This window comes from Lysobacter sp. yr284 (assembly GCF_900107375.1).
GTDB lineage: Bacteria > Pseudomonadota > Gammaproteobacteria > Xanthomonadales > Xanthomonadaceae > Lysobacter.
This window is the reverse complement of sequence record NZ_FNPT01000021.1, coordinates 7,501-88,855: the sequence shown is the minus strand read 5'-3', so window position 1 is coordinate 88,855 and position 81,355 is coordinate 7,501. Positions and strand designations below refer to the sequence as shown.

At 67.9% G+C, this 81,355-nt stretch carries 61 protein-coding genes and 3 pseudogenes; 38 read left to right on the top strand and 26 right to left on the bottom strand.

Going from position 1 to position 81,355, the window contains the following annotated elements; translation table 11 throughout:
- Positions 1-609: 609 nt before the first annotated feature.
- Positions 610-1,320, bottom strand: coding sequence for a GntR family transcriptional regulator (locus BLV01_RS21420; protein WP_091804934.1), 711 nt, complete (start codon positions 1,318-1,320; stop codon positions 610-612).
- Positions 1,321-1,936: 616 nt separating this feature from the next.
- Between BLV01_RS21420 and BLV01_RS21415 the strand changes: the two genes are divergently transcribed.
- The gene (locus BLV01_RS21415; RefSeq protein WP_091804931.1) at positions 1,937-4,594 is read left to right on the top strand and encodes a collagenase; all 2,658 of its coding nucleotides are present in this window, start codon (positions 1,937-1,939) and stop codon (positions 4,592-4,594) included.
- Positions 4,595-4,786: 192 nt separating this feature from the next.
- Here the strand turns inward: BLV01_RS21415 and BLV01_RS21410 are convergent, their stop codons facing one another.
- Positions 4,787-5,755: a LysR family transcriptional regulator gene (locus BLV01_RS21410; protein ID WP_091804927.1), complete on the bottom strand. Its 969-nt coding sequence runs from the start codon at positions 5,753-5,755 to the stop codon at positions 4,787-4,789.
- Between the two features lie 145 nt (positions 5,756-5,900).
- Here BLV01_RS21410 and aceB point away from each other — a divergent pair, with 145 nt between their 5' ends.
- Positions 5,901-7,523 carry a malate synthase A gene (gene aceB, locus BLV01_RS21405; RefSeq protein WP_091804923.1) on the top strand — a complete coding sequence of 541 codons (1,623 nt, stop codon included), beginning with the start codon at positions 5,901-5,903 and terminating at the stop codon, positions 7,521-7,523.
- A gap of 149 nt (positions 7,524-7,672) precedes the next feature.
- A complete protein-coding gene (gene aceA / locus BLV01_RS21400) occupies positions 7,673-8,974 on the top strand; it encodes an isocitrate lyase (protein ID WP_091804920.1) in 1,302 nt (433 codons plus the stop codon).
- A 103-nt stretch (positions 8,975-9,077) separates the two neighbouring features.
- Here the strand turns inward: aceA and BLV01_RS21395 are convergent, their stop codons facing one another.
- Positions 9,078-9,311: a hypothetical protein gene (locus BLV01_RS21395; protein WP_091804917.1), complete on the bottom strand. Its 234-nt coding sequence runs from the start codon at positions 9,309-9,311 to the stop codon at positions 9,078-9,080.
- A gap of 221 nt (positions 9,312-9,532) precedes the next feature.
- Positions 9,533-11,608 (bottom strand): S9 family peptidase, encoded by a 2,076-nt coding sequence (locus tag BLV01_RS21390; RefSeq protein WP_091804914.1) that lies wholly within the window; start codon positions 11,606-11,608, stop codon positions 9,533-9,535.
- 456 nt (positions 11,609-12,064) lie between these two features.
- Between BLV01_RS21390 and BLV01_RS21385 the strand changes: the two genes are divergently transcribed.
- Together BLV01_RS21385 and BLV01_RS21380 are read left to right on the top strand one after the other, a co-directional pair.
- A complete protein-coding gene (locus BLV01_RS21385; RefSeq protein ID WP_231784001.1) occupies positions 12,065-13,060 on the top strand; it encodes a GGDEF domain-containing protein in 996 nt (331 codons plus the stop codon).
- A 22-nt stretch (positions 13,061-13,082) separates the two neighbouring features.
- The gene (locus BLV01_RS21380; protein WP_091804908.1) at positions 13,083-15,728 is read left to right on the top strand and encodes a putative peptide modification system cyclase; all 2,646 of its coding nucleotides are present in this window, start codon (positions 13,083-13,085) and stop codon (positions 15,726-15,728) included.
- Here the strand turns inward: BLV01_RS21380 and BLV01_RS21375 are convergent.
- On the bottom strand, positions 15,644-16,021 hold the full coding sequence (locus BLV01_RS21375; RefSeq protein WP_091804905.1) for an NHLP-related RiPP peptide: 378 nt from the start codon (positions 16,019-16,021) through the stop codon (positions 15,644-15,646). The genes BLV01_RS21380 and BLV01_RS21375 overlap by 85 nt on opposite strands.
- Positions 16,022-16,410: 389 nt before the next feature.
- Here BLV01_RS21375 and BLV01_RS21370 point away from each other — a divergent pair, with 389 nt between their 5' ends.
- Both BLV01_RS21370 and BLV01_RS21365 read left to right on the top strand, forming a co-directional pair.
- Positions 16,411-17,601: a putative peptide maturation dehydrogenase gene (locus tag BLV01_RS21370; protein ID WP_091804902.1), complete on the top strand. Its 1,191-nt coding sequence runs from the start codon at positions 16,411-16,413 to the stop codon at positions 17,599-17,601.
- Between the two features lie 265 nt (positions 17,602-17,866).
- The gene (locus BLV01_RS21365) at positions 17,867-18,937 is read left to right on the top strand and encodes an NAD(P)H-dependent flavin oxidoreductase (RefSeq protein ID WP_091804899.1); all 1,071 of its coding nucleotides are present in this window, start codon (positions 17,867-17,869) and stop codon (positions 18,935-18,937) included.
- 237 nt (positions 18,938-19,174) lie between these two features.
- On the opposite strand, the gene BLV01_RS21360 is transcribed toward BLV01_RS21365, so the two are convergent.
- The 4 genes and pseudogenes from BLV01_RS21360 to BLV01_RS21350 form a co-directional block, all read right to left on the bottom strand.
- Positions 19,175-20,191, bottom strand: coding sequence for an alpha/beta fold hydrolase (locus BLV01_RS21360; RefSeq protein ID WP_091804896.1), 1,017 nt, complete (start codon positions 20,189-20,191; stop codon positions 19,175-19,177).
- A 226-nt stretch (positions 20,192-20,417) separates the two neighbouring features.
- Positions 20,418-20,570, bottom strand: coding sequence for a hypothetical protein (locus BLV01_RS26455; protein WP_175486189.1), 153 nt, complete (start codon positions 20,568-20,570; stop codon positions 20,418-20,420).
- Between the two features lie 322 nt (positions 20,571-20,892).
- On the bottom strand, positions 20,893-21,723 hold the full coding sequence (locus BLV01_RS21355; RefSeq protein WP_091804892.1) for a helix-turn-helix transcriptional regulator: 831 nt from the start codon (positions 21,721-21,723) through the stop codon (positions 20,893-20,895).
- 287 nt (positions 21,724-22,010) lie between these two features.
- Positions 22,011-23,312 (bottom strand): annotated as a pseudogene (locus BLV01_RS21350) (YifB family Mg chelatase-like AAA ATPase); the annotation flags it as partial.
- A gap of 248 nt (positions 23,313-23,560) precedes the next feature.
- Here BLV01_RS21350 and BLV01_RS21345 point away from each other — a divergent pair.
- The 14 genes from BLV01_RS21345 (at position 23,561) to BLV01_RS21280 (ending at position 43,238) form a co-directional block, all read left to right on the top strand.
- Positions 23,561-24,109 (top strand): TnsA endonuclease N-terminal domain-containing protein, encoded by a 549-nt coding sequence (locus BLV01_RS21345; protein WP_175486187.1) that lies wholly within the window; start codon positions 23,561-23,563, stop codon positions 24,107-24,109.
- The gene (locus BLV01_RS21340; RefSeq protein ID WP_091804884.1) at positions 24,091-26,070 is read left to right on the top strand and encodes a Mu transposase C-terminal domain-containing protein; all 1,980 of its coding nucleotides are present in this window, start codon (positions 24,091-24,093) and stop codon (positions 26,068-26,070) included. Before BLV01_RS21345 ends, BLV01_RS21340 begins: the two co-directional genes overlap by 19 nt.
- Positions 26,063-26,920: a TniB family NTP-binding protein gene (locus tag BLV01_RS21335; RefSeq protein ID WP_091804880.1), complete on the top strand. Its 858-nt coding sequence runs from the start codon at positions 26,063-26,065 to the stop codon at positions 26,918-26,920. The genes BLV01_RS21340 and BLV01_RS21335 overlap by 8 nt, the downstream gene beginning before the upstream one ends.
- Before the next feature lie 1,518 nt (positions 26,921-28,438).
- Positions 28,439-28,780 carry a hypothetical protein gene (locus BLV01_RS25820; protein ID WP_139179008.1) on the top strand — a complete coding sequence of 114 codons (342 nt, stop codon included), beginning with the start codon at positions 28,439-28,441 and terminating at the stop codon, positions 28,778-28,780.
- Between the two features lie 201 nt (positions 28,781-28,981).
- Positions 28,982-29,509: a hypothetical protein gene (locus tag BLV01_RS26450; RefSeq protein WP_175486181.1), complete on the top strand. Its 528-nt coding sequence runs from the start codon at positions 28,982-28,984 to the stop codon at positions 29,507-29,509.
- A gap of 1,235 nt (positions 29,510-30,744) precedes the next feature.
- On the top strand, positions 30,745-32,196 hold the full coding sequence (locus tag BLV01_RS21320) for a trypsin-like serine protease (protein ID WP_091804873.1): 1,452 nt from the start codon (positions 30,745-30,747) through the stop codon (positions 32,194-32,196).
- Between the two features lie 2 nt (positions 32,197-32,198).
- On the top strand, positions 32,199-33,830 hold the full coding sequence (locus BLV01_RS21315; protein ID WP_139179005.1) for a hypothetical protein: 1,632 nt from the start codon (positions 32,199-32,201) through the stop codon (positions 33,828-33,830).
- Positions 33,831-34,615: 785 nt separating this feature from the next.
- A complete protein-coding gene (locus BLV01_RS21310) occupies positions 34,616-34,966 on the top strand; it encodes a DUF3892 domain-containing protein (protein ID WP_343124262.1) in 351 nt (116 codons plus the stop codon).
- Between the two features lie 539 nt (positions 34,967-35,505).
- Positions 35,506-36,972: an AAA family ATPase gene (locus BLV01_RS21305; RefSeq protein WP_175486179.1), complete on the top strand. Its 1,467-nt coding sequence runs from the start codon at positions 35,506-35,508 to the stop codon at positions 36,970-36,972.
- A 25-nt stretch (positions 36,973-36,997) separates the two neighbouring features.
- A complete protein-coding gene (locus tag BLV01_RS21300) occupies positions 36,998-37,828 on the top strand; it encodes an HNH endonuclease (protein WP_139179002.1) in 831 nt (276 codons plus the stop codon).
- A gap of 68 nt (positions 37,829-37,896) precedes the next feature.
- Positions 37,897-38,361, top strand: a complete 465-nt coding sequence (locus tag BLV01_RS21295; protein ID WP_091804861.1) for an AlbA family DNA-binding domain-containing protein — start codon at positions 37,897-37,899, stop codon at positions 38,359-38,361.
- A 357-nt stretch (positions 38,362-38,718) separates the two neighbouring features.
- Entirely contained in the window at positions 38,719-39,003 is a 285-nt protein-coding gene (locus BLV01_RS21290; protein ID WP_091804858.1) for a hypothetical protein, read from the top strand.
- 487 nt (positions 39,004-39,490) lie between these two features.
- A complete protein-coding gene (locus BLV01_RS21285) occupies positions 39,491-40,351 on the top strand; it encodes an OST-HTH/LOTUS domain-containing protein (protein WP_254782721.1) in 861 nt (286 codons plus the stop codon).
- 94 nt (positions 40,352-40,445) lie between these two features.
- Positions 40,446-43,238, top strand: coding sequence for a hypothetical protein (locus BLV01_RS21280; protein WP_091804855.1), 2,793 nt, complete (start codon positions 40,446-40,448; stop codon positions 43,236-43,238).
- Between the two features lie 305 nt (positions 43,239-43,543).
- Here the strand turns inward: BLV01_RS21280 and BLV01_RS21275 are convergent, their stop codons facing one another.
- Complete coding sequence (locus tag BLV01_RS21275) at positions 43,544-44,950, bottom strand: hypothetical protein (protein WP_139178993.1); 1,407 nt, start codon at positions 44,948-44,950, stop codon at positions 43,544-43,546.
- An 861-nt stretch (positions 44,951-45,811) separates the two neighbouring features.
- On the opposite strand from BLV01_RS21275, the gene BLV01_RS21270 reads away from it, so the two are divergent.
- Genes BLV01_RS21270 through BLV01_RS21260 form a run of 3 tightly spaced genes read left to right on the top strand, consistent with a single transcriptional unit; the run spans position 45,812 to position 47,735 of the window.
- A complete protein-coding gene (locus tag BLV01_RS21270; protein ID WP_091804850.1) occupies positions 45,812-46,108 on the top strand; it encodes a type II toxin-antitoxin system RelE/ParE family toxin in 297 nt (98 codons plus the stop codon).
- Positions 46,109-46,124: 16 nt separating this feature from the next.
- A complete protein-coding gene (locus BLV01_RS21265) occupies positions 46,125-47,240 on the top strand; it encodes a HigA family addiction module antitoxin (RefSeq protein WP_091804847.1) in 1,116 nt (371 codons plus the stop codon).
- Between the two features lie 15 nt (positions 47,241-47,255).
- A complete protein-coding gene (locus tag BLV01_RS21260; protein ID WP_091804845.1) occupies positions 47,256-47,735 on the top strand; it encodes a hypothetical protein in 480 nt (159 codons plus the stop codon).
- A gap of 380 nt (positions 47,736-48,115) precedes the next feature.
- Here BLV01_RS21260 and BLV01_RS25810 read toward each other — a convergent pair whose 3' ends face one another.
- The 4 genes and pseudogenes from BLV01_RS25810 to BLV01_RS25805 all read right to left on the bottom strand — a co-directional run bounded on the left by BLV01_RS25810 (position 48,116) and on the right by BLV01_RS25805 (position 50,865).
- Complete coding sequence (locus tag BLV01_RS25810) at positions 48,116-49,852, bottom strand: hypothetical protein (protein WP_139178990.1); 1,737 nt, start codon at positions 49,850-49,852, stop codon at positions 48,116-48,118.
- A gap of 159 nt (positions 49,853-50,011) precedes the next feature.
- Positions 50,012-50,242: pseudogene (locus tag BLV01_RS21255) on the bottom strand (magnesium chelatase domain-containing protein); the annotation flags it as partial.
- A gap of 10 nt (positions 50,243-50,252) precedes the next feature.
- Positions 50,253-50,519: a ubiquinone biosynthesis accessory factor UbiK gene (locus tag BLV01_RS21250; protein ID WP_091804842.1), complete on the bottom strand. Its 267-nt coding sequence runs from the start codon at positions 50,517-50,519 to the stop codon at positions 50,253-50,255.
- A 112-nt stretch (positions 50,520-50,631) separates the two neighbouring features.
- A complete protein-coding gene (locus BLV01_RS25805; RefSeq protein WP_139178987.1) occupies positions 50,632-50,865 on the bottom strand; it encodes a hypothetical protein in 234 nt (77 codons plus the stop codon).
- On the opposite strand from BLV01_RS25805, the gene BLV01_RS21245 reads away from it, so the two are divergent.
- From BLV01_RS21245 to BLV01_RS21235, 3 genes are all read left to right on the top strand, one after another.
- Positions 50,852-51,190, top strand: coding sequence for a P-II family nitrogen regulator (locus tag BLV01_RS21245; RefSeq protein WP_057945893.1), 339 nt, complete (start codon positions 50,852-50,854; stop codon positions 51,188-51,190). The two genes, BLV01_RS25805 and BLV01_RS21245, sit on opposite strands and share 14 nt — an antisense overlap.
- 170 nt (positions 51,191-51,360) lie before the next feature.
- Complete coding sequence (locus tag BLV01_RS21240) at positions 51,361-52,800, top strand: HAMP domain-containing sensor histidine kinase (RefSeq protein ID WP_217633560.1); 1,440 nt, start codon at positions 51,361-51,363, stop codon at positions 52,798-52,800.
- 28 nt (positions 52,801-52,828) lie between these two features.
- Complete coding sequence (locus BLV01_RS21235) at positions 52,829-53,482, top strand: response regulator (protein ID WP_091804944.1); 654 nt, start codon at positions 52,829-52,831, stop codon at positions 53,480-53,482.
- 150 nt (positions 53,483-53,632) lie between these two features.
- Here the strand turns inward: BLV01_RS21235 and BLV01_RS21230 are convergent, their stop codons facing one another.
- The gene (locus BLV01_RS21230) at positions 53,633-55,084 is read right to left on the bottom strand and encodes a S41 family peptidase (RefSeq protein WP_091804838.1); all 1,452 of its coding nucleotides are present in this window, start codon (positions 55,082-55,084) and stop codon (positions 53,633-53,635) included.
- A gap of 315 nt (positions 55,085-55,399) precedes the next feature.
- Positions 55,400-56,311 carry a LysR family transcriptional regulator gene (locus tag BLV01_RS21225; protein WP_091804834.1) on the bottom strand — a complete coding sequence of 304 codons (912 nt, stop codon included), beginning with the start codon at positions 56,309-56,311 and terminating at the stop codon, positions 55,400-55,402.
- Positions 56,312-56,492: 181 nt separating this feature from the next.
- On the opposite strand from BLV01_RS21225, the gene BLV01_RS21220 reads away from it, so the two are divergent.
- Together BLV01_RS21220 and BLV01_RS21215 are read left to right on the top strand one after the other, a co-directional pair.
- The gene (locus tag BLV01_RS21220; RefSeq protein WP_256375629.1) at positions 56,493-57,476 is read left to right on the top strand and encodes a YeiH family protein; all 984 of its coding nucleotides are present in this window, start codon (positions 56,493-56,495) and stop codon (positions 57,474-57,476) included.
- Positions 57,477-57,880: 404 nt separating this feature from the next.
- Positions 57,881-59,164, top strand: a complete 1,284-nt coding sequence (locus BLV01_RS21215; protein WP_139178984.1) for a M12 family metallo-peptidase — start codon at positions 57,881-57,883, stop codon at positions 59,162-59,164.
- A gap of 205 nt (positions 59,165-59,369) precedes the next feature.
- On the opposite strand, the gene speE is transcribed toward BLV01_RS21215, so the two are convergent.
- Entirely contained in the window at positions 59,370-60,221 is an 852-nt protein-coding gene (speE, locus tag BLV01_RS21210) for a polyamine aminopropyltransferase (RefSeq protein WP_091804824.1), read from the bottom strand.
- Positions 60,222-60,523: 302 nt separating this feature from the next.
- On the opposite strand from speE, the gene speA reads away from it, so the two are divergent.
- The 3 genes from speA to BLV01_RS21195 all read left to right on the top strand — a co-directional run bounded on the left by speA (position 60,524) and on the right by BLV01_RS21195 (position 63,816).
- The gene (gene speA, locus BLV01_RS21205; protein ID WP_091804821.1) at positions 60,524-62,413 is read left to right on the top strand and encodes an arginine decarboxylase; all 1,890 of its coding nucleotides are present in this window, start codon (positions 60,524-60,526) and stop codon (positions 62,411-62,413) included.
- Positions 62,414-62,422: 9 nt separating this feature from the next.
- Positions 62,423-62,677: a YciI family protein gene (locus BLV01_RS21200; RefSeq protein WP_091804819.1), complete on the top strand. Its 255-nt coding sequence runs from the start codon at positions 62,423-62,425 to the stop codon at positions 62,675-62,677.
- A gap of 260 nt (positions 62,678-62,937) precedes the next feature.
- Positions 62,938-63,816 carry an NAD(P)-dependent oxidoreductase gene (locus tag BLV01_RS21195; protein WP_091804816.1) on the top strand — a complete coding sequence of 293 codons (879 nt, stop codon included), beginning with the start codon at positions 62,938-62,940 and terminating at the stop codon, positions 63,814-63,816.
- 609 nt (positions 63,817-64,425) lie between these two features.
- Here BLV01_RS21195 and BLV01_RS21190 read toward each other — a convergent pair.
- The 4 genes from BLV01_RS21190 to radC all read right to left on the bottom strand — a co-directional run bounded on the left by BLV01_RS21190 (position 64,426) and on the right by radC (position 68,618).
- Positions 64,426-64,815 (bottom strand): hypothetical protein, encoded by a 390-nt coding sequence (locus tag BLV01_RS21190; RefSeq protein WP_091804813.1) that lies wholly within the window; start codon positions 64,813-64,815, stop codon positions 64,426-64,428.
- A gap of 353 nt (positions 64,816-65,168) precedes the next feature.
- The gene (locus BLV01_RS21185) at positions 65,169-66,083 is read right to left on the bottom strand and encodes an SPOR domain-containing protein (protein ID WP_091804810.1); all 915 of its coding nucleotides are present in this window, start codon (positions 66,081-66,083) and stop codon (positions 65,169-65,171) included.
- A complete protein-coding gene (gene argS, locus BLV01_RS21180) occupies positions 66,084-67,772 on the bottom strand; it encodes an arginine--tRNA ligase (RefSeq protein WP_091804807.1) in 1,689 nt (562 codons plus the stop codon). It lies immediately after the preceding gene.
- 171 nt (positions 67,773-67,943) lie between these two features.
- Positions 67,944-68,618: a RadC family protein gene (gene radC / locus BLV01_RS21175; RefSeq protein ID WP_091804940.1), complete on the bottom strand. Its 675-nt coding sequence runs from the start codon at positions 68,616-68,618 to the stop codon at positions 67,944-67,946.
- Positions 68,619-68,790: 172 nt separating this feature from the next.
- Between radC and coaBC the strand changes: the two are divergent.
- The 3 genes and pseudogenes from coaBC to BLV01_RS21160 all read left to right on the top strand — a co-directional run bounded on the left by coaBC (position 68,791) and on the right by BLV01_RS21160 (position 73,105).
- Positions 68,791-70,010, top strand: a pseudogene (coaBC, locus tag BLV01_RS21170) (bifunctional phosphopantothenoylcysteine decarboxylase/phosphopantothenate--cysteine ligase CoaBC).
- A gap of 51 nt (positions 70,011-70,061) precedes the next feature.
- On the top strand, positions 70,062-70,520 hold the full coding sequence (gene dut / locus BLV01_RS21165) for a dUTP diphosphatase (protein WP_091804804.1): 459 nt from the start codon (positions 70,062-70,064) through the stop codon (positions 70,518-70,520).
- Between the two features lie 266 nt (positions 70,521-70,786).
- Complete coding sequence (locus BLV01_RS21160; protein WP_254782720.1) at positions 70,787-73,105, top strand: phosphomannomutase/phosphoglucomutase; 2,319 nt, start codon at positions 70,787-70,789, stop codon at positions 73,103-73,105.
- A 145-nt stretch (positions 73,106-73,250) separates the two neighbouring features.
- Here the strand turns inward: BLV01_RS21160 and BLV01_RS21155 are convergent, their stop codons facing one another.
- From BLV01_RS21155 to BLV01_RS21145, 3 genes are all read right to left on the bottom strand, one after another.
- Positions 73,251-73,901 carry a hypothetical protein gene (locus tag BLV01_RS21155; RefSeq protein WP_091804801.1) on the bottom strand — a complete coding sequence of 217 codons (651 nt, stop codon included), beginning with the start codon at positions 73,899-73,901 and terminating at the stop codon, positions 73,251-73,253.
- Positions 73,902-74,039: 138 nt separating this feature from the next.
- On the bottom strand, positions 74,040-74,696 hold the full coding sequence (gene pyrE, locus BLV01_RS21150; protein WP_091804798.1) for an orotate phosphoribosyltransferase: 657 nt from the start codon (positions 74,694-74,696) through the stop codon (positions 74,040-74,042).
- Complete coding sequence (locus BLV01_RS21145) at positions 74,693-75,259, bottom strand: GNAT family N-acetyltransferase (protein ID WP_175486177.1); 567 nt, start codon at positions 75,257-75,259, stop codon at positions 74,693-74,695. The genes pyrE and BLV01_RS21145 overlap by 4 nt, the downstream gene beginning before the upstream one ends.
- Before the next feature lie 66 nt (positions 75,260-75,325).
- On the opposite strand from BLV01_RS21145, the gene BLV01_RS21140 reads away from it, so the two are divergent.
- From BLV01_RS21140 to BLV01_RS21130, 3 genes are all read left to right on the top strand, one after another.
- On the top strand, positions 75,326-76,099 hold the full coding sequence (locus BLV01_RS21140; RefSeq protein WP_091804793.1) for an exodeoxyribonuclease III: 774 nt from the start codon (positions 75,326-75,328) through the stop codon (positions 76,097-76,099).
- Positions 76,089-77,498 (top strand): AmpG family muropeptide MFS transporter, encoded by a 1,410-nt coding sequence (locus BLV01_RS21135; protein WP_091804790.1) that lies wholly within the window; start codon positions 76,089-76,091, stop codon positions 77,496-77,498. The genes BLV01_RS21140 and BLV01_RS21135 overlap by 11 nt, the downstream gene beginning before the upstream one ends.
- A 98-nt stretch (positions 77,499-77,596) precedes the next feature.
- On the top strand, positions 77,597-77,932 hold the full coding sequence (locus BLV01_RS21130) for a hypothetical protein (protein WP_254782719.1): 336 nt from the start codon (positions 77,597-77,599) through the stop codon (positions 77,930-77,932).
- 369 nt (positions 77,933-78,301) lie between these two features.
- On the opposite strand, the gene BLV01_RS21125 is transcribed toward BLV01_RS21130, so the two are convergent.
- Both BLV01_RS21125 and BLV01_RS21120 read right to left on the bottom strand, forming a co-directional pair.
- Positions 78,302-79,477, bottom strand: a complete 1,176-nt coding sequence (locus BLV01_RS21125; RefSeq protein ID WP_091804787.1) for an anhydro-N-acetylmuramic acid kinase — start codon at positions 79,475-79,477, stop codon at positions 78,302-78,304.
- A gap of 375 nt (positions 79,478-79,852) precedes the next feature.
- Positions 79,853-81,352, bottom strand: a complete 1,500-nt coding sequence (locus tag BLV01_RS21120; RefSeq protein ID WP_091804784.1) for a M23 family metallopeptidase — start codon at positions 81,350-81,352, stop codon at positions 79,853-79,855.
- Positions 81,353-81,355 lie beyond the last annotated feature (3 nt).

Genomic DNA, 81,355 nt, shown 5'->3' with positions numbered 1-81,355 from the left:
AACTACGACGAAACCTTCGCAATCGCCGCGATGGCGCGGTCGCGGCTTGCGCCGCTCCTACAGGGGGCGTGCCGCGGTGGGTTCTTCCTTTGCGTGTTCGTACGCGTGACGACAAGCGAAAATCCAAAGCTTCCGTCCGCAAGCGGCCGGGTCACTTTCTTTGTCCTAAGCAACAAAGAAAGTAACCAAAGAAAGTGCATTAAATTTTTCGAATCAAGAGCCACTAGGTCCTGCACCTTGCGCGGGGCCGCGCCATAAGGGGCATCCTGCCCCATGGCGCGCGCGCGCATCCATGCGCGCGCCCTCCGGGGCTGCGGAACGTGTGCTTTGCGTGGGGTTGCGTCCAAGCCAAGAGCGAAGCGCGGCAACCGCAAGGACAACGGCAACGGCAAGATCTTGTGGATTCCGGTTGTTGCCGCAATGACGGCAGGTGGGGACGTTCTCTCCCAGCCCGTCATTCCGGCCAACGCCGGAATCCATTTCGACTTTGTCGCGCCAGCGCGTTCGCCGGCCCGTCGCGTTCTGCGGTCCGCTTAGGTCAGTTCGCTTTCGCTCGCGCCCGTTCGCTCAAGCCAACTCGCTCAAGCCGATTCGCTCACGCCCGTCCGCTCACGCCGGTTCGCGCCGGCGCCGCGGGGCGCGGCGGAAATCGGGGAGCATCGGGCCGGTCTGCGGCATCTGCTCCAGTTGCGCGCGCAGGTCGTGCAGGGTGCTGAGGATGTGGGTCGACAGCAGTTGGTCGACCCGGGCGGCGTCGCGCTGCAGCCAGGACTGCAGGATGCCCAGGTGTTCGTTGGCCGCGCGGGCTTCGCGTCCGGCCGGTTCCAGGTGCTTGCGCACGTAGCGCTCGGCCAGCACCTGCAGGCGTTCGACCAGTTGCGCGGTGATCTGGCGCCCGCCCGGGGTCACCAGGGCGAGGTGGAAGGCGCGGTTGCAGCGCACGCTGGCGTTGGGGTCGGCGTGGTCGGAGCGCTCCCAGGCCTCGAACGCGGCGCGCGCGGCTTCCTGGCCGGCCTCGCAGGCGACCAGGCAGGCCTGGGCGGCGGCTTCGGGTTCGATCTTCAGGCGCAGCGCGAACACTTCCTCGGCCTCGGTCGAGGTCAGCGGCGGCACGAAGAAGCCGCGGTTCGGGTGCGAGGACAGCAGGCCCTGTTCTTCCAGCCGGCTCAGCGCCTCTCGCAGCGGGATCTTGCTGATGCCCAGTTCCTCGGCCAGCAGCTCCTGGCGGATCGGCGCCAGCGGCGGGATCTGGGTGGACAGGATCCGTTCGCGTACCACTTCGAAGGCTTGGTCGGACAGCGAACGGGGCAGGATGCTCATGCGGCCAGTCTATCCAAGGGCTGCGCGCGAAATGTGGCGAGGATCGCGTCTGCGCAGCGAATGCGGGCGGGACGCTTAGTACTTTAGTGGGATGGGCTTCGCAAAAGCGCGGTCCATGCGTCATGCGTACGTCCGACACATTGCCGATGAACGGCAACGAAGGCACGCCGAGCCACAAACGCAGTCACGGAATCGCCATAGATTCCACACATATCGTATACGGTATACCGATCAGCAGCCATTGAAGCCGTGCGCATCGCCGCACGCAGGCCGCGGCCGATCGGGGCGCCCGCAACCGTCAGGGGCGGCCGTCGTCGAGGCAGCGCATGCCGGGTTCGGCCTTGGGTCGGCCGCGCCGGCATGGGCCGGCGCGACGCGGCCGGGCGGCCGGGACAGCAATCGAGCAGCGCAGACGAGCCGGCCGCGGCGACGCGGCCGCCACGGGACTGCGTGTCCCGCGCGGCGGCCGCCCGCGCCCGTCTTCCGGAATCGCCGCCCAGCGCATCGCCGTCCCGTACCGCCGTCGTCCGATTCGTCCCCGGCCGCCGCGAGCCCCGCTCGCCGGCCCGCGCTCCGCGCGGCCGCCACGGCCGTCCTTCCTTCGAGGAGATTCGCGATGTTCTTCGTGTTCCGTCCGGGCCCGCTGCGGGCCCTTCTGGCCGGCACGGCCGCGCTGGCGGTGTTCGCCAGCTTCGCCTTGCCGTCCGCGCTGCAATCCCTGTCCACCGATCCCGCCGCCTCGGCGGCGCCGAGCCCCGCTTCAGCGAGCGCCGCGTCCGCCGCCGCGCCCGTATCGCGGCCCGGCCCAGGCCATGCCGCGGCGTTGGCGTCTTCGCGCGTCGCCATCGGCGCCGCGCGCAAGCAACCGGCGACCGAGCGGCAACTGTTCGGCGAACACCGCCAGCCGCGTGCGCTGGTGCCGGCGCAGCGCGCGCCGCAGCAACCGCTGCTGCCCGAGCGCGCCGACAGCGCCTACGACGGCGCCGCGTTGCGCCGCGATCCGTTGAAGCGTCCCTCGCTGCTGGCCGCGGCGCGTTCGGCCAAGGCCGCCGCGTGCGATCCGGCCAGTTTCGGCGCGCTCAGCGGCGCGGCGCTGGCCTCGGCGGTGCGCGCGGCCGCGCCGGACTGCATCAACCAGTTGTTCGGCCTCAGCGGCAGCCAGGCCTATGCGACCTTCCGCGAGGCGCAGATGGTCAGCGTCGCCGACGCCTTCGCCGCCTCGGCGCGCGGCTACGACGGCACCAACAACGCCGGCACCCTGCAACTGGTGCTGTTCCTGCGCGCCGGTTACTACGTGCAGTACTACGACAGCGCGGTCGGCAGCTACGGCGCGAACCTGCGCAATGCGATCCGCCCGGCGCTGGACGCGTTCGCCGCCAACGCCAACTTCGGCCGCGTCGACGACGCCCACGGCGAGATCCTCGCCGAGTACGTGACCTTGATCGACAGCGCCACCGAGAACGCGCGTTATCTATACGTGGTCAAGCGCCTGCTCGACGCCTACGACAGCCGCTTCGACGCGTTCTACTGGATGAAGGTCGCGGTCAACAACGCCTACACGGTGACCTTCCGCGGCCACCAGGACACGGCCTTCCGCGCGCTGGTCCAGTCCGACAATTCCATCGTCGATACGCTGTACAACTTCGCCAACCGCAACTTCGCCCTGCTCGGCACCGACCGCGCCTACCTGGTGTCCAACGCCGGCCGCGAGATGGCGCGCTTCCTGCAGTACGACGGCGCGCTCAAGACCCTGGCGCGTTCGCGCGCCAAGACCCTGGTCGAGCGCAGCGCGATCACCGGCGCCAGCGCGCGCCTGTGGGTCGGCATCGGCGAGATGGCGCAGTACTACGACGCCGGCAACTGCGCCTACTACGGCCAGTGCGACTTCGTGCCGCGGCTGGAAGCGGCGGCGCTGCCGATCCGCCACACCTGCAGCGCCACCCTGACCCTGCGCGCGCAGCAGATGAGCGCGTCCGAACTCGCCGGCGCCTGCGCCACCGTCGCCGGGCAGGAAGCCTATTTCCACCGCGAGCTCGCCACCGGCGGCGTGCCGGTCGCCGGCGACAACAACGCCAGCCTGGAAATGGCGGTGTTCGACAGCAGCGACGACTACGGCATCTACGCCGGCGCGATCTTCGGCATCGACACCAACAACGGCGGCATGTACCTGGAAGGCGATCCGTCGGCGCCGGGCAACCAGGCGCGCTTCATCGCCTACGAGGCCGAGTGGCTGCGCCCGCAGTTCGAGATCTGGAACCTGACCCACGAGTACGTGCACTACCTCGACGGCCGCTTCGACATGTGGGGCGACTTCCAGGCGGCGATGCAGCAAAAGACCGTGTGGTGGGTGGAAGGCTTCGCCGAGTACCTGTCCTACCAGTACCGCGACGTCGCCAACGACGGCGCCATCGCCGAGGCCGCGCGCGGCACCTACGCGCTGAGCACGGTCTACGCCAACGACTACGACAGCGGCACCAACCGGGTCTATCGCTGGGGCTACCTGGCGGTGCGCTTCATGTTCGAACAGCGGCGCGCGCAGGTGAACGCGATCCTGGCCAAGTTCCGTCCGGGCGACTACACCGGCTATGCGACCTACATGGCCGGCATCGGCCAGAGCAACGATGCCGCGTTCAAGGCCTGGCTGCCGTGCGTGGCCGACCCGGCCGGCAGCGGCTGCGGCGGCACCCCGAACCTGCCGCCGACGGCGAACTTCAGCGTCGCCGCGAGCGGCCTGAGCGTGAGCTTCACCGACACCTCCAGCGACAGCGACGGCCGCATCGTCGCGCGCAGCTGGAGCTTCGGCGACGGCAGCGCGTCGACCGCGACGAACCCGAGCAAGACCTACGCGGCCGGCGGCAGCTACACCGTCACCCTGACCGTCACCGACGACCGCGGCGCCACCGCCACCGCCACGCGTTCGATCAGCGTCAGCGAACCGGGCCTGCCCGAGTGCGGCGGCGGCGACGCGCGCACGCTCGGGCGCAACTGCGCGCGCAGCAACGCCTCGGCCACGCAGGGCAACTACGCGTACTTCTATCTGTACCTGCCGGCGGGCGTGAGCCAGCTGCGCATCGACACCGCCGGCGGCAGCGGCAACGCGGACCTGTACGTGAGCGCGGGCCAGTGGCCGTCGCGCGATTCGTATCAGTACCGTTCGGCCAAGGCCGGCAATGCGGAGTCGGTGACGGTCGCCAACCCGCCGGCGGGGTATGTGTACGTGGCCGTGCATGCGGCCGCTGCGTTCTCCGGAGTCAAGGTGAGCGCGCGGTACTGAGGGTTCGCGGGCGTTCGCCCTCACCCCAACCCCTCTCCCGCCAGCGGGAGAGGGGCTTTTTTCGATGTCGCGGCGATAGCTCCCTGTAGGAGCGACGCGAGTCGCGGCCGCGGGGTCGCACGGTTGCGTCGCAAGCGCGATGTCGCGGTCGCGACTCGCGTCGCTCCTACAAAAAGCAACGGCAGCCGCGGATCAACGATCCGACTGGCCGGTCGCGTAGTAATCCCCACGCTCGAACAACGCCGGCTGGATCAGCTCGGTGAACGCGCGCGCCTGCGGCGACAAATACTTGCCCTTGCGCACCACCACGCCATAACTGCGCGAGGGGAAATAATCCGCCAGCGACCGCGCCGACAGCCGCGCGCGGTCGGCTTCGGTCAGGCAGATCGCGGTGACGATGCTGATGCCCAGCCCCATCGCCACGTATTGCTTGATCACCTCCCAGCCGCCGACTTCCAGCGCCACCGTGTACGGCACCCGGTTCTGCTGGAACACCAGATCGACCATCCGGTACGTGGTCAGCCGCTGCGGCGGCAGGATCAGCCCGTACGGGCTCAGGTCCTGCAGGGTGAGCGCGTCGAGCTTGGCCAGCGGATGGTCGCGCGGCGCGATCAGCATCGGTTCGAAGCGGTACACCGGGGCGTAGCTGAGGTCGCCGGGCACGTCGAGCATCGAGCCGACGGCCAGGTCGACGCCGTCGGAGCGCAGCAGGTCCAGGCCGCCGGCGCCGGTGACGTTGTGCAGGGTCAGCCGCACCTCCGGGTGCGCGGCGCGGAAGGCTTCGACGATCTTCGGCAGCAGGTAGAGGATGGTCGAGCTGCCCGCGGCGACGTTGAGCTCGCCCGCGTCGAGGCCGCGGATGCGCTCGCGGAACACGCCCTCCAGCCCGTCCAGGCCTTCGACCAAAGGCCGCGCCAGTTCGTACAGCGCCTCGCCCTCGCGGGTCAGGGCCAGGCGACGGCCGCTGCGTTCGAGCAGGCGCACGCCCATGTCGCGTTCCAGCGCCTGCAACTGCAGGGTGACCGCCGGCTGGCTGAGGTAAAGCGCCTCAGCCGCACGTGAGACCGAGCCCAGGCGCGCGGTCTGGCAGAACGCCCGCAGCGGCTTGAGCTTGTCGCTTTTGTAGGAAAATCGCGGACTTAGCGAACGCGTCGAAGTCACGTGAAATCCATATATAAGCTAAGCAAATGATATGCATTGAAAAAACTTGATTGTCAAATACAACACGCCGCCGCATGGTCTGGCTCCAGGGACACGCTCGCTGGGAGCGGTCCTCCCCCACAGGAGTCGCAACATGTCGGCAGTCATGACGCAGTGGCAGGACCCCCGTCCCGGGCAACGCGGGCCGGGCGAGGGCATCGAGCTCAGCGGCCGCGCCGCCGGCCAGGAGCAGGTGCTGACCCCGGCCGCCCTCGAGTTCCTGGCCGACCTGCACCGCCGCTTCGAACCCGCCCGCCAGGCCCGGCTGGCCGCGCGCCGCGAGCGCCAGGCCTTCTTCGACGCAGGCGGCCTGCCGGGCTTCCGCGCCGACACCGCCGCGATCCGCGCCGGCGCCTGGCGCGTCGCCCCGCTGCCGACTGCGTTGCTCGACCGCCGGGTCGAGATCACCGGCCCGGTCGATCCCAAGATGGTCATCAACGCGCTGAACTCCGGGGCCAAGGTCTACATGGCCGACTTCGAGGACAGCACCGCGCCGACCTGGGCCAACCTGATCGCCGGCCAGCGCGCGCTCGCCGCCGCGGTCGCCGGCACCCTCGAATTCGCCGCGCCCGACACCGGCAAGCGCTACGCGCTCAAGCCGTTCGAACAGCAGGCCGTGCTGATGGTGCGCCCGCGCGGCTGGCACCTCGACGAAAAGCACCTGCGCGTCGACGGCGCGCCGGTGTCCGGCGGCCTGTTCGACCTGGGCCTGTTCGCCTTCCACAACGCCGCCGCGCTCGCCGCCAAGGACCGCGGCCCGTATTTCTACCTGCCCAAGCTGCAGTCGATGGAAGAGGCGCAGCTGTGGAACGACGCGCTCGACCACATCGAGCGCGAGTTGGAGCTGGAGCCGGGTTCGATCAAGGTCACCGTGCTGATCGAGACCTTGCCGGCGGTGTTCGAGATGGACGAGATCCTGCACGCGCTGCGCACGCGCATCGCCGGCTTGAACTGCGGCCGCTGGGACTACGTGTTCTCCTACCTCAAGACCTTCCGCGCGCACCGCGACAAGATCCTGCCCGAGCGCGGCCAGGTCACCATGACCCAGCCGTTCCTGCGCGCCTATTCGGAACTGCTGATCCAGACCTGCCACAAGCGCGGCGCCCACGCGATGGGCGGCATGGCCGCGCAGATCCCGATCAACGGCGACGAGGCCGCCAACGAAGCGGCGCTGGCCAAGGTGCGCGCGGACAAGCTGCGCGAAGTCACCGCCGGCCACGACGGCACCTGGGTCGCGCATCCGGCGCTGATCCCGCTGGCGATGCGCATCTTCGACGAGCGCATGCCGACCCCGCACCAGCAGCACGTGCTGCGCGAGGACGTGCTGATCATCGCCGAAGACCTGATCAAGCCCTCGTTCGGCACCATCACCCGCGCCGGTTTCGAGGGCAACGTCGAAGTCTGCGTGCGTTATCTCGCCGCGTGGCTCGACGGCAGCGGCTGCGTGCCGATCCATTGGCTGATGGAAGACGCCGCCACCGCCGAGATCGCCCGCACCCAGCTGTGGCAGTGGCTGCACGCGCCGTCGCTGTTCCTCGACGACGGCACCCCGGTCGACTTCGCCCTGCTCGAACGCGCGCTGATCGGCCTGCCGAGCCGGTTCGCCGACCGCGCCGCGCTGCCGGGCGGGGCCAAGCTCGACGAGGCCATCGCGATGCTCGACGAACTCACCCACGCACCGACCCTGGCCGAGTTCCTGACCCTGCCGGCCTACGAACGCATCGATTGACCCCCTGTAGGAGCGGCGCGAGCCGCGACCGCGAAACATCGCTCGCGACGCGAGCCTGCGACCCCGCGGTCGCGACTCGCGTCGCTCCTACAGTCGGACCCGAACACCCATACCCACGTCGCTACGACCCAACGCAAGGAATCGATGTCATGAGCCACACGCTGCCGACCGCCGACCAGCTGCGCCACCAGTGGGCCACCGACCCGCGCTGGGCCGGCATCACCCGCCCGTACTCGGCCGAGGACGTGGTGCGCCTGCGCGGCACCGTGCCGGTCGAACACTCCATCGCCAAGCTCGGCGCCAACAAGTTGTGGACCTCGCTGCAGACCGAGGACTTCGTCAACGCGCTCGGCGCGCTGACCGGCAACCAGGCCATGCAGCAGGTCAAGGCTGGGCTTAAGGCGATCTACCTGTCGGGCTGGCAGGTGGCGGCGGATGCCAACATCGCCGGCGAGATGTACCCCGACCAGTCGCTGTACCCGGCCAACTCGGTGCCGCAAGTGGTGCGCCGGATCAACAACACCCTGCTGCGCGCCGACCAGATCCAGTGCGCCGAAGGCACCGGCGACATCGACTTCCTGCAGCCCATCGTCGCCGACGCCGAGGCCGGTTTCGGCGGCGTGCTCAACGCCTTCGAGCTGATGAAGGGCATGATCGAGGCCGGCGCCTCGGGCGTGCACTTCGAAGACCAGCTGGCCTCGGTCAAGAAGTGCGGGCACATGGGCGGCAAGGTGCTGGTGCCGACCCGCGAAGCGGTCGAGAAGCTGGTCGCCGCGCGCCTGGCAAGCGATGTGATGGGCGTGCCGACGCTGATCGTCGCGCGCACCGACGCCGAAGCCGCCGACCTGCTCACCGCCGACATCGATCCGAACGACCAGCCCTTCACCACCGGCGAGCGCACCGTGGAGGGCTTCTACAAGACCCGCAACGGCCTCGACCAGGCGATCAGCCGCGGCCTGGCCTACGCGCCCTACGCCGATCTGGTGTGGTGCGAGACCGGCAAGCCGGACCTGGAGTTCGCGCGCAAGTTCGCCGAGGCCATCCACGCCCAGTTCCCGGGCAAGCTGCTGGCCTACAACTGCTCGCCGAGCTTCAACTGGAAGAAGAATCTCGACGACGCGACCATCGCCAAGTTCCAGAAGGAAATCGCCACCTACGGCTACAAGTTCCAGTTCATCACCCTGGCCGGTTTCCACAGCCTCAACTACGGCATGTTCAACCTCGCCCACGGTTACGCACGCCGGCAGATGAGCGCGTTCGTGGAGTTGCAGGAAGCCGAGTTCGCCGCGGCCGAGAAGGGCTTCACCGCGGTCAAGCACCAGCGCGAGGTCGGCACCGGCTACTTCGACGCGGTGACCCAGACCATCCAGGGCGGCCAGTCCTCGACGGTGGCGCTGAAGGGTTCGACCGAGGAAGAGCAGTTCCACGAGTCGAAGAAGGCGGCGGCCTGATCCGCCAGCGCGGATCGAGGCGGTAACCGAACGAAGGGCTCCGCGAGGAGCCCTTCGTCGTTGCCCACGCGCCGGCAGTGCCCACGCGCCGGCGGCGCGCGCCTCAGGCCTGGTAGGCGTCGATCAGGGTCAGCCGGCCCAGGTTGGGGTCTTCCACGATCAAGCGGCAGCGGCCGCGCTGGACGAATTCGTACACGCCGCCGTTGTCGGACTGATAGACGCAATGCCAGTACAGCGGGGCGATCGCGTTCGCGGCCCGGCTGGGGGCGTCGGCCGCCGCGGCGGTGCCCGACAGGGCCAGGGTCAGCGCCAGCGCGGCGCAGGTCGATAGCTTCATGGCGAAATCCTTCTCCGGTTCGACGCCGGACCGACTGTCCGGCCCGCCCGACAGTAGAGAAAGAACCGCGCCGATACGACGTCCGCAGCCAGCGGCGGGCGCTCGCCCGCGCGATTTTGCACGCGCGGTCGCAGTTACCGGCCGCAACGGGCCGAGGCGGACGGGGCGGCGCCGCATCCGGCGCCGCCCCGTCGCGACCGATTTCGCCGCAGGCGAGCGGCTTACTTCTTGACTTCCTGCGTGTGCGTCTTCAGCGACTCGGCCAGGCCCTTCACCGCGTCCGCGCCGGCCGGCACCGAGATGCTCGACCCCTTGAAGTCGGCGCCGATCGGCTGCGCGCGGCCGCCCAGGCACTGCGCCAGGAAGCCTTCGGCCACCGCGTTGAACGCCATCGCGTTCTCCGGGCGGGCGAAGCCGTGGCCTTCGTCGGGGAACAGCACGTAAGTGACCGGGATGTTCTTCTTGCGCATCGCCTCGACGATCTGGTCGCTCTCGGCCTGGTTGACGCGCGGGTCGTTGGCGCCCTGGCCGATCAGCAGCGGCTTGTCGATCTTGTCGACGCGGCCGATCGGCGAGCGTTCGGCCAGCTGCTTGCGCCCGGCTTCGGTGCGCGGGTCGCCCATGCGCCGGGCGAACTGTTCGAAGATGCTGGCCCAGTACGGCGGGATCGTCTTGAGCAGGGTCTGCAGGTTGGACGGGCCGACGATGTCGACGCCGCACTTGAACGTGTCGGGGGTGAAGGTCAGGCCGACCAGGGTGGCGTAACCGCCGTAGCTGCCGCCCATGATCGCCACGTCTTCCTTCTTGCTGACGCCCTGCTTGACCGCCCAGTCGACCGCGTCGATCAGGTCGTCGTGCATCTTGCCGGCCCATTCGCCGTCGCCGGCGTTGATGAAGTTCTTGCCGAAGCCGGTGGAGCCGCGGTAGTTGACCCGCAGCGTGGCGTAGCCGCGGTTGGCCAGCCACTGCGAGCCGGCGTTGTAGCCGTAGTAGTCGCGCGCCCACGGCCCGCCGTGCACCAGCAGCACCAGCGGCACCGGCTTGTCGGGCTTGCCGTCGCCGTCGGCGTCGGCGCTCTTGGGCAGGGTGAGGTAGCTGACCAGGGTCTTGCCGTCGCGCGAGGGAATCTCGACCGGCCACATCGGCACCAGCGGCTGGCCGTCCAGCGCCGGGCGGGTGGAGAACAGCCGGGTCAGTTCGGGCGCGGCGCCGCCGCGGCGGTACAGGTAGGTGGTGCCGGGTTCCTCGGCGGCGCCGTAGCTCACCACCCAGGTCTTGTCGTCGAGGCTGCGCGAGGCCACCGAGACTTCGCCGGCGCCGAGCTTGTCCTGCAGCCACTGCAAGTCTTTGCCGATGGCCGGGTCGAGCGGCTTCCACTGCTGGCGCAGGTAGTAGACCGAGGCCGCCTGGACCCGGTCGCTGGCCGGATCGGTCAGGCGCGCGCCGACGTCGGCGCGGGCGTCTTCCAGCAGCAGCGATTTCTTGCCGGCCGCGTCGATGGCGTACAGCGCGGCGGTGTCGCGGCCGCGCGAGTCGGTCAGGTACAGCAACTGGCCGTCGTCGCTGTAGCCCTCGTACTCGGTGGTCTGGCTGTCTTCGAACGGCACCGTGTCGACCACCGACCAGCCGCCCTTGCCGTCGCTGGCCAGCAGTTCGCTGCCGCCGTCCTCGCGCGAGCGGGTGGCGCGGTGGACCTTGAGGTCGCCGTCGGCGAGGTAGCCGGCGAGGCGGTCGTTGTTGCGCAGCGCGAGCGTGCGCTGGCCGCTGGCGAGGTCGACTTCGTACAGGTCGTGCCACTTCGGGTCGCGGTCGTTCATGCCGACCAGGATGCGGTCGGGGTGGCGGTGGGCGAGGCGGACCAGCGAGGCGCGGGTCTTGGGATACGCGGTGAGGTCGCGCGCCGCGCCCGGCTTGGCGACGTCGACCGAATACAGGTGGAAGTTCTCGTCGCCGCCGCTGTCGCGCAGGTACAGCAGGGTGCCGCTGCGGTAGCTCCAGGCGTAGCTGCGGATGCCGCGCGCGGCGTCGTCGGTGACCGCGCGCGCCTTGGCCGGTTCGCCGGCCGGCGCCACCCACACGTTCATGACCCCGTTCACCGGCGCCAGCCAGCTCAGGTAGCGGCCGTCGGGGCTGATCTGCGCGCCGCTGCGTTCGGGATTGCCGAACAGCGCCGAGCGCGGGATCAGTTCGCCGCCGGCGGAGGCGGCGGTCGCGGCGAGGGCGGGCGCGGCCAGCGCGAGCGACAGGCCCAGCGCGAGGCCGGTGCGCGCCAGCAGCGAAGGCGGATGGATGGGCATGGTGGTTCTCCGTTTCCGTGACAGTCGAGGTTCGAATATGAACAGCCTGCGCCCCACGGCGCAGTGCCGAAGGCCATGGCCGCGGCGCGGGGCTGGGTGCGCCGCCGCGGCGTGCCGGGCCGGATGCCCGAGACGCGCGATGAGCGATTCAGCCCCGCGACCGCAACCCGGCCGACGTCGCCGGCGCGCGCGCCGGCGTTGCGTATACGCAACGTTGCGGCGGATGCCGCGCCGCCTGCCGGGATTACACTCCGTGGCCATGGGCTGGGATGTGTATGTGTGTGCGGCGATGGTCGGCGTGCAGGGTGGCCGCTTCTCCCCCGCGCCGGCGTTAGCTGCACAGACCAGGTGCTATCCTGCCGTCAAGGCTCCACAGGGGATGTGGGGCGCGGGGAGATCGGGATGAATCGCGACATGGCGGCGCCGTCGACGGGCCGCGATACCGACAATTCGGCGATGACCGCGGCGCCGACGGATGTGGCGATGGCGGTGCTGACGCCGGGCGAATTCGAACTGTTCGCCGAGATCGGCCGCCCGCGCCGGGTCGAGGCCGGGCAGGTGCTGTTCCGCCGCGGCGAACTGGGCACCACCATGTTCGTGATCGCGCGCGGCGCGATCGTCCTCGACTTCGGCGACGACCTGGTCACCAAGCGCCTGGGCGTACGCGAATTCTTCGGCGAACTCGGCCTGCTGATCGGAGACCACGCCCGCAGCGCCGACGCCATCGCCGCCACCGACGGCCTGCTGGTGGAACTGCGCCACGAGGAATTCCAGCGCCTGGTCGATCGCGACCCCTCGCTGGTCTCCTACTTCCTGCGCCGCGCGATCATGCGCGTGGTGCTCAACGAACAAAGCCTGATCCGCCGCCTGCGCCGCCGCAACCAGGACCTGGAGGCCGCGCTCGACAGCCTCTACGCCACCACCCACCAGCTCAACCAGACCGAAGAGCTGGTGCGCACCGACGACCTGACCGGCCTGTACAACCGGCGCGGGCTGACCCTGCACCTGCAGGATGCGCGCGCCGCCGGCCTGGCCGAGACCCTGGGCCTGGTGCTGGTCGACTGCGACCGCTTCAAGCAGGTCAACGACGAACACGGCCACCTCGCCGGCGACCGCGTGCTGCAGAGCGTGGCCAACATCCTGCGCTCGGTGGCCGGGGTGGAGGACATCGCCTGCCGCCTCGGCGGCGACGAGTTCTGCCTGCTGGTCGCCGCGCGCACCCGCCAGGACGTGATGCGCTTCGCCGACTTCATCGTCCACACCGTGCACGGGCTGCTGATGATCCCGCAGTCGCCGCCGACGATCTGCCCGGTCAGCGTCGGCGCCTGCCTGGTCAGCGCCAAGCGCGACTGGAACGATTGGTACGCCCAGGCCGACGCCGCGCTCTACCAGGCCAAGCGCCTGGGCGGCAATCGCGTGCATTGGCAGGACGCCGAGCTCAGCGCCGTCTGAGCGGCGACACCAGGAAGCCGCGATGAACGATGCCCACCGACCCGACGCCGACGGCCCGCAGCTGCGCACCCTGCTGCTGACCGACCTGTGCGACTCGACCACCCTGGTCGAGCGTATCGGCGACGGCCCCGCGGCGGAGCTGTTCCGCGAACACGACCGCCTGGTGCTGGCGCTGCAGCAGCGCTGGCGCGGGCGCCTGATCGACCGTTCCGACGGCCTGCTGCTGTTGTTCGAGCGGCCGATCGACGGCCTCGGCTTCGCCCTGGACTACGCCCGCGGCCTGCGCGAGATCGGCGCGGCGCGCAAGTTCGAACTCAAGGCCCGCGCCGGCCTGCATGTCGGCGAAGTGCTGACCTGGCGCAACAGCGACGAGGCGGTCAAGGTCGGCGCCAAGCCGGTGGAAGTCGAAGGCCTGGCCAAGCCGATGGCCGGCCGGCTGATGGCGACCGCGCGGCCGGGCCAGATCCTGTTGTCGGCGGTGGCCGAGCCGCTGGCGCACCGCGCCGCGCGCGAGCTCGGCGAACGCGGCCAGCAGCTGCTGTGGAAATCGCATGGGCGCTGGCGCTTCAAGGGCGTGCCCGAGCCGCAGGAAATCTACGAGGTCGGCGAACCCGGCATCGCCCCGCTGCGCGCGCCGCCGAACGGGCCCAAGGCCTGGCGCGACATCCCGCTGTGGCGGCGGCCGGCGGCGCTGGCCGCCGAGGTCGCGGTGCTGGCGATGATCGGCACCGGCGCGTGGTTCGCGACCCGGCCGCAGCCGGCGATCGCCTTCAACCAGCGCGACTGGGTGGTGGTCGGCGACCTGCGCAACCTGACCGGCCAGAACGTGCTCGACGATTCGCTGGAACAGGCCTTCCGCATCAGCCTGGAGCAGTCGCGCTACGTCAACGTGCTCAGCGACCTGAAGGCGCGCGACACCCTGCAGCGCATGCAGCGCCAGCCCGACACCACGCTCGACCGCGCCATCGCCTCGGAGATCGCGCTGCGCGACGGCGCGCGCGCGGTGATCCTGCCGACCGTGGCCGAAGTCGGCGGGCGGGTGCGGGTCAGCGCGGAGGTCATCGACCCGCACACCCAGACCACGGTCTACGCCGAATCCGCCGACGGCCACGGCAAGGAATCCACGCTCGCCTCGATCGACAGCGTCACCGCCGGATTGCGCGAGAAGCTCGGCGAGGCGATGAAGTCGATCGAACGCGATTCCGAGCCGCTGCCCAAGGTCGCGACCAAGAACCTCGACGCGCTGCGCGCCTATGCCCTGGGCCTGAAGGCCTACGGCGAGCGCCGCCACCCCGAGGCGCTGCGCTACTTCGACCAGGCCATCGCCCTGGACCCGGACTTCGCCCTGGCCTACCTCGGCGCCCTGCGCGTGCGCGTCGGCGACGCCGACAACCGCCGCGCCCAGCCGTACCTGGAAAAAGCGGTCGCGCTGCGCTCGCACCTGGCGCCGCGCGACGCGCTGTACCTGGACGCGTGGTCGTCCGAGTACGGCCCGCAGCCGGCGCTGCATGCGCCGGCGCAGTGGAAGCTGCTGGCCGGCCTGTACCCCGACTACTACGCCGGCCACTACAACTACGCCTGGGCCGCGTTCGCCGCCAACCGCTTCGGCGAGACGTTGAGCTTCGCCAAGGCCGCGACCGCGCCGCAGAACCCGCTGCGCAGCAGCGCGGTCGAACTGATGGGCCGCGCCCAACTCGCCCAGGGCGACGCCAAGGCCGCGCTGGCCAGCTTCGAGCAGGGCGAGAAGGTCGGCCGCTACGGCCCCAACCGTCGCCGCGCCGCCGCGCTGGCGACCCTGCGCCGCTTCGACGAGGCCCAGGCGCTGCTGCAAAAGCTGCCCACCGACACCAGCACCGACGGGCTGACCAACAACCTCGAACGCATCGCCGTCGCGGTCGACCGCGGCCGCTGGAACGACGCGGAAAAGACCGCCCAGCGCGCCGAGCGCGACGCGGTCGCCGGCACCCCGGTGCTGGCCAACCAGTTCGCGCTGATCCGGATGATGGTGGAAGGCCTGAACGGCCGGCCGCCGCGCAGCGAGGCGCTGGCGACGCTATGCCGCAAGTCCGCCGCCCAGGCCGGCGACGAGGCCGACCCGCTGCGCAACGAACAGGCCTTCGTCGCGCTGAGCGCGGCCTACCTGGCCCAGCGCCACGGCGACGCGGCGGTGGCGCGGCAACTGCTGCCGATCCTGGAACCGCTGGTCAAGCGCATCGGCGATCCGCTGGTGGCGCAGTTGCTGACCGTGGTCCAGGCCGGGCAGCTGCGCCTGGACGGCAAGCCCGAAGAAGCGGTGCGCCTGCTGCGGCCGCTGCTGCGCGGCGACGAATTGTTCCAGGTCCACAGCGCGCTGCAGGCGGCCTATACCGCCGCCGGCCAGGACGAGGACGCGCTGGCCGAAGCGCGCTGGCTGGCGCAACAGCGCGGCCGCGCCTACATCGAGACCGCCGGCAGCCAGGTGCTGCAGACGCTCAACGTCGCCGACACCACCCTGGCCTTGCGCGAACAGGCGCGCAGCCTCGCGCGCCTGGGCCGGGAAGACGAAGCGCAGCGGCAGGCCGAGGCCTTCCGCCGCGCCTGGCCTCAGAGCGGCTCGTCGCCGCCGGTGCCGCCGCCGATGCCCTTGGCGCGCGCTTCGGCGCCGAGCAGGCCGGTTTCGAAGCAATGAGGGTTGGTGTGCGAGGCCGCTGAGGTCAGCATGCCCTTGATCTCCAGGCGCGCGGATTCGATCTCGGCCTTGGTCGCGATGTTGGCCGCGGCCATGCAGCCATAGGCGGTCGGCGAGTAGCTGCCGCTGGCGATCATTTCCTGCGCCGGCGCATGGCCGGCCTTGGCCAGCGCTGCGGTCGCATCCTTCTGGAACAGGGTGCGGAACTCGTTGTCCTTGCTCAACAGGTCGAGCAGCTTGTCGGCGACTTCGGCGCTCAACGGCGTATGGCCGCCGGATTCTTTGTTTGCCATGTCCTCATTCCCCTCGTGATTGACGTGCCGTTCCGGCGTGAAAACAGCGTGAAATCTAACCTTCCCTCTCTAACGGTACAACCGGAACGCGCCGGACAAATGCGGGTTTTCGAGGGTTTTTCCGCTGCGCTGCAGCGCGGCCGGCATAAACCAAGCTGAAGTTGCTGAACGCGCCGGGCCTGGCCGCCCGGCACGCGGCGGCACCGCGGCGCGTACCGGAGCAAGTATGCGGGCGTGCCCGGCGTGCGCATGCCGGCCCGGCGCCGCGACGGCCAGGAGCGACATTGCCGCGCGCGGGCCGTGCGCCCGACAATGCCGGGCTGGCCCGCCGCGCGCGACGCCGTCCGACCCGCCGCCGGCCGCGGCGGCCGCCTGCCCGCGAGCCTGCGATGCGTATCCGCCGTTGCGCCATCCTTTACCTGGAGCCGCGCGAAGACGCCGGTTTCGATCTGGCCTCGTTGCTGGCCGGCGAGGCCGGCATCCGCCGCAGCCTGCGCTGGCTGGCGCTGGCGCCGCACCTGGACGCCGAGGTCGAGATCGACGCCGCCGCGCGCGAGCTGCTCGGCCGGATCGGCCCCGGCGCGTGGACCCAGGCGGCGCCGTGGCTGCAGACGCACGCCGCGGCGGTCGCCGAACTGCTCGACCGCGGCCTGTTGCTGTGCGAGGCCGAAGACGGGGACGGCGCCGACGCCGGCCGCCGCGAACACCGCCGCCGCGACGAAGCGCTGCGCCAGGCGCACTGGTGGCCGCCGGCCGCGCTGGCGCACCGGCTCGGCCGTTGGCAGGGCCTGGACAGCGCCGCGGCGATGGACGCGGCCGAGATGAGCACCGCCGCCGACCTGCGCCGGCAACTCGGCGCGCCGCCGCCGCACGTGGTCGAGCGCGGCGACGCCGCGCAGCGCCAGGCGCTGCCGCGCCAGGACGACGGCGAGTTCGAGCGCCTGCTCGCGCGCCGCGCCACCTGCCGCAACTTCGACGCCGAACGCGCGCTGCCGCTGCCGACGTTCGCGCGCATGCTGCAGCGCGTGTTCGCCGCGCAGGCGCAGGTGCGGGTCGGCGAGGACACCGTGTTCCTCAAGAAGCACACCCCGTCCGGCGGCGGCCTGCACGCCACCGAGGCCTATCTGATCGTGCGCAACGTCGAAGGCGTGGCGCCGGGGCTGTACCACTACCACCCGGTCGCGCACGCGCTGGAGCCGATGCCGCCGCCGGCGCTGCCGCTGGCGCAGTTCGCCGCGCAGGCGGTGGCCGGGCAGCACTGGTTCGCCGACGCGCACGCGCTGGCGGTGCTGGCGCCGCGCTACGCGCGCAGCTTCTGGAAATACCGCGGCCACGCCAAGGCCTATCGCGCGCTGCTGCTGGATGTCGGCCACCTGTCGCAGACGCTGTACCTGAGCGCGACCGAACTGGGGCTGGGGGCGTTCGTGACCTCGGCGATCAACGAGGTCGACATCGAGCGCGAGTTCGGCCTGGACCCGCTCGCCGACGGGCCGCTCGCGGTGTGCGGCTTCGGCTGGCGCGGCACGCGCATGCGCACGTCCGAGTTCGACCCGGCCGGCGAGGTCTGGCGCCAGGACTGAGCGCGCGCCCGCCTTCGCCGCGTGGCGGCGGCCGGCGGGCGATCGCTGCAGCGGCCTGCGCGTCGCGGGCGCTTGCGCATCGGGTTTCGATGCGGCCGGCGCGCTCGGCTCGCGGGTCGGGCGCGCGCGGGCGCGTTGCATTGCGGCCGCCGCACACGCGCCGCGTGGCGGCCGCGCATCGGCATCGCAGAACGCCACTGCCGGCCAACACCGTGCGCGCGGCCGGTGGCATGCTGCGCGCAGGTCTTCGCTGGAGTGCGCACCGATGTGGCCCGATCGCCGTATCCAGGAGCTGTTCGGCATCGCCTTGCCGATCGTGCAGGCGCCGATGGCGGGCGCGCACGCCGCCGCGTTGGCCATCGCCGCCGCGCGCGCCGGCGCGCTGGGCTCGCTGCCGTGCGCGATGCTCTCGCCGGCGCAGGCGCGCGAACAGGTCGCGCAGTACCGCGCGGCGACCGACGCGCCGCTCAACCTCAACTTCTTCTGCCATCGCCCGGCCGCGCCCGACCCGGCGCGCGAGGCGGCCTGGCGCGAACGCCTGCGCCCGTACTACCTCGAATTCGGCCTGGATCCCGGCGCCGCCAGCGCCGCCGCGTCGCGTGCGCCGTTCGACGAGGCCTGGTGCGCGCTGGTCGAAGCGCTGCGTCCGCAGGTAGTGAGTTTCCATTTCGGCCTGCCCGCGCCGGACCTGCTGGCGCGGGTGCGCGCCAGCGGCGCGCGCGCGGTCGCCTCGGCCACCACCGTGGCCGAGGCGGTGTGGCTGGAACAGCGCGGCTGCGACGCGATCATCGCCCAGGGCAACGAAGCCGGCGGCCATCGCGGCGTGTTTCTCGACGGCCAGGACGTGTCCGCGCAGGCCGGCCTGTTCGCGCTGCTGCCGCGCGTGGCCGACGCGGTGAAGCTGCCGGTGATCGCCGCCGGCGGCATCTTCGACGGCCGCGGCATCGCCGCGGCGTTCGCGCTCGGCGCGGCGGCGGTGCAGGTCGGCACCGCCTACCTGTTCTGTCCGGAAGCCACGGTGGCGCCGTTGCACCGGCGCGCGCTGGCCGCGGGCGAGGGCGACGACACCGCGCTGACCAACGTGTTCAGCGGCCGGCCCGCGCGCAGCATCGTCAACCGGACGATGCGCGAACTGGGGCCGCTGTCGCCGCTGGCGCCAGCGTTCCCGGGCGCGGGCGCGGCGCTGGCGCCGTTGCGCGCGCACGCCGAAGCCGCCGGCGACGACGGCTTCATGTCGTTGTGGTCGGGCCAGGCGCGGCGCGCGCACGCGCTGGGCGCGTTCGAGCTGACCCGCGAACTGGCGCGGCAGGCGCAGGATCTGCTCGAGCGCGGCTGAGCCTGCGGTCGGGCCGTGCGCGTTGCGGCGCCCACGGGCACGTTCGGAACGAGCCGCGAACCGCCATGGCGCAGGACCGCGGCACGCGCGTGCGGCGGATGCGGGACCGGTTCTGCCGTAGTCCTCGCGCCGACTCGCTGCAGGTAGCGACGGCGTCGGCCGTCGCTGCGTCTGGATGCCGACGAGTCCCTCGACTGTGCTGCGTTCCAGCGCGTCGCGCGGCCGCCACTTCACGCCTCAACGCACCCTTTGCGGCGCCCACGCCGCCCACAGCCGCTGCGCTTCCTCGGCGATCACGTCGGGACGTTCTTCCGGCCAGAACAGCTTGTAGCCGTCCAGCTTGCGCAGCCCGCGCGACTGGCCGAAGGCATCGGCCAGCGGCCGCGCCTGGGCCGCGTCGAAGATGTCGTCGGCCATGCCCCACAGCACCCGCGCCGGCGCGCGGCTGCGGCCCAGGCGCGCGCCGATGCCTTCGAGCACGTTGCGCTCCAGGCCCATCGCGTAGGCGTGGGTCAGCGCCTTGCGCCGCTGGGTCGACAACAGCGGGCCGAAGTACATGTCGATGGCGTCGTCGTCCGGGTGCGCGGGATCGGCGTAGCACATGCCGCCGAACCCTTGCGGCGAGCGCGCCAGCGCCTTGTCCTGCCACCACGGCGCAAGCCATTCGTCGACGAAGCGGCCCTGCTTGGACAGTTCGATCACCGGCCGCAGCTTCGGCGGCGGGTTGTCGAATTCGGTGTCGCAGTTGGTCAGCAGCACGGTGCGCACGCGCTCGGGGTGCGCGGTCAGCAGCAACTGCGCGATCGCGCCGCCGCTGTCGTTGGCGACCAGGTCGGCGCTGGCGATGCCCAGCGCGTCCATCAGCGCGAGGATCATCGCCGCCTGCGCCTGCGGGTCCACCGCCTGATCCGGCGCGACCCGGGTGTAGCCCAGCCCGAGCCAGTCCGGGGCGATGCAGCGCCGGTACGGCGCCAGCCGCGGCAGCGCGCCGCGCCACTGGAAGCCGTTGAGCGGGAAGCCGTGCAGGAACAGCGCCGCCGGCCCGTCGCCGCGCTCGACGTAGGCGATGTCGCCGAAGGCGGTGCGGGCGAACTTGCGGCTGGCGTGGAATTCGGCCGCGTCGAGGTCCAGGCGGGTGCCGGCGTCGGCGCCGTTGTCCAGGCCGGGCGCGCGCGCCGCGGCGCCGACGAGGGCGCCGAAGCCGCCGGCGGCGAGCAGGCCGGTGCCGCCCAGCAGGAAGTGTCTGCGGTTCATGGGAACTCCGAGGTGGGGAGGGCGGCGTCGGTGCGGGCGCGCGCGGGTCCGCGGCGGCGCGTCTGCGCCGCCCTGGACTAGGCGTGTCGGGATGCGGCGCAGGGGCCGCGGTGGGGATCGTCGCTGCCGCCGCCGTCGCTACGTTCTGCGCGCGACGGCGGGGCATCCGGTCCGGCGCGGCGGCATCGAAGCGATGCCGCCGCCGAAGCGCAGGCCCGAGGCGGGCTCAGCGCGCCGTCGACTGCGCCGAGACGTAGGCGGCGTCGAGCTTCTGCGCGCATTCATCGCAGCACACCTCGACGGTCTTGCCGCCGATGGTCACCTGGAACGCGTTTTCGTCGAGGGGGCAATCGCAGGCTGCGCAGGTCTTCTCGCTCATGGGGGTTCTCCGGGGCGCCCGGGATGGGGCGCGCTCAGTAGGCCAGCGCGGGCGGGCGGCCGCTGTCAGAAAATTTAGCGATCGCCGCGGTGGGGCGATGGGCGATGGGCGATGGGCGCATGGGGCGAGGGGCGCTCTGTGGGAGCGGCGCGGGCCGCGACGTGGCGGGTCGCGGCCGCCGTGGGCTGCGAGGAGGCGATCGAACGGGACGATGCCGGGTTCCGGCGCGCGCCGCCGCGGTTCGGTTGGCGCGGTCGCGGCTTGCGCCGCTCCTACAAGGGGCGGCTTGCGGTCGCGGTGGAAGGCGAGACGATGCGCGCGCTCAGCGATACAGGGCCGACTGCCGGAACTCCGACGGCGAGCGCCCGTAGGTCTGCTGGAACGCCGCGCTGAAGTGGCTGTGGCTGGAGAACCCGAGGTCCTGGCCCAGCGCGCTGAGGTCTTCGTACTCGCCGAGCAGGTCCAGCGCCCGGGCCAGCCGCAGGCGCAGCTGGTAGCGGTACAGCGGCAGCCCTTCCACGCGCTGGAACACCTGGGTCAGGTACACCGGCGAGACGCCGACTTCGGCGGCGATCTCGGCCAGGGTCCAGCGCCGCGACAGGTCGCTGACCAGCACCAGCTTGGTCCGCTCGACCAGCCGCTGCTGGCCGGCGCTGGCGCCGGCGGCGTGGGCGGTGCGCGGCCCCAGCGCGCGCTGCGCCAGGGTCAGGGCCAGGCTCTCGGCCTCCAGCGGTTCGGCGATGCCCTGGCGCAGGCTGTGGCGCAGCAGCATCGCCAGCGACTGCGCGCGCGGGTCGATGCGCAGGCGCGGCGGGCGGAAGGCCAGCGCCTCGCCGTCGCGCAACAGCGCCTTGGGCGCCATCTCGCGCAGCATCGGCTCGGCGATCGACAGCGACAGGCTGGCGTCGCCGCCGTCGATCGGATGGCTGACCCGGTAGCCTTCGCCGGCGTTGAAGAACAACACCTGGCTGGCTTCGGCCACGCTCGCCTGTTCGCCGACATGGCGCACATAGACGCCGCGGTACGGGAAGACCAGATGCGTCGCCGCCGCGCACTCCTCCGGGCCGCGGTGCTTGCACCCGCCCGGGCAATAGACGTCGCGGACCGTCACGGTCGGCGTCTTGAGCAGGGTGTGGACGGTGAAGTCGGACATGCCGAAGGCCTCGGTGGCGCCGCGCGCTCGCGGCGGGCGGGCCGCCGCCTGCCGTGGCCGGGTCCGCGCGGCGACTATAGCCCAGCCCATCGGCGCCGACGCGGCCCGGCCGCGCGCCGGGCGGGCGGTCGCCGCACCCGCGCGGATGCGCGGCGAAGGCGGTTTTGAAGGCGCAAACCGCCCGGCCGCGGCGCGGCCATCGCAGACGGCGGAACGCAGCATCGCAGCGGCGCCATCGCAGCGGGGCGCCCGCGCCATCGCGACGCAGGCCGCGCAACCGGCGCTGCCTACGCCGCCCGCGTCGCGCTGTCGCGATCGGCCCGCCGGTAACCGACGGCTTCGGTCAGGTGCGCGGTGGCGATGTGCTCGCAACCGGCGAGGTCGGCGATGGTGCGCGCGACCCGCAAGATCCGGTGCATCGAGCGCGCCGACAACTGCAGGCCGTCGACCGCGCGTTCCAGCAGTGCCTGGTCGCGTTCGGCCAGGCGGCAATGCTGGTTGGTCTGGGCGTGGTCCAGGCGCGCATTGGTCCGGCCGCTGCGCTCGGCCTGACGTTGCCGCGCCGCGCTCACGCGCTCGCGGATCGCGGCGCTGGATTCGCCTTCGGGCTGGTCGGGGCGCAGCGCCGCCGGCGGCAGCCGTGGCACTTCGATGTGCAGGTCGATGCGGTCCAGCAGCGGGCCGGAAATGCGCGCGCGGTAGCGGCGGATGATGTCCTCGGTGCAGCGGCAGCGCGCGCTGGCGTCGCCGGCCCAGCCGCAGGGGCAGGGATTCATCGCCGCAACCAGTTGGAAGCGCGCCGGAAACTCGGCGCTGCGCGCCGCGCGCGACACCGTGACCGCGCCCGACTCCAGCGGCTCGCGCAACACTTCCAGCGCGCGCCGCTCCCATTCGGGCAGCTCATCGAGGAACAACACCCCGTGGTGCGCCAGCGAGATTTCGCCGGGCCGCGGATCGGCGCCGCCGCCGACCAGGGCGACCGCGCTGGCGGTGTGGTGCGGGGCGCGGAACGGACGCTGGCGCCAGCGCGACGGGTCCAGCGCGCGGCCGTGGCCGCCGCCGCCGACCGAGGCGATCGCCGCGGTTTCCAGCGCTTCGTCTTCGCTGGCCTCGGGCAGCAGGCCGGGCAGGCGCGAGGCGAGCAGGGTCTTGCCGCAGCCGGGCGGGCCGATCAGCAGCAGATGGTGGCCGCCGGCCGCGGCGATCTCCAGCGCGCGCCGCGCCTGCGCCTGGCCGCGCACATCGCGCATGTCCAGTTCCGGCGCACGCGCCAACGGCGGGGCCACTGCGCGCGGCAGCGACGCGCGCTCGCACAGCATCGCGCAGACCTCCGACAGCGTGCGCGCGGTGCGCGCTTCGACCCGGCTGGCCAGCGCCGCCTCGTTGCCGTTGCCGGCCGGCACCACCAGCCGGCGCCCGGCCTCGGCCGCGGCCAGCGCCGCCGGCAGCACGCCGTCGATCGCGCGCAGCTCGCCGGTGAGGCCGAGCTCGCCGAGGAATTCGCAATCGGCCAAGGCCGGCAGCGGCAGCTGCCCGCTCGCGGCGAGGATGCCGAGCGCGATGGCGAGGTCGTAGCGGCCGCCGTCCTTAGTATTTTTTCCAGAAATGCGGCATAACTGACCCCGTACTTCGAAGCTTTATGGGCACGGAAGCCCTCAAACGGTCTTGCCATTGGAGGTTTGTTTCGACAATGAAGCGGGAAAACCCTAGGCCGCGACGTTCGGCCCATTTCAAGACCCGGAAGCGCCGGGGCAGTTACCTGGGTGTGACCGGGAAGTATCCCAGCCCCCAGAACCATCACTGTCTGTTCTTTGAGGGCTTCCGGGAACGTGACTTAATGGTCCTGCTGGCGTTCGACGACACTGTCGAGCGAATCGAAGACCACGCCATCAAGATCGAGTACAAGGAGCGCGGCCGGCTTCGGACCTACACTCCGGACCTGTTTGTGACATTCAAGGCGGCCAGGCACCGGCTCGCTCTGCTCATCGAGGTCAAGATGGCGGACGAGCTGCGCCGTACGGGCAGGACGTATGCCACCCGCTTTCGTGCGGCTCGAGCGTACTGTCGCTCCCACGGCATGCAGTTTCGGGTAATCACCGAGCGATCCCTTCCTCGTCCTATGGTGCGCAACCTCCGGTTCCTGCTCCCGTACCGGCGGGAGGAGCCACAACCGGCGCTCGATGCCGATTTCCTTACGGCGGCCTCGCAGGGGCCGAAGTCGCTGAAGTGGTACATGGAGACGCTCACCGCTAAGGGCTATGGCGCCAGCGAAGTCGTCTTCGCCGCGTGGCGCCTGAGCGCCCGCCAGCAGCTCAGGCTCGACCTGCACTCGCTTCTCTCGATGGACACGACAATGGAGGCCGCCCCATGGACGGTGACGATCTGAAGGTGATCGGCGCGGGCGGATCGCCCGTGATCGAGATTGAGGTTGGCCGAAACTACGCCATAGCCGATCGGCCAGGTCTGTATACGGTGATCCAGTTCGAGTCGAGCGAGGAATTGACAGTTCGCGAGTTCGGTACAGGCGTGTTGCTCATCGTTCGGAGAGACTCGCTGCGATCGCTGACGACTCCCGCACAGGCCGATCGCGATGACCTCAAGCTCCTCGAGGACGATGAGCGAATCGCGGCAGCCGAAAAGAAGCTGGAAGCCATCAAGGATTTGTTGACCTTCCGAAGGGTCCCCAAAGCCAAGTGGGAGGCGCTATCCACCGAGAGCGGCATCAAGATCAAAACGCTCCGGGAGTGGCATCGCCGATATCGCAAGGATCCGCGCTTAAGCTCGCTGATGCGCAAGCGGCGCTCCGATGCCGGTCAGACACGGCTGCACGTGCTGGTCGAGAAACAACTCAAGGCGCGTCTGGACGAGGTCTTGGGGAACGGCAACCTCACCCTCTCCGCGGTCTTCGAGGATCTGAAGGACGATGTCCGGGAACTCAAACGACGATTTCCCAATGACGACAAGATCGTGCTGCCCGTCTTTTCGACGGTTTATGAACGCTACCGAGAGTTGAGCGAGTACGACAAGGACGCCGCCAAAATCGGTGCTCGCCAGGCCGGACTACTGCACCGTCTTCAAAAGGGCTCGATCAGTGACATCGACCATCCACTGGCCATGGTACAGGTCGACCACCTGGAACTGCCGGTCATGGTGGTCGACGAAGTCGATCGCATTGCCATATGCAAGGGATGGATCACGGTATTGATCGACATTTGGAGCCGTTGCGTCGTCGGGTACTACATCACGCTGGAATCGCCCGGCGATCTGTCTCTGGGCATGGCGATCAGCCACGCGATCCTTCCTAAGACCGATACGCTCAAGCTCCTTGGCTACGAGGCGACTTGGCCGATTAGTGGATTCATGTGGGCCGTGCATTCCGACAATGCCGGCGAGTTCCACGGCAACATGCTGGAATTGGCCGCCAAGGAATACCTGTTCGAGATCATCTTCCGGAAGGTGAAACAGCCGCAGTACGGGGCCTACATCGAATCCTACCTGGGCACCCTGTCCGGGAAATTGCGGCGCGTGCCCGGTGCCACCCGCGAAGGCAAGGAGGCGTTAGGAGACTACGATCCTGCCGAGGCTGCGATCATGACGCTGGCGGAACTAGAGCAGTACGTCCTGAACCTGATCATCGAGTATCACGCCAGTCCGCATACCGGTCTTGGCGGGATGGCACCGATGAGCATGTTCAAAGAGGGGCTGAAGGGAGGCTGCGGCGCCATCCCCATCGGGCGCCTGCGCCACGCGACGGAACCGGTCAAGTTGATGCTCGACTTCCTTCCCGTCAAGGAGCGCGTGATCAGCGAGAAGGGAGTCGTGATCGATTATGTTTGGTACATGGACGACTGCTTGCAACGGTGGGTCCACGCGCGCGATCCGCAGAACGTGGACGAGGCCAGGATGTTCCTCTTCCGGCGAGACCCGAGGGACATCACGCGGATCTATTTCTGGGATCCCGAGTCGCGCGAGTACAAGCTTGTTCGCACCCGAAACGTCACGCGCCCCAAGATGAGCCTGTGGGAGTTCACCGCTATCCGGAAGTTCCTGGAAGCACGCGGCGCCAAGGATATCGACGAGGACATGATCTTCCGCGCGCGGGACGAGCGTCGGCGACTTCTGGCAGAGGCCGCTGCCAAGACTCGGAAGGCCAGAAAGGCCCGCGAGCGCGAGCGCTACAGTCGCGCCGAAGCCGGGGCCCGGGCACTCCAGAACAAGGTGGGCGTGCCACATGACACGGCGCCTCCTGAGTCTGCTCCGTCCGTGCCACCTTCCACTTCCAGCGCCTCAATGCCTCCTGGCGTCGAGGAAGTCGCCACGCCGTTCGAGATGAACTGGGATGACTAAGTCGCGCAAGCCTCCCCTCCGCGTGGATCGGGCCATCCCGTCACCGCGGGCGCACTTTCAGACTCCTTGGGTGCCCTTTCCCGAAGGGGCTGATGTCCTCAAGACCATGGCGAGGTTCATCGGCCGTCCTGACGAGGGACGGCCGATGAACCTTGCGCTGATCGGAGATTCGGGGTTCGGCAAGTCGCATCTGCTGGATCACTTCGCCGACTGCTACCCGGACATCGCCGACGAAACGCCTCCCCGCATCCAGGTCGTCTCGATCATGGTGACGGGCCAGTCCGACGGGCGCGCATTGATGCGCGAACTGCTGTCGGAGATCGGCGCCTCGTTCCGACCGAACGATGCCTACGACGAGTTGCTCCGTGACTTTTGCATCAAGGCCGAGGTTGCGGAGGTCGGGTTGATCGTGCTCGACGAGTTCCACAACGGCATCAGCGAGCGCCGTGATCGCACGCTCAGGATGATCACGGCGGTCCGCGATCTAAGTAATCGCATCCGACGCCCCATCGTCGTGGCGGGCGATGAACGGGTCAAAGAGCTGCTGCGGTACGATCGGCAACTGTACGAGCGGTTCCAGATTAAGGAATTACCGGTCTGGACGGAAAAGAACGCGGTCATGAAGTTCCTAGCGGCGTTCGAGCGCAGCCTGGGATTGCCGGAGGAGTCGCGATTGGGCACCGGCACCATGGCTGATCTCGTGATGGAGCTGGCCGGCGATCACATGGGATCGATTGCTGAGCTCGTCCGAGAAGCCGCGCGCGTCGCCATCACAGCGGGTGCCGCCAAGGTGACGGATGATCACCTACACAAAGCACACCCCCTGATCCGGCGCGGACTGCCTGCGTGACCTCGCGACGGCGTTCCAAAGCGTCGTCCTTGGGCACCGTCCTTCCGCTGCTTCCTGGCGAATCCATCACCTCCTGGTTCGTTCGACTGGCGAGAGTCAACGCGTTCAGCTTGCACGAGCTTGCCTCGACCCTGCTCGGCTACTCGACGCACAGCGTGACTGGGCTCGACCTCGACGCCTTGCCCAGCACGGCGCTTCCTGTTGCGTTGGCTCGTGGCTCGGACGTCCCCATCGAAGACGTGTACCTGGCTGGCTTGGCCAGCTGGCAGACCCTGCTCAGTGGGGAGCCATCCCCCGGCCGTCGCTGGATCCTGGCTCCGTCCCGGACGCCGGGGAAGGCGCGGAAAGGGCGGTGGACTCAGGCCTGCTTTGCTTGCCTTGCGGACGATGGGGTTCCGTATTTCCGCCTCTACTGGCGTTTTGCCTTCATCACAGAGTGTCCCGTGCATCGTTTGCCCCTGCACGATGTGTGTCCCCATTGCGGGAATCCCTTGGACTTCCCGCAGATGGATCGAGGCTTTCCCAGGCCTCAGCGATATTGGGCTCTGTCCCGCTGTCCTCAATGCTGCGTGGACTGGCGCTTGTTCGGTCAGCGGACCAGTCGCGGGGATCCACGCGTTGGGCACCTCCAACGAGATCTGCTGAAGGGGCTCGCATCACGGTGGGTCTACCACCGAACGGGGGCAATCTGGGTAGGCGTCATGCTGGACGGACTGTTTCGCTTGCTCCGTTGTTTCCGCACCGGGGAGGGCCGCAAGGTGGCGGAACGACTGGCAGGGAGTTCGATTCGGAGCCCATCAGGGGAGCCGTTCGAACGATGGTCGATCGAGCATCGCAGGGCGCTACTTCGAGCGGTGGCCGCAGCTTGGTTCGATTGGCCGCGTACGTTCGTCGATGCCGCGCGGAGAGAGGGGCTCACGGCGACGGTACTACGTGAGAAGTCGCCGCCGCCGTGGTGGTTGGAGCGGGTGGTCATCGATCATCTGGACAGGAGCTGGTATGCGCCGTCATCGGATGAGGCGGCCAGTGCGGGAGAGGTGTTGAGTCGGCACGGTGTATCTGTGACACCATGGGTACTGCGCGAATGGTTGGGCTGTTACGTCCCCAAGCCAAAGCTTGGGGGCCGTCAGGAGATCGGCGCGCCGCAGCAGTTGGCGTTATGGCCGAGACAAAACGCGGCACGCGACGATCTCCGCCGCGCCTTTGTCTCGCGGCTGGTCATCACGCTGAGGCGATACTGCGCTGGTGCAAAGCAACGCCCAGGGAACACGTATGCTCAGCTGCCTCTCAATCCGCATTAGATGCGCAACAGCTATCCGATCAAGGCCTATACGGCTGACGATCCCGACTCCCAAGGCGCGTGATCGGCCCCGCCTGGTGCAACTCGATCAAGCATCTGAACGTGCCGAGGCCGCTTTACATAACGGAGTTGGCGTCGAGTGTCGCATGGTGTGAGACGCGCCGGTGGAAGGATCGGTAAAGAGTCCTTTTTTGTTGGACAGACGACGGTAGGTCGCTATGGATCCCGCACTTCCATGGAGCACGATGACAGCGCGTGAACAGCTCGTATGGGCCGCGCGCTATGCCGCACTGTCCGATCATTCGGTCGATGCCGTCCGTCTGGCGAACCAGGCCGTGCGAACGCTTCGAACGTACAACGTGGACAACGAGCGCTTTCTGGGGCCCGAGTACGAGGCCGCCCGAAGTGGTCCAGGACTCACGTTCGATGAGTTCCGCCTCTGGTATCCGGTGGCATTGAAGATCGCCCGGCGCCATTCGCCTGGAGCTGAGGAGGTCGACGCGGCGGCATGCCAGCGGGCTTACGACAGCTACCGTCAAAGCGCATCGGACTTCTATTGATCGTATAACCACGCCCTGTCCTAACGTTTTGAAGTTCAATGGACTGCCTTCCCCTTTTTCAGCTATGCGCACGTTTGCTCACCTGCATGACGCCCAGCGATTGCTGGGCAATACGCCGACGTACACGCGGAAGAGCGCGCTGGTTGCCGCATTGGCGGGCGCCGGTGGCCAACCGTGACCCGGTTATGAAATGAGGCCGCCATGAGACTTGAAGACTTTGACCTGGGTACCGTGTTCTTTTCTACCACTGGACAGCGTTGGCGCTGTACGGACGTGGGACGTCGAACGATCCTTGCCATCGAGTTGGGCGAAGATCTGCACGAGGATTGGACGGTGGGGCCGCCGTACGTGATTCCCGAAGTTCCCTTCGATGAAATCGGAATCGCGGCTGCATATCGTTCTGCGGAAGAATCAATCCGTGATGCATTGGAGGGCGCTAATCGGGATAGCCATCCAGGCTATTCGACGCAGGCGGTCTGGACGATGATGGAGGCGCGGCTTTCTGAGGAATCGAGTCGCTACCCGCGTAGCCTTTTGTTTCGCATCGATCGGGTGGATGCGAATGGTGAGATATTTCATCCGTTTGCTGCTAATCGAACAGGCGATATGTGGAGCATCCAGGTCTACTTGCCCTTTACGCAGCAATACGAATGGGTTCCAGAATCTGACTTCATTCGGATGCGCGCTGCTACAGAAGTGGATCTGCAGATTCGAGCCGGGCGCGCCTAGGCGCACCATATCGACAGGTCTCATGAGGGGTGTTTGCTCCCAGGACGCACCCGCTCGTATCGGAGTCGGTAACGCCCGGCGATACCAATGCCGACCTTTTGGAGCCCCGGGGCTGTTGACGCCGGACTTCGGCCAAGCATCTGGATGCCTGCAGGAACTGCCGGTGGTCGAGCCGCTTGCCGAAGAGGCCCGAATAGCGGGTTTCGTGCCTGAAAGCCGGGGCGATCATGGCCCGAGGATGCGTTGCGGAAGCCCGTGCCAGGCCCATTGTCACCGTGAGCCTCGCGATCGGCGGCTGGAGCCGTTTGGCGACTATGGCTTGATCATGTCGGTATTGGTTCCGTTGGGAAACCGGTGGCGCTCCGCCTATTCGGAGGTCGAAGCAGGTGCGCAATTGGCGGCGTTGGAATCGCGGCGCGAACGCCATTGAGTTCCAGCACTGGCTAAAGCGGAGTTGTTCGCTATTTACAACAACCCTGGTATCACCGGGGGCGAGGTTCTATTCAGGTGGTCTTTTCCACAGATGCTCGTAGATAAGCGCTGATTTTCGGAGTATCTACTTCATAGCGCAGGTGCCTGTTGAGCGTGCCTTAGGCGTCGACGTCATCGGATATGAATCAGGGTGCCATTTGTGCCTCGCACCGTCTGACCGGGCTCCACGCACACCTCATCGTACCCACCGGGGCAATAAGCGCTTCCTGTGGGCAGCAACTCGCACATGCCGCTGCTGGACGTGAGGTTGCCCCGTCAAACCCTGCTAACACGGCGCCTTCGGCAGGCCAGGCCTCGCGCGATAAGCACAGCGATTCGGTGGCTCTAGAGGTCAGTGTGAGGTCGCAGCGCTGCTTGGCAGGGTAATCGGCGACCGCCAAGTCGAAGTCGTCGGTGCCAACCTGACTGGCGGAAATCGGCCAGAAGCAAACATTGGCCACAGAGCTGGGCTCCGCACTCATCCAGATTTCGAGTCGGAAGCGCGCCCTAAGTGAGGTAGCCGGCTTGGGTCCTTTTTTCGGGCTTCGGTGCGGCTCGAAGCAGACTTGTTGCCGTGGACGATGACAAAGGACGGTCTGCACGCGGGGTCGTCGACGCAAGAAATATGACTGAACGAGGTCCAGCCATCCGTTCGTCGCCCGAGTGGCCGCTCCCTGCAGGCTTGAACGTTCACACGCAGAAGGGCTGCGGAGATCAGGAGCCATACGCATGCCGCCCAATGGACCGACGCAAAGGAGTGCAACATGCCGACTCAGTCCGTGGGGTTAGCCGCCCGACTCGCACGCGGGGTCCTCGCCACCCTCCTCGCTGGCGCCGGACTGCCGGTATGGGCCGAAGAGGGCAAGGTCGTCTACGCGGAAGTCGCGGCAGACGAAGTCAGCGAAGTGGACTCCGTCATCCAGGCCGCCATCGCAGAAGATGTCGCCGACGGCGATGCGGTGAAGGACGACCTGCTTCTAGTGCGCCTGGTGAAGTTGTCGCCTGAAGCCGCGTCGCGCCTGGAGGCTTGGGACCAGCTGTTGCCGCAGGTCAAGATTGCCAAGGACGGGGAAAGCCGGGTCCTGTCCGTGCCGAAAACGATATTCGGTAGCGCCAATAAAGCCCACTACGATCGACTGCGCGCTTCGTTCGATCTTTCGGTGCTTGACTTCCCCCGTCGGTTAGGGGCGTACGCCACCCAACAGATAGTGTCACGCGAGTCCGCGGACAAGACATTGGCACTTCTGCTGAACACGAAATCGGCTCCTTCTACGCCGCAGGAGGAGGTATGCGCCGTGTCCAGCAACCAGATGAGCAAGGTGCAGCGGCTCGTTCCTGATGAACATTTGAGTTCTGCGGCCATCGGTGAGTTTGATCGGGCTTGCCTCGGTACGCTCGTCCCGGGCCAGGAGCTTCTCGCACTGCCGGCCTATGTGCGGGATTCGGGCGCGATCAAGATCTTGGGTGTGCTGGAACGCGCCATAACAGGTCACGACGGAGTTGAAACCAGGGAGGCGTTCTGTTCGGCCTTCCTGGTCGACGAAAATACGATCGTCTCCGCGCGCCATTGCTTCTACGACGTCCGACGTCCAACGGCCCGTACCGAAACCGGCGAAGCGTGGGACGACGGCGAGGTCTACTTCCAACGCGTGGTTCCCCAGTATGCATCAGTGAAGGTGGGGCCGCGGTTGGCTGTGAACTGGCTCGATGCAGACGACGCGAAGTACCTCCCACGAAGCCAGCGGCCTCTGTCCGCGGCCGACGACTTCATCGCCTTCACCCTGGACGCCGTCATCCCCGATATTCCTGAAGTCCGGTTCGACCCCGAGGAAGGCGTGCAACAGGCCTGGGTTGCGGGACCTGCGGGCATCGTGCGCGACGATAGGGACATGACGAACCGCAACGTTCCACCCAGCGTACTCGGCATGCGGTGGACCCGCAACGCACCTTGCGTGACCGCGTCGAGCAGTCACACGTGCGCGCTCCATGTTTGCCACTCGACCCAAGGTGCCAGCGGCGCCGCGATCATCGGCCGCTCGTCAGACTCCGCCGGCGTCGCGATCACGGGTATCCACCTCGGTCCCTACGCCCAGCTCGGAAAAGCCTGCCCGGCGCTGATGCAAAACCAACAGGTCAACCTCAACGGCGCCGTGCGCGCCCCGGCGTTCATGGCCAAGATCCTGGCCGTGCGCGACTCGGACGACCAGAAGAACTGACAATGGCCTCGATGAACCTATGCGCGTGGCTTTTCGCCGTCGTCATGTTGACGATCCCGATCGACCTGCTTGCCGAGCAACCTGCGAAGGGAGAGAAGCCGCCTGAGCCGTCTGAGCCGGAGAAACCTGCAGAAGCTGCGACGCAAACGCCATCGACCCCGGCCGATGGGAAGTACAAGAACCCGCTGCTCGCTTCAGATTCGGAAGAGAAAAAAAAGGGTTCCCCCGCGACTGAACGCGGCGACAACCCCGTGCCTTCAAGCCGATACCCCGCGGAGACGACACTCCGAGTGAGGTTGATCCCCCCGGACGAGGAGCCATGCAAGCTAACCATGACCCTCGAAAGCGGAGTGGGGACCGCCCTGCTTACTGCGGTGCTCCCGAAGGTCATCGACACCGGCTTGGCGTCTTTGTCGACGGCACTGCGCGCTGCTTCCGGCGAGGATCGCAAGACCCGGCACTACACGGGGATCACTGCGGGATACGCGTACGACTATCTGCCCAGGACGCGCGAGCGCTCGTGGTTTGGGGAAAATGGCTGCCTCGAGGTCACTTCCGCACATCTGGAGTCCGATGGAAAGCCCACACTCGATGCGCTCATCCCGATACGCGTATCAAGTGACGGCACAGCCCTGGCCTTCGACCTGTACAGCCTCTCCTATCGCGGTAAGCTGTCAAAAGGACGCAAGGTCGAGCAAATGACCATCGCGATCGAGATGACCAACCCGGCCGCCACCGGCAACTCGATCGCGTTGCTGAAGGGGCCGTTCGTGCCAGCGCCGGAAACATTCGTGGCCAAGGAAGGCGTCGGTCCGACGTCTGGTTGGGTCACGATGCCCGCCGTGGACGACACGGTGGGCGCGCTGGTCACCAGCTATCAGACCCTGTGCAGTGAGCGCGCCGGTGCGGCCAAGGCCTACATCGATGCCAAGGTCGCAGAGATCGAGGCCGGAACGGACACGGACGAAAAGAAGAAGGAGGCGTTAAAGGCGCTCTCCAAGCCTGATCCGGATGAACTTTGCGGTCGCAGAATCGACAAGCCGGCCTTTGCCGAACCGGGCCAAGGCTGGTCTTCGACCCAGGAAGAAGGGCTCCGCGCGCTCGAGACCCGACTGACGACCCAGCAACCCATCAACTTTACTGTCGTCGTTACGGAGACGCGCAACGTCAACAAGTTCCTCTACACCATCAGCCAGAAATTCGACGGCGACCAGAAGGAGATCCGCGATGTACTGATGGCGAACCTTGACCCTGCCACGCGTAAGGCCAAGGAAGACGCGGAGGCTGTGGCGCGACGCCAAAGGGACACGACCCGTATTACCAATGCCTCCATCTTCGAGCAGAAGATGGTGAATTTCCACGACAAAGTCCGCCTGTACGAGATCAAGAGAGATCTGGTCCGCGAAGCGCATGCGACGCTGGCGCTAGCTCGCAAGCGAGCTGAAGCCGATCGAGACAATCAGCAGCTCTGGGACGCCGTGAAGGAAGCGAAGAACGAGCTGGATGTCGCGGAAGGAGCGAAGTCGACCAGCCTCGCCGAGGCGTTGGTCGCCAAGCAGCAGGCTCTCGAGGCTGCCGTGACAGCGGACATCACCATCACCGATAGCCACTCGCTGCGCCGCTTTCCAAGCTGATGACTCCAAGCACCGGTCCCCTGCGGCCAAGCCGGCCTACGGCAACGAAGGCAAGCGCGGGGAACCTACCCATCGAAGCGACTCGTGCTTTCACGAACGCGTTCGTATCGCTGTGTGAGTGGGAAGGTCTATAACCAGGACTCGCGGCGCGCCGTCCAGAGTTCGTAGTTTGGCTGCAGACGCGAGTGCGCCTCCGGTCGCCTGCCCCCTGCGGGCGTCCGCTTTGGGTCGAAAGCAGCCACTGACTGTGCCGGGTCTATTGAGCATCGACACCACAATGTTTACGTCGTGAGAGTGAATCGCCCGGCGTTTGGTGGACGCTCCCCGGGCGGGACCACTCAACGGGTCCCAACTCGCTTACGCTGACCAACACCACTCTTACCGGCTCCGCATCGTGAGGGCTCTTGAGGGTCGTTGGGGGAAAATGAGGGCCGATGGGGGCCACTGGGGGTTGGTGGAGCCACGGGAGCCCGGTTCAAACCCTCTTGATGGGCTAATGAGGGCTAGTGGGGGCGAATGAGGGGCTCTGGGGGAGAGACAACCGATCCCGCGGCATTTGCCCCAAGCGTGGACCGGTCTGCGCCTCGCGACCTGGCTCCTGCCGGGCGATTGCTTCCGGGCGATTGCTAGTCCCGCGAGACAGTTGATGCCCAACCGGCGCGCCCACTGCTCTGCCCTCGCCCGCTTCTGTGCTTACCTGCGGGTATCCACGAAATCCCGGCAACTCATGTCAGGGCAGGAAAGCCCCGCCGTAGCGTGGCTGTTTTGTTCGGCCGATCAGGCTCATGGCCGATAGCCGGATGCTGTGCCGTTGTATGTACTGCCACACTTGGCACCGACAGGGGGACGAAATGACGGATGCTCAGATCAAGTGCATAAATAAACGCGAACATCACAATCCGCACGAACGTATCACCCACGTAGGGGGATACCCCGCGGAGGGAGGCGGAAACTGGAAGTGGACGCTTGAGCGCGCCATCGACGAAATAGAAGCCGGTCGTTGGAGGTTCTATGTCTCTGTCGGCGGCCAGAGTGTCTGGGTGATCGTGGCTATCCGTAATGGGCGAAAGTATCTGAAGACCCAGAACGATGGAGACGAGCCCAACAATCTCCTAAGCCTTCCAGAGTGTCCTTAATCTGGTCTCAACCCGGAACGCCTACTGAATCGCCTAGGGGTTTGTGGACGCTCTGAACGGGACCACTCCACAGTTCTCAGCTGTCTGGCCACTGCCATCCGCGCCGACCCACCGACTGTGAGGGCTAGTGGGGGTCATTGGGGGTCGATGAGGGCCATTGGGGCTGATGGGGGTGTTTGCGGGCGTGGGGCGATGAGGGGCCGGTCGCGGACTACTCGGGCCGCCGAAAAGTAAGGGGGCGGCTAGCCAAGAGATCCAGATCGTGCGCCATTCAATCGAACGCATGCCGACGTGGCCTGCCCGAAACCGGCTCGGCTAGACCCTGCCCCCCCAAGGAGGACTAGCACACCCGCTTCGGGCCCGTCCAGTGCCCTGCCGAAGCCCGTCGCCGACGAGGCTTCGTTTGCTGCAATGTCTCCGCTAGACTGCCCTTAGCCGACATCTTCGATACATAGTTCCGCCGATCGTCTGGTTGGCACCGGCGTTTTCCAGCCAACTTGCAGAGTGTCGCCGGGGCGGGCTGACCGCCGAACATGCCCATGATCCTGAAAAGCATCAGCACATCCGGCCGCGTTTTCGAATCCTCCTTCGTCGTTTGTGGCGACGATTCACCATCGGATCCCGACCAGTCGTGGATCACGGTCCTCGTCGGCGAGAACGGCAGCAAGAAGAGCCTGGCGCTCAGGGTTCTGATGGAAGCGGGCCTGGGTAGGACGGAACACCGCGGCCATGGCCATCCGCCGATCGAGTTTACGGCGGAGTTCGCGGGCCCGCGCCCGTCGAACGTCATCGCCATCTCCAACACGCCCTGGGATCGCTTCCCTCGCAACTATGAACTCAGCAAGCTATCGAAAATCTTGTCTACCGACGGCGGGCGCTACATCTATATCGGGCAAAGGGCGGGCACCGGAAACGTCAGCCTGCGAAATAATGAAAAGCAGCTCGGATACAGCCTGATCGAGAACGCCGCGTTTCTCGGCGAACGGTCAGCGGACCTTGAACCGATTTTCTGGAAACTCGGCTTGGAGCTGTGCGCAGGCATTCGTTTCGTACCGAACAGGACCATCGGCCGACCTGACTTCGGCCCTTGGGGTCGCCGATCCAAACAGGGGTTCGAGCACTACCTGTCCGCGCTACCCACGGTCGTCCGGCAACTGCAGAGGGATCGCAGCATTTCCGCGCCGGACCGGGCCGCCGCGACCGCTTACGCGGAGTTCCTGCTTGAAACGCCCAGTGAAGTAGAACGGGTCCGCGCGCTGCTCAACTCGCTGGTCCCTTCCAAGATCGCGTTTTGGTTGCGTCCGCGGGACCACAAGATCTTCTTCGGATACGACACGATCCTCGAGTGGCGCTACCTACTTTATCTGGGCTTGATCGAGATCGAGGGCATCAGCTTGCTGCCGCTCGGCAAGCAGCATCTCGCGGACAAGGCCAACGAAGCCAAACGCGACAGCGATCTGAGTTCCGGCCAGTGGAACTGGCTGTTCAACTTTTCCAACCTGGTGTTCGAGCTCAGGGACGACTCGCTGGTGCTGGTCGACGAACCGGAGAACAGCCTGCATCCTGGCTGGCAGCGCGAGTACCTGCCCACGCTGCAAACGGTGCTGTCCACCCGGGTTGGATGCCATGCAGTCATCGCGACCCACTCGGCGCTGATCGCGGCCGGGCTCTCGAACAGCTGGGGGAACATCCGCCGGCTTGAACCAAGCGAGACAACAGCCGGGGCCGTTCGCACGCGTCCGCTTGAAAGCCCGTTCGCGTGGTCGTCCGACGATGTCTATCAGGACGTCTTCGGCATGGAATCGAGCCGGGCGCCGGAGTTCATCCAGGCGGTCGACCAACTCCTCGAACTGATCAGCAACCCGGCGCAGGAAAAGGCCGATGCCCCCGAGTGGGCCATCGCCTACTTGCGCCGCGCGTTGGAGGAGTTGCCGCCCCACGACGCGATGCGAAACGTCGTTGCCGCGATCATGAGGCACTTCAAACAAGGCGCCGGACGTGACTAGGCCCGGCAGAAACCTCCATGTCAGGGTGAACATCGGTCAACTCGACCGTTCGATTCAACGCAGTGTCCGTTCCAACCGGGGGAAGGCGTGGTCGACGACCTTACCCGGGATGTGTGCGCTGAGAGAGTGGCTACTCGAGAAGCAGAACTTCCGCTGCGCCTATTGCCAGATGCCCATCACGTCCGTGCAGCTGGGTCATTGCGAGCTGGACCACGTCCTGCCGAAGGCGCCGTCTTCCAAGTTGAACAGGAAGCTCGCCCGGAGCAACGCTCCAGAGCATCGCTATCACACCTTCGGATACACGCGATTCAAGTTCGTTCCGCAGAACCTGGCGGTCACCTGCAAGCAGTGCAACACGTTCAAGGGAAGTTTCGACCCCCTTTCCGATCGCACCAAGTCGCCGGGCAAGCTTCCGTACGTGCCGGTTGCGTACTGCTGGGTCCACCCGCAGCTGCACGATTACACGCAACACATTTCGATCGATCAGGAATGGTTTTACAAGGGGCTTTCGAAGCAGGGCAGCAACACCATTCGCGTGTGCAAACTGGACAAGGCTGAGGTTGTCTCGCGCAAGCGGCAAGCCGACGCCCTTGTCGCCCAAAGCGACGATCTCGAAGATTTCCTCATCAAGTATGGCGCCCAGTTCGAGAACATCGGCGCCACCCAAGGTATTGTTGCCTTGACGTCGAACTACGGGATCGATGCGGCGACTGCGGATGAGATCACTGCGATGTTCGCGGACTACAACTCGTCCAAGGGCGCAGAGGCGTTTTGCAGAACACTTACGGCCGCGTTGGAATTCGTGAGAAATGCGAGCGTCGCCGCGGCGTCGCCACAGACCGTCAACGAGCACTGAAAGGACCGCGGGATGCTGGCCGAGGCGCTACTGGAAGAGTTGCGGAGCAGAGGAGAAGGTCCTGACCTGTGGACTACAAGGCCGAGCGCTATGCGTTCGCCAAAGCCACTGCGGAGCAGAAGTCCGAGCTGCTCAAGGACATCCTGGCCCTGGCCAACACGCAGCGCAGCGGCAACGCCTACCTGCTGATGGGCTTCAGGGAGAACCCGCCGCATCCGGCGGAAGTGATCGACCTTCCCGCCGACGGCGCCATCGACGACTCCAGGCTCCAGCAGTTCGTGAACGAGAAGCTGGAGACCAAGCTGGTCTTCAGGTACGAGGAGCAGTTGTTCGACGGCAAGCACATCGCCGTCATCACCGTCCCCAAGCAGCTCAGGCCCTTCTACCTCACCAAGAAGTTCGGCAACCTGGAAGCCAACACGGTCTATGTCCGCCGCGGGAGCTCGACAGGCATCGCCACTCCTCGCGAGATCTACCGGATGGGGGGGGCGATCAGTCCAGGGGCAGGGCCCTGCTCGACCTGGCCGTGCTGAATGAAAAGAACCAGCCGCTGGCCGACCACTTCGAGCGGACATTCTTGACGTTCGAGGAATTGCCCGACTACAAGCGCTATCAACCGCCCCCCTACCTGGGCGCTCCGAACTACAACCGGGAGAACCGGAACTACTGGCGCGAGGGCGCGGAGCACTTCCAAGCCAAGAACCGTCTCATCCAAATCCGGCTGGAGTTGGGCAATCGCTCTAACTTTGCCTTGAGCGCCATCAAGCTGGAGGTCACCTGGACCAGCGGCGGCCAGGGCTACAGGATGCTGACCAAGTCGGAGGTTCCCGACCTGCCGGCGGACGAATGGCACTTCGGGTCTCTCCCCAGGGGGGGACGGGGCAACCGAGGTGGACGAGGAAGGGGTGCAGCCCGTGTTCAATTGCCACCTGGGCAACGTCCGCCCCGGCGAGATCCGCCGGATCGGTGAGGACCTGATCCTGTTGCCCGCAGGACCCGGCAGCTACACCATGAAAGTGCGGGTTCTGGCCAACGAGCTGGACACGCCGCAGGTCATCGAACGTGTACTTGAGGTGCGGGGAGAGTCTAGGCACCTGAGCTTCGACGAGCTCCAAGAGTTGCTGGATGACGACCAAGATGGACGCGAAGCGATTTCAGAAGATGAGGACGGCTGACGCCGCTTCGTTTTGGGCTCGGCCACGACCACCAGGATCTTCGGCGCGAGGCTTAAGGTGGCGCCGACGACGCGTCCGATCGAGAACAAGCGCGGACCCGTCTGTCTGCTAGCAGTACAGCCGACCTTCCGGGCAAAGCAGCGCAAACCAACGCATCAGCTTTTCTCGTCAGTGGCGAGTACGCTTTCGAACACGTTAAGGATCGGGTGGTGTACTTGGTCTAATCACCCGTTTTTACGGGCACTTACAGGAAGGCCAATTCAGGCCAAGAGTAGTGCTTCTTGCCCCTGAGCTAGCGACCTCTTTGGGTCGAGAGATGCCCCTCTCTAACCCCGATAAACATCCCTAATCCCCTGCCCCGTCAATGTCCGCTTCCGGCCAATAGCGGCCCCAGAGAAAAGGGAGGGCTGAGGCAACTTCATTTCCTCGGCCCCTTTTTCTCGTCTCAAACGGTAATGTTCTCTGGCCCCATCCGCTCGGGTTCCTGATGACTGTTCTCAATCAAACCGACATTGTCGGTCCGCAGCACGAAGTACAACGACTCCTGGGCCGATGTCTTCTACGCTTGCAGCAGTACGAGCGATTGCTGAAGGCCATGATCGCTGTGCAAAAGCTCTCTGGCACACCGGAGACGCTCCCGCATGCCATAGACGCCCGCAAAGCTGAGGCTAGCGACAAGACGCTGGGCACGTTAGTCGGCCGCCTGATGGGCGACTACATCATGAAGGAAGGTGACGAACTTCCGGGCGACACACCGAATCATCCCGGCGACTCGATCCAATTCGGTTTCCGGATGCAGCTCAATCTGCCAGCCGAAAGCTACGAGGCGCTCAAGGCCGATTTACGCGAACTAGTGACACTACGAAATACACTCGTGCACCATTTCATCGAACTGCATGATCTCTGGACAGTCGATGGATGCCTGCATGCACAGGATGCACTTACCCGCTCATACGCAGAGATCGACCGACACTTCGAACAACTGGGCACCTTCGCCGGCCACATGGATGCGGCAAGGGAAGCAGCTGCCGAAGTAATGCAATCGCCCCAGTTCCTCGATATGGTGGTCAACGGCATCGGGCCCAACGGCCAGATTCACTGGCCCGTGGCGGGCATCGTCGGAGCGTTGAGGAAAGCCTTCTGGGAACTGTCCATCGATGGCTGGGTGAGCCTGGACGCGGCTGCGCGTTGGGTGTCCGAACATCAACCGGAACAAACCCCGAAGAAGTACGGGTGTTCCCGCTGGCGGCAGGTCATCCACGAATCCGGACAATTCGAGTTGCGCCGCTTCACGCACAAAGGACAATTCGGGGCGTGGTTTCGAGAACGGTCTAACGCGACTGACTGAGGATTGGGTGGATCGCCCATCGGTCTGTAGCAACCGAACGGCCTGAACAAAATGGCGGTAGGATTCGACCAGGCACACAGGGGCGCATTTTCCGATGCTATTCGAATCCATCAGGCAGCGGATTGTCAGCGGATTGATCGAAGAGATTTCGGCCTTGGACCCCTTGCATCTGGAGCTGGCGGGACATGGGCTTGTCGAACTCTTGGAGAACAAGAGGCTGGTGCATCACGGCATCAACAAGGACTATAAGTTTGTCGGATATACCGTCGATTCATTTTCCGACGATTCGACGATCATTGCCCAGTACAGCACCGAGGACTTTTACTTCAAGGACACCGGCAAGGATGGCGTAGCGGTTTACGAAAAGATAGAGAAGGACTTACAGAGCGCCGAAAAGCATCGCTCGCCGACTGGTGCGACTAAGACCTATCTGATGTCCACTGACGAGGAAATCCCTTCCTTCCGAGCAAAGTTCAATCGCACCCCTTTGGCGCAAGAGCTGGGTGAGGCGCTCGTCATCTTGGATGCGCGGGAGCTCGCCAGACGTATCTATGACCTTTCCGTTGAGAGGCCTGACGCGGCCGCCTTTTTCAGCGAGTTCTTTCCCGAATTTGGCCAAGCGCTCGAGAACTTCGAGTACTTCGGTCGCCTGCCGGCCCAGTGCGCAAATCATCAGTCCAACGGAGCCGTCCTCACTACCTTGCACAATCACTTCGCGGGAGGCCACTCGGTTGCTGTGCTGCACGGGTTGAGCGGATCGGGCAAGACCCAAGCCGCGATCGACTTCGTCCACGCGGAAGCAGCGAACTTCGATAACTACGTCTGGCTTGCCAGTGGGGACTGGAACCCTGACATCCCGCTTTCTGCCGTGACCCGGCGACGCGGCGGAAGGCCCCTGAACGTGGTTGGCAGCTTCAATTCGGTCAAGACCATTCTGGTCGTCGACCGACTTAATCAGGCCGTGAACCCGGCGGTGTTTGCTGAGCTCCAACCTGGCTTCGATAAGGGCGGCGTAGTTATCGTCACTTCCCAAGTCGCTGTCCCGGGCGCGGACTCGCATGTCCCGATCCCGCGAGTGTCCAGGGACGTGGCCATGCGCATTCTCGGCGAGGACCCCGCACAGGCCAGGGAGATCAGCGAACAGTTCGTGGACGCGTGTGGATTCCTACCCCTGGTGTTGGCTACGGCCAAGAGCGTCATTGAGTCTCAAGGAGTCCCACGCGATGACTTCTATAAGGACGTGCTGGCGTCTCCGGACGCGCTGAGTGGAGACGACGGCATCTCCATTCTAAGAAGCATTCTGAGCCGACTGGATGGCGCACCGCTGGCTGCCTTGCAGAAGATTGCCAACACTGGCCTAGGAATGCATGACGGCGGTTTTCTTGGCCACTTCATTCGCCACGTCCCAAAGTTGGAGCTTCAGAAGTTGGCGTTCCTTTCGCCAGCGAGCGCACCGGGGATCCTGCTCGTCCATGACCTGGTGTGCCGGGCCGTTCGAACGGCCGACGGCACGGTCGATCTCGTCATGGAGGTCGAGAGGTACATCGATCAGTTGCAGGGAGAGATGACACCGTCCGCGCTGCGACAGATTCATTTGTCTCGAACGCAGCTGCTAGAAGAGCATCATCGCCGTGGAGAGCGTGATCCCGACTGGTTGCTGTACGCCCTGTTGCAGATCGAGGAGGTCAAGCAAGAGGTCTTTGGCGTCTACGCCGGCCGGCCAATTGCTCCTGACGGTAGCTTGGCGGCGCTCATGTCCACGATCGATGCGCGTGAACAGTACGCTTACACTTTGGATTATCAGGAACGCTCCGGCTACTACGCGACATGCGCTCAGGAATACGAGCACGCCCTAGGCGCTGCGCAAGGTAGAAACAGGGCGGAGCTGCTGCATCACCTTGGCAAGGCCTATCGACGCAGTGGCGAGATCGATAAGGCGCTAGCAACATTTCAGCAATTACTGGAGTTGGAGCCTGCGTGGCACGCAACGCATGGCCAGATTGCACATCTAGGTGCTCAGCATAATGCCAGCGAGCAGGCCAAAGAAGCCGGGCAAGGCTCGTTGCGTCATCTGGTCACCCAGATGGTTGACGATCCAACCGGGGTGCCTTTGCGCGTGGCCATGGCGGCTCTAAGTAACCTGCGGTCTTATCCTGAGTTGACCGAGCAGCTGAATTCAGACGAGCAGAGCATTAACGCGCTTGGCGAAGTGATAAGTCAATCAGCGCTCGAAGGACTCGACCAGTTTTATGACGCCTTCTTTGCTTTTACCTCGAAGTTCAGTTACCAGCACCCGCGTATTAGCTTCGAGTTGGTTACCGCCGTTGGGGGCATGTTCGAAGTCTCACCCGCATCGATTGGCAAGAAGCACTTACTGAGCGTGATCGAAGCGCTGGCCAATGTCGCGCAGAGTGCGCAGCGGTCGGGAGATGAGGCGCTGGCGAGGAGATTGTCGGGTTTGAGTCTTGTTTACGCTCAAACTCTGCTCGCGGCCGGAGCACCGGACTCATTTACTGCTCGCGGCGTTGCGAAGGCTTTCACAATTGCTGGCGACCCAGCCCGTGCACTGCAGATTATTGCGACCGTACCGGCTGGACAGGTCAACCACTGGTTGCTCTACCGCCGCGCCGAGGCTGAGTTGGCACTCGAATTTCCGCAGTCCCTGCGAACGGCTACGGAGGCCCTCGCCGGAGCACAGCGTGATCCACGCGCAGCAAAGAACCTCGCGTCGTATTTCGATATGTTGAGCCGCTGCCTAAAGCACGCAGGAGACATCCCAGGCGCGACGGAACAAGCGAGATTGGCCGTAGCGCACAGCGATGAGGGCCAGTTCCATCAGGAGCTGACTGAACGACTCAACGCACTGGAGGAGTTGAGTCTCCGTTAGCCGCGCTCGGCAGTTGAGGAGTTCCTTTCAGCGTCCAGTCCGTACGCTTGTTCCGCTTCGGGTCGGAAGCAGACCCTAGTACCACTCCAGACGCCACGCCTGCCCCAACTTCCACTATCGGCCATAAGCAGGCGTAATCCAGTGTCTGCTTATAAGGCCGATCAACTTCCTGAAACTGACCCACTTGGCAGATCAGCTGGTCGCGCTCAGTGCCCCTCAGGCGCCTCGGTCGGATACAAAATGCGCGGCTGAAACGCTAACCTAGCCAAGCCAGATCTAGAAACGTCAAGGTGGCCAGAGCCATCTCAAGCGAGCGGAGGCTGCCAACCCGCAACTGGCCCGACGTGAAGTGCAATGCCGGCCGCGAAGCTATCCTGCTGGTATGGTGCTCCCCGATACAGAATGACGTCGACCTTTGAAGCAAGCTCGCGATAGAGTTCGTTCGAGGTCGCGCAGCTGTAAAGCAGGGCGACCTCGAGACGCCTTTTAGGAGTTGTAGCGACTGCAATGACAAAGAGCGCTGTCGGATCTGGCTCGGTGACCGTTACGCTCCAGCCGGCATCTCGCAGGGGACGGACCAGGTCGTTGATGGCATCTTCAGAAAGCACAGCCTTCCGCAGGGTCACGCCATTGTCGGTGGGCAGTTCCGGCACTAAACGACCATGAGCTTGGAACTCGGCTTGCTCATGCTGGTTCAGCGCCATTTGGAGCTGGCCTCTGATCAACGCCTGCTGCCACAGCAGCTTGCTGTCTTGATTCATCTCCGGGAACAGCAAGGGAACGACGTTGGTTTCATCGTGCCAAGATTCGATAACGCCGAGCATCGTGATGGCTACGACCAAGCGAGAAAAGTTTGATGGTTGCTGCCAGTCGGTGGACTTGCCGTGGGCGAACAAGTGTCGATTGAGAGATGTCGTCCCACTGTAGCTGTCGATGTTCTGGAAGAAGCAGGTCTGGAGCCACCGACGGAACGTCTCGAAAACCATAACCCGCTCGTCCTGACCAAACAGGAAATCGATCGACCGGTATTCCTGCGGCACCCACATCCTTTCGAAGTACAAATCCGCTGCCAGACTGCAGGCGCGCTCAATTGTGTGGTTGATCGCATCGTGCGGATTCAGATGGGGAGTCGCACTGGCGATCCGTTGAACACCACCTTCAATGACCGGGATCAGCGCGGCCACGCTTGCGGCGCGCTGCCCGCTGTAGAAGGCGAGATATGCCTCGCGTGCGAGCGGAGCGAATGGCGCCAAGCTGCGCGTTCGAGGCAGGAGCTGCGCGATGCAAACAGATTGGAAGGGCAAGGTGTACACCGTCGACAAATGATAGTCGAACTGACTGATGGCGTCGGCGCCACGCCGATGCTCCACTGCGGCCACGAGCTGCGCCATCTTTTGATTGCTCACCCAGAGCGGTACGAACCATTCGACCCGCGCCCAGAGATCGGCAATGCGATCAGCGGCCGAGCGGTTGGCCCGCCACTCATGGCTGTCCTTGGAGATTAAAGGGAAGCTTGCCTTGGCATCGTTTGCGGTCAAAACCACCGCAGGAATCGGCCGGAAGAGGCCGACCCGGCGTTCCTGGACATCGGAAACGTCGAGTCCCCTCTCCATTGCCCACGCCTTGATGGTCACGGTGGAGATGGCTGGAGCCCCTGGCGCCTGAGCGCGCCGCCAAAGCCCCTGAAAATGTGTCTCCACTGCGGTCTTCAAGCGCTCGCCCTCCCAGGCCTGTTAAAGAAATCTTGTAAGGTGCCGTTTGCAAGCCATTCCGTACTTGCCCTAGGCCTCCCCCAGAGAGTGCCTCCAAATCGCCTTACATTGTCGCGTTGAACGACCGGTTAAGAGTGGAGTCCTGTCCGGCCCATGTCTGCACTGGGTCGCTTGCTGCCGCCGGCCTCGAGCGATCCGAGGGCTTTCGGTTGTCAGCCTCCACGCCGCTCGCGGTCAGCCCCGCTGGGGCAATCCCCGGTCACTGGGATGGCTATATGCATCAATCCAAACGAGAGGTATTTCTGTCGACCAAAGACAAACGGCCAATTCGGGGAAAGCCGAAATCCATAAGGGTGGCTGGTCCAACAAAGTAGGCAAGAGCGGAAGAACCTACAGACAGGCTCTCAGGAGCCAGGAGCAGGCAGATCCCGTACCCCCCCACGCACACTAAAATCCGGACACCTCTCCAAAATCACCTTAATTTTGGCGCTTTGCGCAAACGAGCGTTTTGGTCCCAGGACCAACCGACCAGAGAAAAGAGAGCAGGAGAGAGAGGAAAACTGCCCGATTCGACGCCGCACCGAAAGCCCCAAAACCAAACGCCCATCGCAAAGGCCCGCCAGTAACGGGACTAGCAGAGGGGCGTGCGGGCGGCGGAGAAAGTTTCCGCCCGGGAATATAGCGCGCCCACCGCTCCCAGGTTCGAACTAGTAGGTTCACGCGAAGGAACGGCCGGGGTCAATAGTTTCCATCTATTAGAAGCTGTCGGCGCAAGGCTTAAGCCATGCAAGCCCCCTCTTGCGGGATCAATTGCCCTCTATTACACTAAGTGTAAAAGACACGTTTGAGGTTCGGCGCCGCATGGAAGTCAGGTTTGAAGACCCTTCTTTGGAGCGTCTGGAAGTTGATCCGAAGTACACGGCAGGCTTGGACTCCAACTTGGTGAAGGCGTTCCGTAAGCGCATGCAGTTCATTCGTGCGTCGCCGGATGAGCGACTGTTTTACGCCATGAAGTCTCTGCATTACGAAAAGTTGAAAGGAGACCGCGTAGGCCAGCGCTCAATGCGCTTGAACGACCAATGGCGCTTAATTTTACGGCTCGAAGAAGACGACACAGGGAAGCTAGTCGTCATTGTCTCAATTTCTGATTATCACTGAATCCCAAGGACACGCCATGAACACGTTCGCCGAAGTTTTTCCACCGGGCGAGTTTCTCCGTGAGGAACTAGAGGCGCGTAATTGGACGCAGACTGAGCTAGCCGAGATCATCGGCCGACCGGTGCGCTTGATCAACGAGATCATCGCGGGCAAAAAAGGTATAACTCCGGAAACAGCGATTCAATTAGGTGAGTCGCTGGGAACCGGTCCAGAGGTTTGGATGAATCTGGAGAGCCAGTATCAGCTCTCTAAGGTACGTAGCGCCGATGACCTGATCGCTCGCCGCGCCGAACTGTATAACCGCTTTCCAGTCCGGGAGATGGTCAAGCGCGGCTGGATTGCCGCGTCTAAAAATATTGATGTGCTAGAACAGCAGTTTTTGGAATTCTTCGGCATCAAGCAAGTAGGTGACCCGTTGGTCTTCTGCCACGCGGCAAAAAAAACGGATACCGAAGCCGGTGCGTCCAGCCTCCAGCTAGCATGGTTGCATCGTGCTTGGCAGGTCGCCACCGAACTAGTTACAGGCGCTTACAGCGAGATGTTGCTGCGCCAAGCCTTACCTCGTTTGGCTGCACTAAGAACCGCCCCGGAGGAAACCCGTCATGTCGCGCGCATTCTAGAGGAATGCGGCGTGCGTTTCGTTATCGTTGAACCTATCGCTGGTACCAAAATTGATGGTGCGTGCTTCTGGCTAGCTGAAGACAAGCCTGTAGTAGCGATGACTTTGCGCCTGGATCGAATCGACAACTTTTGGTTCGTATTGCGACACGAACTGGAGCATGTGCTGCAACGTCATGGGCGCGATCGAGGCTACATCCTTGATCAGGAAATCGAATCTGACATTGCAGGCCAAGTCAATGAAGAGGAAAAAGTTGCTAATGCAGCGGCTACGAGTTTTTGTGTCGATCAAGTCGAGTTACAAGGTTTTGTGGCTCGGGTCGCTCCGTTCTTCAAAGAAGAACGCGTCCTGTTGTTTGCCCAGCGTTTGAAGATCCATCCTGGTTTGGTGGTTGGTCAGTTGCAGCGACGGCTCCGTCGCTATGACTTGTTTCGCAAGCACCAAGCTAAGGTTCGTTCGTTCGTCACTAACTCCGCCCGAACCGATGGGTGGGGTGTGGTCCATACCGACTAGAGGAAGATATCCCCCATGTCTGCCTATTCCAATCAAGTAAAAGATTACATAGAACGCTACAAGACTGAGACTGGTGCAGAAGGACCGTTGGACCTTCACGAGGTTGCAGCTTGGGCTTGGCGTAATGGCCTACATAAGCCAAACGCCAAGACTGTGATCGATGCAATAGCCGCCGACATCGCTCAGGTGTTCCGAGAAGAATATCGTACCGATAAGCTCGGCCGACGCTACCGAGCCAAGCATGCAGCCACCCACAAACAGGGAACCAAAACCCTATCGTTGTGGGCTGACCTAGATGATCCGAACGCCCCTCACAGTCACTTCGTACGGTCTTTCGCTCAGCGACGCCAGCAAATCGTCGGCGATTGCGTGCAGCTAAAAACCGACGTGGACGTCTACAACGACAAGCGCGATCCGGTTGAGCCGATACAGGTGCCGCTGGACTTTACGCTCGACGTCGCCGAACTGCAGCAGCCAGTCCGTAAGGTCGCCTGAGATTCAGGTGCCCTACCGCACTCCGGCCGATTCAGACTGGCATCAGAAACCGTCGACAGGCCCCTGCCAAGTGCTTGCGGACGAAGCCACTCTGGTTTCCTGGCTAGAAGGTTATGTGCGCTGTATCCGTCATCAACTGGATCGCGTCGATCGAAAAGTCGGAAGTTAAGCGCGACTTGATTTTCGCTGTCGTCGTTCCTGCGCGAGCCGGGTGATCGGCGCTCGCTCCAGTGCCGCCGCCGCGGTGTTGGCCTGGTAGTCGCGCCGCAGCTGCGTGCAGCCGCCAAGGGGGAAGGGCGAAAGCCCAGTTGCGAACTAAGGCGGGGACGCGCTACGTGACCAGCATGGACTGCTCGGCGCGGCTCTCCTTGTCGCTGAACTCAACTTCCGAGTACATCTCGAAGTACTGTTGAGAGTCTGCGTCGCTCACTGGCGTCTGCCCAGTGCTTGACGCGTGTGATCTCGATTTCCTCGCTTGACTTGATCCTTTCACTCTTTGGCAGCGATTGGCTTTCATCAATCCGATCAAAGATGCCTTGCATCACACCCACGGAGATCTCGGATCCATCGCTTGAGCAGAGTACCAACGTCGCGTAGGCCTCATCCGCCTGGCGAAGCACTTCGAGCACATAGGCGTGCAGCCCGTGGAGCGATGCATGGACGATCAAGATACCGCGTGGCTTGTTGCTATGGTGGATCCGCATCCAAGACTTTCGGCGGCCCTTGCCTTCCTGGTGAACCACGTTGAATATCCACGGGCCGTACTTCAAACGCGCGTCGGTGAGAACCACCGACTCAAGGGTTGCGCCAGTGGCCATAGTGAAGGCCTGCAGTTCTTCCAGCGTCAGCCGCAGCGCTTCTGCCGGTGATAGTCCCTTGTGGTCATCCTTCTTTTTTTCGGGCGCGATCGTTTGTGACTGCGTGCTGGTGTGGACCTGCCTTGCATCGCTGTCCCCTTTGCCATGCCGTCGCTGGGAGGAGTTGCGAGGAGCGGGGGACAGCGGGGTTTTCCCCGGTCCCTTCCCATTGCGGTTCACATCGCGTCGGCCGATCAGAACGTTGTGCTTGTTGAACGCGGTCAATCGGGTGCCGGCCAGGACGAGGGCGGTAACTGGAAGATGTTCGGTCCCTGGGCGGTCGCCAGTACCGTCCAGTTCCTCCAGGTCAAAGTCCCACTTGTCTAGGCGAATGCGTCCGCCGCCGCATTTTGAGGAGCGCTCTCCACTGGACTTGCCAGGCTGGTCGACGGTGGCATTAAGTTTTTCGAACGGGAACGGGTGATTGCATTCGATAATCTGCGTCACCAGCAGAATTCGCTGCTTGCCCCGCATATGCAGTCGACCGTAGACCGTCATCGTCGTTTCGCCATCGAAAGGGGGCTCGGCCTTGATGCACCTTGGTTCACCGCTACGAGCGGAGAGGGCGGCATGACCGCCAATGCTGATGGCTCGGGCTCGGGCAACACCGGTTGGATCGAAAAGCGCGCGGGAAAGCAGCGGAACTTCGCTGGTATGTCGCTCCCTTCCCAAGCGTAGGTGCGATACCCCGGTGGTGCGGTCCACGTAGGCGTCGGAACGCTCCAGCCCCCTCAAGAGGACTTCGAGATCGTTTTTGAGGACGAGCGTCGCCATCTGGGAGGTGGGCGCATAGTAGGTGTTGAACACCGTGGTAGCGGGTGCGAGCACATGATCGAAGCGCGAATCGAGGCTCTCGTACTCGTACCACCAGCTCCAGTTGACCTGAGCTTCCAGTTCTTCCGCGTAGTACGGGAGCGCGTGTGGCAGGAGCCCTGCTTGATCCAGGGCCGCGCGGCGCCGTGAGCCTGGGGTGCCTTCCCCGGCCCGCACCCGCACATTCCAGAAGGGTTCGACACCACCGACGTGGGTGGGAATCCCCTGAACGAGACCGGCTCCCAGCGGCAGGGCGAGAGTGTGGGCGAGCGGAACCCACCGAAGAATCGGACGGGGCGCGCGAAGTCGGCGATACCGCCCCTGATCAAGGCATAGGGGAGAGAAAAGGGAGGCGGCGAGGAAGTTGTCGGTCCCGGACGCCTGAATGGCGCCCGACTTGATCAGTTGGACCGGGCCAGGCTGGCCCAGGTAGTGCACGAGAGACATAGGAACGACGTCCGAATTGTCATCCTCGGACGTCCTCCCTGACTGCAGCCAGTCGACGCGACTGCTGTTCCGCGGCTGAATTGGCTGGGTGTTTACCCGGCTTCCGCCGAAATTGGACCCATTACCGCCGGAGCTTACGGATTACTGGAAAAAAAACCAGTCCTTGGGCAGGTCGGCCGGCGCGAGGTTGACGGTGATGCGTCGTTGCGGGAATTCGTATTGCGCCGAGGCGATCGCCGCGCGCACCCGGTCCTTGGACTCGCGCACCGCGGCCTCGGGCAGGCCGACGATGTTCATGCACGGCAGGCCGCCGCCCAGGTGCACCTCGACGCGCACCGCGGGCGCACGCACTCCCGTTCGCGCACGGCTGTGCACGAGCGCCAGATTCATGGCGGACGGCTCAGTGCTGGGGTTCGGAGGCGTCGTCGAGCCGGGCTTCGAGCTCGGACACGGTGCGCTGCAGTTCCTCGAGCTTCTCGCGGGTGCGCAGCAGCACCGCGCGCTGCACTTCGAATTCCTCGCGGGTGACCAGGTCGAGCTTGGACAGCCCGGTCTGCAGCACGGACTTGAAGTTCTGCTGCATTTCCTCGCGGCCGTCGCGCACGCCCGGCGGGACCAGGGTGCTGAGGCGGCGGGCGAGGTCGTCGATGTAGTTCAGGTCGATCATGTAGATGCAACTCCTCCGGTGTTGGGGTCAGCTTGACCGCCGGACCGGGGCGACGCCGTCGGCCGGGGCCGGGGCGGGCTGTCGGAAAAGTCCGAAGTGGATGACGCGGTCACTACATCACGGCGCTGGCGCGCGCGGCAAGCCTCCCCAGAGGCCATTCGCGGCAGCTTTCATGTGCCGTTGCCATCCTCCGACGCACGCCGCGCAGGCGATGTGAACGCCGCCCGACCGGCGGCGCGACGGCGCGGCGCGCTAGGTCGCGGCGCGCCGGCGCGTTATCCTGCGCGGCAATCGCAACGCCGGCGCGGCGCGGATCGGCAGGAGACAAGCGGATGAAGATGGTCATGGCGGTGATCAAGCCGTTCAAGCTCGACGACGTGCGCGAGGCGCTGGCCGAGGCCGGGGTCGCCGGCATCACCGCGACCGAGGTCAAGGGCTTCGGCCGCCAGAAGGGCCATACCGAGCTCTATCGCGGCGCCGAGTACGTGGTCGATTTCCTGCCCAAGATCAAGCTGGAAGTGGCGGTGACCGACGATCAGGTCGAGACCGTGGTCGAGGCGATCATGAAGGCCGCCGGCACCGGCAAGATCGGCGACGGCAAGATCTTCGTCTGGGACCTGGAACGCGCGGTGCGCATCCGCACCGGTGAGATGGACGGCGACGCGCTGTAGACCGCGCCTGAGGCGCCGGGCCGTCGCGCCTGCGCCGATCCGCGGCGGCCGCGCGTCGCCGCGCAGCGCCGCAGGCGCCGCCGCGCGCGCGCCGCGGTAGGACTTTCGACCGATGCGGCCGGCCGCGGCCGGCCGCGACACTCGCGCTTCTTCGCGACCGCGAGCGTCCCGTGAACTGGCTGCGTTTCCTCCGTCCCCGCGGCCTGTTCGTCAAGCAGGTGGTGAGCTTCTTCCTCGCCTTCATCGCGGTCTGGTTCGTCGCCGGCATGATCGATGTGTGGATGTCGAGCGCGCGCTTCGAGCGCGACGCGCGCGGTCTGCTCGAGCGCGCCGACTTCGCCGCGCTGGCGGCGCCGGCCGGCCGCGTCGACCTGGCCGATCCGGTCGCCTGCCGGCATCTGGCCGACACCGTGCTGTGGGGCCTGGCCGACCAGGGCGTGCGCGAGGTGTCCGACTTCGTCGATCTGGTCGCTTACTTCAAGGACGGGCGCTTGAGCGTCAGCGTGCTAGACCGCGGCCGCCTCGCCTGCGCCACCGCGCCGGCGCCGTTTCCGCTGCTGCAGCGCGCGCTGGCCGCGGAGCTGGGCGCCGGCGCGGCGCGCGGCAACGCGGTGCTGCGCGGCCAGGACCAGTGGGCGCTGACCCGGCGGGTCGCGCTCGGCGGCGGCCGCGAGGCCCTGGTCGGGATCAGCTATTGGCCGGGCTGGGCCACCGACACCGACTACGTCGTGCCCTACGACCTGCTGCGCACGTTCTTCTACGCGCTGGGCATCGGCACCACCTTCGTCGCGCTATGGATGTGGCTGTTGCTGCGGCGGGTGCGCCGCGCGACCCAGGCCGCCGACCGCTGGGCCGAGGGCGATTTCTCGGTGCGCATCGCCGACCGTTCGCGCGACGAGTTCAGCGCCCTGGCCGAGCGCTTCAACCGCATGGCCGACGCGCTGTCGCGCTCGCTGCACCTGGAGAAGGCGCTGGGCGGCTCGCTGGAGCGCAACCGCATCGCCCGCGACCTGCACGACACCGCCAAGCAGCGCAGCTTCGTGCTCGGGCTGAAGCTGGCCGAACTGGAGCACGACGCCGGCGGCGACGCGCGCCTGCTGCGCACGGTGGCGCAGGCGCGCGCGCTGGCCGACCGCCTGCAGCAGGATCTGGTGGACGCGGTCTCGGGCTTCAGCGCGCCGGCGATCGCCGAACTCGGGCTGCGCGAGGCGCTGTCGCGCAACATCGACGACCTGCTCGGCGGTTCCGGCATCGAGTGGGCGCTGGAACTGCCGGCGGCGCTGGAGCGCTGGCTGCGCGAGCGGCCGATGCTGGCGCAGGAGCTGTTGATGATCGCCCACGAAGCGGTCGCCAACGCGCGCCGCCACAGCGGTTGCCGGCGCGTGCGCGTGGCCGGCGAACGCTTTGGCGAGCGCTGGCTGTGGAGCGTGGAGGACGACGGCCGCGGCTTCGATCCGGCCGCGGCGCCGCTGGGCATGGGCCTGGCGAATCTGCGCTGGCGCGCCGACCAGTTGCCGCACGGCCAGGTCAAGATCGCCTCGTCCCCCGCCGGGACGCGGGTGCGGGTGGAATTCGACGCGGACGCGCCGGCGTCCGGCGCGGACGGCTGAGCGCCGCGGGCGCAAGGAGACGATGGGCATGGAAACGACGACGCTGCTGGTGGCCGACGATCACGCGGTGGTGCGCGAGGGCATCCGCAGCCTGCTGCGGCTGGCGCCGGGCTTCGTGGTGGTGGCCGAGGCCGACGACGGCGAGGACGCGGTGGCGATGGCGCGCATGCACGCGCCCGACGTGGTGCTGCTCGACCTGATGATGCCGGGCATCGGCGGCGTCGCCGCGGCGCGCGGCATCCGCGGCGCCAGCCCGCGCAGCCACATCATGGTGCTGACCTCCTCGGACGACGACGACCTCGCCTTCGCCGCGATCGAGGCCGGGGCGCAGTCGTTCCTGCCCAAGTCGACCCGCGGCGAAGTGCTGCTGCAGGCGATCCGCAACGCCGCGCAGGGCGAATCGACCCTGCATCCGGCGATCGCGCGGCGCATCCTCAGCAGCATGCAGCGCGGCCGGCGGCCGGCGACGGACCCGTTCGCGCAATTGACCGAACGCGAACTCGACGTGCTGCGGCGGCTGGCCGAGGGCGGCAGCAACGCGCGCATCGCCGCGAGCCTGTCGATCAGCGAAAAAACGGTGAAGGCGCATCTGAGCAACCTGATGTCGAAGCTGCAGGTGACCGACCGGACCCAGGCGGTGGCGTTCGCCTGGCGCGAGGGGTTGATGCGCCGGAAGGAGTGAGGGGCGGTTTCGTCGTGGTTGGGATGGCGCGGTCGCGGCTTGCGCCGCTCCTACCGGGGCGGCGGGCGGTTCCGTTCCAACGGTAGGAGTTGCGCGAGCTGCGACTGCGCCGACTGCGCTACGACGCGAGCGGCCTGGGCGACGCCCCGATCACCGCCCCGCCGCCCACTGCGCCGCGCGCTGCAACGCGCGCCCGTAGCTGCCGGCGCTTTCGCGCGCCGGATACACCGCCGCCGCGCGGTCCGGCGGCAGGCCGCGTGCTTCGAACGACTCGCCCCAGGCGTCGCGGTAGATCTCGTTGGACAGGCTGAAGGTCCAGCCGTTGGGCAGGTACTTGGACAGCGCGTCGGAGAAGATCCCCTGGGTCGGCTGGCCGACCTGGACCACCTGCGGCAAGGCCCGCATCATCATCGTGAAGGTCTCGCCGGCGCTGCAGGTGAACTCGCTGGTCAGCAGGTACACCGGCTTGAGGTAGCGCGCGGCGCCGGCCGGCGCGATCCGCAGCGGCTGCGGCCGCACCCGCGGGTCGGCGTACGGATGCTTGGTGTAGGCCAGGCGCTCGCGATCGGCGAAGCGCGCGGCGATCTCGGCCGAGACCGTGTCCAGCCCGCCGAGGTTGTGGGCGATATCGAACACCAGCGCGCGGGTGTCCTTGAGTTCGGCCAGGGCCGCATCGACGGCGCGGCCGACCGCGGCGCGCTGGGCGTCCTCGCCGCCGCCCTCGCCGGCCATCGCGGTGACCGCGAGGTAGCCGACGTTGCCGGGCAGACGGCCCCAGACCACCTGTCCGCCGAGCGCGCTGCGGCGGCTGCCGGGCCGCAACTGCGCGTCGGCCTGCGTGCGTTCCTGCGCGATCCAGGTCTGCAGCCAATCCAGGAACGAGCCGCCTTGCGGATGCCGGTCGAAGCGCTGGCGCAGGCGGTCGAAGTGGGCGCCGCGCTGGCCCTGGATTTCGAAGGCGCGGCCGTCGACCTTGCCGGCCAGCGCGGTGTGCAGGTCGTCGACGCCGCGCAGCAGTTCGGCCATCACCGGCCGCAGTTCGGCGTCGCTGCGCGCGCGCGCGGCGGCCGGGCGCAATCGGGCGATGCGCGCGTTCCAGTCGAGCCCGCGTTCGCGGTCGTAGGCATAGAACTGCTTGAGCGTCAGCGACACCGCGTCGAAGGTGTACAGCGGTTTGCGGCGGTCGATCGGCGCGGTGCAGGCGACGGGCAGGCGGCTCAGGCCGACCGCGTGCAACTGGGTGCCCCGGCGGGAACTGGCGAGGACGAAATCGCGCGGTTTCGCCGAGCGGCCGAAATACGGCGCGGCCTGGTCCAGGATCGCGTCGCTGGCGGCGGCCACCGGCCAGCACAGGCCGGCGGCGAACTGGTACATCGATGCGCCGTCGGCGGACAGCGCGTAGAGATCGCCGTAGCCGGGCACGGCCCACAGGCCGCGCGCGTCCGCGGCGATGGCGCCGTCGGCGACGACCGCACGCAGCGTCGATTCGGGCAGCGGCGGCAGCGTCGCCGGCGCGGCCACGGCGGCAGTGGCGGCCAGCAAGCTGGCGGTGGCGAGCAGGCAGCGGCGCCATGCGGGCGCGGCGGAGCGTTGGGGGTTCATGGCGGGGGAGGGTCGGCGCCGCGGAGTGCGGCGTCGCCACGCTAGGCGGCGTGGGCGGGCGAGGCATGCGACGTTCGGCCCGGCGGCCGCGACTTTGCGCGAGGCCGCGCCTAGGCCGAACGACGCTTGCGACGAGGGCGAAGCGCACGCCGGCAGGGCCGTGCGATGCCATGAATGCGCGCCAACGCAGCGGCGCCGCTGTAGGAGGGACTTCAGTCCCGACGCTTTTCGTTCAGATGCGGCGGGACTTGCGGATGAGCCGGGACAAAAGCATCGGGACTGAAGTCGCTCCCACCGCCAGGCCGGCACGCCGCGTCAATGCTCGCGTTCGTACTCCAGGAACGCCTGCAGCGCCGGCGCGCGCGGGCGGTTGGCCAGTTCCAGCCGGTACAGCGGGCGGCTCAGCGTCTCGTCTTCGCCCAGCGCGATCGGCCGCACGCGCTGCATCAGGATCAGGTCGGCGACCACGGTCGCCGGCAGCAGGGCGATGCCGACGCCGGCCACCACCGCGCGGGCGATCGCCTCGCTGCTGCCGATCTCCATGGTCCGCTCCGGCGCGATGCCGCGCGCGGCGAACAGCGACTGGGCGACCTGGCGGGTGCCCGAGCCGGGTTCGCGCAGCAGCCAGGTCTGGCGCGACAGCTCGGCGATCGACGGCCGCCGGCGCAGCCCGAGCGCGCTGTCGGCCGGCGCGACCAGCCGCAGCGGTTCGTCGCGCCAGTGGGCGACGGCGATGCGCGAGTCCTCGACGCTGCCCTCGACATAGCCGATGTCGACCGTGCAATCGATCACCGCGCGGCTGACTTCCTCAGTGTTGCCGACCACCAGCTCGGTCGTCAGCCGCGGATGCGCGCGCACGAACGGGCCCAGTTGCTGCGGCAGCCAGTAGGCCGCCACCGTGGTGCTGGCGCCGATGCGCAGGCGGCCCTGGCGCAGTTCGACCCGGTCGCGCACGTCCTCCATGGCGATGCGCTCCAGGGCGAAGATCGCGCGGGCGTGTTCGAACACGGCGCGGCCGTGGTCGGTCAGGGCGATGCCGTGGACGCCGCCGCGCACCGCCTTGCCGTCGCTGCCGGTGCGCTCCAGCAGCGGCAGGTCGAGCTGGTTCTCCAGTTCGCGCACCGCCTTGGACACCGCCGACTGGCTCACGAACAGGGTTTCGGCCGCGCGCGAGAAGCCTTGCTGCTCGACCACGGTCAGGAACACGCGCAGCAGGTGCAGGTTCATGGGTATGAGCTCAACTCATGGATCGTTGAATTATATGTATTGGACTCCGAAAAGGGGCGGGCCTACCGTGGCACCGCCTTTCCACACCGAGTACGCCGCCGTGTCCGCCGCCCTGACTCCGACCTCGCCCGTCCCCGCCGCCCCGCAAGGCGCGCACCGGCAACCGGGGTTCTGGCCCGGGCTGGCGCTGGCGGCGGCGATCGCGGCCGCGGCCATGGCCCTGGCGGCGCTGCCGGCGCTGCAGGCGGCCGGGCTCAGCGCGCTGACCCTGGCGATCGTGCTCGGCATCGCCGCGGGCAATACCGTGTTCCCGTCCATCGCCGGCAAGGTCGGCAGCGGCGTGGATTTCAGCAAGGCGATGCTGCTGCGCGCGGGCATCGTGCTGTACGGCTTCCGGGTGACCTTCCAGGAGATCGCCGGCGTCGGCGCGGCCGGGCTGGCGGTGGACATCGTCGTGGTCGCCGGCATCTTCAGTCTGGGCACCTGGCTCGGCACGCGCTGGTTGAAGCTCGACCGCGAGACCTCGATGCTGATCGGCGCCGGCAGCGCGATCTGCGGCGCGGCGGCGGTGATGGCGACCGAACCGGTGGTCAAGGGCCAGGCGCACAAGGTCTCGGTGGCGGTGGCCACGGTGGTGGTGTTCGGAACCCTGGGCATGTTCGTCTACCCCTGGGCCTACCCGTACCTGGGCCTGAGCGAGCACGCCTATGGCGTGTTCGCCGGCTCCACCATCCACGAGGTGGCGCAAGTCGTCGTCGCCGGGCGCGCGGTCAGCGAGCAGGCCGCGTCGGCGGCGGTGATCGAGAAGATGCTGCGGGTGATGCTGCTGGCGCCGTTCCTGCTGATCCTGTCCTCGCGCCTGGGCGCGGGCGGCGGCGCGGGCGCGGCCCGGTCGAAGATCGTGATCCCGTGGTTCGCGCTGCTGTTCGTCGCGGTCAGCGGGATCAATTCGCTGCACCTGCTGCCGGCGGCGTGGAAGGCCGCGATCGTCCAGCTCGATACCGTGCTGCTGGCGATGGCGATGGCCGCGCTGGGCCTGCGCACCCACATCGGCGCGATCCGCCAGGCCGGCGCCAAGCCGATGCTGTTGGCGGCGATCCTGTTCGCCACGCTCACCGTCGGCGGCTACGCGCTCAACGTCGGCGCGGCGAAGCTGTTCGGCTGAGCGCACGCACGCCGCAGGCGCGAGGTCGCGCCTGGACTCGCGCGGCGTCTGCACGCGTATCGCGAAACGGCTCCGCCTGTGGCGGAGCCGTTTGCTCGCCGGCTTCACTACGCATGCCTGCCGCATGCATCGGCGCTTTCGGCCCGCGCGCTCGCCGGCCCTCGATTGTCGTTTCAATCCGTGAATATGTGATGCGACGCGTGTTTCGACGCGTACGCGACGCTTGCGCGCTCGATTCGGCCGTCGCGCCGCGTGCCTAAGCTCAGCTCCGTTCGCGGTGGATCGACCGCGCCCCTGCCGTCGCGTGGTCGCGACCGGCAAGCGGCGATGCAGCCATGGACCCGCCGGGCGACTGCGGTCGCCTCAGCCACTCATCGTTGCAACGCAGACGGAGAACGATCCACATGCACAAGACCATCCTGGTAGCGTCCATCGCCGGCGCGATCGCGGCTGCGGCGAACCTCGCCGGCGCGCAGTCGGCCGCCGCGCCGGAACTGTTCCGCGCCCAGCCGTCGCGCGCCGCGGCGACCGCCGCGGTTCCGGCCCACGTCGACGGCATGCTGCGCGGCAAGAGCGCGCAGTGGGCCGCGGCGGTCTCGCTCGACCGCCAGTTGCTGGTCGACGGCCAGCGCGAGCTGGCGCTGAGCCTGCCGGAAGGCGCGCGCCTGCACATGCGCCTGGCCAAGTCGTATCGGACCGAGGGCGGCGACGTGGTGTGGTCGGGCGCCGACCGGCTGCTGGCCAACGGCCAGCTCAAGCTCGGCGCGCAGGCGCCGGCGACGGCGTTGTTCGTGGTTCGCGGCAACCGCGTCACCGGGCAGATCGCCACGGCTACGGGCGAGGTCTACGAAGTGCTGACCTCCGAGAACGGCGCGCAGCAGTATCTGGTCAAGCGCGATCCGGCCAGCCTGGAAGGCGGCGACGACACGCCGGCGCAGGTCGACCTGCCGCCGCAGCGCGACGGCGGCGTCGGCGCGCTCGCGTCGAAGGCGCTGCTGGCCGACCCGGTGGTGCGCATCCTGCAGGTCTACACCCCGGAGGCGGTCAGCGAACTGGGCGGCGAGAACTCGGCCACCGACCGCGCCGCGTTCTTCATCGCCCAGTCGAACACCGCGTTCGCCAACAACGCGTTGGCGGTGCGCTTCCAGAGCGCCGGCGTGCGCTTCGCCAGCCAGGGGCAGGCGACCGATATTTCCGACACGCTGGTCTCGCGCATCAAGGGCACCAGCGACGGCTGGTACGACGCTTATTCCACCACCGAGCGCGACAGCACCGCCGCCGACCTGGTGACCCTGGTGGTCCGCGACGGCCTGAAGACCAGCAGCGGCGGCCTGCTGTGCGGCCAGGCCGCGGCGATCGGCGCGAGCGCGGCCAACGGCTTTTTCGTCCAGAACCACTCGTGCAGCACCTTCACCTTCGTGCACGAGGCGGCGCACCTGTTCGGCGCCCGCCACGACAACGACCCCAACACCACGCCGTTCTCGTACGGCCACGGCTACGTCAATTCGAGCGGCAACTTCCGCACGATCATGGCGGTGAACTCGAACCCGCAGCCGCGCATCGGCTACTTCTCCACGACCGACCAGAGCTACGTGTCCGGCGGCGTGAGCCGGCCGCTGGGCACCAGCACTCGCAACAACGAGCGGGTCATGCGCGAGCGCGCGGCGGCGATGGCGGCGTTCCGCTGATCGGCTTGCGGCCCGGAGCCCGCCGGGCTCCGGATCGCAAGCGTGTGCGGCAAGCTCCCTGTAGGAGCTGCGCAAGCTGCGACCGCGTTGCAGCCGTTTGCGTCGTAAGCGCGATGTCGCGGTCGCGGCTCGCGCCGCTCCTACAGTCGTACTACGTACAGCCCCGCGAGTGCGGGGCTTTTTCGTTGCGTAACCCGCGGGCGATTTACTCGCCCAACGCCTGCGCCACGAACGCCGGCGTCGACAGCGCGCCGTGGTGGATGCCGGCGTTGTAGTACTTGGTCGCGAAGGCCTTGGCCTGGGCGTCGTCCTGGCGGAAGTCGAAACCGCCGGCCTTGCGCGCCAGGGTGCAGCTCCACCAGCCGGTCGGGTAGCACGGCTGCGGGAACGGCAGGGTCTTGAAGGTATTGAAACCCGCCTTGCCCATCTCGGTGCGCATTTCCTGGATCAGCTTGAGCAGCATCAGCGGCGATTCGGACTGCTGGACCAGGATGCCGTCCTCGCGCAGGGCGCGGAAGCAGCTGTCGTAGAAGGCCTTGTTGAACAGGCCCTCGGCCGGGCCGACCGGGTCGGTGGAGTCGACGATGATGAGGTCGACGCTGCCGGCCGGGCGGTTGGCCATGTAGGCGATGCCGTCGTCGAACAGCAGCTGCGCGCGCTGGTCGCCGTTGCTGTCGCACAGTTCCGGGAACCACTTCTCGGCCATGCGCGTGACCTGCTCGTCGATGTCGCACTGCACGGCTTCCTCGACGCCGGGGTGCTTGAGCACCTCGCGCAGGGTGCCGCAGTCGCCGCCGCCGATGATGACCACGTTCTTGGGCGCGGCGTGGGTGAACAGCGCCGGGTGCGACATCATCTCGTGGTAGAGGAAGTTGTCGCGCGTGGTCAGCATGACCGCGCCGTCGATCAGCATCAGGTTGCCCCAGTCGGTGGTCTCGAAGATCTCGATCTTCTGGAACGGCGACTGCACCTCGTCGAGCTTGCGGGTGATGCGATAGCCGATGGACGAGCCGGTCGGCTCGAAGTTCTCGTAGTGCCACTGGGCTTCGTTGGTCATGCGCGTGCTCCTGGGTCGGACGATTGCTGGTGCGGCCAGCCTGATCGGGACGGCGCGGGCGGGCCCGGCCGGCGGCGCCCGGGCGGCGCCGGGCTTGGGGCGCGGATTGTAGCGGACCGGTATGAACGTACGTCGCGCGGGCCGGGCCGGCGGCGCCGGGCGACGGCCGCGGGGGCGCCGCCGCGGCGGGCCGGGCGCCGCGATTTTGCCGATCCGGCCGTTCGCGCGCGGCGCGGACGGTCCCCCGGAAGGACGCGGCCTGTAGAATGCGCCTTCCCCACGTTTTCCACGGTAACGCGCCGATGTCCGACTGGTCGCTCGATCAGGCCCGCAAGACCTATTCGATCCCGCATTGGTCCGAAGGTTACTTCGACATCGACGGCGCCGGCCGGATCGTGGTCAAGCCGCGCGGCGAGCGCGGCCCGACCGTGCCGCTGCCCGAGGTGGTCGACGCCGCGCGCGAGGCCGGCGCCAAGCTGCCGCTGCTGGTGCGCTTCCCCGACATCCTCGGCGACCGCCTGGGCAAGCTGCAGGGCGCGTTCGACCAGGCGATGAAGGACTGGGACTACGCCGGCGGCTACACCGCGGTCTATCCGATCAAGGTCAACCAGCACCAGGGCGTGGCCGGCACGCTGGCCTCGCACGCGGGCGAGGGCTTCGGCCTGGAAGCCGGCAGCAAGCCCGAGCTGATGGCGGTGCTGGCGCTGAGCCGGCCCGGCGGGCTGATCGTGTGCAACGGCTACAAGGACCGCGAGTACATCCGCCTGGCCCTGATCGGCCGCAAGCTCGGCATGGAGACCTACATCGTGGTCGAAAAGCCGTCCGAGCTTGCGCTGGTGTTCGAGGAGGCCAAGGCCCTCGACGTCAAGCCGGGCCTGGGCGTGCGCATGCGTCTGGCCTCGCTGGGCGCCGGCAAGTGGCAGAACAGCGGCGGCGACAAGGCCAAGTTCGGGCTCAGCCCGCGCCAGGTGCTGGACCTGTGGAAGCAGCTGCGCGACAACGGCCTGCAGGATTGCCTGGGCCTGCTGCACTTCCACATGGGCTCGCAGATCTCCAACGTGCGCGACATCGCCAACGGCATGCGCGAGGCCACGCGCTACTTCGTCGAACTGTCCAAGCTCGGCGCCAAGGTGCGCTACATGGACGTCGGCGGCGGCCTGGGCATCGACTACGAAGGCACCCGTTCGCGCAGCTATTGCTCGATCAACTACGGCGTCAACCAGTACGCGTCGAACATCGTCCAGCCGCTGGCCGAGGCCTGCCAGGAATACGGGCTGCCGCCGCCGCGCGTGGTCACCGAGTGCGGCCGCGCGATGACCGCGCACCACGCGGTGCTGGTCGCCAACGTGTCGGAGATCGAGGAGGCGCCCGAAGGCCGGGTGCCGCCCGCGCACGAGGACGAGCCGGCGGTGATCCGCCACCTGCGCGAGATCCACGACGAACTCGGCCAGCGCCCGGCGGTGGAGCTGTTCCACGAAGCCCAGCACCACCACGGCGAAGGCCTGTCGCTGTACGCGCTGGGCCAGATCGACCTGACCCACCGCGCGCGCATCGACGACCTGTTCTACGCGATCGCCCACGCCGTGCGCGCGCGCCTGGACGTCGGCGAGAAGAGCCACCGCGACCTGCTCGACGAGCTCAACGAGCGCCTGGTCGACAAGTACTTCGTCAATTTCAGCGTGTTCGAGTCGATGCCCGACGTGTGGGCGATCGACCAGGTGTTCCCGATCGCGCCGATCGAGCGGCTGGACGAGAAGCCGCAACGGCGCGGCGTGATCGCCGACCTGACCTGCGATTCGGACGGCAAGATCGACACCTACGTCGAGAACGAAGGCCTGGACAGCTCGCTGCCGCTGCATGCGCTCAAGCCCGGCGAGAGCTACCGGCTCGGGTTCTTCCTGGTCGGTGCGTACCAGGAAATCCTCGGCGACATCCACAACCTGTTCGGCGACACCGACGCGGTGGAAGTGCGCGCCGACGGCGACGGCTACCGCTTCGCCCAGCAGCGCCGCGGCGACACCACCGACGTCATGCTCGACTACGTGGGCTACAAGCTGTCCGAGCTGCGCGCGACCTATCGCGCCAAGGTCGAGGCCGCGGGCCTGCCGGCGCAGGAGGCCGCGCGCCTGGAAGCGGCGCTGGAGACCGGCCTGACCGGCTACACCTATCTCGACGACACCCCGCTGGCCTGAGGAGGCGCGATGAATCGCTACCTGGTGATGGTCATGCGCCTGCCGCAGTTCGACACCGAGCAGATCGGCCCGCACCGCGAGTTCCTCGACGGCCTGCGCGCGCAGGCGCGGCTGGAGCTGTCCGGCGGCTTCGGCGACAAGACCGGCGGCGCCTACGTCCTGCGCGCGGTCGACCTGGAAGAGGCGCGGGTGCTGGCCTTCGGCGATCCGCTGCACCTGACCGGGTCCTCGCGGGTCGACGTGTACGAGTGGCAGGCGGCCTGAATCGGGGTTGAGGCGCCCGGCGGGCGCCGCCCGGCGCCGGCGCCGCCGCGCTTCGGGCGCCCGGCGCCGGCGATGGACTGTTCAACGACGCCGGCGGCCGCCGTGGGCGGCGGCCGGGAGCGGGATGTCCCCGACGCGCCGCCGGCCTCGGCCCGGTCGGGTGCGAGCGCCGGGCCGCGACGGCGGACCGAGCGCGGAACGCGGCGATGCCGCATCATGGTTTGGCAACAATCAGCGCCCGGACGGGCAGAAGGTTCGAAATGAAAGCAGGGGTGATCGGTCTGGGAGCGATGGGCGCGCCGATGGCGCGCTACATACATGCCACGGGGGGGCTGACCGCGGTCGGCAACCGGACCCAGGCCAAGGCCGACGCGCTGGCGTCGGAACTGGGCGTGCGCGCGGCGCGGTCGGCGGCGAACTTCGCCGATTGCGACGTGGTGATCCTGTGCGTGTCGCTCGATGCGGACGTGCTGGAGAACGTGGCCGCGCTGGCCGAGGTGCTCAAGCCGGGCGCGATCGTGGTCGACCACTCGACCGTCTCGGTCGAGACCGCGCGCCGCGCCGCGGCGACGCTGGGCGTGCACGACATCGGCTTCCTCGATGCGCCGGTATCCGGCGGCGTGGAAGGCGCGCGCAACGGCAAGCTGTCGATCATGGTCGGCGGCGACGCGGCCCAGCTCGAGCGCGTGCACGCGATCGTCGACAGCTACGCCGCGCGCATCACCCACATGGGCGGCACCGGCGCCGGTCAGGCGACCAAGGCGATCAACCAGGTGCTGGTGGCCGGCATCAACGAGGCGGTGTGCGAAGGCCTGGCGCTGGGCGAGAAGCTCGGCCTGGACGCGGACAAGCTGCTGCCGACGCTGATGGCCGGCGCGGCCAGCAACTGGTTCCTCGACAAGCGCGGCGCGACCATGCTGCGCGACGAGTTCGCGCCCGGCTTCAAGTGCCAGCACATGCTCAAGGACCTGCGCATCGTCCAGGGCATCGCCCGCGACACCGGCATCCGCACCGCCACCCTCGACCAGGCCGCGGCCGACTACGCCGAACTGATCGAACGCGGCTACGGCGAAGCCGACACCTCGGCGCTGATCGCGCTCAAGCGCGCCCGCGCCCAGGCGGAAAGCGACGCGGCCTGAGCCCGCGCCGCCGCGCAGCCCGGCGCAAGCCGGGCCGCGCGAACTCCCGCGCGCCGTGAATCCGCACCGCCCCCTGCAGGAGCGGCGCTAGCCGCGACCGCGCCACCGCAGCCACGACGATTCCCGCCGACACCCCGTGCCGGCGCAGCGACCGGCACGCGCCGCCGCGAACCGGGGGCAGCCCCCTGTAGGAGCGGCGCAAGCCGCGACCGCGCCACCGCAACCACGACGATTCCCGCCGACACCCCGTGCCGGCGCAGCGACCGGCACGCACCGCCGAGAACCTGCGGCAGCCCCCTGTAGGAGCGGCGCCAGCCGCGACCGCGCCACCGCAACCACGACGACTCCAGCCGATAGCCCGCTGCAGTGCAGCGGCCCGGCCCTGCCGCGCGCCTCGACGCCGCGGATGGGCAACGGTGGGTTTCGCACGGCGCAGGCCGCTCGGCGCGCGGTCGCCAGCGATCAACCGATGCATCGCGGTTCAGACGGCGGGCCACGGGTTTGGGGCGTCGTAGTTGCGGTGGCGCGGTCGCGGCTTGCGCCGCTCCTACAGGTAGGAGCGGGCACAGACGCGGGTTTCCGTAGCGAAGGAAAAACGCCGATCCGGCGTCAGCGGCGCATCAGGCCGTCGCGGCCGAGCGCGCCGAAGCGCTTGCGCCCGAACCGTTCGCCCAGCAAGGCGCCGGCGAAGGCCGCGGCCAGGGTCAGCGCGATCGCCAGCGCGTTGTACTTCAACGCCCCGCCCAGCGAGCGCATCGGCGGCGGGCTGTCGGGCAGGGCCATCGAGACCACGGTGAACAGGGTCAGCGCCCACATCGCGCCCAGCAGCAGCAAGGCGATCCAGCGGAAGTGGGCGTGGCGGGCCAGTGCGCCGCCGAGGAACATCGAGACCAGGGCCGCCAACACGTCGATCAGGGGCAGCGGGCCGATGCCGGTGTCGACCGCCTGACGCGCATCCAGGCCGAACAGTTTGGTCAGCAATCCGAACAGCAACAGCATGCCTGCCCCGCCCAGGCAGCCCAGAAGAATGCGCTTGTCCATCCCATCCCCAAACGACGTGCAATCAGCCGGCGAAGTCTATGCGGCGCCTGTACGGGCCAGGGTGACCGGCGTCGCGCTGTGGCCGGGCGCGCTGCCGGAAGGCGTGCGTACGCCGACGCGCGGTTGCGGGCAATCGGTATTCCGGGTTGCGTCCGCGCGGCAGGCGCGCGCTGCGGGAGGGGCTTGGGCCCCGCTGCCTTGCGCTCGGGTCGCGGCGATCTGCGCCCAAGGCATCGGGCCTGAAGGGCCCGGCACAAACGAACGCCCGGCAGGGCCGGGCGTCGTAGGCGGCGAGAGGGCGGTGCGACGCCTTACTGCACCTTGATCGCCATCCCCGGCAGGCCGCCGTCGGCGAGCTTGCGCTTGGCGTCGGCGAGGTCGCCGGCGGTGCCGTACGGCCCCATGCGCACGCGGTAGACGGTCTTGCCGCCGATCTGCGCCGATTCCACCCGCGCGCCGAGGCCGAGCATGGCGATCTTGGCCTTCATCTCCTCGGCCTGGCCGGAGGCCTGGAACGCGCCGGCCTGCAGCAGGTAGCGGGTGTTGTCGCTGACCGCCGGAGCGGCCGCGGCGGCGACGCCAGCGGCGGCCGGCGCGGCGGCGCCGCTGCCCTGGGCGGCGGCCACGACCGGCGGCTTGGGCGCGACCGAAGCCGGCGGCGGGGTGGCGGTGGCGACCTGGGCCGGCGGCTTGGACGGCGCCGGGGCGATGGTGTCGACCGGCTTGGGCAGGGTGGTCGCGACCGCGCCCGAAGCCGGCGCGGCGGTCGCCGGGTTGGCCGCGGCGGCCTGGCCGGTGCGCCGCTGCTGGGCGGCGCGGCGCTGTTCCTCGGCGGCTTCGGTGGCGGCGAGCTCGGCGTCGCTCATCTCCACTTCCTTGCCGGGCAGCAGCTTGTAGAAGTCGTACTCGGGGCCGTCCTTGGGCTTGTCGGCGGCGGCGCCCTTGGGCTTGTCGGCCTTGGCCTGGCCCTCGGCGCGGGCGGGCCGGGTGCTGCCTTCCGGCGCGACCGAGTCCTCCTCGGCGCTGACCGCGGCCGGCTGCGCGTCGGGGTTGGGCTGCGGGCGGAAGAAGCCGTCGCCCTTGCCGTCGGCCTTGAAGTACTTGGGCACCACCAGGATCAGCACGACCCCGAGCAGCAGCCCGAGCACGCCCCAGGCCCAGCCGGGCAGGCTGTCGTTGCCCTGGTTGTTGCGCTTGGCCTGCGATTTGCCGCGTCGTGCTGCCACTTACATCACCTCCGGGGCGTGGATACCCAACAGTTCCAGACCGTTCGCCAGGACCTGGCGGGTCGCCATCGCCAGCACCAGCCGCGCGTGGCGCTGGGCATCGTCGTCGACCAGGAACTGGTGATCGTTGTAATACGTCTGGAAGGCCTGCGCCAACTCCAGCAGGTAGGCGGCCACCTGGTGCGGTTCCAGGTCGCGCCCGGCGGCGGCGACCACGTCGGGGAAGCGCAGGATCGTCACGATCAGCTCGTGCGCGGCGACGTCGTCCAGGTCCAGCGGCTGGGCCAGGCCGTGGGCCTGGTCGTAGGACAGGCCGCGTTCGTTCAGCTGCCGCACCAGGCCGTGCATGCGCGCATGCGAGACCTGCACGTAGTAGACCGGATTGTCCATCGACTGCGAGCGCGCCAGGTCGATGTCGAAGGTCAGCTGCGAATCGGGCTTGCGCGCGATCAGGAACCAGCGCACCGCGTCGCGGCCGGTCTCGTCGATCAGGTCGCGCAGGGTCAGGTAACTGCCGGCGCGCTTGGAGATCTTCACCTCCTCGCCGCCGCGCATCACCGTGACCATCTGGTGCAGCACGTACTCCGGCCAACCCTGCGGGATGCCGGCGTCGAGCGCCTGCAGGCCGGCGAGCACGCGCGCGAGCGAGCCGTGGTGGTCCGAGCCCAGCTCGGTGATCGCGCGCTGGTAGCCGCGCTGCCACTTGCTGAGGTGATAGGCCACGTCCGGCACGAAGTAGGTGTAGCTGCCGTCGGACTTGCGCATCACCCGGTCTTTGTCGTCGCCGAAGTCGGTCGAGCGCAGCCACAGCGCGCCGCCTTCCTCGTAGGTGTGGCCGTGGGCGACCAGCTCGCGCACGGTCTCCTCGACCTTGTCCTGCTCGTACAGCGCGCTTTCCAGGAAGTAGACGTCGAAGCCGACGCCGAACGCGGCCAGGTCCTCGTTCTGCTCGCGGCGCAGGTAGGCCACGGCGAACTGGCGGATCGCGTCGAGGTCCTCGACCTCGCCCTTGCCGGTGACGGCGTGGTTCTCGAACTCGACGGTGGCGCCGTCGAGGTAGGCGCGGGCGACGTCGCCGATGTAGTCGCCGTTGTAGGCGCCTTCCGGCCAGCCTTCGTCGCCCGGCTTGAGGCCGCGCGCGCGCGCCTGGGTCGAGACGGCGAGATTGTTGATCTGCACGCCGGCGTCGTTGTAGTAGAACTCGCGCATCACGTCCCAGCCGTTGGCCTGGAGCACGCGCGCGATGCAGTCGCCGATCGCGCCGCCGCGGCCGTGGCCGACGTGCAGCGGGCCGGTCGGGTTGGCCGAGACGAACTCGACGCCGGCGCGGCGGCCGGCGCCGCTGGCGTTGCGGCCGTAGTTCGCGCCCTGGGCGAAGACCTCGCCGATCTGGCGGCGCCAGGCGGATTCGTCGACGCTGAAGTTGATGAAGCCCGGACCGGCGATCTCGACCTTGGCGAAGTCGGCGTTGGCCGGCAGCGCGGCGACCAGCTTCTGCGCCAGCTCGCGCGGATTGGCCCGCGCCGGCTTGGCCAGCAGCATCGCGGCGTTGGTGGAGAAATCGCCTTGGCCGCGGTTCTTCGGGCGCTCGATGACGAAGTCGGGCGTGGACAGGTCGGCCGGCACGGTGCCGGCGTCGCGCAGGGCGTCGATGGCCTGCGCGACCAGAGCGTGGAGGGTGGCTTTCACGGGAGATGCGCTTTCGCGGGGCGTTGCGGAACCGCGCATTTTACTCGCTTCCGCGCGGCCTGGGCGGCCGTTTCCGGGACGCGGCGATCGGCGCCGGCGGATACGTGAACGGCGCCGCCGCCGTGCCGGGCCTTCACTGCCCGCTCACTGCGGCCCGCCGCCTGCCGGCGCCTAGATCCACCCGCGCATCGCCATCGACACCGGCTTGCCGTCGCCGATCACGAAATGGTCGAGCAGGCGCACGTCGATCAGCGCCAGCGCCTGCTTCAGCCGCAGGGTCACCGCGCGGTCGGCCGGGCTGGGCTCGGCGTTGCCGCTGGGGTGGTTGTGGCCGACGATCACGGCCGCGGCGTTGTGCTGCAGCGCCTGCCGCACCACTTCGCGCGGGTGCACCTCGGCGCCGTCGACGGTGCCCTGGAACAGTTCCTCGTAGCCGATCACGCCGTGGCGGCTGTTGAGGAACAGCGCCGCGAACACCTCGTGCGGGCGGCCGCGCAGTTTCTGTGCCAGGTAGCGGCCGGCCGAGGGCGGATCGGTGACCGCGCTGCCGCGTTCGAGTTCGGCCATCTGGCTGCGCGCGGCCAGTTCCAGCGCGGCCTTGAGCGCGCAGGCGCGGGCCTTGCCGATGCCGCGCATGCGCAGCAGCCGGGCCGGCGGCTGCTCCAGCAAGGCGTGCAGCGGGCCGTGCTCGTTCAGCAGGCGGCGGGCGGTGCCGACCGCGTCGTGGCCGCGCACGCCCGAGCCGAGGATCAGCGCCAGCAATTCGGCGTCCGACAGCGTGGTGGCGCCGCGGGCGAGGAGTTTTTCGCGCGGCCGCTCCGCGCTGGGCCATTCTTGGATTCGCATGGCCGCATCGTGGCGGCGAACGCGGCGCGAGGTGATCGGGACGCGACGGCCCATCGGGTAAGCTATCGGCTTGGGCGGAGGTAGGAAATCGCCGGGCCGCCGCGGCCGGCCGAGTCGCTCCGCCCGCAGTGCGAACACCCGTCAGCAAGAACTCCAGCGAGCCCGGCCGAACATGGCGCAAGACCCCACCCCGCCGCTGCACGCCCAACGCATCGTGCTTTGCGTCTGCGGCGGCATCGCCGCCTACAAGGCCGCCGACCTGGTGCGCCGCCTGCAGGACGCCGGCGCCCAGGTGCGCGTGGCGATGACCGAGAACGCCACCCGCTTCGTCGGCCCGGCCACGTTCCAGGCGCTGTCCGGCCAGCCGGTGCGCACCTCGCTGTGGGACGAGGCCGCCGAACTGGCGATGGGCCACATCGAGCTGGCGCGCTGGGCGCAGCGGATCCTGATCGCGCCGGCCACCGCCGACATGATCGCCAAGCTCGCCCACGGCTTCGCCGACGACCTCATCAGCACCCTGTGCCTGGCCTCGGAGGCGCCGGTGACGGTCGCCCCGGCGATGAACCACCGCATGTGGGGCCACCCGGCCACCCAGGCCAACGTCGCCACCCTGCGCAGCCGCGGGGTGAGCTTCCTCGGCCCGGGCGAGGGCCGCATGGCCGAGCCCGAATCCGGCCCGGGCCGCCTGCTGGAGCCGCACGAGATCGTGGCCGCCCTGGCCCGGGAGGCCCGCGCATGAGCGCCGCCAGCCTCGGCGGACGCCGCATCGTGGTCAGCGCCGGCCCGACCTACGAGGACATCGACCCGGTCCGCTTCATCGGCAACCGCAGCAGCGGCAAGATGGGGTTCGCGATCGCCGAAGCCGCCGCCCGCCGCGGCGCGCAGGTGGTGCTGGTGGCCGGCCCGGTGTCGCTGCCGACCCCGTCGGGCCTGCAGCGCGTGGACGTGCGCTCGGCCCGGCAGATGCGCGAGGCGGTGATCGCCCAGCTCCCGGCCGACGTCTACATCGGCGCCGCCGCGGTCGCCGACTACGCCCCGGCCGAGATCGCCCCGGGCAAGATCAAGAAGAAGGACGAGCGGCTGACCCTGGCGCTGGTGCGCACGCCCGACATCCTGGCCGAGGTCGCGGTGCACGCGCGCCGCCCGACCGTGGTGGTCGGCTTCGCCGCCGAGACCCACGACGTGGAGTTCTACGCCCGCGGCAAGCTGGAGAAGAAGAAGGTCGACATGATCGCCGCCAACCGCGTCGGCGTGTCCGGCAGCGGCTTCGAGAGCGACGACAACGCCCTGACCGTGTACTGGCGCGACGGCGAGCGCGCGCTCGGGCCGGCGCCGAAGACCGCGCTGGCCGACGAACTGCTCGACCTGATCCTGGCGCGCTGGCCGGCCTGAGCCCCGGCGCGCCGTCGTTTTTTTGAAAGACCGCTCGTTTCGGAAGACCGCATGCACCACACCCTGGAACTGAAGATCCTCGACCCGCGTTTCGGCGGCGAGTGGCCGTTGCCCGCCTACGCGACCCCGGCCAGCGCCGGCCTGGACCTGCGCGCCGCGCTGGAGCAGCCGCTGACGCTGCAGCCCGGCGACGCCGCGCTGCTGCCGTCGGGCCTGGCGATCCATCTCGGCGATCCGGGCCTGTGCGCGGTGGTGCTGCCGCGTTCGGGCCTGGGCCACAAGCACGGCATCGTGCTCGGCAACGGCACCGGCCTGATCGACGCCGACTACCAGGGGCCGCTGCTGATCAGCGTGTGGAACCGCGGCGGCGAGGCTTATACGATCCAGCCGGGCGACCGCGTCGCCCAGTTGGTGGTGCTGCCGATCGTGCGCGCGAGCCTGCAGGTGGTCGAGCAGTTCCAGGCCAGCGAGCGCGGCGAGGGCGGCTTCGGCCACACCGGCGTGCGCTGAACCCCGCGTCGTGGCCCTGGGGGAGGGCGGCGGCACGAAGCTGGCACGCATCGTGCTTGTGACTTTGCGGATGCCCGCCGCGATCGGCACGATCGCCGCGCGGGCCGGGGACCCACCGCGACGGACCGCGACCGCGCGCTCGATCCGCGCTTTCGGCCTGTGCCGAGGCGCAGTCGACGGACGCGGCCGCCGCGGGCGGGGCAGACTGGGCGGCCTTGGCCGCCGCCCGCCCGGGACAGAACACTCTTAGGGGAAGGTTGCAGGTTATGGTCGAAGTAAAGCTGGAAAAGCCGCAGATCTCCGCGGCGCAACTCAAGCCCGCGCTGTTGCCGGCGGCCGCGCTGTGCGGCGTGCTGGCGCTGTGGATGGCCTGGGCCGGGGTGCAGCAGCACCTCGACGCCTCGCGCCGCTCCGACCTGATCCGGGTGCGCGACACCGCCGTGACCAGCGCCCACGACGCGCTCGGGGCCGAGCACAAGCGCCTGCGCGAGCGCCTGGAATCGGCGCCGATGCAGGCCGCGCTGCAGGCCGGCGACTTCAAGGCCGCCAGCGCCGAACTGGGCAAGGACTGGCCCGGCGCCAGCGACGGCGTGGTGCTGCCGCCGGACCTGGCCGAGCAATACGCGGCCCTGCCCAAGAGCGGCTACGGCCGGCTCGGGGCGATGGAAGCGGCGATCGTCGCCGACAAGCCGATGGCGGCGATCGTGCGCGACGGCGGCAAGTCGGTGCTGGCGATGGCCGCGCCGGCGCGGGTCGGCGAACAACTGGTCGGCGTGGCCTACCTGCAGCTGCCGCTGCAGCGCGTCGGCGACGGCGTGGAGAAGGCCGACCTCGGCAGCGACAGCTACTTGGCCCTGCGCCAGGGCGGCTTCAGCGTGATCGAGCGCGGCGACACCGCGCTCAACAACGGCGCCGAAGCGCTGGCGGCGAAGATCCCCGGCAGCGACCTGCGCGTGGCCGCGGCGGTGCCCGACATCGCCGGCGGTCCGCTCGGCATGGGCGCGTTGGCGTGCTTCATCGCCGCGGTGGTGCTGGCCCTGCTCGCGTTCGTGCTGGTGCGCGTGCGCCAGCGCCTGGGCCGTGCGGGCGGCCCGGTGGAGGACGAAGGTCCTGTTCAGACGCTGGCTGAGACCATGAGCGCCCCCCTACCCGAAGCGAACGCAGTGACCGTGAGCGAGAACACCTCCCAGGCCGCGTCGCGGCCGCTGGCCGTGGACAACGGCATCTTCCGCGCCTACGACATCCGCGGCGTGGTCGGCCAGAACCTCGATCCGGGCATCGCCGAAATGATCGGCCACGCCGTCGGCTCGGTCATGCACGACCAGGGCCTGAGCGAGATCGTCGTCGGCCGCGACGGCCGCCTGTCCGGCCCGAGCCTGATGGACGGCCTGATCGCCGGCCTGCGCAAGGCCGGCCGCAACGTCACCGACATCGGCCTGGCGCCGACCCCGGTGACCTACTTCGGCGCCTACCACCTGCGCGCGGGCTCCTGCGTGTCGCTGACCGGCAGCCACAATCCGCCGGACTACAACGGCTTCAAGATCGTGGTCGGCGGCGAGACCCTGTCGGGCGACGCCATTACCGATCTCTATCGCCGCATCGTCGGCGGCCGCCTGCACACCGCCGACGAGCCGGGCACGCTGACCGAGCGCGACATCTCCGAGGACTACGTCCAGCGGATCGCGTCCGACATCCAGATCGACCGCCCGCTCAAGGTCGTGGTCGACGCCGGCAACGGCGTGGCCGGCGACATCGGCCCGCGCGTGCTGGCCGCGATCGGCGCCGAGGTCACCCCGCTGTACTGCGAGATCGACGGCGAATTCCCCAACCACCACCCCGATCCGAGCGAGCCGCACAACCTGGTCGACCTGATCAAGATGGTGCAGCGCCTGGACGCCGACCTGGGCATCGCCTTCGACGGCGACGGCGACCGCCTCGGCGTGGTCACCCGCGACGGCCAGAACATCTTCCCCGACCGCCTGCTGATGCTGTTCGCCGCCGACGTGCTCGAGCGCAACCCGGGCGCGATGATCATCTACGACGTCAAGTGCACCGGCCGCCTGCCGGGCCACATCCTGCGCCACGGCGGCAGCCCGCTGATGTGGAAGACCGGCCACTCGCTGATCAAGGCCAAGATGCGCGAGACCGACGCGGAGCTGGCCGGCGAGATGAGCGGCCACTTCTTCTTCAAGGAGCGCTGGTACGGCTTCGACGACGGCATCTACTCGGCCGCGCGCCTGCTCGAGATCCTGGCCGCGCAGCCCGACAGCCCGAGCCAGACCCTCAACGCGCTGCCCAACGGCGTGGCCACCCCGGAGATCAAGGTCGACGCGCCCGACGGCGACCCGCACAGCTTCGTCGAGCGCTTCCGCAACGAGGCCTCGTTCGAGGGCGCGCGCCTGTCGACCATCGACGGCCTGCGCGTGGACTTCCCCGACGGCTGGGGCCTGGTGCGCGCGTCCAACACCACGCCGATCCTGGTGATGCGCTTCGACGCCGACAGCCAGGCCGCGATGGAGCGCATCCAGGGGCTGTTCCGCGCTCAGCTGCACGCGATCAAGCCGGATCTGGCGCTGCCGTTCTGACGCGCCGCGCCGGCGCGCCCGGTTCCCGGCGCGCCGGCCCCGGCCGGCAGCGGATGCCCCAACGAAAACGCCGCGGCTGGCCGCGGCGTTTTCGTTTTCCAAGGCCGCCGTTCGCCGGCGTCGCCGCTTCGCGCCGCCGGAGCGCTCAGCCGCCGCGGGCGTTCTTGGCCTTGAGCGCGTTGTAGCGCTCCAGCGCGGTGGCCAGATCCTCGTCGGCGAGGCTGCGTTCGAGCAACTGCTGCTTGAGCACGTCCTGCTGGTGCAGCAGCTCGTCGTGCTGGCCGCGCACGTTCTGGGCCAGGGTCTTGCCGACCGGCTTGCCGTTGAGCTCGGCCTCGCCGGCCTTGCGCAGCAGGCTCAGCACGGTCTGGCGGCGGCCCTCGATGCCCAGCTGCGAGGCCTTGACCGTCTCGTCCAGCAGCACGATCCGCTCCTGGAAGGATTTGCGCAGGTCTTCCTCGGTAGCGTAGGACTCGGCCATGGCGCGGTCGCGGCGCTTGAGCGCTTCGGCCGCCAGCTCGGCGCTGCGCTGCGCGCGCGCGGCCTGGTCGGCGGCGACGCGCTCGTCCGCGGTCAGCGCGCGGTCGACCTGGGCGGTGGCCATGCCGCTCTTGGCGCTGATCTCGGTGCGGGCGCTGTCGACCGCGTGCGCCGGCAGGGCGTCGCCGCAGACCTTGCGGCCGGCCTCGTTCCAGCAGTACAGCTTCTTGGCCTTGGGCGCGGTCTGGGCGCCGGCGAGCGGGGCGGCCAGGGCGAGCGCTACCGCGGCGGCGAGCAGGGGAATCAGGGCTTTCATGTCGCGTTCTCGCCTTCGGGCTGTCTGTCGAAGAGGCGTTGACGCAAGAGTCGGGCCATGGCCCGGAAATTACTTGTGACGAACTGCTCAGTTTTGCGCCTGCGCCCGGCCCCCGCGGGCCGGGCGCGGCGCCGGCGCTCAGGCCTCGCGGCCGTACGCGGCGCGGTAGCCGAGCAGGCGCTCGCGTTGGGCGGAAAACTCGGCGCTGGCGCCGGTGAAGGCGAGCAGGTCGTCGAGGGTGGCGATCGCGATCACCGGCAGGCCGTGTTCGATTGCGACAGTTTCTGCCGCCGAGCGTCGGGATTGTGCAGGGTCCACGGCTTCCTGCCGGTCCAGGGCGATGACGATGCCGGCGACCGTGCCGCCGGCCTCGCCGATCAGGCCGAGCGCTTCGCGGATCGCGGTGCCGGCGGTGATCACGTCGTCGACGATCAGCACCCGGCGCCCGGCCAGCGGCGCGCCGATCAGCATGCCGCCCTCGCCGTGGGCCTTGGCTTCCTTGCGGTTGAACGCCAGTGGCAGGTCGCGGCCGCGGCCGGCGTACTCGCAGCCCAGCGCGGTGGCCAGCGGGATGCCCTTGTAGGCGGGGCCGAACAGCAGGTCGAAGTCGAGCCCGGCGGCGTCGATGGCGTCGGCGTAGCAGCCGGCCAGGCCGGCCAGCGCGGCGCCGGAGTCGAAACGCCCGGCGTTGAAGAAGTACGGGCTGACCCGGCCGGACTTGAGGGTGAACTCGCCGAAGCGCAGGGCGTCGGCCTTGAGGGCCAGTTGCAGGAAGCGGGTGCGGTGGTCAGTCATGGCGCGGTCGCAGTGGGGGAGGGGGAGGGTGGCGCCAGCCGCAGCAGCATCAGGTGCTGCGGGCCGGCCGAGCCGCCGTGATAGAGCTCGCCGGTGTCGTGGAAGCCGGCCTTGCGGTAGGCGGCGATGGCGGCGAGGTTGCGCACGTTGACCGTCAGCGCCAGCAGGCGCCGCTGCGGATGGCGCAGGCGCAGGTCCTCGACGCAGGCGCGCATCGCCGCGGTGCCGTAGCCGCGGCCCTGTTCGCGCCGGTCGATCGCATAGGCGCGCAGGCCGACGCTGGGCTCGCCCAGCGCGCGCCCGGCGATCGCGTTCACGCTGAAGTCCAGGCGGTAGAAGCCGACCACGCGCTCGCCGGCCAGCACCGCCATGGCCTCGCTGTGCGGGTCCAGCCGGGTCTGTTCGAGGTTGTAGGCGGTGTCGCCGACGAAGGGCAGCTGTTCGGGCGCGACCTGCAGCATGCGCACGGCCGGGGCCAGCATCGGCGAGACCACGCCGACGCGCACGATCGGCGGCGCGGCGCGCGCGTCCGCGGGGGCTGCGCTGTCGGGGACGGGGCTCATGCGCGGCATGATACCCGCGCCCGGCCGGTTGCTATGATCGTGCGCACTTCCCGCCCCGGAACGCGCATGCGCATCATCAGTTTCAACGCCAACGGCCTGCGTTCGGCCACCACCAAGGGTTTCTTCGACTGGTTCAAGGCCCAGGACGCCGACGTGCTGTGCGTGCAGGAGACCAAGGCCCAGGAGCACCAGCTTACCGGCCCGGAATTCCTGCCCGAGGGCTACCGCGCCTATTTCCGCGACGCGATCACCAAGAAGGGCTACAGCGGCGTGGCGATCTACGCCAAACGCGAGCCCGACGAAGTGCGCACCGCGCTGGGCTGGGCTCCGTTCGACGACGAGGGCCGCTACATCGAGGCGCGCTTCGGCAACCTCAGCGTGGTCTCGTTCTACATCCCGTCGGGGTCCTCCGGCGAGCTGCGCCAGGGCTTCAAGTTCGAAGTGATGCAGTGGCTCAAGCCGATCCTGGACGAGTGGCTGGCCAGCGGCCGCGACTACGTCCTGTGCGGCGACTGGAACATCGTGCGCAGCCGCCTGGACATCAAGAACTGGACCAGCAACCAGAAGAACTCCGGTTGCCTGCCGCCGGAGCGCGACTGGCTCAACGGCGTGTGCGCCGACGACAGCGGCTGGGTCGACGCCTACCGCGCGCTCAACGCCGAAGGCCAGGACTACACCTGGTGGAGCAACCGCGGCGCCGCGCGCGCCAACGACGTGGGCTGGCGCATCGATTACCAGTTCGCCACTCCGAGCCTGCGCAGCAAGCTGCGCGGCTGCTCGATCCTGAAAGACCCGCGCTTCTCCGACCACGCCCCGTTCACGGTCGACTATGACGCCTGAGCCCGGCGCTCCGGCTGCGGCCGGCGCCGCGCCGCCGCCGGCGCGCAAGGGCTGGCGGCTGGTGCTGAGCAACCTGCGCCAGCCCAAGGTGCTGGCGATGCTGTTGCTGGGCTTCAGCTCGGGCATCCCGATCTACCTGGTCGGCAACACCCTGGGCTACTGGATGCGCGAGAACGCGATCGAGCTCAGCACGATCGGGTTCCTGTCCTGGGTCGGCCTGGCGTACTCGCTGAAGTTCGTGTGGGCGCCGCTGGTCGACAAGATCGACGCGCCGGTGCTGGGCCGCTGGCTCGGCCGCCGCCGCGGCTGGATGCTGCTGTCGCAGCTGGTCGCCGCCGTCGCCCTGGTCGGCATGGCCCTGGTCGAGCCGCGCCAGGGCGAACTGCTCGTGGCCGGCGTCGCGCTCGACCAACTGGTGGTGTTCGGCGCGCTGGCGCTGGTGGTGGCGTTCGCCTCGGCGACCCAGGACATCGTCATCGACGCCTGGCGCATCGAGAGCGCCGACAACGCCGAACAACAGGGCCTGCTGACCTCGACCGCGACCCTGGGCTACCGCGGCGCGCTGCTGGTCACCGACTCGCTGATCCTGATCCTGGCCGCGCACGCGGGCTGGTCGCTGTCCTACGAAATCATGGCGCTGCTGCTCGGCGTGGGCGTGTTCGCCACGCTGCGCGCGCGCGAGCCGCAGGCCAGCCTGATCGCCGCGGCCGCTCCGCACCCGGCGCTGTTCACCGCGCGCGGCCTGTTCGACGCGGTGATCGGCCCGTTCGTAGCGTTCTTCCGCCAGCACGGCCGGCTGGCCCTGCTGATCCTGCTGGCGATCAGCCTGTACCGGCTGCCGGACTTCCTGCTCGGGCCGATGGCCAACCCGTTCTACGCCGACCTGAAGATGGACAAGGAAACCGTCGGCGCGGTGCGCGGCTCGTTCGGCCTGGTCGCGACCATCGCCGGCGTCGCCGCCGCCGGCCTGACCGCGGTGCGCTTCGGTTTCATCCCGACCCTGATCGCTGGCGCCGTGCTCGGCCCGGCCTCGAACCTGGCCTTCGCCTACCTGGCCCTGCACGGCAGCGACGCCAGTGTGTTCACCGCGGCGATGGTGATCGACAACTTCTGCAACGGCTACGCCGGCGTGGCCCTGGTCGGCTACATGTCGAGCCTGACCAACATCGGCTACACCGCCACCCAGTACGCCCTGCTGAGCTCGTTCTATGCCCTGCTCGGCAAGCTGCTCAAGGGCCTGTCGGGGGTCGCGGTGACCGAACTGGCCGTCGGCCGCACCTTGCTGGAGGGCTATGCGCTGTTCTTCGCCGGCACCGCCCTGGTCGGCGTGCCGGCGCTGGTGCTGTGCATCGCCCTGGCGCTGCGCCGGCCGGCGCCCGTCAGCACCCCGCATGCCTGAACGCCGCCGCGCAGGTGCCGGCGAAGGCGTGTCGGTGAACGCGGTTCAGCCAATTTCGTGTTGCGCAGCGCAGGGTCGGGATGGCAATTTGCCACACAGTGACCGACATCATCCTGCACAACCTGGACCCCGTACTCTCCGACCGGTTGCGCCGGGTGGCGGAAACGCGCGGCTGGAGCCTGCAGCGCACGGCCCTGCACCTGATCGAGACCGGCCTGTTCGCAGTCGAGGCTGAGATGGCCGGTCGCTTCGAAGACCACGACAGCCGCGCGCTGAAGGAAGCGATCGCCGCGCTGGAAGGCATCCCCAGCGACCCCGGTTTCGCCCTGATCGGCCGCGCCGACCCCCAGGCCGCCCCGGCGGCGCGCCCGGCCGGCCCGGACCTCAGCGGCCTGGAGCTGCTGGAAGAATTCCGCCCGAACCGCGAAGGCTGATCCGCTCGCGGCGCCCGCCGGTCCTGCAAGACCCTCCGGTGGCTTCAGTCGCTCCGTGTAGGAGCGGCGCAAGCCGCGACCGCGCCAATCGAACAACGATGCCACGTCCCGCAGCCCGGATCGCCGCGCCACGCCCTCGCAATCCCCCGGCCGACAACCGCCCGTGTCGCGGCTCGCGCCGCTCCTGCAAGACTTTTCGGCAGTTTCGATCGCTCCCTGTAGGAGCGGCGCAAGCCGCGACCGCGCCAATCGAACCACGGCGCAACGTCCCGCAGCCCGGATCGCCACGCCGCGCCACGCCCTCGTAATTCCTCGGCCACCAAACGTCCGCGCCCCGGCTCGCGCCGCTCCTGCACTGGCCTTCGGCCGCTAGGCCGGATGCACCGTCCCCAGCACCCGCAACCCGCGCGCGCCGGTCACGCTGGGCAGGTTGCCCGGCTGTCCCGCCAGGGTCTGCCGCGCCAGCCAGGCGAAGCCCATCGCCTCGACGAAATCCGGATCCAGCCCATAGGCCTGGGTCGTCTCCACCGCCACCCCCGGCAGCCGCGCCGCCAGCCGCGCCAGCAGCGCGCCGTTGCGCACTCCGCCGCCGCAGGCCAGCACCCGCCGCGTCGCCGGCTGCTGCGCGCGCAGCGCCTGGGCGATGGTGACCGCGCTGAGTTCCAGCAGCGTCGCCTGCACGTCCTGCGGCCGCTCGCCGCCGCCCAGGCGCGACTCGACCCAGTCCAGCTGGAACTGCTCGCGCCCGGTGCTCTTGGGCGGCGGCAGCGCGAACCACGGCTCGTCCAGCAGCCGCGCCAGCAGCGCCGGGTCGACTTCGCCGCCGGCCGCGAACGCGCCGTCGGCGTCGAAGGCCACGCCCAGGTGGCGCAGCGCCCAGGCGTCCATCAGGCAGTTGGCCGGCCCGGTGTCGAAGCCGCGCACCGCGCCGTGCGCCGGCAGCAGGGTGAAGTTGGCGATCCCGCCGAGGTTGAGCGCGGCGCGGTCCTCGTCAGGCGACCCCAGCAGCGCGGCGTGGAAGGCCGGCATTAGCGGCGCGCCGTGGCCGCCGGCAGCGACGTCGCGGCGACGGAAGTCGGCCACGGTGGCGATGCCGCAACGCTCGGCGATCACCGACCCGTCGCCGATCTGCCAGGTGAAGGGATGGCGGCCGTCGTAGGCCGCGCCGGCCGGGCGATGGCGCACGGTCTGGCCGTGCGAACCGATCGCGGCGACGTCGGCGGGCGCGACGCCGGCCTCGGCCAGCAGCGCGCGCGCGGCCGCGGCGAAGGCTTCGGCGGTCTGGATGTCGAGCGTGCCCAGTTCCTCCAGCGAACGCGCATCGCCGCCCTGGCCGAGCGCGACCAGGCGCTCGCGCAGCGGCGCGTCCCAGGCATAGGTGCGGCCGAGCACCAACTCGCAGCGGGTCGGCGCGGCGCCGGCCTCGAAGCGCACCAGCGCGGCGTCGATGCCGTCGGCGCTGGTGCCGGAGATCAGTCCAAGATAAAGGCCGGCGCCTGGCGCAGCGGCGTTGCCTCCAGCGGGGATCGAAGAATTCTCAACCATGAGGAATGTGTCCTAGGCCGGCGCCTGGCGCAGCGGCGTTGGCTCCAACTGGGATCGAAGAATTCTCAACCATGAGGAATGTTTCCAAGGCCTGCTTCCAACGTAGTGGTGTGCGCACCGGCGGGGATCGAAGCGTTCCCAACCATGACGAATGGGTCCAAGGCGACCGCGCATAGCGGCGTGCGTCCCAACCGGGATCGAAGCGCTCTCAATCATGAAAAAGCCCCGCGCCAGCGCTGGCGGCCACCCGGTCGCGATCGTCCGCAAGCCGCGCCGCGCATCCGCGCCGCCGCCGCGCAACGCCGCAGCATCCCGGGATTCGCACAAAAACGAAAGGGCCCCGCAGGGCCCTTGTCGTCGCGACCGCCGCGCCGCTCAACCGCGCGAGGTCTTTTTCTTCTTGCCCTTGGTCTTGGCCACCGCCACGGTCTTGGCGACGGCGGCGGCCGCGATCGTCGGCGCTACGGTGGGGGCCGGGCCGGCATCGGCGTAGATGATGTTCTCGACCTGGCGGATGCGCCCCAGCGCCACCGCGGTCTGCTGGCGGAATTGCGCCAGCGCCATGCCGCTGAGCGGTTCCGGCGGCGGCATGGTGATCGACAGCGGGTTGCGGTGCACGCCGTTGACGCGGAATTCGTAGTGCAGGTGCGGCCCGGTGGCCATGCCGGAACTGCCGACGTAGCCGATCACCGTGCCCTGCGGCACCCGCTGGCCCGGCTTGATCTTGCTGAAGTTCGACATGTGGCCGTACAGCGTGGTGTAGCCGCGGCCGTGGTCGAGGATCACCGCGCGGCCGTAGCCGCCCTTCCAGCCGACGAACTGCACGCGCGCGTCGCCGGCGGCCATGATCGGCGTGCCGGTGCCGGCCGCGTAGTCGACGCCGGCGTGCATGCGGATGCTGCCCAGCACCGGGTGGCGGCGGGTGCCGAAACCCGAGGTCAGGCGCGCGTACGGGATCGGCATGCGGATGAAGCTCTTCTTCAGCGGGCGGCCGTCGCCGGTGAAGTATTCGGGCTTGCCGCCGCGGTCGAAGCGGAAGCCGGTGTGCAGCTTGCCGTCGCTGGTGAAGGTCGCCGCCAGGATCGGGCCGGTGCTGATCAGCTCGCCCTCGCGCCAGGTCTGCTCGACCACCACGCTGAAGCGGTCGTCGGTGCCGACGTCTTCGTTGAAGTCGATGTCGTACTTGAAGATGTCGTCGGTCAGGGTGTTGATGTTGGCCGGGGTCAGGCCGACCTTGCGCGCCGAACGGAACAGCGACTTGCCGACCTTGCCGCTGAGCACCACGGTGCGGACCTGGCTCTGGCGGGCGATGACCTTCTTGTCGGTGACCTTGTCGCCGGCGATGCTCAGCTCGACCCGGTGGCCTTCGTCCTGGTCGTAGCGGAAGGTGCGCAGCGAGCCGTTGACCGGAATGTCGAACCCCAGCTCGGTGCCGGGCTTCATCCGCATCAGCGCTTCGCGCGCGCCGGGCTGCTCGAGGATCTGGCTCATCGTGGACTTGGGAATGTCCATGTCCTTGAACACCGAGCCCAGAGTCTGGCCGCGGTTGACCCGCACCAGCTGCCAGCTGTCGCCGGTCTCGCCCTTGAGCCGGGCCAGGGTCAGCGGCGGCAACGCCAGCGCCAGCGACTGGCGCGGCTCGTGCGCGCGCACCGAGGCGGTGGACTGGCTGAAACCGGGAACGACCGCGGCGACCATCATCCCCAGGGTCGCGAACAGACCGGCCTGGACCCACTGGCGCCCGCTCCAGCGGCCGTTGAAGCCGTCGGACAGATGGCGCGCCAGCACCTTCCGTTTCAGTGCCTTTTCCCGCAGGGCTTTCAGGCGTTCGCGTCGTTCGGCGCCCACACTGGAAGCCTGCTCGGGTACTGTCATGGA

Bases quoted from the DNA above. Each gene is read 5' to 3' on its own strand.
- BLV01_RS25810 (WP_139178990.1), bottom strand. From the start codon at position 49,852: ATGTCTCTCGTGCACTACCTGGGCCAGCCTGGCCCGGTCCAACTGATC.
- BLV01_RS21190 (WP_091804813.1), bottom strand. From the start codon at position 64,815: ATGCTGTTGCTGTTCGGATTGCTGACCAAACTGTTCGGCCTGGATGCG.
- BLV01_RS21380 (WP_091804908.1), top strand. From the start codon at position 13,083: ATGAACGATGCCCACCGACCCGACGCCGACGGCCCGCAGCTGCGCACC.
- BLV01_RS21230 (WP_091804838.1), bottom strand. From the start codon at position 55,084: ATGAACCCCCAACGCTCCGCCGCGCCCGCATGGCGCCGCTGCCTGCTC.
- BLV01_RS21245 (WP_057945893.1), top strand. From the start codon at position 50,852: ATGAAGATGGTCATGGCGGTGATCAAGCCGTTCAAGCTCGACGACGTG.
- BLV01_RS21360 (WP_091804896.1), bottom strand. From the start codon at position 20,191: ATGAACCGCAGACACTTCCTGCTGGGCGGCACCGGCCTGCTCGCCGCC.
- BLV01_RS25805 (WP_139178987.1), bottom strand. From the start codon at position 50,865: ATGACCATCTTCATCCGCTTGTCTCCTGCCGATCCGCGCCGCGCCGGC.
- pyrE (WP_091804798.1), bottom strand. From the start codon at position 74,696: ATGACTGACCACCGCACCCGCTTCCTGCAACTGGCCCTCAAGGCCGAC.
- speA (WP_091804821.1), top strand. From the start codon at position 60,524: ATGTCCGACTGGTCGCTCGATCAGGCCCGCAAGACCTATTCGATCCCG.
- BLV01_RS21155 (WP_091804801.1), bottom strand. From the start codon at position 73,901: ATGAAAGCCCTGATTCCCCTGCTCGCCGCCGCGGTAGCGCTCGCCCTG.
- BLV01_RS21135 (WP_091804790.1), top strand. From the start codon at position 76,089: ATGACGCCTGAGCCCGGCGCTCCGGCTGCGGCCGGCGCCGCGCCGCCG.
- BLV01_RS21235 (WP_091804944.1), top strand. From the start codon at position 52,829: ATGGAAACGACGACGCTGCTGGTGGCCGACGATCACGCGGTGGTGCGC.
- BLV01_RS21415 (WP_091804931.1), top strand. From the start codon at position 1,937: ATGTTCTTCGTGTTCCGTCCGGGCCCGCTGCGGGCCCTTCTGGCCGGC.
- BLV01_RS21195 (WP_091804816.1), top strand. From the start codon at position 62,938: ATGAAAGCAGGGGTGATCGGTCTGGGAGCGATGGGCGCGCCGATGGCG.
- BLV01_RS21260 (WP_091804845.1), top strand. From the start codon at position 47,256: ATGTCTGCCTATTCCAATCAAGTAAAAGATTACATAGAACGCTACAAG.
- BLV01_RS21365 (WP_091804899.1), top strand. From the start codon at position 17,867: ATGTGGCCCGATCGCCGTATCCAGGAGCTGTTCGGCATCGCCTTGCCG.
- BLV01_RS21160 (WP_254782720.1), top strand. From the start codon at position 70,787: ATGGTCGAAGTAAAGCTGGAAAAGCCGCAGATCTCCGCGGCGCAACTC.
- BLV01_RS21225 (WP_091804834.1), bottom strand. From the start codon at position 56,311: ATGAACCTGCACCTGCTGCGCGTGTTCCTGACCGTGGTCGAGCAGCAA.
- BLV01_RS26455 (WP_175486189.1), bottom strand. From the start codon at position 20,570: ATGAGCGAGAAGACCTGCGCAGCCTGCGATTGCCCCCTCGACGAAAAC.
- BLV01_RS21375 (WP_091804905.1), bottom strand. From the start codon at position 16,021: ATGGCAAACAAAGAATCCGGCGGCCATACGCCGTTGAGCGCCGAAGTC.
- BLV01_RS21390 (WP_091804914.1), bottom strand. From the start codon at position 11,608: ATGCCCATCCATCCGCCTTCGCTGCTGGCGCGCACCGGCCTCGCGCTG.
- BLV01_RS21200 (WP_091804819.1), top strand. From the start codon at position 62,423: ATGAATCGCTACCTGGTGATGGTCATGCGCCTGCCGCAGTTCGACACC.
- BLV01_RS21305 (WP_175486179.1), top strand. From the start codon at position 35,506: ATGATCCTGAAAAGCATCAGCACATCCGGCCGCGTTTTCGAATCCTCC.
- dut (WP_091804804.1), top strand. From the start codon at position 70,062: ATGCACCACACCCTGGAACTGAAGATCCTCGACCCGCGTTTCGGCGGC.
- BLV01_RS21125 (WP_091804787.1), bottom strand. From the start codon at position 79,477: ATGGTTGAGAATTCTTCGATCCCCGCTGGAGGCAACGCCGCTGCGCCA.
- BLV01_RS21310 (WP_343124262.1), top strand. From the start codon at position 34,616: ATGGCCGATAGCCGGATGCTGTGCCGTTGTATGTACTGCCACACTTGG.
- BLV01_RS21420 (WP_091804934.1), bottom strand. From the start codon at position 1,320: ATGAGCATCCTGCCCCGTTCGCTGTCCGACCAAGCCTTCGAAGTGGTA.
- BLV01_RS21215 (WP_139178984.1), top strand. From the start codon at position 57,881: ATGCACAAGACCATCCTGGTAGCGTCCATCGCCGGCGCGATCGCGGCT.
- BLV01_RS21370 (WP_091804902.1), top strand. From the start codon at position 16,411: ATGCGTATCCGCCGTTGCGCCATCCTTTACCTGGAGCCGCGCGAAGAC.
- BLV01_RS21285 (WP_254782721.1), top strand. From the start codon at position 39,491: ATGACTGTTCTCAATCAAACCGACATTGTCGGTCCGCAGCACGAAGTA.
- BLV01_RS21280 (WP_091804855.1), top strand. From the start codon at position 40,446: ATGCTATTCGAATCCATCAGGCAGCGGATTGTCAGCGGATTGATCGAA.
- BLV01_RS21320 (WP_091804873.1), top strand. From the start codon at position 30,745: ATGCCGACTCAGTCCGTGGGGTTAGCCGCCCGACTCGCACGCGGGGTC.
- BLV01_RS21395 (WP_091804917.1), bottom strand. From the start codon at position 9,311: ATGAAGCTATCGACCTGCGCCGCGCTGGCGCTGACCCTGGCCCTGTCG.
- BLV01_RS21355 (WP_091804892.1), bottom strand. From the start codon at position 21,723: ATGTCCGACTTCACCGTCCACACCCTGCTCAAGACGCCGACCGTGACG.
- BLV01_RS21270 (WP_091804850.1), top strand. From the start codon at position 45,812: ATGGAAGTCAGGTTTGAAGACCCTTCTTTGGAGCGTCTGGAAGTTGAT.
- aceB (WP_091804923.1), top strand. From the start codon at position 5,901: ATGACGCAGTGGCAGGACCCCCGTCCCGGGCAACGCGGGCCGGGCGAG.
- BLV01_RS21345 (WP_175486187.1), top strand. From the start codon at position 23,561: ATGGTCCTGCTGGCGTTCGACGACACTGTCGAGCGAATCGAAGACCAC.
- speE (WP_091804824.1), bottom strand. From the start codon at position 60,221: ATGACCAACGAAGCCCAGTGGCACTACGAGAACTTCGAGCCGACCGGC.
- BLV01_RS21265 (WP_091804847.1), top strand. From the start codon at position 46,125: ATGAACACGTTCGCCGAAGTTTTTCCACCGGGCGAGTTTCTCCGTGAG.
- BLV01_RS26450 (WP_175486181.1), top strand. From the start codon at position 28,982: ATGAGACTTGAAGACTTTGACCTGGGTACCGTGTTCTTTTCTACCACT.
- radC (WP_091804940.1), bottom strand. From the start codon at position 68,618: ATGCGAATCCAAGAATGGCCCAGCGCGGAGCGGCCGCGCGAAAAACTC.
- BLV01_RS21340 (WP_091804884.1), top strand. From the start codon at position 24,091: ATGGACGGTGACGATCTGAAGGTGATCGGCGCGGGCGGATCGCCCGTG.
- BLV01_RS25820 (WP_139179008.1), top strand. From the start codon at position 28,439: ATGGATCCCGCACTTCCATGGAGCACGATGACAGCGCGTGAACAGCTC.
- BLV01_RS21250 (WP_091804842.1), bottom strand. From the start codon at position 50,519: ATGATCGACCTGAACTACATCGACGACCTCGCCCGCCGCCTCAGCACC.
- BLV01_RS21315 (WP_139179005.1), top strand. From the start codon at position 32,199: ATGGCCTCGATGAACCTATGCGCGTGGCTTTTCGCCGTCGTCATGTTG.
- BLV01_RS21385 (WP_231784001.1), top strand. From the start codon at position 12,065: ATGACCGCGGCGCCGACGGATGTGGCGATGGCGGTGCTGACGCCGGGC.
- BLV01_RS21145 (WP_175486177.1), bottom strand. From the start codon at position 75,259: ATGAGCCCCGTCCCCGACAGCGCAGCCCCCGCGGACGCGCGCGCCGCG.
- BLV01_RS21335 (WP_091804880.1), top strand. From the start codon at position 26,063: ATGACTAAGTCGCGCAAGCCTCCCCTCCGCGTGGATCGGGCCATCCCG.
- BLV01_RS21120 (WP_091804784.1), bottom strand. From the start codon at position 81,352: ATGACAGTACCCGAGCAGGCTTCCAGTGTGGGCGCCGAACGACGCGAA.
- aceA (WP_091804920.1), top strand. From the start codon at position 7,673: ATGAGCCACACGCTGCCGACCGCCGACCAGCTGCGCCACCAGTGGGCC.
- BLV01_RS21140 (WP_091804793.1), top strand. From the start codon at position 75,326: ATGCGCATCATCAGTTTCAACGCCAACGGCCTGCGTTCGGCCACCACC.